General features: G+C 50.5%; 71 protein-coding genes and 3 tRNA genes. 10 read left to right on the top strand and 64 right to left on the bottom strand.

The genetic code is table 11. The annotated features are described in order from the left end of the window. From LLG96_03620 to LLG96_03550, 15 genes are all read right to left on the bottom strand, one after another. Positions 1-1,354 (bottom strand): hypothetical protein (locus tag LLG96_03620; GenBank protein ID MCE5249287.1); only part of this gene is annotated, 1,354 nt, incomplete at its 3' end. 30 nt (positions 1,355-1,384) lie between these two features. Continuing rightward, positions 1,385-3,184 carry a penicillin-binding protein activator gene (locus tag LLG96_03615; GenBank protein ID MCE5249286.1) on the bottom strand — a complete coding sequence of 600 codons (1,800 nt, stop codon included), beginning with the start codon at positions 3,182-3,184 and terminating at the stop codon, positions 1,385-1,387. Continuing rightward, positions 3,181-3,687 (bottom strand): bifunctional nuclease family protein, encoded by a 507-nt coding sequence (locus LLG96_03610; GenBank protein MCE5249285.1) that lies wholly within the window; start codon positions 3,685-3,687, stop codon positions 3,181-3,183. Before LLG96_03610 ends, LLG96_03615 begins: the two co-directional genes overlap by 4 nt. 46 nt (positions 3,688-3,733) lie before the next feature. Next, on the bottom strand, positions 3,734-4,177 hold the full coding sequence (rplI, locus tag LLG96_03605) for a 50S ribosomal protein L9 (GenBank protein ID MCE5249284.1): 444 nt from the start codon (positions 4,175-4,177) through the stop codon (positions 3,734-3,736). After that, on the bottom strand, positions 4,161-5,165 hold the full coding sequence (locus tag LLG96_03600) for a YybS family protein (GenBank protein MCE5249283.1): 1,005 nt from the start codon (positions 5,163-5,165) through the stop codon (positions 4,161-4,163). The genes rplI and LLG96_03600 overlap by 17 nt, the downstream gene beginning before the upstream one ends. A gap of 48 nt (positions 5,166-5,213) precedes the next feature. Next, positions 5,214-5,441: a 30S ribosomal protein S18 gene (gene rpsR, locus LLG96_03595; GenBank protein MCE5249282.1), complete on the bottom strand. Its 228-nt coding sequence runs from the start codon at positions 5,439-5,441 to the stop codon at positions 5,214-5,216. Next, entirely contained in the window at positions 5,438-5,998 is a 561-nt protein-coding gene (gene rpsF, locus LLG96_03590; protein ID MCE5249281.1) for a 30S ribosomal protein S6, read from the bottom strand. Before rpsF ends, rpsR begins: the two co-directional genes overlap by 4 nt. A 198-nt stretch (positions 5,999-6,196) precedes the next feature. Continuing rightward, positions 6,197-8,212, bottom strand: a complete 2,016-nt coding sequence (locus LLG96_03585; GenBank protein MCE5249280.1) for a sodium-translocating pyrophosphatase — start codon at positions 8,210-8,212, stop codon at positions 6,197-6,199. A gap of 35 nt (positions 8,213-8,247) precedes the next feature. Further along, entirely contained in the window at positions 8,248-8,877 is a 630-nt protein-coding gene (pth, locus tag LLG96_03580; GenBank protein MCE5249279.1) for an aminoacyl-tRNA hydrolase, read from the bottom strand. A 4-nt stretch (positions 8,878-8,881) separates the two neighbouring features. Continuing rightward, positions 8,882-9,517: a 50S ribosomal protein L25 gene (locus LLG96_03575; GenBank protein MCE5249278.1), complete on the bottom strand. Its 636-nt coding sequence runs from the start codon at positions 9,515-9,517 to the stop codon at positions 8,882-8,884. Positions 9,518-9,569: 52 nt separating this feature from the next. Beyond that, positions 9,570-9,644: transfer RNA gene (locus LLG96_03570), tRNA-Gln, on the bottom strand. Positions 9,645-9,810: 166 nt separating this feature from the next. Then, positions 9,811-11,064, bottom strand: coding sequence for a glucuronate isomerase (locus LLG96_03565; protein ID MCE5249277.1), 1,254 nt, complete (start codon positions 11,062-11,064; stop codon positions 9,811-9,813). A gap of 53 nt (positions 11,065-11,117) precedes the next feature. Further along, complete coding sequence (queC, locus tag LLG96_03560) at positions 11,118-11,810, bottom strand: 7-cyano-7-deazaguanine synthase QueC (GenBank protein MCE5249276.1); 693 nt, start codon at positions 11,808-11,810, stop codon at positions 11,118-11,120. Next, positions 11,807-12,190 carry a 6-carboxytetrahydropterin synthase QueD gene (queD, locus tag LLG96_03555; protein ID MCE5249275.1) on the bottom strand — a complete coding sequence of 128 codons (384 nt, stop codon included), beginning with the start codon at positions 12,188-12,190 and terminating at the stop codon, positions 11,807-11,809. The genes queC and queD overlap by 4 nt, the downstream gene beginning before the upstream one ends. 42 nt (positions 12,191-12,232) lie before the next feature. Continuing rightward, positions 12,233-12,967, bottom strand: coding sequence for a hypothetical protein (locus LLG96_03550; GenBank protein MCE5249274.1), 735 nt, complete (start codon positions 12,965-12,967; stop codon positions 12,233-12,235). Between the two features lie 117 nt (positions 12,968-13,084). Here LLG96_03550 and rlmN point away from each other — a divergent pair, with 117 nt between their 5' ends. Next, on the top strand, positions 13,085-14,125 hold the full coding sequence (gene rlmN, locus LLG96_03545; protein MCE5249273.1) for a 23S rRNA (adenine(2503)-C(2))-methyltransferase RlmN: 1,041 nt from the start codon (positions 13,085-13,087) through the stop codon (positions 14,123-14,125). A gap of 274 nt (positions 14,126-14,399) precedes the next feature. Further along, positions 14,400-15,371, top strand: coding sequence for a hypothetical protein (locus LLG96_03540; protein ID MCE5249272.1), 972 nt, complete (start codon positions 14,400-14,402; stop codon positions 15,369-15,371). 88 nt (positions 15,372-15,459) lie between these two features. Here LLG96_03540 and LLG96_03535 read toward each other — a convergent pair whose 3' ends face one another. From LLG96_03535 to LLG96_03500, 8 genes are all read right to left on the bottom strand, one after another. After that, positions 15,460-16,335, bottom strand: coding sequence for a ParB/RepB/Spo0J family partition protein (locus LLG96_03535; protein ID MCE5249271.1), 876 nt, complete (start codon positions 16,333-16,335; stop codon positions 15,460-15,462). Then, a complete protein-coding gene (locus tag LLG96_03530; GenBank protein ID MCE5249270.1) occupies positions 16,328-17,089 on the bottom strand; it encodes an AAA family ATPase in 762 nt (253 codons plus the stop codon). The genes LLG96_03535 and LLG96_03530 overlap by 8 nt, the downstream gene beginning before the upstream one ends. A gap of 511 nt (positions 17,090-17,600) precedes the next feature. Further along, positions 17,601-18,980 carry a sigma-54 dependent transcriptional regulator gene (locus LLG96_03525; GenBank protein MCE5249269.1) on the bottom strand — a complete coding sequence of 460 codons (1,380 nt, stop codon included), beginning with the start codon at positions 18,978-18,980 and terminating at the stop codon, positions 17,601-17,603. Continuing rightward, positions 18,973-19,929 (bottom strand): tetratricopeptide repeat protein, encoded by a 957-nt coding sequence (locus tag LLG96_03520; GenBank protein ID MCE5249268.1) that lies wholly within the window; start codon positions 19,927-19,929, stop codon positions 18,973-18,975. Before LLG96_03520 ends, LLG96_03525 begins: the two co-directional genes overlap by 8 nt. Positions 19,930-20,233: 304 nt before the next feature. After that, positions 20,234-21,364 carry a cohesin domain-containing protein gene (locus tag LLG96_03515; GenBank protein MCE5249267.1) on the bottom strand — a complete coding sequence of 377 codons (1,131 nt, stop codon included), beginning with the start codon at positions 21,362-21,364 and terminating at the stop codon, positions 20,234-20,236. Between the two features lie 268 nt (positions 21,365-21,632). After that, the gene (locus LLG96_03510) at positions 21,633-22,406 is read right to left on the bottom strand and encodes an MBL fold metallo-hydrolase (protein ID MCE5249266.1); all 774 of its coding nucleotides are present in this window, start codon (positions 22,404-22,406) and stop codon (positions 21,633-21,635) included. Beyond that, positions 22,403-23,212 (bottom strand): orotidine-5'-phosphate decarboxylase, encoded by an 810-nt coding sequence (gene pyrF, locus LLG96_03505; GenBank protein ID MCE5249265.1) that lies wholly within the window; start codon positions 23,210-23,212, stop codon positions 22,403-22,405. Before pyrF ends, LLG96_03510 begins: the two co-directional genes overlap by 4 nt. Continuing rightward, a complete protein-coding gene (locus LLG96_03500; GenBank protein MCE5249264.1) occupies positions 23,209-23,667 on the bottom strand; it encodes a hypothetical protein in 459 nt (152 codons plus the stop codon). Before LLG96_03500 ends, pyrF begins: the two co-directional genes overlap by 4 nt. A gap of 179 nt (positions 23,668-23,846) precedes the next feature. Here LLG96_03500 and LLG96_03495 point away from each other — a divergent pair, with 179 nt between their 5' ends. The 4 genes from LLG96_03495 to LLG96_03480 all read left to right on the top strand — a co-directional run bounded on the left by LLG96_03495 (position 23,847) and on the right by LLG96_03480 (position 29,426). Next, the gene (locus LLG96_03495; protein MCE5249263.1) at positions 23,847-25,121 is read left to right on the top strand and encodes an adenylosuccinate synthase; all 1,275 of its coding nucleotides are present in this window, start codon (positions 23,847-23,849) and stop codon (positions 25,119-25,121) included. Between the two features lie 161 nt (positions 25,122-25,282). After that, positions 25,283-25,591: a UxaA family hydrolase gene (locus tag LLG96_03490; protein ID MCE5249262.1), complete on the top strand. Its 309-nt coding sequence runs from the start codon at positions 25,283-25,285 to the stop codon at positions 25,589-25,591. A gap of 5 nt (positions 25,592-25,596) precedes the next feature. Next, a complete protein-coding gene (locus tag LLG96_03485) occupies positions 25,597-26,772 on the top strand; it encodes a UxaA family hydrolase (GenBank protein ID MCE5249261.1) in 1,176 nt (391 codons plus the stop codon). 197 nt (positions 26,773-26,969) lie between these two features. Then, positions 26,970-29,426 (top strand): sigma 54-interacting transcriptional regulator, encoded by a 2,457-nt coding sequence (locus tag LLG96_03480; GenBank protein ID MCE5249260.1) that lies wholly within the window; start codon positions 26,970-26,972, stop codon positions 29,424-29,426. Between the two features lie 544 nt (positions 29,427-29,970). Here LLG96_03480 and LLG96_03475 read toward each other — a convergent pair. The 12 genes from LLG96_03475 to hisS form a co-directional block, all read right to left on the bottom strand. Next, positions 29,971-31,128, bottom strand: coding sequence for a bile acid:sodium symporter family protein (locus tag LLG96_03475; GenBank protein MCE5249259.1), 1,158 nt, complete (start codon positions 31,126-31,128; stop codon positions 29,971-29,973). Positions 31,129-31,179: 51 nt separating this feature from the next. Next, positions 31,180-33,396, bottom strand: coding sequence for an acetylxylan esterase (locus tag LLG96_03470; GenBank protein ID MCE5249258.1), 2,217 nt, complete (start codon positions 33,394-33,396; stop codon positions 31,180-31,182). A gap of 1 nt (position 33,397) precedes the next feature. Further along, positions 33,398-35,827, bottom strand: a complete 2,430-nt coding sequence (gene leuS / locus LLG96_03465) for a leucine--tRNA ligase (GenBank protein MCE5249257.1) — start codon at positions 35,825-35,827, stop codon at positions 33,398-33,400. Between the two features lie 365 nt (positions 35,828-36,192). Next, on the bottom strand, positions 36,193-36,633 hold the full coding sequence (locus LLG96_03460; GenBank protein ID MCE5249256.1) for a hypothetical protein: 441 nt from the start codon (positions 36,631-36,633) through the stop codon (positions 36,193-36,195). Between the two features lie 235 nt (positions 36,634-36,868). Continuing rightward, positions 36,869-37,864 (bottom strand): flippase-like domain-containing protein, encoded by a 996-nt coding sequence (locus LLG96_03455; GenBank protein MCE5249255.1) that lies wholly within the window; start codon positions 37,862-37,864, stop codon positions 36,869-36,871. 56 nt (positions 37,865-37,920) lie between these two features. Next, the gene (locus LLG96_03450) at positions 37,921-38,928 is read right to left on the bottom strand and encodes a Gfo/Idh/MocA family oxidoreductase (GenBank protein MCE5249254.1); all 1,008 of its coding nucleotides are present in this window, start codon (positions 38,926-38,928) and stop codon (positions 37,921-37,923) included. Positions 38,929-39,183: 255 nt separating this feature from the next. Then, positions 39,184-40,467: a hemolysin family protein gene (locus LLG96_03445; GenBank protein MCE5249253.1), complete on the bottom strand. Its 1,284-nt coding sequence runs from the start codon at positions 40,465-40,467 to the stop codon at positions 39,184-39,186. Then, positions 40,461-40,913, bottom strand: coding sequence for an rRNA maturation RNase YbeY (ybeY, locus tag LLG96_03440; GenBank protein ID MCE5249252.1), 453 nt, complete (start codon positions 40,911-40,913; stop codon positions 40,461-40,463). Before ybeY ends, LLG96_03445 begins: the two co-directional genes overlap by 7 nt. Further along, complete coding sequence (locus LLG96_03435) at positions 40,910-43,234, bottom strand: HDIG domain-containing protein (GenBank protein ID MCE5249251.1); 2,325 nt, start codon at positions 43,232-43,234, stop codon at positions 40,910-40,912. Before LLG96_03435 ends, ybeY begins: the two co-directional genes overlap by 4 nt. Further along, on the bottom strand, positions 43,231-44,235 hold the full coding sequence (locus tag LLG96_03430; GenBank protein MCE5249250.1) for a PhoH family protein: 1,005 nt from the start codon (positions 44,233-44,235) through the stop codon (positions 43,231-43,233). Before LLG96_03430 ends, LLG96_03435 begins: the two co-directional genes overlap by 4 nt. Positions 44,236-44,402: 167 nt before the next feature. Continuing rightward, positions 44,403-46,169, bottom strand: coding sequence for an aspartate--tRNA ligase (aspS, locus tag LLG96_03425; GenBank protein ID MCE5249249.1), 1,767 nt, complete (start codon positions 46,167-46,169; stop codon positions 44,403-44,405). A 28-nt stretch (positions 46,170-46,197) separates the two neighbouring features. Beyond that, positions 46,198-47,478, bottom strand: a complete 1,281-nt coding sequence (hisS, locus tag LLG96_03420; GenBank protein ID MCE5249248.1) for a histidine--tRNA ligase — start codon at positions 47,476-47,478, stop codon at positions 46,198-46,200. A 415-nt stretch (positions 47,479-47,893) separates the two neighbouring features. On the opposite strand from hisS, the gene LLG96_03415 reads away from it, so the two are divergent. Together LLG96_03415 and LLG96_03410 are read left to right on the top strand one after the other, a co-directional pair. Further along, on the top strand, positions 47,894-49,642 hold the full coding sequence (locus LLG96_03415; protein ID MCE5249247.1) for a Na+:solute symporter: 1,749 nt from the start codon (positions 47,894-47,896) through the stop codon (positions 49,640-49,642). Next, positions 49,639-51,387, top strand: a complete 1,749-nt coding sequence (locus tag LLG96_03410) for a glycoside hydrolase family 3 C-terminal domain-containing protein (protein MCE5249246.1) — start codon at positions 49,639-49,641, stop codon at positions 51,385-51,387. Before LLG96_03415 ends, LLG96_03410 begins: the two co-directional genes overlap by 4 nt. A 260-nt stretch (positions 51,388-51,647) precedes the next feature. Here the strand turns inward: LLG96_03410 and lptE are convergent, their stop codons facing one another. From lptE to LLG96_03265, 29 genes are all read right to left on the bottom strand, one after another. Then, positions 51,648-52,151 (bottom strand): LPS assembly lipoprotein LptE, encoded by a 504-nt coding sequence (gene lptE / locus LLG96_03405; GenBank protein MCE5249245.1) that lies wholly within the window; start codon positions 52,149-52,151, stop codon positions 51,648-51,650. A 2-nt stretch (positions 52,152-52,153) separates the two neighbouring features. After that, the gene (locus tag LLG96_03400; protein ID MCE5249244.1) at positions 52,154-55,450 is read right to left on the bottom strand and encodes a hypothetical protein; all 3,297 of its coding nucleotides are present in this window, start codon (positions 55,448-55,450) and stop codon (positions 52,154-52,156) included. Positions 55,451-55,574: 124 nt separating this feature from the next. Next, on the bottom strand, positions 55,575-56,531 hold the full coding sequence (locus tag LLG96_03395; protein ID MCE5249243.1) for an ABC transporter ATP-binding protein: 957 nt from the start codon (positions 56,529-56,531) through the stop codon (positions 55,575-55,577). Further along, entirely contained in the window at positions 56,528-57,526 is a 999-nt protein-coding gene (locus LLG96_03390; protein ID MCE5249242.1) for an ABC transporter ATP-binding protein, read from the bottom strand. Before LLG96_03390 ends, LLG96_03395 begins: the two co-directional genes overlap by 4 nt. Positions 57,527-57,606: 80 nt before the next feature. Further along, positions 57,607-58,707 carry an ABC transporter permease gene (locus LLG96_03385; GenBank protein ID MCE5249241.1) on the bottom strand — a complete coding sequence of 367 codons (1,101 nt, stop codon included), beginning with the start codon at positions 58,705-58,707 and terminating at the stop codon, positions 57,607-57,609. Beyond that, complete coding sequence (locus tag LLG96_03380) at positions 58,700-59,665, bottom strand: ABC transporter permease (protein MCE5249240.1); 966 nt, start codon at positions 59,663-59,665, stop codon at positions 58,700-58,702. Before LLG96_03380 ends, LLG96_03385 begins: the two co-directional genes overlap by 8 nt. A gap of 9 nt (positions 59,666-59,674) precedes the next feature. Next, the gene (locus tag LLG96_03375) at positions 59,675-61,456 is read right to left on the bottom strand and encodes an ABC transporter substrate-binding protein (protein ID MCE5249239.1); all 1,782 of its coding nucleotides are present in this window, start codon (positions 61,454-61,456) and stop codon (positions 59,675-59,677) included. A gap of 74 nt (positions 61,457-61,530) precedes the next feature. Continuing rightward, on the bottom strand, positions 61,531-62,925 hold the full coding sequence (locus LLG96_03370) for a glucose-6-phosphate isomerase (GenBank protein MCE5249238.1): 1,395 nt from the start codon (positions 62,923-62,925) through the stop codon (positions 61,531-61,533). Continuing rightward, entirely contained in the window at positions 62,903-63,751 is an 849-nt protein-coding gene (locus LLG96_03365) for a lipoate--protein ligase family protein (GenBank protein ID MCE5249237.1), read from the bottom strand. The genes LLG96_03370 and LLG96_03365 overlap by 23 nt, the downstream gene beginning before the upstream one ends. Before the next feature lie 83 nt (positions 63,752-63,834). Next, on the bottom strand, positions 63,835-64,980 hold the full coding sequence (locus LLG96_03360; protein ID MCE5249236.1) for an acyl-CoA dehydrogenase family protein: 1,146 nt from the start codon (positions 64,978-64,980) through the stop codon (positions 63,835-63,837). A gap of 103 nt (positions 64,981-65,083) precedes the next feature. Continuing rightward, a complete protein-coding gene (gene rnc, locus LLG96_03355) occupies positions 65,084-65,836 on the bottom strand; it encodes a ribonuclease III (GenBank protein ID MCE5249235.1) in 753 nt (250 codons plus the stop codon). Positions 65,837-65,839: 3 nt separating this feature from the next. After that, on the bottom strand, positions 65,840-67,087 hold the full coding sequence (fabF, locus tag LLG96_03350; GenBank protein MCE5249234.1) for a beta-ketoacyl-ACP synthase II: 1,248 nt from the start codon (positions 67,085-67,087) through the stop codon (positions 65,840-65,842). Between the two features lie 119 nt (positions 67,088-67,206). Then, on the bottom strand, positions 67,207-67,443 hold the full coding sequence (locus tag LLG96_03345) for an acyl carrier protein (protein MCE5249233.1): 237 nt from the start codon (positions 67,441-67,443) through the stop codon (positions 67,207-67,209). Between the two features lie 65 nt (positions 67,444-67,508). Beyond that, entirely contained in the window at positions 67,509-68,252 is a 744-nt protein-coding gene (gene fabG / locus LLG96_03340) for a 3-oxoacyl-[acyl-carrier-protein] reductase (GenBank protein MCE5249232.1), read from the bottom strand. Continuing rightward, entirely contained in the window at positions 68,249-69,163 is a 915-nt protein-coding gene (gene fabD / locus LLG96_03335; GenBank protein ID MCE5249231.1) for an ACP S-malonyltransferase, read from the bottom strand. The genes fabG and fabD overlap by 4 nt, the downstream gene beginning before the upstream one ends. 51 nt (positions 69,164-69,214) lie before the next feature. Further along, entirely contained in the window at positions 69,215-70,198 is a 984-nt protein-coding gene (locus LLG96_03330; protein MCE5249230.1) for a ketoacyl-ACP synthase III, read from the bottom strand. Continuing rightward, positions 70,191-71,243, bottom strand: coding sequence for a phosphate acyltransferase PlsX (gene plsX, locus LLG96_03325; protein MCE5249229.1), 1,053 nt, complete (start codon positions 71,241-71,243; stop codon positions 70,191-70,193). Before plsX ends, LLG96_03330 begins: the two co-directional genes overlap by 8 nt. Positions 71,244-71,270: 27 nt before the next feature. After that, the gene (rpmF, locus tag LLG96_03320; GenBank protein MCE5249228.1) at positions 71,271-71,453 is read right to left on the bottom strand and encodes a 50S ribosomal protein L32; all 183 of its coding nucleotides are present in this window, start codon (positions 71,451-71,453) and stop codon (positions 71,271-71,273) included. 33 nt (positions 71,454-71,486) lie between these two features. Further along, positions 71,487-72,038 (bottom strand): DUF177 domain-containing protein, encoded by a 552-nt coding sequence (locus LLG96_03315; protein MCE5249227.1) that lies wholly within the window; start codon positions 72,036-72,038, stop codon positions 71,487-71,489. 116 nt (positions 72,039-72,154) lie between these two features. Further along, on the bottom strand, positions 72,155-72,574 hold the full coding sequence (gene ndk, locus LLG96_03310) for a nucleoside-diphosphate kinase (protein MCE5249226.1): 420 nt from the start codon (positions 72,572-72,574) through the stop codon (positions 72,155-72,157). A 119-nt stretch (positions 72,575-72,693) separates the two neighbouring features. Beyond that, positions 72,694-74,280, bottom strand: coding sequence for a gamma-glutamyltransferase family protein (locus LLG96_03305; protein MCE5249225.1), 1,587 nt, complete (start codon positions 74,278-74,280; stop codon positions 72,694-72,696). Positions 74,281-74,306: 26 nt separating this feature from the next. Then, positions 74,307-74,588, bottom strand: a complete 282-nt coding sequence (locus LLG96_03300; protein ID MCE5249224.1) for an Lrp/AsnC ligand binding domain-containing protein — start codon at positions 74,586-74,588, stop codon at positions 74,307-74,309. A 134-nt stretch (positions 74,589-74,722) separates the two neighbouring features. Further along, positions 74,723-74,812, bottom strand: a tRNA-Ser gene (locus tag LLG96_03295). Between the two features lie 208 nt (positions 74,813-75,020). Further along, on the bottom strand, positions 75,021-75,311 hold the full coding sequence (locus tag LLG96_03290) for a helix-hairpin-helix domain-containing protein (protein ID MCE5249223.1): 291 nt from the start codon (positions 75,309-75,311) through the stop codon (positions 75,021-75,023). A 118-nt stretch (positions 75,312-75,429) separates the two neighbouring features. Next, positions 75,430-75,518, bottom strand: a tRNA-Ser gene (locus LLG96_03285). 141 nt (positions 75,519-75,659) lie between these two features. Continuing rightward, the gene (gene tadA / locus LLG96_03280; protein MCE5249222.1) at positions 75,660-76,139 is read right to left on the bottom strand and encodes a tRNA adenosine(34) deaminase TadA; all 480 of its coding nucleotides are present in this window, start codon (positions 76,137-76,139) and stop codon (positions 75,660-75,662) included. A 147-nt stretch (positions 76,140-76,286) separates the two neighbouring features. Beyond that, the gene (locus LLG96_03275; protein MCE5249221.1) at positions 76,287-76,490 is read right to left on the bottom strand and encodes a hypothetical protein; all 204 of its coding nucleotides are present in this window, start codon (positions 76,488-76,490) and stop codon (positions 76,287-76,289) included. Positions 76,491-76,770: 280 nt separating this feature from the next. Continuing rightward, positions 76,771-78,345 (bottom strand): sodium/solute symporter, encoded by a 1,575-nt coding sequence (locus LLG96_03270; GenBank protein MCE5249220.1) that lies wholly within the window; start codon positions 78,343-78,345, stop codon positions 76,771-76,773. Between the two features lie 120 nt (positions 78,346-78,465). Further along, a complete protein-coding gene (locus LLG96_03265; protein MCE5249219.1) occupies positions 78,466-79,662 on the bottom strand; it encodes a hypothetical protein in 1,197 nt (398 codons plus the stop codon). 662 nt (positions 79,663-80,324) lie between these two features. Here LLG96_03265 and LLG96_03260 point away from each other — a divergent pair. Together LLG96_03260 and LLG96_03255 are read left to right on the top strand one after the other, a co-directional pair. Then, the gene (locus tag LLG96_03260) at positions 80,325-82,430 is read left to right on the top strand and encodes a T9SS type A sorting domain-containing protein (protein MCE5249218.1); all 2,106 of its coding nucleotides are present in this window, start codon (positions 80,325-80,327) and stop codon (positions 82,428-82,430) included. A gap of 9 nt (positions 82,431-82,439) precedes the next feature. Next, positions 82,440-84,101 (top strand): carboxypeptidase-like regulatory domain-containing protein, encoded by a 1,662-nt coding sequence (locus LLG96_03255; protein ID MCE5249217.1) that lies wholly within the window; start codon positions 82,440-82,442, stop codon positions 84,099-84,101. Positions 84,102-84,622 lie beyond the last annotated feature (521 nt).

Below are 84,622 nucleotides of genomic sequence, written 5' to 3'. Positions count from 1 at the left end.
GAAGAACGATATTCAATTTTTCGCGCGATTCGGGCAGCGGTGACGTTTTTCTTCTGTAGAGCATACCAGCAAGGTCCATGGACGCAAGGAAACGTGCGCCAAAAGGAAGCCCTGCCTGGAGCGCAGAATAAACTCCCTCTTCATTCGATGTATTCCCAAAAGAGGAAAACCCGCTTGAGTGCAGCGACCAGTACCCTGTGCTGTAATGTCTGAACAACACGGAACTCTTTATATTTTTTTGTGTTACTGTAACTCCACCGATATATGCATGTTCTCCGCCATCCATATAAACGAGCTCTCCGAATACGGTTCCCGGGCCATGCGAAAATGAGCCGTCAAACGAAACATGACGGAATACCGAGCCTTCGGGATCGTAGTAATATTCCTCGCCTTCCTTACGGGCAAGCGAGGGATTGTAATCCGAAACCACGCCCGCGACAGCGCAGATAAGCCTCTCATATGGAGTGAATACAACCCGTGCGGCATGTATTTTTTCCGTCAGATTATTGTGCACGCTTCCCGCAAGATGGTAGCCGGTGTCACGGATCGTTATGGCTTTCCCTTCTCCGTCAAGCGTCGCATCGAGGCGCCGGACCGATGTCCATGCATGAACGGTAAACAGCTTTCTTTTCACCGATACATACCCGCCACGCAGAAAACGTGTTTCCTCAAACGAGGTGTTGACCACATTCTCCGGGTCGCGGAGCAAGATGCTTGCGCCGTTTCCATAGACACGGCCATACCGTGAAAACAGGAGTCCCTGGGCAAATCCGGGGCGAAAATCCCCGATGACCACACGTGTTCGGCCCTGGTCGAGATTAAGTTCGACACTGCCGGAAAACAGGTCGAAGGCTTCCGGCTCCCCGGGATCGCGTTCACCGAGCACTGTAAACCGTATTCTGTGCCCGTTTTGAGCCTCCAATCGGGTATAATATCTGCTTTCTGGAAATGTTGCATCTTCAGGATTGTATATGATACCCTGTCGCAGAGAGCCGGAAAAATCACGGATGGACAACGGCATCTGCGGCAGTGTGTAATATGCAAGCACTGCATATTCCATGGGGGACAATCCGGGAATGTCCTCGATGTGTGATTGAACATATGAAAATGAGAGGGAATCACGGGCGGCGATGACCGTGCGGGCGGATTCGGCAGTAAAAAAGGGGAGTTCAAGAAACGAATCCATAGAAGCTTTAGCGAGATTGAAGGAAGGCGGCAGGTCGGAACAGACGGATTCTATGTCGACATCGTCATCGAGGAATCCGTTCATATCGAGCGCATTGAGATACCGGGATCGAGCAGAAGCAATGACTGCAACCAGAAAAGCCCAACATAAAAGGCGTTTCATATTCATTATGCATATACCCGGAGATTGCCGGTACTGTCATTCACCCGAAACCGGTGATTTATGAGGTATTCTGATATAGGTACCGTTCTGTATTTTTATAAAATCGACTGCGATGTTGGTCCGGCGTTCGGGATCGATGGTGATCATTGATGATAAGCCTTTGTATTCCCGCAGCGATTGAAGAGCGGTGCGGATATCTTCCGGGTTTCGGGCGCCGTTTGCAAGACACTCGAGAACGATCGCCAGCGCGTCATATCCTTTCAATGATATAATATCACTGACAGTACTGCTGTAATCGCTTCCAAAGGCACCGAAATAATCGCCGCCCGCCGATACGATATACGAACCGTCCACAGCGTTTCCGCCTTCCTCGGCGATGTTTTCACTGCTCCATCCCGAATCACCCAGAAGAATGGTGCTGATATTATACTCGATGATATGCTGGGCAATCAGGATAGCGTCGAACGCAAGAGCGGAAACAAGAATACCGTCGATGGTATGTATCGGGACAAGACGCTGGGGACCGTACAGAGCGGGATCGAGCTTAACGATTATCGTATCGGGAAAAGCGCTTCCGTTGTCGATAACGATCGTGCTTTCGGGAAGCGCGTGGGATTCCGGGGCGTTATCGCGGAAACTCATGATAACCGGATTCATGTCCTGAAGCGCTATGTTCTGGTCGACAAGGGCGGTTTTGATGACACGGGCGCCTCGCTGCATAACCTCGCTCCCGAATTTTTCGGAAACTTCTTCGCCCCAGTCATCCTTGGTTGCGATTATGCCGACGGTGGAAAAACCGAGCGTGTTCACGGCAAAATCGGCCAGTGCTTCCGCCTGAACGGATGGATTCAGATTCAACTGGAAAACATAATCGCCGATTTCGGTCAAGCCGCTGTTCTGGGCGGTCGGGGCAACAAAAGGGATATGCGATGCATTTGCCTCGACAGCTGCGGTAACCGTGGACTCCCCGTAGACAGGACCGATAATGGCTACAACACCCTCCTCAATGAGTGCACGTGTTTTGAGAACGGCGGTGATCTGGTCTGATTCGGTGTCCTCGACGACAAGGCTGACCGAGTCGCCCAGGGCATTCTTTTCATCGAATGCCGCTTTCACACCCTTCAGGAGGAGTTCGCCCTGCTGCGAGTAAACACCGGTGAGCGGGGCAAGAAGCCCTATTCTGAGAACGGTTTCCATTCCCTGTGGCGGGGGTACGGATTGCGTTTCCGGCCCGGTATCGAGGGTAAAAGAAGACCGGTTGTCGCCGGTATCGAATGGTTCTGCCTGATCGAGGTCGGATTCCTTGATGCCACGTTCGCTGAGCGCGGCCGTAAACGTATCCGAATCGACAGCAGGCTGAATCACAAAGCGCAAGGCCCGGAGCGAGTGCTTTTTCACATTTTCATCATGCGAATCGGCGGCGAGACGGGTGAGTATATCGAGCGCTTCCTGCAGCTTGTTCTGACGGAAATAACAAGCGCTGATAATATAATCGGTCCACTCGGCATACCCGCTTTTCGGGTACAGACGTTTCAGGTCAGAAGCGACCGAGACCGCCTGGTCGAAATCGCCAATATTGTAATATGTCTTGGAAAGAAGCATGTAGGAATGAGTGATACGGGGGGATGTTTTGTATTTTTCCACAATTTCGGAAAAATCGAGACGAGCGGAAACATACTTCCCCTGATTGAATCTCACGAGCCCGCGTCTGAAAAGTGCTTCGGCAGTACCGTTATCGGCTCCGGCATTGCCCCCGGCCACCAGGATCAGGGTCAAGGCAATCACCGTGCACATCGCTTTTCTGGCGTAAAATTTGAGCATATGAACAACAATCACAGGTTGAAGTCACCGAAATCCTCAGGATTGATATTCCTGAGACGTTTTTTCAAATCGAGCGGTAAAAATGTATCAGCCTCATCATCGGGGTCTTCGGCATTCGGCGAAAGCTCGATCATCGACTCATCGAGTTCTTCCGAAATATAGATTGGAGCTTTCATTTTCAGCGCCATAGCGATTGAATCGGATGGTCTCGCATCGATCTCGATTATAGCGTTTTCGGAAGCCTTGATATAAAATTTTGCATAAAATGTGTTGTCTTTCAACGAGCTCACGACAACTTTCTGAACTATTGCATCAAGCCCGTTCAAGACCGACTTAAGAAGATCATGCGTCAAAGGCCTCTTGTACGAGACACCGGAAAGCTCAAGGGCAATGGCGCCTGCCTCGCTCGGTCCGATCCAGATAGTCAGAAAACGGTTTCCCGTCCGTTCTTTCAAAAGAACGACCGGAGCATTGGAAAGCGTATCGTACGCCAGCCCCGATACAAATACCTCAATCATGAAGCCGAATCCTGCTGTAATGTTTTATGCTGAGGATTGCGAAATATTATTCCTTGACAACCCAGACTTTTATACGTGCTTCGATAGCCGCGCCGAGATCAACCCCGACTTCATACACGCCGAGTTCCTTGATCGGTTCCGCAATGTTGATCTTCCGGTGATTGCATTCATATCCCTTTTCTTTCAGGAGATCGGCAATCGTATGGGTAGTGACGGAACCGAACAGTTTGCCGTCATCACCGACTTTAACCGCGGCGGTAAGAGAGATTTTCTCGATCTCTTTTTTAAACTGTTCGGCTTCGATGCGGATTTTCTCCTGCTCTTTGGCCTTAAAGACTTTTTCGTGCTCGTACACTTTAAGGTTGCTGTCCGTAGACAGGTATGCGAATCCCCGGGGAACAAGATAATTACGGGCATACCCGGGTTTTACCTCGATAATCTGGCCTGCACGGCCTTTCCCTTTTACATCTTCTCTAAGAATCACTTTCATCTTTGTTTTCCTCTTCTTCACCGTTTGTCTGCGTTGAGAACGGTAATGATCTCAGATTGAACCAATTATCAATAATACCGGTAAAAATCAAAATAACAAACGAAAATGTTATCGTTACAAAAAAGATCAGCCAGAAAAACACACGCGGGAAACGCCCCATGGATACCCTGTTCATGAAATGCATGACAACCGCAAGCCCTTGAATCCCATATAAAAACGCCATGATAAACAACAGATTGAGAGCGACCGGCAACAAGGGTTTGAACTCCCCCAGATACAATCCGAGGCCCAGAATAAAAAGCCAGACCGCGTGAAACGGCAGAGCAAATGCATACAGCGGTGGTACCGGCTCAGGTTCCTCCCTGAGCCTCACCATCAACCATCGCGCGCCAAGAAACGACAGCCAGGATACGACAAGGGACCCCAGAAAGAGTATCCCAAGACTGACCCGGAAAAAGAATTTGAACAGGTACAGGGCATTTTCAACAGCATTGACCGCATCATCATTCGACATGAACGCCTTATACATCTCGAGCGATTCATTCCTGATATCATCGAGCACATCCGCGGGAACGCCGCCGGCAATCAGGGGAAATCCGAACGCAACGGCCAGTACGAAACCAGGAAGCGCAACCGCGGCAAGTCTCCCGGTAAATCTGCCGCCGAACCATGCCGATTCACCGAGAACCACACCCATCAAGGCAGTTTTAAGGAAAATCACCGAAGTTACCGAGAATCCGGGATATGCCATGAACAGGGAAACCGCCGTTCCGATGAGCGTATACACAGCCCCCATGCCCCATGAGTACTTGCGGCTCAGTACTGCGGCAAGCACGATAAACGGGATTTCAATGGGCCCGATGCTCAGGAATTCAACGACGTAATGTGCGGCATCGATATCGCCCACAATCCAGGTGAAAAGAGCCCCGGCTGACACTCCTGCGCCCAATGATACTATGAGCTGGTTTAAACGATTCGAGTATACCATTCAGATCCCTGTCTCACCGCTCGATGTACGAATCAATTTATCCGTATATTATCGAATGCTCTCGGACGTAAACGGTAAAATCGCCATGTACCGCGCCCGCTTGATCGCCGTATTTATTTTACGCTGGTGTTTGGCACATGTTCCGGTCATACGTCGCGGTATTATTTTCCCCCGCTCGGTAATATATGCACGCCATTTTCTTTCATTCTTGTAATTAAAATCACGGTCCTTGTTCTCACAGAACCTGCATACCTTCACTTTTGTCTTCAGCACTATTCCACCTCCTTGGTATCGTCGGCATCATCATTTTCATCCGGTTCGTTATCATCGGAATCAGAATCGCCATCCAAAGCTTCTTCCCCACTCTCGTCATTCTCATCATCCCCGTCAATAGCCTCATCATCGGACAACTCGTCGATGGTATCGGTTTCCTCTTCGGGTAATTCTTCCGGCAGTTCGATTTCATCTTCCGCAATCGCAACGGATTCCGCAGCCACCGTTCCACTGGCCGGCGCTATGGTCTCGTCCCTGATGTAATCGGGGTGTTTCCCATCGGTCACAAGGGTCATGAACCGGAGAATACTTTCGTTGAGCTTCAATTCGTTTTCAAACGGCTTGATCATGGAAGGATCGGCGCTGTAATAAAATATGACATAATAACCATGGGTGCGTTTCTTGACCACATAGGCCAATTCACGCTGTCCCCACCGTACAATTCGGATGATTTCGGCACCCAATTTTTTCAGTGAAGCCTCGAATTTTCCGATCAGCGCTTCACGCTGCGTCTGATCGAACGTACCATCGATAATAAATGTGGTATCGTATTTTCTCATTATTTCCTCCCTCCGGACACCGGCTCATCCCGATCCAGGGCTGGATGGCGATGAGCAGGGATACATGATTGAAAAAATTATTATTGCGGGCCCGGCCGCTGGTGCATGAACCAGGCCCGTTATATTATGATGTAACTTAAAAAAGCTCTATATAATAATACCGGGTACTCCTCAGGATTACTGTGAAAGAACCGTCCGTTATTTCCCCAGATGAAGAAGCAGCGGAGCCAGAACCAGCGAAACCACGCTCATGAGCTTGATGAGAATGTTCATGGCAGGACCGCTTGTATCCTTGAACGGATCGCCGATGGTATCGCCGACAACCGCGGCTTTATGAGCCGGGGAACCCTTGCCGCCATGAAGACCCGCTTCGATCGTTTTCTTGGCGTTGTCCCATGCGCCTCCGGCATTCGCCATAAAGAGCGCCATGAGAACACCGGTCACCGTCGCGCCGCCGAGGAATCCGCCAAGCGCGGCACTGCCGATGATCAAACCAACGAGAATGGGAGCGATAACCGCCGTAAGCCCCGGAAGGAGCATCTCGACGAGCGCGGCTTTTGTCGAAATCTGCACGCACTTCGCGGTATCGGGTTTTGCTTTGCCTTCCATAAGCCCGGGTATTTCACGGAACTGACGGCGGACTTCCTCGACCATCTTAAAGGCTGCCTTGCCGACTGAACGCATGGTGGAGGAAGCGACAAAGAACGGAAGACATCCGCCCAGAAACAGGCCGATAACGACTTGTGTATTGAGAAGGTCGATACTGGTGATCTGCGCCGCCGAAGCAAACGCCGCAAACAGAGTGAGCGCGGTCAGAGCGGCGGAACCGATGGCGAAGCCTTTCCCCATTGCCGCCGTGGTGTTTCCGAGGGAATCGAGCTTGTCGGTAATGGCGCGGGTTTCAGGCCCGAGACCGCTCATTTCGGAAATTCCTCCGGCATTATCGGCGATAGGACCATAAGCATCAACGGTCATGGTGACACCGACAGTCGCAAGCATGCCGACCGCCGCAATACCGATGCCGTAAAGACCCGCAGACTGATAAGAAACGTATATGGCTATACAGAGAACGATAACGGGAGCTATGGTGGATTCCATACCGATGGAAAGACCGGTAATCACATTAGTTGCAGGTCCGGTCAACGATGCATCGGCGATTTTCCGTATCGGATTCCCGCCGGTATAGTACTCGGTTATAAGTCCGATGATGATACCGGCAATTGTCCCGGAGACAATCGCCCAGAACGGGCCGCTCACACCGGTCAAGCCGGTAATCAGGAAATACGCGGCTACGAGAAACAGCCCCGCGCTGATGAAGGTCGAGTATCTCAATGCGCTGGCGGGATCGATATTCTTGAGAATCTTGATTGAAAAAACGCCGAAAAACGATGCCACCAGTCCGAGCATGATTATGTAAATGGGAAGCTGCATGAATACAAGCTGGTTGTTCACAATTACATCGCCGAATCTCAGGGATGCGGTCGCAGTGGCGGCGATTGCCAGCGTACCGACAACCGAACCGACATACGATTCGAATATGTCCGCGCCAAGCCCGGCGATATCGCCGACATTATCGCCGACATTGTCAGCGATGGTGGCCGGATTTCTCGGATCGTCCTCGGGAATCCCCGCTTCCACTTTACCAACGAGGTCGGCGCCCACATCGGCGGCTTTCGTATAAATTCCGCCGCCAACCCTCGCAAACAGAGCTATGGACGATGCTCCCATCGCAAAACCGCTGATAATCGACGATTCATGCGGCGAAGGATATATCTTGAAAAATATCGAAAGACCGAGAAGGCCAAGGCTCGCAACAGCAAGACCCATCACCGCGCCGCCGAAATAAGCAACCGTCAACGCCCGTCCCTGACCGAACTGGTTTGCCGCCCAGGAGGTTCTGACATTGGCGCGTGTTGCCGCATTCATCCCGATAAAACCGGCAATCACCGAGCATGCTGCACCGGAAACAAATGCAATCGCAGTCTGAAAACCGAACTGCGGCAAGAAGAATGCAAGCAGGAGAAATACTATAATTGCATATACAAGGAGTACCGTATATTCCTGCCTGAGAAACGCCATTGCACCGGTATGAATTTCGTCGGAAATATGTTTCATGATATCGGTGCCTGCAGGCTGCCTCTTAATCCAGGCATAAATTAACAGAACAATAGCAAGCCCGAGTAATCCAAGAAATGGGGCGACGGTAAGTAACATGCAACCATCCTCCGTGAGTTTTGTGATTGTGGGGATTACACTTGTGAAATTACAGTGTTCGCTTTTTCATACCCCCCGGTAATCCATGCCTCAACAACAGAAACAGACTGTGCAAGTGATGTGTGTAACGCCGGTAAATCGTCCGGTTTGAACGAACCGAGGACAAATTCGATCATTTCCGATCCGGGCGGCCGAGGGCCGACGCCGATCCTCAAGCGATTGAATTCTTCGGTCCCGAGATGCTGAACAATGCTTTTAAGGCCGTTATGGCTGCCCGCGGAACCTTTTGAGCGCAGCCTGATACGTCCTACATCAAGATCAACGTCATCCACAACGATAAGCAGTTCACTGATGTCCCTGAAAATTCCGCGGCTCCGCAGACTCGTCAGAGCCCGTCCCGAATCGTTCATAAATGTTATCGGTTTTACAAAACAGCACCGGATGGCATCGATCTCTGTTTCTATACTTAAAAAGGGACCGTTCGACTTTTTAAAACGGGGTTTTGCCCCCATAAAACGCCGCGAGAAATCAAGGCCGGTAATAGGAAACTTCATACTGTTGTCGAAACGCCCGTCAACGATGCTGTCCAGAAGCATAAAACCGGCATTATGCCGTGTTTTCGCATAGGCGTTACCCGGATTACCGAGTCCCACGACAGTGAGCACAAACTTATTCCTCCTCGCCGATAACCTCAGGCTCGGCGGGCAATTCACCTTCTTCAGCCGGTGCTTCTTCCACAACCTTCGCGATTTTCGGTGCAATTACATGAACAACAGTGCTGGTTTTTTCGGATATAAATTCAAAATCTGTTGTCGCAATATCACCGATATGAACTGCATCACCGAGATGCAGACCGGAAACATCGATGGTGATACGCTCCGGAATATTCACAGGCAGGCACAGAATCTCAAGAGTGTGCAGGCTGTGCTCGAGGATACCGCCTTCGTTCTTCACTCCCTCGGGAACACCGGTCAGTTGAACGGGAACGGAGATACGTATCTTTTCTTTGAGGTTAATATGCTTCAGATCGACATGAATAATGTCGCCTGAGATAGGATCGTGCTGAATGTCGTAGATAAATGCTTTGATTTTTTTCTTTGATGTATCAACGCCGAGATTAACAATCACATTTCTTCCAAAAGCATGAAGCAGGTTCAACAGCTCTTTCATATTGATCGTCAGCATCGAAGGTTCTTCGCCGGGACCATAGAGTATCCCCGGAATCAGCCCTTCACGTCTGAGCTGTTTAGCCGCCTGTTTACCTTTTTGTTCTCGTTTATGCGCAACCAAACTCGCTTCCGGCATTATACCTCCCACGTTAGTATATGTTATCGTTATAATAAGCGCTGATATATAATGGCTGGGGCGGGAGGATTCGAACCTCCGATTGCGAGATCCAAAATCTCGTGACTTACCACTTGTCGACGCCCCAACAGGTCATCAAACTTAGTCTTTTAAGATAATTGATTTAATATGTAAAGTCAAATAAAAATCAACAATATCTGCCCAAAAACAGAGAACCCTCATTATCGGCAATAAATCTGCCGAACAGGAATAAACACGGAATCAGTTGAAATTCTCACTATTATTCCTGAATATCACTTATCTCCAAGGAATTTCTCGAAAATACCTCCGAACAGCAATGAAACATCACGCCGCACTTCTTCCCCGGTTATTTTCCATCCCGCTTCAGCAAGATCGCTGTATTTTTCAACAAGCAGGTCGGCGATGACCGTCCTCGAGTGCTTCCACTTGTACAAGAGCTGATCGAGAACCCTGGCATCGGAATGCTGGGGAATCATGGAAAGTCCGAGAAGCTCCAGACGCTCGGCGGTCATTTCACGGATGATGCTGGGATTGTTGAGAAACCACCAGCAGCCGAAAATCATGAGATTCGGGAACTTACGGGCGGTCACACAGAGCTCGTGCTGGTTCTCGCGGCTGAGCATGGTAACGAAGAATTTATTGTCCGGATATGTGGAACACAGGCGCTCGACCGTGGCAATATCGGCTTTACCGAGGCTGTCGCCCGCCAATCCGAGGCCGGGATTAACATGTTTTTTGACTCCGATCATCATGGCAAAAGGAAGGCCGAGCTCCCTGCCAACCGGCAGGATACACTCCTCAATAATCCGTCCGCAGGGCGAATCGTCCGGATATTCGAACGAGGGGGGCAGCGAGGCCGCCATATATGCCGGTTTCATGATAGCCGACCAGTCGGTCAGAAACCGCCGTATCTCACTGAGAGTCCAGCTTCCGAGACGCTGTTCCACATCATAACCCCACCCGGAAAGGGCCGTGCACGCGTTTTCCCAGTCGACGAGAAGCCTGTCGATACGGAGAGCCGCCCGAAAACGTTTATCGCGTTTCATCGTCCTTTTCCACCGGGGACGTTCGAGATCGTCAAACGGGTCGTTGGTCATGACAACCTCGCGGATACCGGCGATATCGAAAACACGGTCGATATAATCCGCAACTTTCAAATTTTTAAAATACGCGCGGTATAAACCCAGATTCCGTTCGGCGGGATCGAGTCCCAGTGCTTTAAGACAGGTGACTATCCCCCGGCAGGCCTCCGAGACGGGCGACCGCTCTATAAAGAGATGTTTCCAGATATAGTCCGCCTGCTCCACTTTCGTTTTCGACCAGAACTCTTCATATGGCAGGGGCGCAGCACGGAATACTTCCGCAATAAGGTAATGATAGGTCAGAAGCTCATCGATACCCCACAGGAGCATTTCGCCGAAATTCGTGTCATACAGATGAGTATGAACATCGAGAACGGGGGTCTGATCTACTGCGGCGACAACGGTTTCCCTCAAAGAATCAGCACTATTTTTATCCTTGTTCATCTCATTCTCCTGCAATGCTCAATAAATGTTACATAAAGTCATGTATCACCAACTCATATGGCATACCGTGTCGGATCGGGAACTCCGGCTTCGGCAAATCCCTTTTTTCTGAGGAGACAGCTGTCGCAGCTGCCGCATGCGCACCCGTCCGGCGCAGGATCGTAACAACTGTGCGTGAGAGAATAATCGACGCCGAGTTCGATACCCTTCCTGATAATCTGGGCTTTGGTCATGTTAATGAGCGGCGTATGGATTGTGAAACGGGAGCCTTCCACCCCATCGCGGGTGGCAAGGTTCGCCATGGTTTCAAACGCTTTGATGAATTCAGGGCGGCAGTCAGGATATCCGGAATAGTCGACGGCGGTGACACCGATGAAAATATCGTGGGCGCCGAGCGATTCCGCCCAGCCGAGGGCAATCGAGAGGAATATGGTATTCCGCGCGGGAACGTATGTGACAGGAATCGACCGTGAGATGTCCGCATCGGACCGGTTTTTGGGGACATCGATATCACCGGTCAGCGCGGAGCCGCCGATCTGCCTCAGATCGAGATCGACGACGATCATGCGGGCAGCATTCATGGACTCCGCAACCCGGCGCGCCGAGTCGAGCTCGCAGGCATGACGCTGGCCGTATCCGAAACTGATGACGTATGGCTCATAACCCTCATGGCATGCAATCGCAAGCGTCGTCGATGAATCTATACCACCCGAAAGGAGGACGACAGCTTTTTTCGTAACGCTCATGAGGTTTCCCGATCCCTGCTGTAGGTTACACGGTAACGGTCGCTTTCGGCTACCGTAACCGAAAGAACGGAGACATCCCCGGTTTCGATTTGCCCGGCAATTCGGTCATAAATAATCCGCGCGAGGTTTTCCGCTGTCGGATTGACAGTCGAAAACTCATCAAGGTCGTTGAGATTCTGATGATCGAAACGGTCGACGATTCCATCGAGCACAGAAGCGATTTTTTTAAAATCCATGCCTATCCCCAGCGCATCCAGGGCATGCACACCGACTGTTACCGAAACTTTCCATGAATGGCCGTGGAGACGGGAACATGCGCCGTCATATTCCCTGAGCTGGTGTGCGGCGGAGAACGATGAATCAACCGTCAATTCATACATTGCAGGGCACCTCGTACGGAAAACATGCGGGAAGAAACCTGGTTATTTTCCGGGAAAAGCGGATGTTTTCCAACCGACACGAACGAGCGTTCTTTTTTCAAAAGTCATGACAAACACGATAAACGGATTTTTACTGCTGAGAAGGTCTTCCCCGAAAAAAGTTTTCCTGTTGAAATACAGTGTGATATCGCGTTTTAAGAGACGGCGCGGCAGATAGACCCGGTGGAAGTCGGAAAATATGGAATCCCTCTGCGCCGTAACAGGCGATACGACGATATCCGCCGGCTCGATCATTATTCCCCGAGAGTTTTCGATATACATCGACCAGAGCTTGGGTTCCATCGATTTGGACGAGAAACCCGATTCCATGGTTATGCGGATGCGGAACATTCCGGGTCTTTCCTGCTCGGTCAGGTATTTTTCTCTGTAGGATTCGCAGGCAGCGGCGTCGAGAGAATCCGAAAAACAGTGGCGGGCTATATCTGCTTCGGTCGACAGGCTGTCCAGAAGGGTTGCCATGCAGTAAATATCGTTCTCGTGGTTCGGATCGACCGTGCGCACGGATGTACCGGAACTTACAAGGGGATTCTGGACTTTAAAAGATGTCGTGTATACTTTAAGGGTAGAATCGGCAGATTGAGAGGTGGTAAACTGCAACGGCTTATACGAGCTGATATCGGCGAATAAATCCACATTGCGGATGCTCTTTGTTCCTCCTCCGCATGAGGCCATGATTACCGTGCACAGTGACAGTATCAGGATGCACCGATGTTGCATTGTATTATTCATGGATGAAAATATACACAAACGCGACGAGCAATGCAAGAACCCAAAATGCTCTTGCACGTTTAAATGTCATATGGTAAATTCACCTCCATAATAAAGGAAACCACCATGGATAAAACCATACTGACGGGATTACTGCCCCACGAAATCTCGTCGCTTTTAACGGGAACGAAAGAAAAATACCGCGGGGATCAGATATTCAGGTGGATTCATGAACGCTGCGCCGTCTCGTTCGATGAAATGACCAATCTCGCCAGGAGCTTCCGCGAAGAAATCGCCGACCGCTTCATCATCGGCGCCGTACGGGAGTCCGATCATATTCGATCCGCCGACGAATCGACCGAAAAATTTGTCTGGGAGCTCAGTGACGGAAACCGTATCGAGAGCGTGATAATCCGCGACGAAGACAGGACTACCGCGTGCATATCCTCCCAGGTCGGGTGTAAAATGAACTGTGCGTTCTGCCGCACGGGCGCCATGGGTTTCATCCGTAACCTGACCGCTGGAGAGATTGTCGATCAACTCCTCAGGATGAGAAGCCGGCTCAAGGCATCCGGAGGCGATTTGACCAACATCGTGTTCATGGGCATGGGAGACCCGCTCGATAATCTCGATGCAGTCCTCAAGGCGATTAAAATCATCACCATGGAAACGGGGCTTTCCATCGGCCAGCGCAAAGTGACCGTCTCGACATGCGGGCTCATTCCCGGTTTCGCGCGCCTTGCCGGTGAATTTAGGCGCATCGGCCTCGCACTGTCGCTCAACGCCTCCGATGACGAGCTCCGCAATGAACTCATGCCGATAAACCGCCGCTACCCGATAGCCGCGCTGCTTGCCGCGGCGCGCGAGTTTGCACGCACGACAAAGCGGAGAGTGACGTTCGAGTATATCCTCATCGACGGCGTCAACGACTCTCCGGAACACGCGATGAAGCTCCGCGCTCTTGCCCGCACCGTCCCATCGAAGGTCAATCTCATCGTCTACAATGAATTCGAGGGTTCGCCATTCAGACGGCCATCGAACGAAAGGGTCGAGGAATTCCAGAAAATCCTGTTCGCGGGCAATGTCACGGCACTTGTGAGAAAAAGCAAAGGCGGCGATATTCTCGCAGCATGCGGACAGCTTGCCATGAAGAGCATATCGCATTGACAGGCATTATGTTATATTATTTCATATAATGTATTACATGATATAACATGCCATAAAACTCTACCGTTCAAAACACGAGATTATCATATTTCACACTTGACATGTTAAACACAAGCTGCATTAAGCAAATTAATAAAGGGTGCAATAGCCCCTGAAATAAATTCAGGGTGACGTTGATGCCGTCATGCTGAACTGGTTTCAGCATCTTCAATAATCACTTCTATTAACTATTCTGCCTGCTTTAATACAGCCTGGCATAACCTTCGGAGCTGCCATGAAACGGAGAAATTTCATACAAACGACATCGCTTGCCGGTACAGCCGGTTTCATCACAACGCTCGGTACGCCGGTTTCCCGTGCACAGAATACAGCCCGCAAACCCTCCGACCCGAACAGGATACTCCGTCTCAAAGGGGAATATTACCGTCACTACCCCATCGATTTCACACAAGGCACCGAAGGCGCGCTCGGATTCAAAGGCTGGGGCGAATCGGTCGATATCGCTGTTCCGGCGGAGGAGACGGCGCTCATTCCCATGCACATCTGGAATATCGGCCTTTCACCGGAGCTGCCGTTCACATCGGAGGGACCGGCGGGCGGAGTCATGGACATGCTCGAATGGGCGAGCAGGTCTGCCCCCATAATCGAGACCGTCATCCCCCCTGTCCTTTCTGCAGCCCGTAAAGCGGGAATAGCGGTCGTTCATGTCGCATCCGACGAGCGGTACGCAAAAAAGTACCCCGGCTTCAACCGGGCTGTCGGTCTTGCCGGTGCTGAGCCGCGCGGCCTTTCAAAAGCGCCGGGTGCGGACACTCCGAAACCTCCCGATGACCGTAAAATCGAGCTTCTGTTCGGCAAACGTTTTACCGAGTCCGAACCGTACTATTCCGCGCATATGGATTTTCCCGATCAGGCAAAGCCGCTCGACAGCGAATACGTTGTCACCACGGCGCACCAGCTCACGGAAGTGCTCCGCGGCATGGGTGTATGGAACCTCGTCTACATCGGATTTGCGATCAACTGGTGTCTCTGGTTCTCGCCGGGCGGAATGCTCGACATGTCACGGCTCGGATACCGGTGCAGCTGTATCCGTGAAGCTGTCACCGCGGTCGAGAACAAGGAGTCGACACGGGGGGAATTCAACAAACAGCAGGCGATGTGGCGAACGAGCCTCATGTTCGGGTACATACACGGGAAGGACGATTTTATCGGGGCCTGCGGTAAGCTCGGAGAGAAAAAGTCATAATAGAACGCGGATTTACGCGGATGATTATTTTTTATAATTTCTTGGCTGCGGTGTTTTTTTCCGGGCGTCTACTATTCTTGGAATTCTTTCAGTCGAGCGGACCGCCCCTGAGGACTTCGAGGATGGTTTCGAGCTCGTCTTTCGAGCGGTAAGCGATCTCGATGCTTCCGCTGCGCTCGTCGCCCCTGATTTTCACCGATGTACCGAACCGGTGCTGGAGTTTATCGCGGAACGATTCGAGGGCGGGAGTCAGTTTTTTCGGCGACGTGATACGCGGCTCATGGGAAAGGGCCTGTTTCACCAGTTGTTCCGCTTTACGGGCGGAAAGCCCCTCCGAGGCGATTCTTTCGGCGAGCTGTTTCTGAAGATCATCGTCCTGAACGACAACGAGGGCGCGGGCGCTTCCCGGGGCAAGCTTCCTTTCGGCGATCATGGTCTGGACACTCTCGCTCAGGGTCAGGAGACGGAGTGTATTCGCCACCGTGCTCCTGTTCTTGCTCACAACGTCCGAAAGCTCCTCCTGGGTCAGATTCATGCTGGTCATGATCTGATGGTATGCCTTCGCTTCTTCGATGGCGTTGAGGTCCTCGCGCTGGATATTTTCGATAAGCGAAAGGATGAGCATCTTCTCATCGGAATCGACATCCATGAGAATGACCTCGATATCCTCGAATTTAAGCTCCTTTGCGGCCCTGTAACGGCGCTCACCGGCGATAAGCTCGAAAAACTCCCCCTTGCGCCGTACCACGGGGGGTTCGAGAATGCCGTTTTCGGCAATCGAGCGCTTCAGGTCTTCGAGCGCATCCTCAGATATCCGTTCACGGGGCTGATGAGGATTGGGGATAATGTCGTTGACGGAAACCCTGATGATTCTCCGGGCAGCCTGCTTCTGATCGGCCGGCTGTTCGAGGTAATCGGTTTTGAAGAGGGCATCGAGGCCCTTGCCAAGCGCTTTCCTATGCATTACTGTCAACCTCTCTGGCCAGTTCGAGATAGGCTTTTGCGCCCACCGAAAGAATATCGTACAGGATTATCGGCTTACCGAAGGATGGAGCCTCGCCTAGTTTCACATTTCGCGTTATGACCGTCTTGTAGACCTTATCCTCAAAATATGAGCGAACCTCTTCGGCAACCTGGTTGGACAGATTGAGACGGCCGTCGAACATGGTGAGCAGAATACCCTCGATAACGAGACGGGGGTTGAGGCTTTTCTGCACAAGCCGTATGGTATTGAGCAACTGCCCTACACCTTCGAGCGCGTAGTATTCGCACTGTATCGGGATAAGAACCGATTTCGCCGCGGTCAGGGCATTCAGTGTCAGAATACCGAGCGATGGCGGACAATCGATAAAAATATACTGATAGTGCCTGTCGAGCGTATCAAGCGCCGCCTGCAGCTTGCGCTCACGGGCCATGAGACTCACCAGCTCGATCTGCGCCCCGGAGAGCCGTATATTGGCAGGCAGCAGCTTGAGGTACTCGATTTCCGTCGATACTATCGCCTCTTCCGCGGGAATTTTTTCTATGAGCAGCTCGTAGATGGTTTTATCGATCGAATCGGCATCGAGACCGAGACCGGATGTCGAATTCGCCTGAGGGTCCATGTCCACGAGCAGCGTTTTCCGTTCAAGGGCGGCAAGACTCGCGGCAAGATTGACAGCCGTTGTGGTTTTGCCGACCCCTCCCTTCTGGTTAGTGATGGCAATGATTCGGGCCATAGTACCTCAGAAAATCCCTGCATAAAAAGTGAATATTCTCTATCGGAAAGATTAATAAATATAGATTTTTGCAGACTGAAAATCAAGCGTGTTCGGGTATATGAGAAAAATACATGAAAAACAGGCTCGTCTTAACCCTGATATTGTAACCAAAACAATGCAATTGCGATTACTCCGATCAATTTAAGAGGGCTGTGAAAAAGTATATTTTTCACAAGCCCCATGATAAAATGTATTGTTTTATTGCTGCCAAGGGCATGTAAATCGGCACTTCGTGCCGACTCTTGACAGCTTATTTCCACGTAAATGGTGCGTATCACAAAACTTTTAATAGAACACGGGGGTTCGCGTATGTAAGTTTCATAATTTTTGATACGAACGATAAATAATTACTAAATACAGTGTAAATAGTATGTTATATCTATTCACGTCTTCGTGTCTTCGTGGTCAAATTTTTATAAATATTATAGGGTAATTGTCTTATTATGTTTCCTCTTAAATGTCTTTCATATCAGGAAAGCATCGAATACTTTGTCAGGAGTTTTCTGAGCGTATTTCTTGAGATTCCGAGTATTTTGGCCGCTTCGCTCTGGTTTTCACCGACGACGGACATGAGTTTTTCCAGCAGCGGTTTTTCTATCCGCTCATGGGCTGACTCAAGAAGGTTTGTTTCGCAGTTTTTTACGAGGCTCGAAACGACATAATCTATGCTCTCACGTTCGGGCCGCTCGGGAACAGCCAGCGGACGGTCATCCCCGACTCCGAAACTTCCGGGCTGCAATACAACCATCCTGTGGATATAGTTTTCAAGCTCCCGGACATTCCCGGGCCATTCACGGTCGAGGAGCGCTTTGAGGAATTCATCTGACAGGGTAAAACCGAGACCGTACTTCGTATTGTACCGGTTGACAAAATATGCGGCAAGCGCAGGAATATCGACAGACCGTTCCCGCAGGGACGGTATGTGAAGAGGAACGACCATGAGACGGTAATAGAGGTCTTCCCTGAACTTCCCGCGCGCGGTCATCTCCTTCAGGTCGGCATTCGTGGCGGCGATGACACGGACATTGACATGGATGGTGTGCGACGATCCGACACGTTCGAACTCGCTGCGCTGAAGGAAGGTCAGAAGCTTTGCCTGAAGGTCGAGCCGCATGGCGCCGATCTCATCGAGGAACAGCGTCCCGCCGTCCGCAAGCTCGCATTTCCCTTTCCGCTCGTCGGTCGCGCCGGTGAATGCGCCCCTGACATGACCGAACAGCTCGCTTTCGAGCAGCTCTCCCGGAATGGATGCGCAGTTCACCGTTATAAACGGTTTTTCGCGGCGCGTCGAATGGAAATGTATCGCGCGGGCGAACAAATCCTTCCCCGTCCCCGTTTCACCCGTTATCAGAACCGAGGAATCGGTTGAAGCGACCCGTCCGAGCAGCTTGTAGAGTTCCCTCATGATGGGTGAATCGCCGACAATCCGCTCAGTTTCCTTCGCCGTTTTCTGCAGGGAGGCTTCCATACGGGTATCATATTGTGCGACCGCCCGGCTGGCAAGCGCTATAAGCTCGTCTATATCGAAGGGTTTGACGATAAAATCGAACGCTCCGAGCTTCATCGCCTCCACGGTATTCTCCATGCTCGAATGGGCGGTAATGATTATGGTCTCAGGGCGATCCGGGAGCTGACGAATCTTTTTCAGCGCCGAAATACCATCCATAACGGGCATCATGACATCCATGATTACGAGAGAATACCGTATGGAATCGATCATTTCAAGAGCGCTTTTCCCGTCCATCGCAACATCGACGGTATATCCCTCCTCCTCGAATGCTTTCTCAAGCACCCAGCAGATCGCTTTATCGTTATCAACAACGAGAATACGTTGTTTCTGCTTATTCATCGGCAAGTTCTCCAAGCATCTTCCGGGCGCCTTCTATCCGTTTTCGCTGGCGGTCATACACGGTCTTTTTCTGCCCGAGCGTGACGATCCTGTTACAGTAATCCCCGCAATCACTGTTCTTTTTCATCGATTGTGCCAGTACGGCAAGCTTCCACCAGCACCTGAGCGGCCCGGAACCGTCATCGGCCGGATCGCGTTCCATCGTCGCCGCAAGACCGGTCAGTACCCGCACGGCATCCTCGTATCGTCCGGCCCGTTTGTATGCCTCGCCGAGCTGCCAGGCAAAAAGCCTGCACGCCGGGTAACGGTCAACCATGGTTTCACAGAGGGCGACCGCATCATCCGGATCATGCGCCAGAAGCATTTCAATGAGCACAGTGTTGGATAATGCCCCGTTCAATGTACCGCGGGCTATGGCAAAATTGACCTCGGCAAGTCCCCTGTCCCGTTTATCGCGGATAAACGGCAGCCAGTCAATCTTTTCGGTTGACACGCTTTTCCAGAAACGGTATGCGCCCACCATCAGATAAGCGTCATAAAATTCCTTGTCGTCCGATATAATCTCCGACATGCCCCGCGCTCCGGACATGCCGCGTGTGACGCCGGCGATGAAGCTCCCGTTTGTGACCGACCACACCGCATCGAGACTCCGGGCGGAATTATAAAAATACCGGGCCCATAAATCATGTCCGTTCCGCTTGATTTTTGCTTCTGCCAGTTTTACGGCGGTATCGAGAAGTTTCCTGTATTCTTCATCGCGCGAAAAATCGTCATAATCGATGCAGCGATAGTGGAGAACCGCAGCTTTCAGAAGCGGTCCCGCCGGTTCGTCGGGATTTTCTCCGATAAAACGATCGACGGCATGTTCTGCCTCATCGTAACGGCCCTCAAGAATAAATCCGGAAGACTCGTTGTAGCAATCGACCGGAACAACCGTTTCTTCAGCCATGAGTACGCCGGATGATACAAACAAGGAACACGCGAGCACTACTGACAGGAAAAACCGATAGGTATCACGTTTGTCGTTGAAATTGTTCATGCCCGGCTGACAGGTTAGATATTTTTATTACATCAAGCGGATGAAACAATATCATTCTTTTTGTGGTAAAGAGCAACTGACAAATGACAGAAAAGGGGATGGCTCTTTTACCATCCCCTTTTCCAATATTCATGCTTCACATGTGGTTAAAATAGTAACTTACCCACCGCCCTCCTGAAAAACAATGCCGTATAATACTTCCGGCCGATGGATACTATTTGACCGTAATTACTCCATCAAACCTCGTGGCAGCACACTTCTCGAAACCGTTGTCGTTTGCGGCGTAACCATAGAGAAGAAAATCATTATCCGTTGATGAAACGAACTGTATATGTGATTCACCCGCCTCTTTGCCTTTGAATGTAATACGGGCGATGGTGCCGTCTCCCGTCGCTCCGGTGAAACCCGATTTCTGGCCAAGAACGCCAAAAATAATCTTTCCCGTGTTGTTGTTATATACATTTTCAGCGGTTATCACATTGGCTCCGGCTTCAGTCAGCAGGAATCCGCTCCCGCTTGTAGTGATCTTTGTTACCTCAACTCGCGCGGGATCGAAAGACAACGTCATATATGTCGATATAATCTGTACAGCCCCTCTCACGAAAATATCGATATCGATTGTTCCGCCAATATTCACAAACGCGTTTGCGGGAGAGATATTGAGTATCGCATTCTCATAGTATTCAATCGCAGCGGAAACGGGATCCGACATGTTGCCGTCGCCATCGATGAATTGAACATATACCGTTTTCATCCCGGCGCCGTCGGGAAGCGTCCATGTTTTCGATGTGTCATACGATTCCCATGATGCTCCCGAAAAATCGGGATGATCCGATATTCTCATCGCCGTGATACCTTTATCGTCAACGCACGAGAGATCGAGACGGACCGAGAGTGTTTTCGTATACGCGTTACCGCTGTTGATCAGTACGACCGGGTCAGCCGGCAGCGTCGAGGGTTCCGGTTTAAACGCAATTGTCATGCTCGCGATGTCGGAAACGTTCATGGCGGTGTCACGGAATCTGACATAGACTGTCTTGCTGCCGAATCCGTCTGTCAGTGCCCAGGTCATGGTCTTTTCGTAAGGCACCCATTCGGCGCCCTCAAAATCAGGGCTGTTCGATATCATCATCTCCTCGACGAGGTCATTGTCATCGCAGAAGAGATTGAGGCTGACGGTCTGTTCGTAGGTCTGAGATTCGTTATTGTTTAAAGTTATGCGTGGATTCGAGGGTTTTTCGGTATCATCCTGGACAGACAAACACCCGGATATAAAGAGACACAGGAGGGTTAAAACCGGCAAAAACACTATAAACGTTCCCGGTGTTCTTCTGTCATCTGACATTATCATGGATTCGGTTTTTCTTTGAATAGGTAATAGTGTTATATAGACTTCCCCACAATACTAATATAATATTTTATTATCGGATTAAATGTTGTGATATTCGTCACTTTTTTAAATTAAAATACTATCCTGTACCTCTTTTTGTACGGATGATTTTGTGTAATACCACGTTATTGGTAACAAAAGGTCGCATAAAGAGTCACAGTTGTGGGAAAACGTATCAAAAAGGAAGTTCATGAATTGATGAAAATACAGGTAATTGAACCGTTCATATTTCCAGAATTCTGGTTGCTTCGTGCTGGGGAGCTATTTCGAGAAATTGAATCTGTTTACCAAACTGTTCAAACAGATCGCGAACCTCCTTTTCGGCCAGTTCGGGCCGGTTGTTTTCTTCGGAGAGATGCGCGAGCACAGCTTTCGGGCTGCCGTTGAGTAAGAGATTGAAGAGAAGTTCCGCGGCGTTACGGTTGGAGAGGTGGCCCATTTTACTCATGATGCGCTGTTTCAACTGCCAGGTATAGGAGCCGTTCTGAAGCATCTGAATGTCATGATTGGCCTCGATAACAACGAGATCGGAATTCCGGAGCCGCTCCTCGACAAGAGTCGAAACAAATCCCAGATCGGTTGCGATAGACGCTTTTTTCCCGCCCGCAAAAACACAGAACTGCACGGGATCGGCGGCATCATGTGAAACGCTGAACGGGAGAATTTCAAGGGAACCGATTGTAAAGGATACCCCACCTTCGATCGGTATCAGCTCTTCATCGGAATTGAATATCTTTCTTTTCGCATCGAGCGTTCCCTGTGTTCCGTATACGGGGATACCGAGCTTACGGGCGGTGATTCCAACACCCCTGATATGATCTTCATGCTCGTGTGTCAGGAGGATAGCTTTGATTTTAGATGTATCGAGGCCTCGCGATTCGAGGCGCATGACAATCTGGCTGTGCGAAAAACCCTGATCGATGAGAACGGCGCTGCCACGGCTTTCCACATATATGCAGTTACCCTTCGAGCCGCTCCCCAGAAGGCAGATTTTCACCCGGTTTTTCTCCTGTATCGGTTGATTTCATCCCTGAGGGATAAAAGGCTTTTCCGTGCGGCTTCGGCAAAATCGAGCCCCTGAGACGCATACAGAATTGACCGTGCGCTGTTGATAATGGTGCGCCCCGGAATTCCGCCGCAGTATTCGACCACTGCTTCCGTATCGCCCCCCTGCGCCCCTATTCCCGGTACAAGAAGCGGCATATCGCCCGCGATATCACGGACTCTCTGGATAACCTCGGGCCGTGTGGCTCCCATGACGAGCCCTGTTTCGCCAAAGTGCGACCATGAGGCGGCGGCACGCGCCACCCGTTCATAGAGCGGTCCTTCCTCGGTTTCAAGCAGCTGGAAATCCACTGCGGAAGGATTCGATGTCAAACAGAGCACGAACACACACTTCCCCTCGCGCATGAACGGCTTTACCGCATCGAATCCTATGTACGGATTGACCGTTACGGCATCGACGCCGTAAAAGTCATAGGCCGCCGAAGCATACCGCTCGGCGGTACTTCCTATGTCGCCGCGCTTGAAATCGAGGATAACCGGGACCCCATCAGGAACAGCCTTGCATGTTTTTTCGAGAATTTCCATTCCCAGGCTGCCGAGAGCTTCATAAAATGCCGAGTTTGGTTTGTAGGCGCAGACAAGGTCGGCTGTGGCTTCGATTATCGCCCGGTTGAAACGAAGAATGCCCTCTTCGCCGGCCAGATGTCCCGGTATCTTTGCCGGATCGGTATCGAGACCCACACATACGAGGCTGTCGGCCTTTTCGGAACATGCTGTCAGTTTTTCGATACACGTCATCGTCTGTCTCCCTCGGCGGTCTGTACAAGCTGCCGTAAAATCCGGAAAATCCGCCAGCGGACATGATAATGAACCATGAATCCGAGCGGAATGCCCAGATAAGCGGTGGGGGGAATTTCCGGTACACCCTTTTGCGCCATACTGATAAGCGCGGGAATAATACCGCAAATAATAAGTATAAAAGCTATTGTAAAATAACGTATTTTGGTAAATGTCACTCCGATTTTTATTGCTGAAGCACCGTTCTTATCACCGTATGCAAGAGAAAGCCTCGATACACAGGTCAGAGGTTTTTTTGAGGAGAACCGCAGGGACGGATACCGGAAAAACTGTACAGCGTTGTCATCTCCCGTCCGGATATACCCGGATTCGGAGAGCAAACCGGCGATTCTCGCCGAAACGGCAGCGCCGTTACCGCTTATCTCGAATGATTTATATATGTAGGAATCCGGCATCGTTTCGTCAATCCTCGAAATAAATAATCAACTGAATGGAACAATATAACCGAATTGCATCTCCATAACAACGGGCTAAATTTTTTTTCTTGACACTCTGTGATGGTAACATTATCATATAACGTAATTCGAGCATACTGCTCGAAGATTTTTTTTGCCTTTTTTTTCAGGGGAGAATCATGTCGGTTAAAATTGTCGTCGGTTCCCAGTGGGGAGATGAAGCCAAGGCCAAAATTGTTGATTATATAGCTGCAGATGCGGATTATGTAGTTCGTTTTCAGGGAGGAGCAAACGCAGGACATACGGTGATTGTCAACGGGAACGAGTTTATTTTTCACCTTATCCCCGCCGGGATAATGTATCCTGATAAAATCTGCGTTATCGGGAATGGTGTCGTGCTCGATCCGACCGCTCTCCTCGATGAGATCGAGGAATTGAAACAGCGCGGCATCGATGTTGCGGGCAGGCTTTTCATCAGTCAGAAAGCCCACCTTGTCATGCCCTATCACAAGCTCCTCGATCAGGCGGTTGAAAAATACAAGGGGAAAAACTCCATCGGCACTACCGGAAGGGGTATCGGCCCTGCCTACCGTGACAAAGCCGCCCGTGTCGGTATCCGTATCGTCGACCTTCTCAACAGGGAAGTGTTTGTATCGAAACTCGAGAGCAATATTCTTGAAGCAAATGAAATTCTCACAAAAATCTACGGATATCAACCGCTCGATGTAAATAAAGTCGTCGATGCATTTCTGGAATTCGACCGTAAAATCGATCCCTATGTTACCGACATTTCGATACTGCTCAACGAAGCGGTCAAAAAAGAGAAAAATATCGTATTCGAGGGCGCCCAGGGAGCACTGCTCGATATCGACCACGGGACATATCCCTTCGTAACGTCTTCAAACACCATCGCCGCCGCTGCCTGTATCGGGACGGGGATCGGTCCGACCCATATCAACGAGGTTATCGGCGTCATGAAGGCATATACGACCCGCGTTGGAAACGGTCCTTTCCCGACCGAATTCGATGACGAGTTCGCGCGAACGATCCGAGACATCGGCGGCGAATACGGCGCAACAACCGGTAGGCCCCGCCGCTGCGGGTGGTTCGATGGTGTTATCGGGAGATATTCCGCGCTCATCAACGGGCTGAGTTCGCTTGCTATCACCAAGCTCGATGTGCTCGATACGCTTTCCGAAATCAAAATCTGCACCGGATACCGTTATGATGGCAGGACAATCATAAATTTCCCCGCCGATGTCACCATCCTCGATGCGGTCAAACCCGTCTACGAAACCCATAAAGGATGGATGGAACCGACAACTCATATCAGAAAATACGGCGATCTGCCGTCACGGGCACAATCATATCTCGAACGTATCAGCGAAATAGTCCAGACTCCGATCAAGTATGTATCTGTCGGTTCGGATCGTGAACAGACCATAACGGTATAGAACTCTGGTGATTACCAATCATCTGGAACGGAATGTCGAACATTTCGGATTCTGTTTCGTATCAATTTATAAATCTGTTTTCTATCGATGAACTGTACTGTTTTATTCTGTGAATGCCCTCATAACCGAGGGCATTTATTTTACATGTCGGAGGGCTGTTTATGCATGATGAAAACGCACATATCGCTCTTGTTCTCGATTCGGCGGATAATGTTGCAACCATGCTCGAGGATTGCATCCCGGGCGACGTAATAAGGCTGAAAGGTAACGGAAAAACCCTCGTAACCGTCGATTCCATTCCGGCAGGCCACAAAATTGCGGTCTCCCCTGTCCCGGCCGGTCACGGTATTATCAAATACGGTCAGAAAATCGGTATCAGCACCGGCATTATTCAACCCGGCGAATGGGTTCACCTGCACAACATGAAAAGCGCTTATGATGAGGATTTCAAACAAAGGATCGAACAGTGAGCGATATGCTTTTAACAAAGGGATGGTTGAGGCCAGACGGTCAGAAAGGCATACGGAACCATGTTGCCGTCGTCTATACTGTCGAGTGTGCGGAACACGTCGCACGTCAGATAGCAGCACCATGGAAGGATGTCCAGCTTTTCGGGTATGACGGTTGTCATTCGAACGAATTCGTCAAACGGGTATTCGGTTCGCTTGTCGCCCACCCCAATCTGTATGGTCTTGTCGTTGTCAGCCTCGGGTGCGAAATGCTCAGAGGCGAATATTTTGCCGATATTGCCCGAGCGGCAGGTCGCAAAGCCCGATTCGTCTCGATTCAGCGTGACGGCGGCACATCAAAATCGATTCAAAAGGGACGGTCATTCGTCGAAGAACTCCTCTCCGGACGCGACGAAACACCGCGCTGTGATTTTTTCCTTTCCGACATTCGGATCGGCACAAACTGCGGCGGCTCGGACGCCATGAGCGGGCTCGCATCGAATCCGGCGGTTGGTACACTTTACGATATGATTGTCGATGCGGGGGGAACGTGTTTTTTCGATGAAATCACCGAGATGATCGGCTGCGGAAATATGGCGGCATCACGGGCTTCCGATGTTGTCGCCCGAAAGATCGGGGAGGCAATCGACCGGGCTGTCCGTGTCGCCAACGAAGCGGGCATGTACGGAATCGTCACCGGAAATGCCGAGGGCGGTCTGACAACCATCGAAGAAAAATCTCTCGGCGCGTACATGAAAAGCGGCCACCGAACGATCAGCGATGTGGTGAGAGTCGGCGAACGCCCGAAAAAACCGGGACTCTATCTCATCGACTCCATACCCGATGATCTCACACGGGGAGTGTCGCCCATCAGCGACGCCGAAGACATGTCAAACGCCGCCGCCGCGGGTTGCCATCTCCTCCTGTTCACCACGGGAAGAGGCACTCCCATGGGAAGCGCCCTCATGCCGGTTATCAAGCTGTGCGGTTCCCCGAAAACATGCCGTATGATGAGTGAAAATATCGATATAGACACCTCGGGCGTACTTTCCGGGGACATCAGTATCGAAGACATGGGAAAACGGCTTCTTGACGAGGTCACAGCGGTTGTCCGGGGAAAACTGACATGCGCTGAAAAACTCGGCCATACTGAGCTTCATCTGCATTACATGAACCAGAAACATGTCCCGTGCGCCTGCTGACGGCAAACGCCGAACATGAATAAATTGCTTGACTTACAGGGTGATGTACGTAATACTATTATCATGGTTCCGCACGGTGCTGTTACCGCTCGACAACATGAAAAATATGGTTCCTATCGGATTATATTTGACAGGCTCCGGTGGAAAAAGAATTATCCATTTTTTACGTATAATGATCAGGTACAGGTGATACCGCCATGGCGATAAAAAACGCAGGGGATGTGGACAGCCCCCGGTTCGTGAAATCGAAAATTTTCCTGAACCATACATTGAAGCTTATCAATGCCCCTCTTGTCGTCAAGGAACGGCTGGAACTGCTCGCCAGAATCATTGCCGAGTACATGAATGTCGACGAGGTTTCGATATTCCTGAAGGACCCGGTCTCGGATACTCTGGTGCTTCGTGTCACCCTCAGTCTCGATCCCATCGCCGTCGACAATGACCGCATACCCATCGGTATGGGTGTCACGGGGACTGTTGCAAAAACGCGAAAATATATCGCTTCCCGCAATATTCTGAAAGACCCGCGGAATTTTACCTCCATATATGCCCAGGATGACAAATACCCTTCTATACTCTCGTTTCCCATCCTCTGGGAAGATGAGCTGGTCGGCGTTGTAAACCTGCGCTGCCAGAAAGAAAGAGATTTTACCGAAGCCGAAGCGGAAGAGCTCAATTATTTTACCGCGAGCATTGCCGGTTCGATTCAAAACGCCCAGGCATACGAACAGCTCGAATATAAGGCGAAACTCCTCCAGCTCTCGAATAAAATCGCGAGCGCCGTGTCCTCTACCCTCGACCTCGATGTGATACTCGAGGAATTTGCATGGGAAGTCGCCCAGGGATTCGCCATCAACGGTGTGCTCATAATGCTCATGAATGACAAAGGGGAAGTGACGAAAACATCGCACTACGGCCTGAAAACGAGCTTCATCAATGAATTTCCCCTCGATACGGCGCGGAGCTGCATGCTTTCGGGCGAGCCCAAGATTCACCATATCGATGTGGACAAGCTCTATGGCACCAAGAAGAATTATGATCCGTGGAATATCTGCCTTCCCCTCATCAGCCGTGATAAAAATCTCGGTGTCATAAGCCTTTTCGATATCGATAAAAAACACGAGAATCCCGACGGGCTTTTCCTTTCGATCGGGGTGGACGTTCTCCTCCATATCGCCGGACTTGCATCTCTCGCAATCGAAAATGCCATGATTCATTCCGAGCTGAAGCGGCTGGCCGATGAAGACAAGAAAAAACTCGATGTCATCGGGACTATCTACTCACGTATTTCAGCGATATTCGACGCTATTTCAAACGGAATCGTCGCAGTGGACCAGACCGGTATCATCAAGGATTTCAACAATGTCGCGCGGAAATCACTGAATCTGTCCGACACGGACAAGGGCGCCAAGAATATCGATGCGATAACATCCTATAAGCCTTCGCTCTCGTCCATAATTTCGAGCGGGAAGGAAATCGACAACCGTGTCGTGACATTCCTCACGCCGAACGACAAATTCGCCGCAGTCGTCAATATACGGTCCTTCAACGACTCATCGGGGGAACAGCGCGGGAGCGTCATCTCCTTCAGGCCCATGGAGGAAACGGTCAAGCTGCTGTCGCGGTTCACATCGCAGCGTCCGCGCTTCACGTTCGACGATATCATCGGACAATCTACAACCCTCGCCGAAACCGTACGGCTCGCCAAGCTCGCAGCCCAGAGCGCATCGAACATCCTTATTGTCGGAGAAAGCGGCACGGGGAAGGAGCTTTTCAGCCAGTCTATTCACAATTCCTCGCCGGTGGCGGATGGCCCCTTTATCGCGGTGAATTGTGCGGCAATACCAAAAGAGCTCATCGAAAGCGAGCTGTTCGGATATGCCGAAGGCGCTTTTACCGGCGCCCGGAAAGGCGGGTATATCGGTAAGTTCGAGCAGGCGACAGGCGGTACCATCCTGCTCGACGAAATCGGCGACATGCCTCTCGACCTTCAGGTTAAGCTCCTGCGGGTGCTCCAGGAAAAAGTGATCCAGCGCGTCGGCTCGGAGCATGTTATCCCCATATCGACACGGGTCATTTCGGCAACCAACAAGGATCTCCAGAAGGCAATCAGGGACGGCGATTTCCGTGAAGAGCTTTACTGGCGGCTCAATGTTATAACCATCGAAATCCCGCCTCTCCGCGACCGTAAAATCGATATTCCTGAATTCGTAAAGGTTTTTATCGAAAAATTTTCAAAATCCTCGGGAAAAACCATTACCGACATCGACCATGGAGCGCTCCAGAAACTCATGGACTATTCGTGGAGCGGCAACATCCGTGAGCTTGAGAATACCATCGAGCATGCGGTGCTCATGACACAGTCGACTATCATAACATGGGCCGACCTCCCCACCTCGCTCAGAGATCGCTACAACGATGAAAAAAGCGGCCCGGCAGCAGCCGAAAATATCGAGCAGGCACGGAAAGAACGTGACGAATCTTCGCGAAAGCTCTATCTCGAAGCGATTCTGCAGGCCAGTGGAGATGTTGAAAAAGCGGCGGAAAAAATCGGAATGAGCCGGGCAACGCTCTACAGGCGCATGAAAAAGTATGGCCTGACCGATGAGCTCTCAAAATTGAGACACAGTATCAATTATGATACACAATCATAACTATTTGATATTCCACTTGTTACATATAGCATCATGAACCATTCCGCTTTTTTCGTCTCACTATCTGCGACAGCCACACCTGTTATTCCTGAACATGACAATTACTTGCTCACTTCGAAATAATATTATATCTTATTAATTATCAATAAGATATATTGGCACAGCATTATGCGGAATATTTTCTGGCACAGCATTTGCTCTTTATATCGCCCAAGAATGAGGCACCACCGTTAGATTCAGAGGCAATATAAAAAATACTGATCCTCATGCAATTAACGGTGGTGCTGATCATATAGAGATTGTCATACTTTCCCCTTTTCAGCCGTGTCAGACTATATAAAAAAAACCTCCTTTTCGGGAGGTTTTTTTTATATAGGAATAAAGGAACAGAGAGTCAAAGGAACAAAGTGGCAAAACAAAATGAAAAAAGAACAAGTCGGAAGGCACGGAGAGTTTGAAAGGATTATTGCCTGAAACACTTTCAGGTACTAGCCCGGTGATCCTAATTTACTTTCTTTGTCTCTCTGCCACTATACTCTTCCATTCAATCTCTGGCTTTTTTCCTTGACCACCATGATGCGAGAATCGCGCCGGAAATATTATGCCACGAGGAGTACACAACTCCCGGAACTGCGGCAAGCGGGCTTTTAAGCACACTCAGTGCAAGACCCGCGGCCATGCCGCTGTTCTGAAGCCCGACTTCGACGCTGATGGTGCGGCAGCTTGTTTCTCCGAGCCTGAAAAGCCGTGCGCCCCAGTAACCGAGTGTAAGACCCACGGCATTGTGGACTATCACCGCGGTAACGATGCTGATGGCTATCCTTCCGATAAGAAGCTGGCTCCGTGCACCGGCTGTAAGAATCGAGCAGGCGAAACATATGGCGAACATCGCGAATCCGGGAAGGCTTTTCATGATGAAATTAGAAACGGAGAGCAGACTTCGGTGCATTTCGCCCATTTTTACCAGTATTTTATTGACGATGAGTCCCGAACCGACCGGTATGATCACCATCTTAAAGATCGAAATCATCATATCCCAGAAATTTATCTCGACATATGCTCCCGCGAGCCATTTTGACAGCGCAGGCGTAGTGAACGGCGCGACGACCGTGGAAAACGCGGTCATGGTGACCGAGAGCGCCACGTTGTTCCCCGCAAGGTAATTGATGACATTGGATGCGACGCCGCCGGGACTTGTACCGACCAGCACGATTCCCGCAGCCACTTCCGAGTTCGAGGTAAATGTCATGGCAACCGCTTTCCCTACAAACGGCATGACGGTATACTGAAGCGCAATTCCTATCAGCACTGCCTGGGGCATGAGAAATACACGCTTGAAGTCGCTGAAGCTCAGGGTTGTTCCCATACCGAACATGATAAACTGAATGAGTGGAATGACCAGTACCTTGAGCTGAAAACCGTTCCACGAGGTAAAAAATCCCGGATAGAACATGGGGGCGGTGACAAACGCAGCCATCCAGAGGGAAAACGATGTCGCGGAAAGAACCGGGCGACTCCTCACATACACTGCAAGTGTAACGGGAACCGCAATGGCAAAAGGACCGATATAACAGGTGTGACCGGTCAACAATAAAACAATAATTATGGCAGCTGACAAAATACTGATCGCGAGTAAAGCATTAGCGGTTTTTTGCGTTGAACGCCGGGAACCTGACCCGTCGGAAGCTGCCTGATTATTCATAAAAGAATTCTCTCCGTAATAAAGTACATGATAGGGTGACTGACATGGATATCATTTTTCAGTCGTTCCGTTCTGGAGCCAGCCGGTGAGCGCTTCACGGCTGTCCGTTCCCGACATAACGCTGAATCTGTTTTTTCCTCCACCGCAGAAAGTATCGAGCATATGCGTATACCGGTCACACGTTTTTTGCGGGAGGGATTTCGCGGCGCAGTCGACAGGATTGTAAACGAGAACTTTCCCCGGCGCGAAAACGCAGAAGAGATCGATCAAATCGTATGCGGTCAGCGCCGAAGGAACTACGGTAGAGCCGATGGTCTGGTCATAACGTTCCTCCGTAACCGCCGATTCCCACGATACCGGCGAATCGATGAGCGCCAGAGCGGAAATATGGCTGTCGAGGACTGCCGCATGCAGAAGAGCGGGGCCCGCGATCCCGACTCCTATTCCGGTGATACGCTCCGGAACGACGCAGTCGAGCGATTTCAGGAACACGCATGCACGGGCGATGTGCGAGGCCTGAATCCCCGTTATGCTCCTGCCGATAAGCTGAGCGCCGAATATGATGTTGTAGCTCACCCCGCCGATGACGGAGTCTCCCTGGTTCGTGTCGACCGCTAGCTCGCCAAACCCGGGAAGATCCGGCGAACAGACGCAGTATCCCTTCCGGACGAAATCCTCGATTTGTCCTCCCGGTTCCGCGCCGGTTTGTTTTCCCGCGGGATTCACATAAAGAATCGCCGGATACCGTCCCCCGCCGGTCGGCACAAACAGCAGGACAGGAAGAGGAAGGCCGTCCTCACCATCGAGAATGTACTTTTCGATGGTGTAATCCTCACGGTTGAAGCGGCCGCAGAAAACCGGCTCCTTCATCGTTCCGGGAGAACGGTACCCCGAAAGTCCGGAAGCCGAACCGCGTATCCTCGAAGCATACTCCGTTGTATTCATCCGGTTTTTTTGGAGCTTTCCGAGTATCGCCACGGCATCCTCTGCGATCAGATCGTGGATGGTTTTCGAGCCCGAGGTGACAGCCTGTCCGGTCTTTGTGACACGGAGAAGATCGGGGCTTATCGGCGTTATCGTTTCGTCCGTGTAATTCGACTGCATGCCGAATGTGTGCAAAAAGAACCGGTAGACCGCCTCACGGTTTTTCAGCGTCGACTGGTGCGGGGAATCGTCTTCGACCATGGACAGGGACTTCGATGCGCTCACCGGTGGAATCGCCTGTAAGCTCGTCACCGTTTCCCGTGCGCCCTGGATACTGAAAAAATCACGGGTGGTGGTCACGACGAGCGTCGGCTTCAGATCACGGGCAACCAGAAAATCGCCGTGGTCGAGACCGCTCGAAATCTGTCCGAGGAGATTCTGCTCCGCATCCTGCGGCCCGATAGACTGGAGCAGCCGCCTGAAGCTCGTAATGTAGCACTCGGGCGCCGCCGCAGCAATACGGGTATCCATGGCACCTAAAAACGCCGACATGGTCCCTCCGCCCGAGCGGCCGTGCACAACGATACGCTGAGGATCGACATCGGGCCGCGCTGTCAGGTAGTCGACCGCGCGGATGCAATCCCAGAGCCTGACCATCGCCATGGTTCGCCCGAGGAAGAGATACTGCAGGCCGGCATATGAATGCTCCTGTGTCGGGCCTCCGACGTACGATGTTCCTTTTTCCTTATCGACGTACTGAAGCCGTTCGCCCTGCCCTGCCGGGTCGATGGCGAAAACGAGGAATCCTTTCCGCGCAAGATTGAGAATGACCTGCTGGTAAGCCTCGCTCCGGAATCCGTCAACCGTGTGGCCGCAGACATAGAGTACCGCGGGAAGACGTCCGGGCGCATTCGGAGATTTAAAAACAGCGCCTGTGACCCAGAATCCGGGACGAGACTCGTACACAATCTTTTCGACCGCAATCCCCTCGCGCTCGATCGTACCGGTAACACGCACGTTGAGGGGAGTTTTCGCGGGCAGCGGGCCGAATGCGGCGTCAAGCTTACGGTGAACAGCCGTGGTATAGGACGTATATTGATCGACGGAACGGATTCCGGCAAGGGTCTGGTCACGGGCATCGAGAAACCGGTATGATTCGCTTGCGATAAGGTTATAGAGAGCATTCTGAGCGTTTTCGTGGGCTTTCCATGTCTTCAGGACGGAAAGATCATCCTGCGCATTGGCCGCGCCCCCGATAAACACGAGCATACAGAGAACAAAGATGCTCAGAGCCATTGATCGTCCCTGAACACGGGCGGATTCGAAAAAAGTGAACGGTTTCATGCTATTTCACCACGATATTTACGAGTTTACCGGGTACATAAATAGTTTTCACAATCGTTTTACCCTCGGTAAAACGCATGACATTCTCATGGCCGACAGCGAGCGCTTTTGCCTTGTCCTCCGGAATATCGACCGGCGCCCGCATAGTTGCCCGGACTTTGCCGTTCACCTGTGCGACAAGCTCGAAGGTATCGACGATAATCCTCGATTCATCCCAGACGGGCCACCCGGCGGTAAAAACGCTTTCACGGTGACCGAGCATCTCCCACAATTCCTCGGCAAGGTGCGGACCGAACGGGGCGGTAAGCCGCACGAGAACCTCGACCGCATCCCTGCCGACTGTGTCGCGCTTTGTAATGCCATTGAGAAATTCCATCATGAACGCGATGGCTGTGTTATATTCGAGATTTTTGATGTGCTCCGTCACATCGCGGACGGTTTTGTGTATCATGGTAATCATTTCCTGATCATCCGGCTGCGCCGCGGTTAAAACGCCAGCGAGAACGAGCCTGTAGAGACGGTCATAGAAGCGGCGGACGCCGGTGATACCCTTGTCCTGGAAATCGCCGCCCTGGGTGTACGGCCCGAGAAACATGAGGTAGGTCCTGAAACAGTCTGCGCCGTATTCATCGATGAACTCGTCGGGATTCACCACATTACCGCGGCTCTTCGACATCTTTGCGCCATCCTTTATGATGAGGCCGTGCGCTCGGAATTTTTTGAACGGTTCATCGAAGTCGATGTATCCCATATCATGAAGCGCCATGGTTATGAAGCGGGTATAGAGAAGGTGAAGCACGGCATGTTCGTTTCCCCCGATATACATGTCGACGGGGAGCCATTTCCGTGTCCGCTCCCTGTCGAAAGGCCTGTCGCTGTATTCGGTCGACGGGTACCGGAAAAAATACCATGCCGAATCGAGGAAGTTATCCATGACATCCGTCTCGCGCTGTGCCGGACCACCGCACTTGGGGCATGTCGTATTCACGAACCCGGGATTGCGCGCGAGCGGAGAATGACCCGAGCCATCCGGCCTGAAATCCTCCATCTCCGGCAGGAGCACCGGGAGATCGCTTTCCGGAACAGCCTGTGTACCGCATGTATCACAATAAACTACCGGAATCGGCGGTCCCCAGTACCGCTGACGGGAAATACACCAGTCGTGGAGGCGGAAATTGATCTTTTTCTGACCCTTTCCCCTGTCGGCGAACCACTGGGTGATTTTTCCGATGGCATCCACCGAGGGAATACCATTGAACTGGCCCGAATTGATCATGATTCCCTCGTCGGTATATGCGGCGGTAAGATCGTGACCGGAACCATCGGGCGATATCACCTCGATAACGGGTAGATCGAATGTCCGTGCAAATGCAAAATCACGCTCGTCATGGGCGGGAACAGCCATGATCGCTCCGGTGCCGTAACCGATAAGGACATAATCGGCGACCCAGATAGGTATGGGGAGGCCGGTTGCCGGGTTTATCGCATAACCGCCGGTGAAAACGCCCGTTTTCTTCCCTGCCTCATCAACCCGTTCCTGTTCGGTTTTGGCAGCGGCAGCACGGACATAGTTCCCGACCGCCTGTTTCAGTTCCGGTGCTGTGACTTTTTCGACAAGCCCATGTTCCGGCGCGAGCACCATGTACGTGGCGCCGAAAATGGTGTCGGGGCGGGTTGTAAAAATACGAAGTTTATCATCGCATCCCGCAATGTCGAAATCGATTTCTGCGCCCTCGCTGCGGCCTATCCAGTTACGTTGGGCGGTTTTGGTAATCTCTGACCAGTCGATGACATCGAGGTTCGTGTGGAGACGGCCTGCGTAATCGGTTATCCTGAAAAACCACTGGCGCATGTTTTTCATCGTCACCAGAGAACTGCACCGTTCGCATGCGCCGGAAATGACCTGTTCATCGGCAAGCACTGTCTGGCACGAAGGACACCAGTTGACCGTGGCGTCCGCCTGGTATGCGAGCCCGTGGTTGTATAACTGGGTAAAAATCCACTGTGTCCACCGGTAATACAGTTTGTCGGTGGTATCCACCTGGTGCGACCAGTCGAACATGGCGCCGATCATCTTAAGCTGGGTGTCGCGGAAGCGAGCGATATTCTTCGGAACGAGCTGCGCGGGGTGCAGCCCCTTCTTCAACGCGAAATTTTCCGAATGCATGCCGAAAGCGTCAAATCCGATCGGTTCGAAAACATCATAGCCGGTCATTTTCATGAATCTGCCGTAAATATCAGACCCCGTAAAGGCATAAACATTTCCCACATGGAGACCCTCGGCGGAGGGATACGGAAACATCATCAGGTTGAAAAAAGGCCTCTCTGCCCTGTCCAGATCTACTCGATAATCACCGCGTGTCTCCCATCGTTCTCTCCACTTCTTCTCTATGGTCCGGTGATCGTATTTCGCTTCTGTGCTTCTGTTCATTCGTCCCTCACTAGTATTTTCATATAACGAGTTTCATTTATTCAATGTACCTGTAACTTTCCAATATAACAAACGGAAAACATTGATTCAATTACAAATCGAAACCTTTGAAGTAATTATAAGTAACGTGTTCCCGGATGTATGATATAATGTTTTCTTCTCTCTCCTGTTTACGGAAGAGGGGCCGAGTGTGAGGGTAATATTGCCAGCATCCCTGACCCTTCTCCCATGTGTGGAAAAAAAGAACTCATAACCAATATGAAAATGTATTGCTGAGCGTAAAGGTCATGACGGAGAATTCCGGAATTCATGAAGCGGAGTGAAATATATCGTGCGGAAAATTACGAACTGCCTGTATTGCATTACTACTTTTTCTTGAGGTCATCGATTGTTTTCTGGAACTGATCGATTTGTTTTCCTGTTTCGAAAGGCCGGGATTCATCCTGTATTTTGAAAAGTTTCATGAGAGCAGGCCCAAAAAGGAGCAGAGAAACAAAAATAATCATCACCGACGTCATGATAACGACCCAGTCAACCCTGAACCCGCCTTTTTTGCCTGCTTTAGGGGGAATTTTCCTTTTACGCTGCGTCGAGCGCTTAACCCTGAAACACTCGATATCGATATTATTCCTCTGCGCCAGTTGCATGATGGCTTCGGATTCATCTTCATCACGGACAATAATCCGGAGCGTGGTGTTCGGGTTATCAAGGATCGATTTCCATTTGAGAACGGTGGCTTTCTCGTTAAAGGTTGCCCCCTCCTCAATACAGACAGCGATCCGTTTATGGTGTTCGGAAATGAGCATATCCGGCGAAGTACCTCTCCAGTTTCCCGGAACAGAAGGACTTTCCGAGATAAAATCGGAATAGACTGTCGTTCCTTTTTTCCGGTATTTGAAAAAAAGGAATTGAAGAAGTCTCTGATTATCATGTGTGGAATTTACGGGCATGGGATTATACTTGTTACCATATTATGAGTTTTGATTCATACCAACTGTTATTTTATAATCCTTTGGAATCAATTGCAACAGAAAACTATTCTCACTCTTCTTCATTCATAACAGACAACAGCGAGTTTTTGTCGTCCATTTCAGGCGGTTTGTGAAATTCCGATCTTCCCGAAAGACTCAAAAAACCGATACTTCCCACAATCATGATCAGAATGAAGTATACGAGACGGTCCAATCCCGCCGAAAGACCCGACAGGCCGACTTCTTTCCCCAGCATTCCGGCTGTCCAGGCGCTCGCAATCTCAGCAATTCCCAAACCTCCGGGCATAAAGGTCACGATTCTGAAGAAATTACCGACAGTCAGGATGACAACGCTTTCCAGGAGGTTCACCGAGCCCGAAAACATCGACAGCGCTATCATGAACCTCAGCGAACAGAGCAGGTAGTACACAATTTCAACAGTTACCAGAGTCGCGACAAGCCGGTGATCCGAAAATATTTCCCTGAGCGAATGGAGAAACAGGGCGATTATACGGGGAAAGCGCTTGAGGTTGAGGGTGATATTCGCCGCGCCTATGAACACCGCACAGAAGATGATAAGCAGCGCGAAAAACACCGGAATCATCTTGTCATGGGTATATCCCAGCAGGTAAAAAATCAGATAAGTAATGATTCCCAGTATCCCTGAGGCAAGAATGAAAAATACGATATAGGTAAGAATAAATGTGATGTAAGAATGAAGACGGACGCCGTATTTTCGTGACAGATAGTAGCCGGTGCTGAAAGTCCCCGCCTTCGGAACAATATGATTGATGGCCTGCGACAATCCGAACATGAAGAATGACCTGACCGCGCCGAGATCGTAACCGACCTTGCGTATCATGAGACGGAAACGGACGGATTCAACCACCAGCGTCAGAACATTCAATCCGAGCAGGAGGGATATATTCAGCGCGGTAAATCGGGCATGCGAGGCAAACCGGTCATAGTTCTTCACCGTATAATGTATTGCAAAAAAAAGTATCCCCGCAAGCAGCAGATAGCGGAGAGCCATTACAGAAAATTTTTTCCAGTGTGCAGTGTTCATTCTTCCTGCCGGTTATAAGGTAACGGAAACAAGAAAACGGTTAATCACCGGTGTCATCATGAAACCGTGACTGGAATACCTCCCGACTTCAGCGAGCGCTGGCCCGCATCGAGCACCTTGGTGACGATGAGCCCGTTTTCTCCGTCGGTGAGGGGTTTCGTATCATTTTCGATGCAGGTTATAAAATGTTCGCATTCAATTTTCAGCGGCTCGGCCATCTTAACGGCCGGTAAAAAGATATTCCCGTCCCTGAGCGACAGGAATTCCCCGTATGACCCATACTCACCGGACTTCTGAACACCCTTGTCATAAATCTTGATTTTTTCGCGGGGCTCCATATCATCGAAAACAATCATCTGCCGGGAACCGACGATAGTCGTGCGCCGCACCTTGTGAGGATCGAGCCAGCTCACATGTACATTGGCTATCTTGTTGTTCGGAAAATTCATGGTCAGGAAAACGACATCCTCAATACCATCCTGAAGGTAACACTTTCCGCATGCACTTACCGAAACCGGCTCCATTTCCATCAAATAGAGCGCCACCGAAATATCGTGGGGAGCAAACGACAGCAGCGCATTCTCGTCGTTCCTCACTTTCCCGAGGTTGAGGCGCTGGCTGTAGAGATAGTACAGATCACCGATCTCACCGTTATTGATATACTGCTTGATCATGGCGATACAGGGATGATAGAGAAGAAGGTGGCCGACCATGAGCTTCAGGTTTTTCCTGCCGGCAAGCTCCATAAGCTCGCGGGCATGATCGACCTGCAACGCTATCGGTTTTTCGACGAAAACATGCTTGTCCGCAAGAAGAGCTTTCCGGGCAATCTCATAGTGTAAACCCGCTGGAGCGCCAATAACGACAGCCTGTACCTCTTTATCCTCAAGAACTGCCTCATAACGTTCTGTCACCCGGATATCAGGAAAGGTCTGAGATACCGAATTCAGAACGGCAGGAGAAACATCCGCAACATATTTCAAACGGGCAGACTTTAATTCATTGAATGTTCTGACAAGGTTTTTTCCCCAGTACCCCGAGCCGATAATACCTACGACCTGCATACACACTCCTTCACAATCAGTTTATTGCTGAATCAAACAGTATCAATTTCGTATGATTCCATGAATTTGATAAAAAAATTCCCTTACATTCGTATTCGGCATTATAACAATATCAGTAAACAATACCCCGGATTTTTGCAGCACATCAGAGGACTGAGGGCAATAACGTCCAAAGGTATGAGGTGGAAATTCATTCCCTTGTTCAGGCTCAAAGGGTAACCACAGGGAGTTACCCCGACGGCATGGAGTTGATCGTCATTTTCCGTGCTCCGTATCAGTATCCGAGGGTTCGTTGAGTTTCACAAGAACCTTGGATATACGGTTACCGTGGATTTCCCTGATCGTAAAGGTGACATTCTCCCATTCAACGATTTCACCGCCCTGCGGGATGAATCCGAGCTGATTGTAAAGAAAACCGCCGAGAGTATCAAAATCCTCGTTGGGAATCGAGGTATTGATCATCTCATTGACATCATCCACGTCCAGTCCGGCATCCATCAGAACAGTCTGTTCGCTCAGCCAGAGGGCGCTCTGTTCCTCCTCGTCATACTCGTCGTTAATCTCGCCCACGATTTCTTCGAGGAGGTCTTCCATGGCGACTATACCCGCCGTGCCGCCATATTCATCGACAACGATGGCGATGTGCACCTTGGCAATCTTGAATTCCTTGAGGAGAACGGAAATCTTCTTCGTTTCAGGAACAAAATAGGCATTCCGCATGATTTCGGTGACGACACAGTTTTCCTTCCCCTTTTTGGCAATGGCCGTCAGGAGGTCTTTTGCATAGATTACGCCGACAATGTTGTCCACCCTGCCGTCGTAGAGCGGTATCCGGGAATGGCCTTCTTCTTCAAAAATCGCAATGAGTTCATCCATCGAAATATCTTTTTTGGCAGCGACCATATCGATACGGGGAACCATGACCTCGCGGACAGTCGTGTCGGAAAATTCCAGAATGCTTTCGATCATTTCCTTTTCTTCCTGCTCGATTACGCCATCCTCGCTCTCGGATTTGACAAACTCGATAAGCGCTTCCTCTTTCACCGCAAGCTCGATATTTCTCTTAATCAATATAGAAAGAAGCCGTTCGAGCGAATACGACAGAGGAAAGAGAATGACATGAAAAACCAGAAGGAAATAGGCAAGCCGCGAAACGGTTTTTTCATAGTCACCCATGGCAACGAGACGCGCAACCAGGACATCCATGAGAATGTATGCTGTAATTGCCACACAGCACGCTGCAAAACCGATCTCGAGTATACCCAGCCCCAACTGTCCGTAATACCGGAGAAAATATGCGTATAAAAGAATGGTACCGACCACAATCGAGATTATTTTCCCCGTTTTGAGCATGAGATGAAAACGTCGTTTGTTGCTGAGAATTCCAAGCACGACCGATGCGCCGCGGATATTGTTTTCCGCAAGCTTTTCGAGCGAATCGCGTGAAATGAATCCTATCGCGATTTCCGCTCCTGAAAACATGATCGATGCCAGAAGCGCGGCAAAAAATCCCGCCAACATCACTACAAAAATTAACACGGCAATCCCCCGGAGCTGAAAAAATCATAAACAAGCTTCTCCGTATCACCGGTCATGGACCGGTATGACTCATCGGTATCGTGAACTCGTCCTGTCAGGTGAAGAACACCATGAGCGACCAGGCGGATGATTTCCTCCTCGAACCGGACACCATATTCTTCCGACTGGACTTTTGCCCGGTCAAGGGAAATATAGACCTCGCCTTCAATTTTTTCCGATGGCTTTTCCGACAGATTGAAACTCAATACATCGGTCGTCCCTTTCCGCTTTCTGTACGATTCGTTCAATTCGGTCATCTTTTCGTCGCCGATGAAAACCACATTGATTTCGGCATCCGAAATCCCGCACGATGTAAGGATATATATGGCAAAATCCCGGATACGTTCGCTGCCCAGGGGCAGAACGCCCCCGATTTCTTCACTTTCAAGCACATCGACGGTGATCAATTCCGGCCCGCCTCTTTTAAATCCATACCGGCGGAGGTCGTTTTCTCTCCGTTCCCGGTATTTTTCTTTTCATTGATCTGCCACGGATATTCGATACGTCCATGGTGGGAGCCAACGAGTATCGGGAGGAAACTACCCTCGATATCGTGGAGGTCCTTGAGGGTAAGCTCGCATTCATCGAGCTCTCCCTCGATGAATCGTTTCTGGATAATGGTATTGATAAGCGTTTTCAGGCGGCCCGGAGACCGTTCCCGGACAGACCTGCTGGCTGCCTCAACAAGGTCCGCGAGCATGACAATTGCGGCTTCACGGGTTTGCGGCTTCGGCCCCGGATACCTGAATGCGGACTCGTCAACCTTGTCGTTGCCTGCATCCTCGACCGCTTTCTGATAAATCGATGCCATGAGACTTGTCCCGTGGTGCTGGCGGATTATATCGAGAATGTCCTCGGGAAGCCCGTGCTTTTCTCCGAGCTCAGCGCCCTCTTTGACATGTGAAACGATGACGAGAGCGCTCATATTGGGCGAAAGACGGTCATGGGGATTTTCGCCGCCCATCTGGTTTTCGATGAAATATTCGGGTATGATCATTTTACCGATATCATGGTAATACGAGCCGACCCGTGCAAGCAGCGGATTCGCGCCGATCTTTTCCGCCGCGGCCTCCGCAAGCGTACCCACCACGAGAACCGAAGAGAATGTCCCGGGCGCTTTAACCGCAAGCTCCTTGAGCAGCGGATTGTTGAGATCGGAAAGCTCGAGGAGCGTTATATCGGTAGTCACCTTGAAAACACTTTCGAGGAGCGGCAGGATGCCGATGGCGATAATGGGGCAGAAAAAGCCGTTGATCGCCCCGATGAACATGTCATAACCCACATCATTCCATGATGTGTGGGTCAGCCAGTCGTTTGTGGATGCAATGGAAATCGCCATGGTGAGCGGAAGAAAAAACATGGAGCGGTAAAACTCCTTCCTGTGCCGCACTCTTCCGACAGTCACCGCACCGACGCCGCCGGCAAGAAAATAAATCACCCCTATGCGGAAACCCGAGCCCGGCAGCATCGATGCCGCAATGAACGCGACCACAATCGAGACCATGATACCGAGTTCGGAATCATACAATATTGTTGTCAGTATGGAAGCGATAGCGACGGGTATCAAAAAACCCGACAGGATGCCGCTCCAAGCGGAATAGAATGCAGCGGAAAGCGGGATGACCGTAATCAATGTCAGCAGCAGCAGCCGTGGAAACGAAAAAAAGATTTTCCGGCGATACAGAAACAGATATCCGACAAAAATACCGATGATGCCGAGAGCGATGATAATCTTCCCCAGAGCGATCAGATAGTGCTCGCGGGGATTTTCCATGAACGAGCGCCGGGACAGCTCTTTTTTCAGCGTTTCGAGCGCTGCGAGGTGCTGGGCGGTAACCTGTACATTAGCATCGATAATCCGCTCATTTTTCTTATAGGAAACGATGAATTCCGTGACCGCCATGCGGGCCTCGCGCCGTTTCTCCATGGATCGATCCCTGTTATACCATACATTCGGTCTTACCAGACGGTTTGCGACTGTCTGTATAATACGGAGATTCGTCTGGCTGAGACGATTCCCGAACGAATCATCGAGTTTCTTTCCAACCAGTTCGCCGGCTTCATCCGCTCCCAGAATATCATTCACCTCCATGATGGTTGTTTTTTCCCCATCTTCGAGTGTAAATTGATCATCGGTCAGTGCGAGAACATCTTCTCTGCGGGGGACAATAAAGAGCTCAAAAACGTCATCGAGCGCTTTTCTGATCGTCACCTTTATTCCCCGGGAAACGGTGCTCCGTGAAGTACGCATAATCGTTGCGAGCGAATCAATGTAGGAATACTCAATCCTCCCGAACATTTTCTGCGACTCATTCCCGACAAAGGAATCGGTGTGGCGTTGTACCCGTTCTTCCACTGCCTTGAAAAGCGAATCGATTTCCTCATTCACCGTCTGAGGAACAGTCCTGTCAAATGTAAAAACGGGGAGTGTCGAGTATTCGGCGTTGAGCTGTTCCTGTTCGAGCTCTTTCTGCGGTTTTGGAACCACAAAATCAAATGGAGCAATTTCGCGGCGCGGAGAGATATCGCCCTCTTTCAGGTTCGGAAGAGAATAGACTATCCAGCCGGCGCTTTTCGATACGAGCGAAAGATACAATGCGGAAAAAGCGGCGATCACAAAAAGCCCGAGCAGAATGCGGGCAATGAGGCTCCGGTAATCCTGCGTGATCTCGGTGCCGAGACCAATCGTTATTTTCTGGGATTTAAACCGGGAGAAAAACTTTTTCACGGCAGATTATCCCGTTTACCATCATTGTTTTTCTGAATCTGCTTCGACTCATGATCCGAATAGGCATTGATAATATTCTGAACGAGCCTGTGCCGCACCACATCACGGCTGGTCAACCTGATAAACGCGACCCCCTCGATACCGGAAAGGATAGATTCGACAGCAAGCAGGCCGGAATGATCGTTCTGCGGGAGATCGATCTGTGTTACATCACCGGTTATAACCATCCTGGAATTGACACCGAGCCGTGTGAGAAGCATCTTCATCTGACGTTTCGTGGTGTTCTGCGCTTCGTCCAGGATAATATATGCATTGGCGAGCGTCCTGCCTCTCATGTAAGCCAGCGGAGCGACCTCGACCACATCCTGATCCTGAAGCTTCTGAAGTTTTTCAGGGCCAAGCGTATCGATGAGAGCATCATAGAGCGGGCGGAAATAGGGCTCCACTTTATCCCTGAGGTCACCGGGAAGAAATCCGAGGCTCTCTCCCGCCTCGACCGCAGGTCTGCAGAGGATTATCTTGCCGACCGAACGGCTCTTGAGCGCCGAAACCGCCATCGCGACTGCCAGGTATGTTTTCCCCGTTCCGGCAGGGCCGATGCTGAACACGATATCATTTTCCATCATCGCGTTGAGGTACAGACACTGGCCGAGCGAGCGGGGCCTTATCTGCCGCCCCTTTGCATTCAGAATAACGGTTTCGAGGCCGACCGGACCTGCCGGGCCGCCGCTTTCAAGGTAATCGAGAGCCGAAGATAACGTATGCTCGTCAAAACGTGTCCCCGTCGCGATAAGGGCATCCATTTCACTGATTATCTTCGCCGCCTTTTTGGCAGCTACTTTATCGCCGGAAATTTTTACGGCTCCATCACGGCAGACTACCTGAACACCATACCTGTCTTCAAGAGCCTTTATATTGAAATCTCCACAACCGAACAGATCAAGATAATTCGAACTTGACGGGTAAACAAGTTCGACGGATTCCGTACTCAAATCGTTCAATCACCCCTTCAAAAAAAAATTCCCGGAAACCTGGGTCTTCCCCGGGAATTCAAAAAGATTTTTGAATTGCTCGAACCATGTTTTACGATATGATATCATACAGTATTCATAATATATTTTTTTGCCCGAAAGTCAAGTGAAAGTTATGGCCGGGCGTCAAGCACACATCAGGTTTTCCGTACACTCAATCCGAGTGTAATGAGCTGATCGCGCGTCACTTCGGACGGTGTGTTGTCCATAAGCGAAATGCCCTGGTTGGTTTTCGGGAATGCGATGACTTCCCTGATCGATCCCAGTCCTCTCAGGAGCATGACAAACCGGTCAAAGCCGAAAGCCGCACCGCCATGAGGCGGAGCTCCGAACTCGAGCGCCTGAAGGAGATGACCGAATTTTTCCTGGGCATCCTCCGGCGATATTCCGATTTTTCCGAGCATGCGCATCTGCAGATCGCTGTCATGAATTCTGATGGAACCCGATACGATCTCTGTCCCGTTTATGACAAGATCATATGCCCGCGAGCGGACACTTAACGGATCGGTATCGAGGAATTTGATATCTTCCTCCATCGGAGAGGTGAACGGGTGATGCATCGATACAACTTCTCCCGTTTCGGCGTCCTTTTCAAAAAGTGGAAATTCCGTAACAAACAGAATATCGAACCGTGAGCGGTCAATGAGATCGAGGTCCTCGCCAAGCTTGAGCCTTACCGCCCCGAGGGTTTTATTGACTACGGCGGGTTTATCGGCGACAAAAATGAGAAGATCGCCCGGAACCGCATCCATTTTACCTATAAGCTCTTTTTGAACCTCAGCGCTGAAAAATTTCACGATGTTCGATTCGAGTCCCTGAGCGGTCACTTTCATCCATGCCATACCGCCGGCGCCCTGTTCCTGCGAAAAAGCGATAAGCCCGTCCAGCCTGCTTCTCGACATGGAAGCGCCATCCCTGACATTGATCGATTTGACAAGCCCGCCGCTCTCGATGATACTCCTGAACACCTTGAAATCGCTTTTCTGAACGATATCGCCGACATTGACCATTTCGAGGCCGAACCGCGTATCGGGTTTGTCGACACCGTACCGGTCCATTGCTTGAACATAGGTTATCCGTGGAAATTTCTCGGCGAAGGTCATGTTCATGTTCTTCCTGAAGATTTCCCTGACGAGGTCCTCGACAACCTGCAGAACATCGTCCTCCTCGACAAAGCTCATCTCGAGGTCGATCTGGGTGAATTCGGGCTGACGGTCTTTTCTGAGGTCTTCATCCCTGAAACACTTGGTTATCTGGAAATAGCGATCGAACCCGGAAATCATCAGAAGCTGCTTGTAAATCTGCGGCGACTGCGGAAGCGCATAAAATGAGCCGAACGTCCGTCTCGATGGCACGAGGAAGTCGCGGGCGCCTTCCGGGGTGCTTTTCATGAGAAACGGTGTTTCTATCTCCACAAAATTGCGTTCCAGCAGAAAGGTGCGTACGACTGCCGCCACCTGAGAACGGAAAATGAGGTTCTGCTGCATTTCCTGACGCCGCATATCGAGATACCGGTACTTGAGACGGATTTCCTCGCCGACTTCCTTGTACTCATCAAGCGGGAACGGTATCGGCTTGGACCTGCCCAGCACTTCTATATCATAGCATGTCACTTCAACTTCACCGGTTTCGAGCCGGGGATTGGTCATTCCTTCCTTGCGCGGTTCCACGATACCTTTGACGCTTATCACCCATTCCGGGCGAATGTGTTCGGCGGCGGCATGGGTTTCCGCATGCTTTTCAGGGTTAAAAACAACCTGGGTCAGCCCCCAGCGGTCGCGAAGATCGACAAAAATCACACCGCCGTGGTCACGCCGGCGGTGCACCCAGCCTGAAAGAACGACGTGTTTCCCATTATCGGATAATCTCAACTCGCCGTTGTTGTGTGTTTTACGTAGTCGCAATTCAATACCTCATGATAAGTTTATCTGTTCAATGAACCGTTTTTTTCAGTATTGTGATAAAATCATCGAATACCATCGTATTCTGCTCGGATTTCTCCATGTCGCGGACAGTAACCGCGTCACCGTCCGGCTCGACAATAACGGAATATCTCGCCCCGCATCTCGCCGCGGTTTTCATCTGAGCCTTCATGCTCTTGCCCATGTAATCCATATCCGCCGGAATTCCGAGTTCCCGTATCGCCTGAACATGCCGCATCACGCGCTCCTGCGAACCGGCCCCGGTGCCGACAACATATATAAAAGCCGTTCCCACTGGAGCCGTGATCGTTCCCGCACTCTCCATGGCGAGAATCAGCCGCTCGATACCGCATGCAAAACCCACAGCCGGAACATCGGGCCCTCCGAGCTCCGACACGAGACGATCGTATCTGCCGCCGCCCATGATGGACGACTGCGCCCCGATCGAGGATTGGCCGTTGCCCGTTCCTCCATACGGCACCTCGAAAACGGTGCCGGTATAATAGTCGAATCCCCGGACAAGCGAACAGTCGCGGGTGAATGCTACATCGTTACGGCCAAGAAATTCACAGACCTGTTCAAAGTGCGCTTTATCCTCAGCGGTCAGATAATCGAGTGTCCGGGGAAGTCCGCCGGATTCCCGGAGCATATCCCTGCATTGGGGAACCTTGCAGTCGAGCACCCTGAGCGGATTGGTCGTTTTCCTCCTCCGGCAGTCATCGCAGAGGCGATCATGGACGGTATCGAGGAAAGAAACAAGCGCCTCGCGATATGCTCCCCTGCTTTCCGGCCCGCCGAGAGAGTTAACGGAAACAGTCAGTTTACCGAGACCGAGCCTGTCACAGATTCTATCGAACAGGATCATGACTTCGGCATCGACAAGAGGCGACGGCGATCCGATCGCTTCGACACCGAACTGGTGAAACTGGCGCTGACGGCCTTTCTGCGGTCTTTCCTGACGGAACATCGGTCCCATGTACCATGCCTTGAGCGGCAGCCCGCGCTGGTCGAGCGAATGTTCGATAAATGCCCTGACCACCGAGGCAGTACCCTCCGGACGAAGCGTCAGACTCCTCCCCCCCATATCGGTGAAGGTGAACATCTCCTTGCCGACTATATCGGTATCCTCGCCGATAGACCGGGCAAAAAGCGGCGTTTCCTCGAATACAGGCGTCCGTATCTCGGAATAGCCATAGACTGCCATGGTATCACGGACAACCTGCTCGATCCGGCCCCATGTCTCAGTCTCACCGGGCAGTATATCCCTCGTCCCTTTTATCGCTTTCAGCATGTTTGATTCTTAGTCTATGGTTTGTGTTTATGGTCTATGGTTCATCCGGATGTACAGGGTAACCGAAAGCCACTTTACCGTACATCGGGACATCTTCAGGCTCTTTGAGGGACTGAAGTATAAAAAATCACGGTAATTCATCGTGTAAAGATACTGCAAATAGATTTTAAATATACGGTTTTTAAAACTTTGAGTCAAATAGTTTGTATCGAACGACGTCCCCCCTATAAGAACACCTTTTTTCACTATACCGCTCCTTTGCGGGCAGGTATGAAAGGAGCATCGTAATGAGATAATTTTAAAAACAGGCGACAGCCAGCATTCAATCGGCGTATTCTCCTGAATAAAACCATTGACAGATATGCTGTCTGCGCTATATTTTGATTTATTCACCTTTAAAAAAAGGAAAAATCCCATGGTACTCAACACGGTCGACTGGGCATTTATTATTCTGTATTTCCTTTTCTCACTCGGAATCGGTCTGGCTTTTTCGAAAAAAGCGGGTACATCTATTCAGAGTTTTTTTGTTTCCAGCCGCAGTCTCCCCTGGTGGCTTGTCGGTACCAGCATGGTTGCCACGACCTTTGCGGCGGATACTCCGCTTGCTGTTACCGGAATGGTTGTAAAAGACGGTATCGCCGGTAACTGGCTCTGGTGGAATATGGCGCTGTCCGGAATAATGACCGTGTTCCTTTACGCTCGTCTCTGGCGGCGGGCCGAAGTCATTACCGATGTCGAATTCATCGAGCTCCGGTACTCGGGCAAACCGGCCGCCATCCTCCGTGGTTTCAGGGCGCTCTACCTCGCGCTTCCCATAATCTGCATCACCATGGGATGGGTTAATCTAGCCATGGCAAAAATCATCTCGATGACCATGGGAATCGATAAATGGCTCGCTCTTGCAATCTGTCTTTTTGTCACGGTCATATATTCCACATTCAGCGGATTATGGGGTGTGGTGGTCACCGATTTCTTCCAGTTCATCATTGCCATGGCCGGATCCATCATGCTCGCCTTTTTTGCGATAAGGGATATCGGAGGCATCGATGCATTGAAAAATCAGGTCATGGCGATTTCCCCCCACGGAACGAACGCTCTCAACTTCCTTCCCAGGCTCGACGGGACATGGATGCCCCTGACGACCATTTTCGTCTACATCGCCGTGATATGGTGGGCCGCATGGTATCCCGGAGCCGAACCGGGCGGAGGAGGATTCATCGCCCAGCGCATGTTCGCCGCCAAAGACGAAAAAAATTCGCTCCTTGCCGCGCTCTGGTTCAACATCGCCCATTATGCTCTCCGTCCATGGCCGTGGATTCTCGTGGCGCTCGCATCTATCGCGCTGTATCCCAGCTCCGGCGATCCCGAAGGCGGATATATTCTGGTAATGATACACCACATGCCCCCCTATCTGAGAGGACTGATGCTCGCTTCTTTCGCGGCTGCATACATGTCCACCATTTCAACGAATCTCAACGTCGGCAGCTCATACATCGTCAATGATTTTTACATGCGGTTCATCAACAAAAACGCCGACCAGAAACATTATGTGCTGGCCTCACGAATTTCCACCATCCTGCTCCTCATCGTTTCGGCGATTGTTACGCTCATGATGAGCACGGTCGTCGGGGCATTCAAATTCATGATGACCATAGGAGCCGGGACAGGGCTGGTCTACATACTGAGGTGGTTCTGGTGGAGAATCAACGCATGGAGCGAGATAACCGCCATGGTCGCTTCACTCATCACCGCCTCCATTCTCATGGCCATGGGATACTCCAACGATACCAATGAAGGTTTCACCGTTCTCATGCTGGTTACGACGCTCGTATCCACCACTGCATGGGTAACGGTCACTTTTCTGACAAAACCGGTTCCCGATGCACATCTCAGGGACTTCTATCGACGGGTTCAGCCCGGCGGCTCGCTCTGGAAAAAAATCTCCGACCACATACCTGCGGGCGAACTCATACATCCGAAGCCCCATATCGGAATTGACTTTCTGAACTGGATACTCGGCTCGCTGAGCGTGTGGCTGTTCCTGTTCGGAATCGGCCGTCTCATTCTCGGTCCGCGTCTGTATGGTTTTATTTATATTTTCACAGGCATCGTACTGTTCGTCGTAATTCAAAGAATCTTATCTAACAGGGAAAAGGTTGCATGAGATTTAAAAAGAATGCCTCGCTCGTCCTCTCGCTGTCTTTTGCTGTAGTGTGTTTATTCCATACCGGATGTGAAAAACAGGTAAATACAACTACTCCGGACACATGGTTCGCCGATACGCTTTCGACCATGACAGATCCGCAGAAGATCGGACAGATTTTTTGTCTTAGTGTCAATCCGATCCGTTATTTTCTCGAACCCGCCTATATGCAGAATATCAATACCCTTATCCGTAAATACAAACCCGGCGGTATTTATCTCATACCTCCCTCGGAAAAAACAAAATCGGAAAACCTTTACGAATTTAATGCCAACAAGCTTCTCGGAGAAATCGATCAGATGCAGGAACAATATACCGTACCGCTCCTCATAGGCGCCGATTTTGAAACCGGAGCGTGGTACTGGGATAAAAAAGCCACCCGTTTTACGTTTCCCATGGGTATTGGCGCAACCGGTTCCATCGATTATGCTTATCGTGAAGGTAAAATCACCGGGATCGAAGCAAAAGCGCAGGGAATCAACTGGATTTTTGCGCCGGTCGTCAACACGCCCGATGCATTTGAGGATCAGTTCAAAAACAGGAGTTTTTCAAGCGATACAGAGACCGTCACCAATCTCAGCATGAATTTTATCAAGGGATGCCAGGAAGCCAGAGTCGCCGCCTGCCTGAAATATTTTCCGATTGAGAAGATCGCCGGCACGCAATCCGCCGACAGCAGCACCTCCTGCCTTGTACCATTCAAGAAATGTATCGATGCAGGCGTATATTCTGTCATGGGCACACCTATAATCCTGAGCGTGGATCCGGCACAGTCTCCGCTCATGGAAGCGCATAATCTCATCGGTGAGATACTGCGGAACCGTCTGGGATTCAACGGTCTTGTGGTAAACAGTTTCATCGAAAACGAACAGGCCCCTTCATCCCCTCTCATGCAGATGAATTATGTGCTTGCCAGCCTTAAAGCCGGATATGACATGCTCATTATCCCGGAGACCAGACAATCGGAAATACCGGTTATCGACCTTTTGTTATTCGAGGCCGGAGAAGGCCATATGGATATGACCATGTTCGAATCATCGATTAAAGCCATCATGGCCATGAAAGAAAAAATGGAGCTTCATCTGATCGATACCGATGTTCCACCGCGGGGTGTGGCAGGTATCGGCCTTCCTGAGTATGACCAGACCGCAAAAGATATTTCCGAAGCTTCGGTCACCCTCGTTAAAAACGAAGGGAACATTCTTCCCCTCGATTTTAAAAAACAAACGATTGTTTCGATAGCATTTGTCGATGAGTATTCAAGCTATGACGCAACAATTTATGACAACAAGTTTGTCCAGACCTATGAATACATCGAACATATGAATGTAATCGGGGTTCCTGACAAAAGCATTGAACGTGAAGTTTTACGGCGGGTAAAAGAGGCAAATGTGGTTCTCTGTTCATTTTTCATCAAACCGCATCCGACCGAAGACCGGCTCACGAAGGAAGCAAAGAATCTTATCCGTAATATCACAAAAACAAATAAACAAACCATCGCCATATCATTTTACAGTCCGTATATCATCAATGAATTCCCCGAATTCCGGGCTTTTGTAGCAACCAACTCCCCTTCTGTCCATTCCATGGACGCCGCTATCGATGTCATTTCCGGAAAGCTCAAGCCCCACGGGAAGCTGCCCGCCGATATCTCGGCTCTGTATCCGGCAGGAACCGGCTTGCAGTATAATCAGGAGGAAAAATAACGCGGAAGGAGTGATACCCCGATCAATTTATAAAATTTAATAGAACGCGGATTTACGCGGATTGGGCGGATTTATACAGATAATATTTTTATAATATTATATATGCATTATTGATGATTTATAACGACAGCATATTCAATGTACGATTTTGACTTGGCTGACTTGTACATATCGTAAATCGCACATTAGAACTGTTCTCTTTTCTCCCTTTTTCCCTTTGACTCTTTGTCCCTTGCACCTTATGCCTTATGCCTATCTTTTTACCATCCCGAAACCGTGTTATCGATGATTTTTTCGGCAAGCATCTTGAGCGCTTCCGATATCGCCTCTTCACGTGTCAAACCATCAGAGCCCGATGATCCGGAAGCATCGTACCGGGCCCACCCCTCCATTTTGTTTTCTTCCCAGATCGCCTTGTTTTTAACACGGTCAAAGAACTGAACATCGGCGAAAATACGAATCTTGAACTGTTTGGCGCTCTCGCTTTTCGAAAAGGTATCGGCTTCGTCTATCAGCTCAACAATCGTGCCCTTGACAACCGCATCAGCCTGAAACTCACCGGTTATCTTCATATTACCGTTTTTAATGATAGCCGCCTCGATGGCGTCGGTCAGGTCCTCGACAATACCCGCTTCGACCGTCTTGTTTTCGAACAGCGGGACCGCGGCGGTTTTTATGTGGCCCGGCAGCGAGCCGGAAACACTGTAATAACTGCATCCGGCGCATAAAAACAGCAGAAGAACAGCCGTGAGAATCCTGTACATGTCTACATCCTCAGCTCGAAATAATACCGCCGGGCATCGCGCTGGTCTTTGTAGGGGGAATCGTTCATATCATCGAGCGGCCATGCGATCCTTGCCGTTAAAAGCGTTGTCAGCCGGTAAAAACTGACCATTTTGAGTCTCAATTCGACACCGACATCCCGTTTGAATGAACCCGCGCGAATCCTGTCCATGCTCATTTTCTGGAAATTCCAGGTCTTGGCGGCCTCGAAAAAGGCGGAACCATAGAGGCGCTGGAACTGCAATCCCAATACATTCCTGAATATATAAGGCTGAACCGGGAAAACATATTCGAACCTGCTGTAAAAAATCTTTGAGCCCCAGAACGCAAAATACGGGTATCCCGAAAGAATCCGTCCTCCGAGGTAGTATTTCAGCGGCCACTCATAACCGCTGCCTTCGCCTTTCCACGGGTCTTTTAACGAAAGGTCCCTGTATCCGATCAGCGCCGTTCCGCTCAGAACATGATTCCACTGCGGCATTTTCTGGTTTCTCTGGAGATACAGCAGATACTCGTTCACATCGAGTTTTTTCGTGTACGGCCGGTAATCATCGAGAAGCGGGTCCATCTGATAGGAGCCCATTGCAAACGACCCGTCGCTGTAAATCCCCATCGGGACATACAGCGTTATCTGTCCCACGAGGGAATCCGCAACGGCGGCTCTCATGTGCTTATACCTGAACAATGCCGCGGTTCCCTGAGGTGAAATGTCCGAATCGGCTGTAGGTTTTATTCTGGAATAGGAATATGCGAGCGATAACTCGTTGCTGCTGAAGTATTCGAGATCGGTGAAAAACCGGTTCTGATACAGCCATGAACTCCGGGCGCCCGGCACCTGATCGGTAATATCATTTCCGTTCACCGTAAAAGTCGATAAATCCTTTACATTCTGATCGCGTCCCAGCGTTTCATAATATTCCCGGTGTCCCCCCTCGATAATGAAACTGTGACGCGGGGCAAGGGGTATGTGAATACCCATGGTATAATCACGGAATTCGTGACGGTAAATGTCCGAAATCGTTATCTCCTGATGAAGGTCATGGAGCACATTCTTGTAGCCCAGCTCGTCGATATCGGCGAAATACACCGAATCTGCCTCGCCGTTCAAACGCCCGATGAGGTTATGTATCTCCGCACGGGATACTTCCGCGTAGAGAGTCGGTGAATGAGTATACGTGCTCGATGTAACGGGCACCAGTTTACGCTGATAGTAAATGTCGAAACTGTTGTTGAGCCTGACATCCTCCTTGAGGTTTTTTCCCACGCTGCCGGAGAACATGAATGCATCCTGACCGAGCAGATCGGATACATAGACATCCGCGCCCATATTCACGACATTCAGACCGAACCTGCTCCCGATGAACGAAGGACCGATATTGAATGTGGGAACAATGGCATTCACGATTCTCTTGCGGGTCAGCGGCTGCGCGGCAAAATTTTTGGAGAGGTCGAATTTCTCGGGCTGTACGAGGTAGGTGCGATCTTCATTGACCGTTCTGATTTCTTCAACGGTTTTATCGAGAGATGTCCTGTAGATGGAAAAATCACGTGCCTTGTAGCCCGCATAATACACTTCGCCGTTTCCGGCGGCTGAAGGACAGAAAGCGCCGCCATAGACATCGGTCAGGCGTGATGCCCTGCTTGTGGCAAAATCGAGCTTGTATATATTGAAAACACCTGTCCTGTCTGATGAATACACGAACCCGCTGCCATCCGGCAGAAAACACGGGTCGCGTTCATCAGCCGATGAACCGATCATGAGCTTGAAATTGGCCTCTTCCGCAAACGAGGTCGAATCCGAGTATCCCGATGTGGAATCCGCAATATCCCACTTGTAGCGGTACGAGCGCTCACCGGCATCGATAATTGCAATATCGCGGTCCTGGTTCTGACGGTAGAGTCCGAAGATAATCCGCGATCCGTCGGGCGAGAAGGAAGGGCGATAAAACTGGGTGCCGTCGTGCGTGGAAGTCAGGTAGCGAAGCCCGGAGCCATCCGCGTTCATGACCGCGAGCGCATTATTGCCGCCCTCGTTCCTTACAAACACGATAAGACTGTCGCCGGGCGAAAAGGAGGGGTCGACACCGCGCATCCGGACGGAAATACGTCTTTCTTTTTCCGTTTTGATATCGAATGTATAGATATCGTAAAAATTCGGGTACTTCGGAGGCCGTTTGACATATATGAGCCTGGCCGAGTCATGAGACCATGACACCCGGTAATCGACATCCTTGACAATGCGGCGCGTTTTCCCCGTTGAAAGGTCGGTAAGCATGAGGTCCGTGATGGCATAATCCCTGCCTCTGTCCGAGAGCCATGCAAGATAGCGCCCATCGGGGGAAACGGCCGGAAAATAGTCCATTGCGCCATTGTCCTGAGCGAGTTCACCCTCGACAGGCGGCCTGTTCCTGAAGGAAGCATACCGTTCATCGAGCGATTTACTCCAGTTCTCGTACAGCTTTTTAGAGCTGATACCGAGAACACCCGAGATGGTAGGATTGAAATCGAAAAGACCCGAGGAGTTATTGAGCGCGATGACCTTGTCATAACCGTATGTATTTTTTATATACCGTAAAAGGGCATAACCCTGGTTATAAACCATCTCGGCATCCATCCCCTTCTGACCGGAGAGAACGGACATTTCATCGAAGTTAAGCAGAGAATTTTCATACCATGCCGCTCTGAGAACCATATCACGGTGCGTATCCCACCTCTCGGAACCATACGTTTCGGCGGCGACCTGCGCCGTGCCTTCCGAAAACCACGCCGGCTGCGAGAGATGGTAGAGAGCGACGGATATGTCGAAGTCGGGATTCTTGTTGTATTTTCCCCCCCCTATTTCGGTATAATTCACCGGGCCACGGGCAGCCTTTTTAAGCGCCACCATATGAGTCATCTCGTGCACGAACACATTTCTCAGCCAGCTCGACTGACCGCGAAGTTCATAATCCATATTGGTGGCATATATGGTGATCGTATTCTGGTAGTAGATGGCATAACCGTTGGCAAGATCGACCGCGTCATTCACGAGACAGGTAACGCGGGGATTATCATCGAAGGAATCATAGGTTGCCATGAGTTTTTCATAGACATCATCGCAGAACTTAGCAATTTCACCGGCGGTGAATTCTCCGTTCTCATCGTATATTATCGTAAAATACTTTGTGTCGATACTGTCAATCGCATAGGCACTGTGCGGCGATACAAATGCCCCGCACAAAAGAATCAGGATAAAGCTCAGCCTTTTCAGACAAACAGCAAAAATATGAAGCGAATTCATCAGAATTATCCCCGTTCATTGATGGTTCTGCTCAAAAGTCATGCGAGCGTGATGGTATATGCTGCCCTTTATTTCCGTGAATCGTTATTGTGTCGGTATGAAATTTTATCTGGCACATGTTCCATCAGCGGAGGATACATGCCGCCATGTGACCGTTTCCCTTGTCTTCGAGCTCCGGGACGGTGACTTTACAGTCATCGATACATTCGGGACACCGTGTGTGAAACGGACATCCCGTGGGAATCATCGAGGCAGAGGGAACATCGCCGCCCAGAATGATTCTCTTCTTATGAACGCTCGGATCGGGTATTGGTACCGCCGACATGAGAGCGGTCGTGTACGGATGAAGGGGATTCTCATAAAGCACGGCTGAATCGGCAAGCTCGACGATTTTACCGAGATACATCACCGCAACCCTGTTCGATATGTGCCGGACGACGCTCAGATCGTGCGCGATGAAAAGGTAGGTCAGGCCGAGCCGCGCCTGCAGGTCCTGGAGCAGATTGATTATCTGCGCCTGGATAGAAACATCGAGGGCGCTCACCGGTTCATCGCCGACAATGAATTCCGGGGAAACGGCGAGGGCGCGTGCGATACCGATGCGCTGCCGCTGTCCGCCCGAAAATTCGTGGGGATACAGATACGCATGCCGCGGGGCAAGGCCGACCATGTCAAGCAGTTCCCCTACCCGCTCATGCACCGCCTTTCCCGATGCAAGATTATGCACCCTGAGCACCTCGGAGATCATGCTTCCCACAGTCATCCGGGGATTAAGGGAACTGTACGGGTCCTGAAAGATGATCTGCATCCTCCGGCGGAAAACACGGAGCTCCGACCGTTTCGCCGCAAAAACATCCTCCCCGTCAAACGTCACCGCTCCAGCAGTTGCCTCGATAAGCCGCAGAATGAGCCTTCCGGTCGTCGTTTTTCCGCAGCCGCTCTCGCCGACCAGCCCGAGGGTTTCGCCCCGCCTGATATCGAAAGAAACGCCGTCTACAGCCTTGACATATCCCACAACCTTCGACAAAAGTCCCTTTTTGATGGGAAAATGCTTTTTAAGGCCGTTAACGGTAAGAATCATGTTGTTATTGTTTTCCACGCTGTCACCTTATCACTCTTGAAACACCTCGATGAATGATTTGTCCCGACACTTTTCAATTCCGGCAGTTCCGTCCTGCACCGGTCATCCGCAAGCGGGCACCGCGGATTGAACGGACACCCGGGAGGCAGGTCCGCAGGATCAGGCACCGTGCCCTTTATGACAGTCAGGCGATCCTGAAGAGCATCGAGCCTCGGCACCGATTCGATGAGACCCCTCGTGTACGGATGCGCCGTGGCGGCGAAAATGTCCCCGGTCGAGCCTTCCTCGACAATACGTCCCGCATACATGACCGCCATGCGCCGCGTTGATTCGGCAACTACGCCAAGATCGTGTGTGATGAGAATGATCGCCATTTTAAGCTCATCCTGAAGCCGCGCGAGAAGTTCCATGATCTGCGCCTGAATGGTGACATCGAGCGCAGTGGTCGGCTCGTCGGCGATAAGCAGATCGGGATTGCACGAGAGCGCCATGGCTATCATCGCCCGCTGACGCATCCCTCCCGAAAGCTGATGCGGATATTCATCGACACGCTGCTCGGGATCGGATATGCCGACAAGCCTGAGCATTTCGACGGTGCGTTTACGGGCTTCGTTCTTCCCGACACGCTGATGAAGCCTGACCGCCTCTATTATCTGCGAACCGATGGTAAAAACCGGATTGAGCGAGGTCATGGGCTCCTGAAAAATCATGGCGATATCGTTTCCCCGGACAGAGCGCATCTCCGATTCGGAAAGCGCGAGAAGGTTACGGCCGTTGAACAGAATTTCCCCGGCATCGATCCTCCCGGGAGGCGACTGAATGAGCCGCATGACTGACAGCGCGGTAACGCTTTTGCCGCAGCCGCTCTCGCCGACCAGCCCGATGGTTTCTCCTTTGTCAATGTGGAACGAGACATCATCGACAGCCTTCGCCACGCCGGTTTCCATATGAAAATAAGTTTTCAGTCCCCTGATCTCAAGCAGATGATCGCTCATCGAGTACTCCGAACTCTTTCCATTGTGTAATACCACAATGCATTCTATGTGCTACATTTTTATGTAAATCACAAACACACTTATTTCGATTCCATGATTTTCCGCGGGTCGAGGGCATCACGGAGGCCGTCGCCGAGAAAATTAAACGCCAGAACGGTCAGAAATATCACATATCCCGGAGCCAGTATCCACGGAAACGATGTCAGCACCCGCACACTCTGCGCCTGATTGAGCATATTTCCCCAGCTCGCCACCGGCTCGGAAATTCCGACGCCCAGAAACGACAGCGCAACTTCGCCTAAAATGTATCCCGGCACCGATATTGTCGCCGCCACGATTACAAACGACAGCGTATTGGGCAGAATGTGCTTAATTATTATGCGCATATGACCCAGCCCGAGCGAACGCGCCGCCGTGACATAGTCGTTTTCCTTTATCGAAAGCACCATGCCCCTGATAATTCTCGACATGCTCGCCCAGCTTATGAAAGAGAGGATCGCGACGATTATCAGGTACATCCTGCCGGACTCGATATTCGTGGGAAATGCGGCGCGGAGCGCCAGGATAAGGTACAGCGCGGGAACCGACATGACCAGCTCGGTAAACCGCATGATGACCGTATCGGTCAGCCCGCCGAAATATCCCGATATGCCCCCGATCAGCATTCCGAACGTAAACGAAAGCAATATGCCGACAAGCCCGACCGACAGGGAAATCCGTGCGCCATACAGGAGCCGTGAGAATACATCCCTGCCGAACTGATCCGTACCGAGCAGGAAAATACGGCCATCACCCCCGACGCCGAACAGATGCCAGCTTGAAGTAAGGAGACCGAACAATTTATAACGGTCGCCTCTGACACCGATTCTGATGGTGTACATCTGCGATGTATCGTCCGCGTATTGTGTCCAGCGGCGGTCGACAAGTTTTTTGCCGTAAACGAAAGGCCGTGGATGAAACTTCCCCGAAGCGTCACAAAAATGAATTCCGGTCGGCGGGCAGTAGAAGAGCGTGCGGTTCTGCGTTTCCATGCCGTACGGCGCGGCGAAACCGGCAAAGAGGGCAACCGCGTACAGCACAATCAGGATAACACCGCCGGTCATGGCAACGGTGTTCCTGCGGAGATGCCGCCAGAAAAGCGCCCAGGGCGACTGGGACAGTTGTTTCCGCTCACTATTCATACCTGATCCTCGGGTCGGAAAGGGCGAGCAGAATATCGGCCGCAAGATTCCCTAAAATGAGCATGACCGACGCCATGAGGAGCGAGCCCATGACGAGATAGAGATCGCGAGAAAAGAGCGCATCGAGGGTAAGCCTTCCCAGGCCCGGCCAGCTCATGATGACCTCGACGAGAAATGCGCCCGAAAGCATGTTTGCAAGGGTGAATCCGAACAGGGTAATGAGCGGATTGATGGCGTTACGGAGCGCATGCTTATAAATAACGATACGCTCGCTCAGTCCTTTGGCGCGGGCGGTCTGGATATAGTCCTGAAGAAGGGTATCGAGCAGGTTCGCCCGCATCTGGCGCATCCGTCCCGCCATGGAAATGCTCCCCAGCACGATGGTGGGAAGCACGAGATGGTAGAGAAGGTCGATAATCTGCCGCGGGTAGGACAGATATTCGAAATCTATCGACTTCATGCCGCCTACCGGAAACCACCCCGATTTTGCGGCGAACAGCACCATGAGAAGCGCAAAAAACACTTCTGGTATGGACAGCCCGATGAACGATACGAACGAGGACGACCGGTCGACCCACGTGTTTTGCCGGACTGCGCTGATGATACCAAGCGGTATGGAAAGCCCCCATGCGAACAGCGCTGCCGAGAGGGCCAGTATCAGCGTATTGAGCATGCGTTCCCGGATGAGGAAAAACACCGGCACCTGGTTGGCAAACGAGTAGCCGAAATCGAGGTGGATCGCATTCCAGAGCCACTTTGCATACTGAATATACCAGGGCCTGTCAAGCCCGAACTTCGCACGGAGTCCCTCGATTGTTGCGGTGCTGATCTGCGGATTCTGGGACATTGCGGTGAGATAATCGCCGGGAGCAAGACTGATAATCAGGAAGCTGAAAAAGGTTATCCCCAGAAGCAGCGGAATCATGTGCACGAAACGTTTCAGAATATATGTTCGCAACTGTTTATCCTATTCTATCCAGACTTCTTCGATATTCCAGAGGAGACGGTGCGAGAGAATGGTCGGCACCAGGTTTCTGAACTTGTTTTTCACCGCCACGAACACCTGCGGAGTGACAAGGTATATGAAAGGCGCTTCGTCGGAAATAATGTATTGAACCTCGTCATAATACGCTTTTCGCTGAGCCCTGTCAAGGGTGGTCATCTGGAGATTCATGAGCTTGTCGACCCGCGCTTCCCACTCCGTCGCCGGCTTCTGCTGGTTCGGATACCAGAAATGTATGCGGCCGCTCGAAAGCCACATATGCTGCCCGCTCGACGGATCGGGATCGCCCCCGCCGACTCCGAGCAGACATGCATCGTAATCATATTCGTTGTCGATTTTAACGGCGAGCGTATTGAATTCGATCGGATTGAAGTTCATCCTGACCCCTACCTTCGCGAGATCGTCCTTGATGAGGTTTCCGATAAGGTCACGCTGGCCGTTTCCCGTATTGGTTATCATGGTGAATTCGACCGGGTTGCCGTCCGCATCCTCGCGGATACCGTCGCCGTCATGGTCGATGAGTCCCATGCTGTCGAGGTACTGACGCGTTTTATCGAGGTTGTAATCGTATTTGATAATGTTCGGGTTATACCAGACCTTGTTTGCCGGAGATTCGGGGCCGTAGCTCGGCTGGGCAAGACCGTTGAACACGGTCGCCGAGATGCCCTGACGGTCGACCGCATGCGCCATCGCCTTTCTCCACCGGACATCGGTGAACCACTTGAGCTTGTAGGGTTCGACAAACGGCTTGCCGCTCTTGTCCCTGCCCGGATTCATGTTGAACCAGAACATGTTCTGGTTGAGCGTGGGACCGAGACTGAGAACCTTATAATCCCCCTTTTCGGCGTCACGCTCCAGGATGGGAACATCCGCCAGATTCAATATCTCGATCATGTCGAGATCGCCGGTCTGGAACTTGAGGAGCATGGTTTCCGGACTCCGGAAACTGACATGAATAATACGCTCGATGTACGGCAGACGGTTGCCGTTGCGGTCGATACGCCAGTAGTTCGGATTGCGGCGGAGGACTGTTTTCACCCCGGACTCGTATTTTTCAACGAGATAGGGTCCGCACGAAACGAGATTATCGAGCGGCCAGCTCACGTTATATGCCGAGTCGAAGGTTCCCTTGTCGAGATAGGGCTTCAGAATGTGTTTGGGGAGAATGGGCACATCGCCCGCCCACATGAGAAACGGCGCCATCGGCGATGGAATAGTGACTTTAAAGGTGAATGAATCAACGGCAGCAGCGACAAACGGCTGTCCGTTGACACGTAAAATATCGTTGTAACTGCTGTGAACAAGGGAGTCATACAGGGCGGTATATGAAAATTCAGCGTCATATGCGGTAATAGGAACACCGTCGCTCCAGAGCGCTCCCCTGCGCATATGAAAGGTCAGTTCAAGATTATCATCCGAAAACTCCCATGCATATGCGAGACTCGGAACGATCTCCTGCGTGATGTTATTCCGTACCGTGAGCGACGCATACAACCGCGCGATGATATCACGGCTCGACGATTCGTTTTCTACAAGAGGATTGAAAGTCTTCGGGTCGCCGAGCGCACCGATCAGGACACGGCCGCCATATTTTCCCGGATTGCACTTCGAGGTATCCGCATCAACGGGAACCGGGGTTTTCATGTGGAAGCGCGGGCTGTCCTCGGGGCGGTCGAGAGCACCCATAAGTACAAGCAGATACACGAGTATGATCGATGCAATTATAAGGAAAAGGCGTTTCATCATTCAGACTTTCAGTTTATAACTTCACCAAATAGTGGAATCTCTTTGTCCCTTTGTCACTCTGGTTCTTTGCCACTTTACTTAACATACCGTGTATCCCCACCGAGTCCCTTCCTGATTTCGGCGGCTTTCGCTTCATATCCGGGACGTCCCATGAGCGCGAACGCGGCGATTTTTCCGGCCTCAACCCCCGGCTGGTCGAGCGGGTTGATATGGTACAATCCGCCCGAAAACACGGTCGCCGTCTGAAACGCGTACAAAAATTGCCCGACGGTGGACGGCGTGACTTCGGGAAAAGTTATAGTCATATTAGGTCGCTGAGCCGATGTGAGGGCGTACACGGTGCCGAGGCGCTCCGCTTCGATAAGCTCGGCCATGGAACGTCCCCCGAGGTACTCGAGCGAGGACATTTTTTCGTACGACGGCTCCATGGGAAGCTTCTGTCTGAACGCGCCGACCGCAAGGATGGTAAACACCTTGTCGAAGGGTCCCTCGACATAGAGCTGCACCTGTGAATGCTGATCCGTTACACCGAGCGCCTTGACCGGTGTCGGACCGACATTAACCACGGCGCCGTCCAGATCGACCTTCTTCCCGAGGCTTTCCGCCCAGAGCTGACGGTACCAGTCCGCAAGACCGTAGAGCGCGTTCGAATACGGCATCATGACCGAAATACGCTTCCCCCGCGCGGTGTCGAGCAGGTACTGGTACAGGGAATACAGGTATACGGGATTGTCCATGACACCGGCGGAATCGAGACGTTTTTTCATCACCGCGGCGCCGTCGAGGAGTCCGGTAATGTCGATACCGGCGCAGGCAGCGGGAAGAAGTCCCACAGGGGTCAGAACCGAGAAGCGTCCACCGACGCCGTCCGGCACCTCGAATGAATCGATATGTTCGCTGTCGGCGATTTTTCTGAGATCGCCCTTCGCATGGTCGGTCGTGATGACGATATGATCCCTCCACGAGGCACCGACTGTCTTTTCGAGGGCGGTTTTCACGAGGAGGAACGTTCCCATGGTCTCGGCGGTCGAGCCGGACTTGGTAATGATGTTGTAGAGCGTTTTCCGGGGTTCGCAGACATCGAGCATGCCGTAAAGGTAATCGGGATCGATATTGTCGGCGAAGAACATTCGCATCCCGTTTGTTTTACGGTCTCCCAGCAGATTGTGGAATGGGTGACGGAGCGCCATGACAAGCGCCTGAGCGCCGAGAGCCGATCCTCCTATCCCGACGTTGATGAAATTCTCGAAATGTCCCAGAGCTTTCCCGGCGTACCGGATCAGTGGCTGAATATCAGCGGCGGGGAGATCGCGGTACGGAAGACCGCCGTTTTTATACTGCCGCTCAATGTCGGCATCCACATCGCGGGCTTTTTTGATACTCGAATCGATAAGACTGTCGGGAATACCCTGCTCGCCGACCTTACTTTCGGTGAGATTGGAAAAATCAAACACGAGTTCGTTTTTCATATCCCAGAATCCATCCTTTCGAACCATAATATTCCGTTGCGAGACGTTCGGCCAGTGAAAGCTCTTCCCGCGAGGGCACAGCGACAGCGACATCGCCGTCCACCGCGCGGGAAAACGCATCGAGAAGGGACTTCCTGAGCATGTCATCAGAAAATGATATATCGACATGCGCTTTCACAAACGTCGACTTTTCATTAACATGTTCGGCGAGCCATTCGGTAAGCGAATGATCCCGTACGTAACGGGCGATTTTTTCCTGCCCGGGTCCGGTAAGAATGGAGCCGTGCTGAAGGAAAACCGTACCGAACCTCCGCTGTGCGCTGCCGGCGATTTTTTTCCCGCCGCAGGTGATCTCATACCGTGAAGTGCTCAGGAAGCAGGGATTGTGCATTGCATGGGGAGCCGCCTCACGGCCGGTTCTGCCGCTTTCGATCGATGCATTTACTCCCACCGCATTGAGAGCGTCGCAGAGCACACGGCTGACGGAACTATAGCTTTCCATGATGGAGCCGCCGAAACGGGGATCATCGACGGGCGCGACAACTGCATACGCGATCTCTTCATCGTGATATACGGCCCTGCCGCCGGTCGGGCGCTTCGTGACATCGATGCCGTCCCCGATACACCGTTCAAAATCGACCGCCTCGTCAGCCGGCTGGGAATAGCCGAGAGTGATGGCGGGAGGCGCCCAGCCGTAAACCCTGAAAGTCGGTGGTGAAGCTCCGCATTTTACCTGATGCATGACAGCTTCATCAAAGGCCATATTAAAAAAGGCGCTTCCTTTTTCCATGTCAAGAAAGCGCCATGTTGTTCCCTGTGTAGTCATGTTTCCCTTGGAAGCCGCGGTTTATTGTTAAAGCACATACTCATTCAAAACAACGTGTACATAATCCATGCACAATCATTATCTCAATATTTTTTAAGGAGTTCGAGACCGATGACATGACGCATGATCTGATTCGTTCCCTCGTATATCTGGGTGATTTTGGCGTCGCGCATCATCTTTTCAACCGGGTACTCCTTCATGTATCCGCTTCCGCCCATGAGCTGAACCGCATCGGTTGTAACCTCCATGGCCATGTCCGCGGGAATGAGCTTGCTCATTGCCGCTGCGAGGGTGATGTCTTTTGCCCCCGAATCGATCATCCGGGCCGTCGCATATACGAGCGCGCGGGACATCTCGATCTTCGAAGCCATGTCAGCGAGCATGAACTGCACGCCCTGAAAGGAGCTGACCGGTTTGCCGAACTGTTCGCGCTGCTTGACAAAGGCTATCGCTTCCTCGAAAGCCGACTGGGCGATACCGACAGCCTGCGCCCCGATTCCGGGCCTCGAATTGTCGAACACACGCATCGCGATGATAAAGCCCATGCCTTCGCGCCCGATAAGATTGTCCTTGTGCACACGGCAGTCCTGGAATACGAGCTCGCTCGTCGCGGAAGCCCGGATTCCCATCTTGTTCTCTTTTTTCCCGAACGTGAAGCCGGGGGTGTCCTTTTCGACAATGAACGCGGAAGCGCCGCGGGGGCCTTTTGACCTGTCGGTTATCGCGAATACACTGTATATCTCGGCTACACCGCCGTTCGTTATCCACTGCTTCGTGCCGTTGAGAATGTAATGATCGCCGTCCTTCACAGCGGTCGTTTCGATCCCGCCGACATCGGACCCCGCATTTGCCTCGGTAAGTCCGAATGCCGCAAGCCGTTTACCGGCGGCGATATCGGGCAGAAAACGTTTTTTCTGTTCAGCGCTGCCGAACAGGACGATCGGGTAGGTTCCGAGACCCGTGCCGCCATACGCCAGCGCAATTCCGCCGCAGCCGCGGGAGAGCTCTTCGAGGACGATCACGTTCTCAAGTGCGCCGCCTCCAAATCCGCCGTATTCCTCGGGAATACAGACCCCGAAAATATCGGCCTGCCTCAGGACCTCCACGATGTCCCAGGGAAACGTTGCATCTTCGTCATATTTGGCTCTGACCGGCTTTATATGTTCTTCGGCGATTTCACGGCACGCATCGCGAATCATTTTCTGGTCTTCATTCAACAGATAATCGATCATCGAATCCTCACTTTCCCGCATCCGGGCATCACATCATCAGACTTTATGAAGGCATATACATTTTCATGGAACGGCAGGAATATCATCAAATCCGCCCGTATCACTCCGTTTTCCGGCTCCGTTTCATAAGATGAGCAAGACCCGCTTCTGCGGCTTTCTGCTGCGCCGATTTTTTATTTTTTCCCTTGCCGATACCGTAAGAACGGTCTTTGATGAATACCTCAACGGTGAACATTTTATCGTGATCCGGGCCTTCGGCGGAAACAGTCTTGTAAACCGGGTGTCCGAGCTTCTTCGCCTGCGTATATTCAAGAAGAAGGCTCTTGTAGTTCTTCTGCACCTCTCCGAGCACATAATCAATTTCGTCAAGCATGGTGGTTCTGATAAACGCCCGCGATGCCTCGATTCCCCCATCGAGGTAAATCGCGCCGATTATGGCTTCATAGGTGTCGGCGATCAACGAGATTCGTTTCCGGCCTCCCGAGCCCTCCTCGGAATCGCTGAGCAGGATAAACCGGTCAAGGCCTATCCTTTTCCCGATAACAGCCGCCGATGTTTTACTCACAAGGGCGCTTTTCAGCTTGGTCAGCTCGCCTTCCTGAAATGAAGGGTTCATCATAAACAGAAAGTGCGATACGATCATGTTCAGAACGGAATCCCCTAAAAACTCGAGCCGCTCATTCGAAAGATCGACATTCCCGTCAATGGCCTGGGAATATGACCGGTGTTTCAGGCTTATGTAAAGAAGGGACGTATCGACAAAATGATACCCGATAGCCGACTCGACAGCTTCAATGTTGAACGGCAGCCTGTCACGTCTGAACAGTCTTTTCAGCCACCACATCATACCCATACGTTATTCAGAATACTTTTTGACAGCAAGTGTGGCATTATGACCGCCAAATCCGAATGAATTTGACAGCGCAAAATTCACCGTTTTATTAACAGATTTGTTCGGTGTGCAATTCAGATCACACTCCGGGTCCTGATTCTCACAATTAATCGTCGGTGTCACTATTCCATGCTTAACCGTAAGAATCGTGGTGATCAATTCGACAGCGCCAGCCGCTCCGAGAAGATGCCCGATCATCGATTTAGTGGAGGAAAGCGTCAATCCATATGCTTTTTCTCCGAAGGCGCGTTTGATGGCATTGACCTCGGCTACATCACCGGCGGGTGTCGACGGGCAATGGCAGTTGATATAGTCAACATCATCTTTGGTCATACCCGATTTCTCAATAGCTATCTCCATCGCACGGGCAGCGCCGATACCATCCGGGTGCGGAGCGGTAACATGATATGCATCACCAGTAAAACCCGCGCCGGTCATTTCGGCGTAAATCGTCGCACCCCGTTTTTTAGCATGTTCGAGCTCCTCGAGAACAAGTATACCTGAGCCTTCGCCCATGACAAAGCCGTCCCTGTTCACATCGAATGGTCTCGATGCCCTCTGGGGATCGTCATTCCGCCGCGAGAGAGCCTGGATGTTGATAAAGCCCGCAAGAGAGGTCGGTGAAACAGCGCCTTCGGTGCCACCGGTTATCATGACATCCGCATCCCCGCGAACGATGGTATTATACGATTCGCCGATAGCATGAGCCCCCGAGGCGCATGCCGATGTAGTCGTGTAATTCGGGCCCCTCAAACCATACCGCATGGCAATGTATCCCGGCGCGATATCGGTTATCATGCCCGCAATGTAAAACGCGGATACCCGTGATGGTCCCTTGGTCAGGTATGTTTCAACCGTTTTTTCGAGAATATTGATTCCACCGATTCCGGAACCGACGATCACACCGATACGGAAGGGGTCCTCGTTATCGAAATCAAGTCTGCTGCTTTTTACTGCTTCAAATGAAGCATACAATGCATACTGGGTGAACGAATCCATGCGCCGGGTTTCACGGGCTTCGATAACGGATTCAGGATTGAAATCCTTGATCTCGCCCGCGATACGTGTTTTAAAATCGGTGGTATCAAACTTGGTAATAGTCGTGATGCCGCTTCTGCCCTCTATAAGTGCCTTCCAGAAATCACCAACATTGTTGCCAACCGGTGTAATAACGCCAAGACCTGTCACAACTACTCTTCGTTCATTTCCCATTTCGTTTCCTGACAGTTTATGTTTTTTTACCCGAGAATAAGGACGAAACCGACAGGCAAAAAACTATGATTTACGAAGTACGAAGTACGTTTTTTAATACCTGTCGGTCACTCATTCGCTTATTCAATACCTTTGCTTGTCAGATAGGTGATAACATCACCGACCGTTTTGAGTCTCTGGGCCTCGTCATCGGAAATTTCCATATCGAATTCTTCCTCGAAAGCCATGACCAACTCTACGGTATCAAGGGAATCTGCTCCCAGATCATCGATAAACGACGAATCTTTTGTCACCTTGCCAGCATCGACACCGAGCTGAGAAATCACGAGATTTTTAACTCTTTCTTCCAGATTCATTGTCAGTCCTCCGAATCAGTTTTTGTTAATGTTTCACAAAAATACCACCAGCACTCTTATCATTTTCACATTACCATGCCGCCATCGACACATATAACCTGGCCTGTTATATACGCAGCATCATCGGATGCAAGGAAAACAGCGGCTCCGGCCACATCCTCGGGCAACCCCGGCCTGTTGAGAGGTATAACCGTGAGGAATGCATCCTTTGCTTCCTGCGGCAGATGTTCGGTCATCTCCGTCTGTATGAAACCGGGGGCGATAGCGTTCACTGTGACAGACCGCGATGCGAATTCTTTTGCCATGGTTTTCGTCATGCCGATTATTCCGGCCTTGGAAGCCGAGTAATTCACCTGGCCGGGATTGCCTACCACACCGACGACCGAGGCAATATTTATTATACGGCCATAATGAGCTTTCAGCATCATTTTTATTACTGCTCTCGAAACCAGAAAAGTCCCGGTAAGATTAACCGAAATAACCGCATTCCAGTCCTCTGTTTTCATCCTGAGCATCAGATTGTCACGGGTGATGCCGGCATTATTAATCAGAATATCGATTTTTCCGAATTCATCCGCAATACTTTTTATGGCACTGTTTACACTCTCTTCATTGGCGACATTCATGACAAATGCCTTGACTATACCACCTTCCCCGGAAAGAACCTGTGCAGTGCGCTCCGCTGTTTCCGGATTGATATCGCACAGGGCGATCTGGGCGCCCTCCGAAACAAACCGCTGTGCGATAACCATTCCGATACCCTGTGCGCCTCCGGTTATAAGTGCTGTTTTCCCTTCAAGACGTTTCATAAAATCCCCCTGAGGCTGTCCGCATCGGATATTGATCGAACCGTCAACGACTCGTCGATCCGCTTAATCAGACCGGCAAGAACGTTTCCCGGGCCGATTTCATACACTTCTTCAATCCCATCCCGTATCATGGCCTGAACCGTCTCAGTCCATCTGACCGGAGAAGTCATCTGACGCACCATGAGCTGCCGTATCTGATCGGCAGATGTCACCGGAGCGGCGGTGACATTGGCATAGACCGGAATACGTGCATCGGTGACAGCGGCCGTATCGACCGATTCCGAAAAACTATCCCGGGCTTTTTCCATAAGCGGGGAATGAAACGCGCCGCTCACATTCAGGGGAAGCACGCGTTTCGCGCCATGTTCTTTAAGAACCATACCGGCATTTTCGACCGCTTTCTTTTCTCCCGAAATAACCTGCTGGAGCGGAGAATTATAATTTGCGACCACAACGGTGCCATCGATACCGGAGCATATGTCCGCCACGACTTCGGCGGACAGTCCGATAACAGCGCACATGGTGCCGTTTCCTTCGGGATCGGCGCTGTCCATGAGCCGTGCTCTTTCCGAGACAAGCCTGAAACCATCCCCGAAATCGTACACACCCGCCGCAAACCAGGCGCTGAACTCGCCGAGACTATGACCCGCGACCGCGGCAGGCTCGGTTCCGCCTGAAAGAAGAATACCGGTGATGGCTGCCTCGACCGTATAAAGCGCCGGCTGAGTATAGAGGGTTCGGGAGAGTTTTTCAACCGGCCCCCCGGAACAGAGCGCCGCCATGTCATATCCGGCAAGGCTGGAAGCCTGTTCAAAGACATCCGCCGCTTCAGGAAACGACGATATGAGAGAAACTCCCATACCGACTGTCTGTGAACCCTGTCCGGGATATAAAAATGCAGTTTTATTCATAAGCAGTCATTTATTTAAAAAGTGACAAAGTGATATGGGAACACAGGGATTTCAGTACTTTAACAGCGCCGACCCCCAGGTCATACCGCTGCCGAACGCCACAAGAACAACATTCTTACCTTCTCCGAGCAATCCCTCATTCCGGGCCTCGGTCATTGCAATCGGGATGGTTGCAGCGGATGTGTTACCATATTTATCAATATTAACGTACGCTTTTTCAGGAGGCATTTCAAGCTTTTTTGCAGTTGTCTGGATTATACGGCCATTCGCCTGATGAGGAATCAAGAGATCCATATCGTCAACCGTGAGATTGTTCCGTTTCAGAATATTATACACCGCTTCGGCCATCGACACGCTTGCCACCTTATAGAGCCCCTGACCGGTCATTTTGAGGTAATGCATCCTGTTACGGACCGTTTCCTCGCTTGCCGGAAAGCGTGAACCACCGCCCGGCATATAGAGAAGATCGGCGTTCGAGCCATCGGAATGAATCATGCAGTCGATAATTCTGCCGCCCCCGCCTTCGTTTGACACAACCGCTGCTCCGGCGCCATCGCCAAAAAGCACGCACGTATCGCGGTCAGTCCAGTCGATAACCCGTGAAAGAACCTCGGCGCCGATAACGAGAATATTTCGCGCGGCACCTGACGAAATCATCGCGGATGCAACGGCAAGACCATAAATAAAGCCTGTACAGGCAGCAGATATGTCGAACGCGGACGCATTTTTAGCGCCGATACTTTCCTGAACAAAACATGCAGTAGCGGGAAACGGCATTTCGGGACTCATGGTCGCAATGATGATGACATCGATGTCAACCGGTTCCCGGCCGGCTTTTTCGAGCGCTTTCAGTGCGGCTTCCGATGCGAGCGTGGCAGTTGTTTCGTGGTCTTCCGCGATGCAGCGTGTTACGATTCCGGTTCGTGATCTGATCCATTCATCCGAGGTATCAACCATTTTTTCGAGGCGATGGTTATCCCACACCTGGGACGGAACGGAAAATCCAAGGCCGGTGATTACAGGGTAATTAGTCATTATTTTTGAGGCTCTTTTTGGAAAGTTCACGTTTTATCTGCTCATTGGCATCTTTCAACACCAGCTGGCGGGCTACTCCGATAGCGTTTGAAATTGCAACAGGGGTCGAGTTACCGTGGCAAATGATCGAGATTCCGTCAACACCTAAAAGCGGAGCACCTCCATAGTCCTCCGGGCTCAACTGAGCCTTTATTTCCCTGAAAGCGGGCTTGAGTAAAAAAGCCCCGATCATACGGGGTATTTTCCTTGTAATATTTTTCCGGAGGGCATGAATGATGAACCCGAATATGCTCTCGCCGAATTTAAGGACGATGTTTCCTACAAAACCGTCGCATACAACGACATCCGTTGAACCTTTGAAAATATCTCGTCCCTCGACGTTTCCGATAAAATTCAGATCGGATTTTTCGAGGAGGTCATACGCCCCGATTGTCAGTTCATTCCCCTTGGTGCGTTCTTCACCGATACTGAGAAGCCCGACGCGGGGATTATCGTAACCCAGTACGCAGGAGACAAAAACCGAAGCCATCACCGCGAACTGAAAGAGATGCTCGGGTTTGCAATCAGTGTTCGCACCGGAATCGATAACCGCAACAACATTTTTCATTGAAGGGAAAAGAGTCATAATGGCAGGACGTGACACGCCGGTCAGTCTTCCCATGTATAACAGGGATGACGCCATCGCGGCTCCCGTATTACCGGCGGAAATAACCGCATCTGCTTCACCCGAGCGGCACAGTTTGTTGGCAACAACGATAGAGGCATTCTTCTTGGCACGAATCGCACGGGCCGGCGTATCGCACATCTCGATGATTTCGTTAGCGTGAACAACGCGAATTCTGTTCCTGAAAGCTTCTTTACCCGAATGACGTGTTTTTTTCGACGATTCCGGAAAAAACATGTTTTTCAGCGATTCACCAACCCGGGACTCATCACCGACAAGCGCAATTTCAACGTCAGGATATTTTTCGACAGCGCAGATACTTCCCTCGACAGGAACATCGGGAACAATGTCGCCGCCCATCGCATCGACAGCTATTCGTATGACCTTTCCAGCCATATCAGAAACCAATTATGCTTCAGCGGGTTCGATAACCTGCCTGTTTTTGTAATATCCACAGCCAGGACATACACGGTGAGGCATAACAGGCTGACCACAGTGATCACATGTTGCTATCGAGGGTAATTTTGCATTCCAGTGGGATCGGCGCATTCCTTTTCGCGATTTCGATGTCTTTCTCTTTGGAACTGCCATGTAACACTCCTTTCATATTAACAACAAGCACAGTTATTTTTCCATATTTTTATCGAACAAACCCGATAACGACTGCCAGCGCGGATCGGTACGTTTTTCACTGCATCCGCAATCCCCCGTGTTCAGGTTATGTCCGCAGACAGAACACAATCCCTTGCAGCTCTCGCTGCATACCGGTTTAAGGGGAACCGACAGGATGACGGCATCACGGACGAGCTCCGCAATGTCCATCGAATTTTCATCATGCGGGAGGTAAATCAGATTTTCCTCATCCAATTCCTCTCCCTCATTGGAACCTTCGGGCGCTGTTTCCCCGATCTTCAGCCTGCGAACGACAAATGAAAAATTTTCTTCGATGTCCTGCAGAAACGGCTCCACACACCGTGAACAATCCATTTCGAGAACCGCCTTCACCTTCCCCTCCACATAAACAAACTCTTCGCTCCTGTGGAGGCGACAGTTCACTTTAATGGGTCCGTCCACTCTGGTATACACATCATCGAATGCTATATCGATTTCCTGGGGATCGCATTCGACTGAAATATGATCGTTTTCGTCAATTGTGCCAAAAAGATCAATTTTCATTTTAAATATCCTTTAATTATACGAAATATTCATGTCAATGTCAAGTCGATTATTTCCGTCAAAACTGTTGTTTTTCCAGACATATAGTTTTACTAACTCCCGATATCGTGAAAAGTTCATTGTTTTTTTTCACTCTGTCTGCCGAACATGATCGATATTTCCTTTTCGGCGTTTTCATTCGAGTCCGAGGCATGCACCGCATTTTCGGTTATACTGAGACCATAGAGCTTACGAATCGTTCCCTTTGCGGCTTTTTCGGGGTCGGTATTTCCAATCACACTGCGAACATACTCGACACAGTTTTCATGTTCAAGTATAACAGCCACTATGGGGCCGGAAGTCATGAATGTAACGAGCCGGTCATAAAAAGATTTCCCGCGGTGTATCGCATAAAATGTCTCAGCACGTTCTCTGGTGAGTGTCAACATGCGCATGTCCCTGATGACAAGACCCTTCTCTTCCAAAGCATCGAGCACCGCTCCGATCTTATGAATTCTCACAACATTCGGTTTTACCAACAGCAGCGTTCTGTCCACCGATAATTCTCCTTTTTTACCAGAAACCTTATACCCGGATTTATCTGAAAATATTCATAGATAATTTCACAGTGGTTTTTCTCATGTACTAGTTGATTTCATCACACGAACAACTTTCGTTAAAATCCGACCGCACAGCCGTCCTTACGGTGGTCGGAGCCGGCGCAGTAACCGTTATCGAGTTTGTAAATAAGCTGTGCTCCCCCGAAATACCGCGGTTCGAGTATTTTTATACGGTGTCCCCGGGCGCTTAATTCATCGAGAACACCGGATTTTATTCCCGGCTCAAATCCCACATCGAGGCCACTGAACACCTGCCAGCGCGGCGCATCGGATGCAGCCTGTGGATTCTGCCCGTACTCGAAAATCCTGAGCATCATCTGAACATGCCCCTGTGGCTGCATATGACCACCCATGACTCCGAAACTCATGAGCGGCTGGCCGTTTCTCGTCACAAATGCGGGGATGATGGTATGATATGGACGTTTTTTCCCGGCAACCCGGTTCGGGTGTCCTTTCTCGAGAGTAAAGCACGAACCGCGGTTCTGAAGAGCGATCCCGGTGCCCGGAACAACAATTCCAGAGCCGAAGCCCATGTAGTTCGACTGGATAAAGGACACCATCATGCCCCTGGCATCGGCGGCAGCCAGATAAACGGTCCCGCCTTTGAAGGATTCACCGCACAGAGGATTTTTTGCCCGTTTCATGTCGATCGTTTCCGCACGCCCGGAAAGGTAATCCGGATCGAGCATGTCACAGGGAGCGAGCTCCATGAAGGCAGGATCGGATACATAACGATGCGTATCGGCGAACGCAAGTTTCATTGCTTCAATCTGGAGGTGCAGGCTGTCTGCGGAATCAACCGGGTACTTCCCGGGATTCCGGTGCCGAAGGATACCCAGCGCGATAAGCGCGGCAATCCCCTGCCCGTTCGGGGGTATTTCATGAAGCGTGATATCCCCGTAATCGAGAGACAGGGGATCCACCCAGTCGGCGCGGTGCTCCGCAAGGTCTTCCATGGTCATCAGCCCGCCGGTTGCCTTAGCATAGGCGACGATTTTTTCCGCCAGGTCGCCACGGTACAACGCCTCGCCGCGCGTATCGCGGATATGTTTCAGCGACATGGCATGGTCATGGAAACATACCGTTTCACCGGCTTTCGGGGCGCGACCACCGGGTAAAAAAACATCAGCGAATTCCGGGAACCCGCGGTAACGCTTTTTCGCTTCCTGCCACCTGAGTGCGGTAATCGGCGACACCATAAATCCGTTTTCGGCATAATCGAGTGCGGATTTGAACAGAATCTCAAACGGCACACTTCCGAAGCGGTCGGAAAGGGCGATCCATGCGGAAACGGCGCCCGGAACAGTCGTCGGACCCCATCCCAGCTCGGGCATCGCTTCCATTCCGTCAAAATGCTCCGGTTTCAGCGCGGCGGGCGATCTCCCGGAAGCATTGAGCCCATGAAGCTTTTCACCATCCCATACGAGGGCGAATGCATCGCTTCCCAGACCGTTGTTGTTGGGTTCGACCACGGTGAGTGTTATGGCAGCCGCCAAAGCAGCATCAACGGCATTTCCGCATTTCCGGAGCATTCTCAATCCTGCCTGGGCCGCAAGCGGCTGGGATGTCGCCACGATATTACGTGCGAGCAGAGGCATGCGCTGGGAAGGATACGGAAAATCAAAGGTAAAATGGTTCATGATAATCCCGCGTAAAAGTATGGTTACACTCAGCCCTCAAGACCGATTGAGAACATACTTTCGAGATCATGACGGGAAAATACTTTAAACGCCAGCAGTGTCTCCGAAGTCAGAATACCCTTCACCTTGAGCATGTGATCGGTTACGAGCTCGGCGAGTTTCTCGTTGTTTTTCACACGCAGCACAGCCACGAGATCGAACCGTCCGCCAACGGAATAGACTTCCGACACGCCTTTCATTGCGGTGAGGTTGTCCGCCACTTCGTTGATCCTGCCACGTTCGACGGTTAAAAGCACAACAGCAGTTACCATGGGAGAACTCCTTTTCTTCAGATACCCGGGGGATTCGTCCTCATTGAGTCGCTGGAACTGTAATATAGTGTACCATATTTCGGAGGAAAAGTATAGCGGTTTCATGCACAGCGTGATTCGAAACGAAGACATCATGGCGGAGAGGGAGGGATTCGAACCCTCGACTGGGGTTACCAGTACACGATTTCCAGTCGTGCTCCTTCGGCCAGCTCGGACACCTCTCCGTTAAACAGGGTCATGCACAACATTTCAAGGCATGACATCATGACAAAGATCTATGTAACTTGAGTACAGATAATAATATATTCGATTATATGTTCTCTGGCGGAGTGCATTCGAAAATATTCGAACAGATTTCGCCCCAAAATAGTAGGTTGGGTGAAATTCCCCCTTCCATCTTCCGAAGAAGCGAACCCTTCGGACCGGACGATTTCATGTTTTTCTTTTAAGGCGCTCCTTTTTATCTTTCCAGTTCCACCATTTTAATTTTTCAACATCACGGCCACCTTCTGCAAAATATACTGCACATCGAAATGCGTACAATACGCATCTATCCTGGATTGTGCCGGCATATTCATTAGAAAGTTCATACAGGTTTTCGGGATTCTTTCCCTTAAGATCATTGACAGTGTTAATACCGATATTTCGTAAATCATCAGCCATCGATTTTCCAATGCCCGGTATTACTGTCAGCGAATCTGTTTTAGACTTAAGTGAATTCATAATGGCAAATCAAAATTATCATGTTTATCGGATTTTACTGACGACTGTATATAATCTCAACCAAATGCCCACCGAAACTTCTAAACGGTATAATCTCTTCACAATTTATTCCCGAAATTGGCGGAGAGGCAGGGATTCGAACCCTGGGATGGCAAAGCCATCAACGGTTTTCGAGACCGCCCCATTCAACCGCTCTGGCACCTCTCCATCCCCGAAACAGCAAAACAATTAATCAGACAGGATTAACAGGATTTACAAGATTTTAATAAGACTTCTATAAATCGTATCGATCTATGTAAATCCGTGTTCTATGAAATCGTGTGAATGATCCGGGTTAGTTTATTTCCCTTACTTGTTGTTCTTGCGGAGCGAACGGAAAAACTCGCGCAGGATACCGGAACACTCCTGTTCCATGACACCGGAAATTGTCTCGACCCTGTGATTGAGCGCCCCGTCTCCGCATATGTCATAGATACTGCCGCATGCGCCCATTTTCGGGTCGGATGCGCCGTACACAAGCATCGGGATTCGCGCGAGCACAATCGCTCCGGCACACATTGGACAGGGTTCGAGGGTCACATACATGATCGTATCGATGAGCCGCTCATACCCGGTCGCTTCAGCGGCGGCGCCGATGGCAAGAATCTCGGCATGGGCTGTCGGGTCCCTGAGCGTCTCGACCCTGTTGCCGCCGCGGCCGATAATGACGCCCTCCCTGACGATTACCGCCCCGACCGGCGCCTCTCCAAGCCCCAAAGCGGTCTCAGCCTCGGCGAGCGCCCGTTTCATCCACCTGATATGCTCTTCGTCGTTATTCACAGTTTTCATGATAAATTTTGGCGCTTAAATATACAACATTGCAGTCGGTCACGTCAAGGCAATATGACAGAATCTGGCTGGCGATAATCGTCCATCGATTATACAACACTCACATATCAATACAATTTTTGAATTATATCTTCTTCGATCCCTGCATCACTTATTCATATTTCGTATGCCGAAATAGAGGCTCGATCCTCCCCCACCGATCAACAGCAGGCCTGCAAGCCAGTCAATGAGTGCATGTGGTCGTATCATATCATGAACGAGCGGGGTCAGGGCAACGAGAATTCCGAGGACGGTGAGGATGATGCCGTTTGGAATTGCGATATTGAGCTTGAAGGGATGATCGTCTTCCATGGTTATAATCCTGCGTTTATCGATATAAATTACTAGTATTTATAACAAGTTGCATTTGAACAGATAACATAATTAACCGTAATGATTCCAATAGATGCTGAAACAAGTTCAGCATGACAACTCACATGTCACCCTGAATTTATTTCAGGGTCTGTTACTTCACTTTATTACTTCACTGAACGCAATTTGGCATTAAGATATTTACATATAATACAAATCCACGTCAATCTGCCCGATCCACGTAAATCCGCGTTCTATCGAACCTCGTGAACCGATTGGTTCAAAACGCAAACGTCAGGAACGCATACATCGATACGGCTGCAATAAACAGCAGGACAGCCAGAAACTTCGGATTCTCGAAAAGCCGCCCGGGGGGCGCATCCTTTTGAGGTTCGGTAACCATATCCGGAGACTGTTCGTGTATAATCAGGCTTACCAGAACGGTAACCGCAACCGACCCGAGAAATGTCACCGAGGCGCGGAAATACATGGTATTCCCGGCTATGTTCGACAGTAACCCGAGAAAATCGAGCACAACAAGCACAAGCCCGATCGCGAATCCCGACAGCATCCCCCACAGTGCCCCGGTTTTACCGATGCGTTTCCAGAGAACACCGAGTAAAATGACCGCTGCAGAGGGCGGCATGATGGTGGCAAGGATTGACAGAGCCATGAGCATCATCCCGTGCCGCGCAAAGCTGAAGGCAACTGCGGTGAGAATTGCGGCGGTCGTAAATATCCCTCCGGCGACCGTGGAGGCGGTCAGATAATGCCTTGTCGAGCGGTTTTTCACGATCATACGTTTATAAATATCGGAGATAAACATCGTGCAGAACGCATTGATCTGGGAATCGGCGCTCGACAGGAATCCCGCCATGAGACCGACGATCGTAAGCCCGTACAGGCCGCGCGGCACCAGATCACGAATCAGCATGGGCATGGCGAAATCGTTGTTCGGCAGCCCCGGGTGAAGCTTGAGCGCCGCAATTCCCGGGATGACAATGATGAGCGGCGAAACGAGCGCATGCCAGAATCCGACACCGAGGTACGACACCGTCGAATCGTTCACACTCTTCGCCGACAGCGGCCGTTGAATGATCTGGGCTTCACTCGCCCAGTAGCTCATGGAAAGAAGAAACGCGCCTGAGAGAACGACCCCGATATGTCCGAACGGGCTGCCGGATGTCCAGACATCAGTGATTTCAGGAGGAGTTCCGGAGCGCATGCCCGTGATACCGCCCGCCGCCACCCATATCCGTGGAACGAGAAACAGGTAAGGGAAAAACATCAGCACCATCTGGAGCACATCGGTCGCCACCACCGCGCCGAATCCGCCGAGGAGTGTATAGGTTGCGGCAATCGCTGTCAGAACGACAATCGAGACATAGAGATTCCAGCCCACAAGGGTATGGAGAACAAGCGCGCCGGAATAAATGTACAGTCCGAGGTTGACGAGCATCCAGACGAATGCCCAGAGCATGCTGTAGATGTTTCCCACAGCAGGCGAATACCGCTTTCTCAGCCATTCGCCGAGGGTAAAAACGTTTGCTCCGCGAATCCGTCTGAGGAGAAAAAAGCTGAGAAATATGAGGATGAAACAGCTCAGGAGATTGCTGTGAACCATGACGAAACCCATGGCATACGCCGCTCCGACGCCGCCGATGAAATCATTCGTGTTAAAATTGGTGGCAATCGTTGAAACTGAAGCGACTATACCCGGAACTTTCCGTCCGGCGAGAAAGGAGTCGCCGAGATCAACTATCTTCCCCTTCATGTAGATTCCCCAGGCCAGAACGCCAACAACTAAGCATATCATCATAGCCCATTCGATGGGAAGCAGGTATCCGGGTTCCATCAGGAGTATCCTTTCACAGCATCAGAAGCTTTTCACATGGTGGTTCATCTCGTAAATTTCTCAATCACCGCGAGCATTGGAAAATCCATAACACCGTATCGATTCCGCCCGCTGCCCCTGTCACCGGTCACAGGGATATTTCCGTACGCGTTCCTCACGCTGCGGAATACCGAATATCTCACGTTTCTTTTTCAGGTAGTACCGGTATTTCTCGAGTGTGACATCCGCCGGGCAGAGATGATCGCAGTGAGGAATAAATCCGCCTTCCTCGACAAGGGGAGCAAGATATTCGAGCTCCCGGACGATGTCGTCCCCGCCAAGGGCGATCTTCCGCTTGTCGATGCCGCCCATGAGGAGAAGCTGGCGGCCGTACTTTTTCCGCAGCATCACGGGGTCTGACCCGCCTGCCCGCTCAAGGGGGAACATGATGTTCACTCCCCCATCGAGCCAGCCGTTTATAAGCGGCCCGATCCAGCCGTCGCAGTCAACAATCACCGTATCGATACCGTACCGTCGCAGGATATCAGTAATCTGACGGTAACGGGGAACAACGTGACTGCCGAAATACTCAGGAGAGATCATCGGCCCCATGTTGAAACAGATATCCTCCCAGAAATGGGCTGTCAGAACCTTTCCCTGCATAAGCGGCAGTGTCCGTTCGAGAACCGCACAGGTCAGATCGGCCAGATGCTGGATGATTTCATCGACAAGACCGGGATCGTCGTAAATCATGTAGCAGACTTCCTGGAATCCGACAAAATTACGGAGACGCCCAAAGAGTGAGCCGATATACAGCCATGACATATAGTCTTTGGAGAGCACGAAATCCATGTGCTCGGCCAGATTGTCCGGATAACGGCCGGGAGTGTCCGGGTCGAACCTCGGCTTGAAGACGGTTTCCCAGTCTTTACGGCTCTTCAGGGGATATTCGAGATGCTCGGGCATGGTTGTGACACCATCCGCCGGGACACGGCACAGAACATGATCGGCATCGTAGTAATAGCGGTATCCGTTCCGGATTTCTATTTCTTCGATAGTGAAATCGGGTTGGAGAAGGGTATTGACCGGAGGGCGATAACGCCGCTCAAAACCGAAATAGAGCTCCATCTGCTCGTGGGTGAGCACGGCATTTGAAGGTAAATAGCGGGATTCAAGACCAAAATGCGATTCCATGTTTCCGTGGATTCCGAGACCCGGAGGAAGACCTTCACTCTGCCAGAGTATGTGCATCTCTTCCCAATACCCGAACTCCATATCGACCACATGGTCGACCGGCTGGTAGTGCATACAGCGGTTGAACCGCTCGATTGATTTCATACTGCGTACCTCGATGTTTATTTATATAGAATTTAACCCGCAAGAATAGATTTTCAAGAAAATAGCACGAACATTCCCTGCATGCAATAATAAATACTTGCTTCGATAAAACATCACAAAAAGCAAGAACGGAAAAAAGTAGTATTGCAGGACATACATTTACAACGCAGAACATTCCTCACCGTCCTTTTCGGGTATATGCAGTGCATGGGCTTCCACCATGCCTGTACAGGAGACACATTCCTTTTAGAATACATAAAAACAAATTTATGACGCAGAAAATTATTATGCTCTAACATTAATACAATCATATAATTAAAAATGTTCATCCGCGGTACACCGAATGTCCGTTTTTGAACACTTCTTACGGTATGCGAAATTATTTATTATGGTATCATTATGTTATTGATGAACTTATATAAACCGGAACAGTTATTGCTCTTTTTTCGGATAGAATCCAAAAAAGGAATGTGCGGGGAAAATGAAACAATGATTTTAATAAGTCTATTGATGAGCACTAAAAATAACATATGAAACGGAAATATAGTAATGTATATTATACATATGGAACTAATTCCGCTCAAGCGAGTTAAATATTTGCAATAAAAAATACCCGGTTTTAACAGTATTATGAATATTTAATAACTCGACAGGATACTATGATGATAGAACGAATTATACAACCCAGATCGATCCCCGGGATTATCGCCGGTTTACTGATGATACTCGGGTCGGCCATCTGCAGCCAGGGCTCGGATCTGGCAGAAAAACCAACGTACGAAGAATTTATGCAGAAAGCCGCTGCGGACGCCATTAACTGGCCGCGGAAACTCAATCCCGTCCACGTTGTCGTCGTTTTTACCAAATTCAAAGGTGAAGCTCCCGGCGACACACTCGCACCCTCATGGGCAAAAGATTTATTCAGCGGAAATATCGGAAGCATACCGCATTTTTTCGATTCGGTCTCGTTCGGGCAGTACAAGGTAACCGGTGAATATCTTCCCAGACGATACGAGCTTCCCTCGGATTCATCGTATTATGACAATGTATTTACCTATTCTCATGATCTTGTCATGCAGCTCGATGCCGATCCGACAATAAACTTCGGGCTTTTTGACAATGAAGGCCCCGACGGTATCCCCAATTCGGGGGATGATGACGGGTATGTCGATTACATGATTTTCATGCCCAGGTCGCGGCCATATGATTTCATTCAGCAGCTCGCCACGGGAGTCATGTACCTTGGACTGATCGATCCTTATCGGACAAGCGACAGAAACAGGACGGGCGACCATATCATAATAGATAAAACATCGGGTTGTATTTCAACCGCCGCTACCAAAAACGAAGCAGTCGGCACGATCATTGCCGAGCTTGCCCATGCATACGGCGCCGTTGATCTCATGGATAAAACCTATGTCACACCCGAAAGCGATTCCTCGGGCCTCGGGTACTGGGACATACTCTCCCGCGGCGCCCTCGGATGGGATGAGCATGACGGCCCCGTCGGACCATCGGCATACAACCGTATCATGATGAATTGCGTCGGTCCATACAATGCCAACCTTGTTGATATTTACGGTATCCACCAGGGCGTGAGGATGAAAGATGTGGGTCATCCGGACGGGAAAATATTCCGTCTCTGGATTACCTCATCGGAATATTACCTTATTGAATACCGCAGTAAAATAGGCGGTAACTATTACGACCGTCAGATACCCAGGAGTGGAATTCTGATCTACCACGTTGACGAAAAAGGGAGTAACGTTACCGAAAAGGAAAAACTGGTCGACCTCGAGTGCGCCGATGGAAGATTTATCGATAAAGGCTATCCGTACGGCGAGATTCCCGATCCTTTGAAGGGCAGCGACAACCTCGATTTCTGGGCGCACGATTACACATATACCAGAAACCACTTCGGGAACCAGGGAGATGCAACTGATGTTTTTGACGGTGTAACGTTTAAAAACTTCGGTACCGAAACCAACCCGAATACATATTCGCATAAAACAAACAGGCCGACCGGCATTGAAATATACAACATCCACCCGGAAGGCGATGAAATGGTATTTGACTGTTACATCCCTCCCATACCGGACAGAACTCCGGACGATGCACCGACAATCGGCCTTGGATTCCAGAGATCCAACGCGTCATACAATAACCAGTATCTCACGAGTTGGATAAAAGAAATATATCTTGTCAATTTCGGATTAAGTGAAAAACCGGATATCCTTGTTACGATCAAAAACGATAATATGTACATCGATCCGCTCCATTTTATCAAATCCTATGAAGCACAGAAAGCGGTTGAACGGTATCTTCTCGCAGACAACACGGATAATTCAAATGTGCGGATTGCAAGGAAGTTCATATCACCGACCGAGTTTAACTCCATTATCAGTGATTTTGGAGCCAGACCGGGCGATCTCGGTTCAAGCGGCACCATTCGCTGGGTTCAGAAAGTATATGCGGAGACCGACAGCGAAACGCCGCCGGCTGTTATCGGTATCGATTTGATGCAGAATTATCCCAATCCCTTCAACAGTCAGACAACTGTATCATATATACTTTCAACCGGCGGTCCCGCGAGACTGGAAGTATATAACATTCTCGGTCAGCGGGTCATGCTTGTCGATCAGGGATTCAAGGAAGCGGGAATGCATTCATTGAGGCTCGATGCTTCAAACCTGCCTTCCGGAATGTATATGTATCGCCTGAGCGGGATGGCCCTGTCGGATATCAGAAAATTTACACTTATAAAGTGAGAGTGATATATGAAAACATACACACACATACTCCTGACACTTCTGGCCGGGACTTTTCTGTTGATATCGGGGTGCAGTGACAAAAAATCCGTTGACCCGGATAACACTTCAACCATTTATGTCCGGGTTACCAACGAATTCGGCGAGCCGATTGAGGGCGCGGTGGTTACAACCAGTCCGCAAACTCAGACAATCACTACGGATACGTCCGGTAACGCAACATTTAAAAACATCGTATCGCGAAGCTACAATGTTATCGTGAACAAAGCCGGTTCCCCTGAATTCAACCAGTATACCAAACTTGAAAGCACGAAAACCAGTGATCTGCATTTCATTATCATTTCTCAGCTTAAAGTATTCGTTAGAGATGAAGTTAATCGTCCGGCAAAGAACACCTCGATCATAACAAAACCGGAAACCCAGAATGCGGTCACCGATGATTCAGGAATTGCATATCTGACCAATGTACCGGTCCGTTCATATCAGGTGGTGATCGAGCGTTCCGGGTTGGCGCCTGTCAACAGTAATATAGTCCTTGATGCAGACAGCTATAAAGGCATTGATTTCGTTCTCACCTCCGAACCGCCGGTGATAACGATTTCCGAACCATCGGATAACTCTGTTTTCGGACCGTACAGTATCACTTTTAAAGGTACCGGTATCGATTATGAGGATGGCGAGCTCCCGGACAGCCAGCTTGTCTGGTCATCGAACCTCGATGGCAATCTCGGCGGCGGAAAACTCATCACCGTTGAAACACTCTCCGTGGGAAATCATATTATCACGTTTGAAGGTGTCGATTCCGACAATAAAACCAGCCGGTCAAAAATACTTATTGTCGTGGCAGATTACAATCCTGACTCCTATTTCCCGCTCCTGGAAAATTCCTCATGGAAATACCGTCATCTGACACCCACATTCTATGTTGTTAACGGCAATAATGTCAATGAATTATGGGAAATGAAAGACTTTACCATTTCCATCGATGATAAAAAAAGACGGAAATCGGTGATTGAATATGACATCACTATCGGCCTGGTTATCAAACATTTTCGTTATACGCTCATCGATACCATTGTGGAAGACAACAACAGCATTTATATCACCGAAACAACCGAGGAAACCCGTGAATGGAATGAAAGCGACGCCGATAAACCATATCTTATTATGAACATAACAACCGTGTATTCTCCGCGATACCTGATTCTTAAAAATATGACGAATCTCTCGGAAGAACTGTCATTCACCTCATCGACCAGAGCCGAAACCGAGTGGAGTTACATCTATTTCAACACACCTTCTTCAGTTTTCGCTGAATCGTTTGTTATTGATACGCAGACCGATATCAGTTCGCCCAAATTCGTCCAGACGGACAAAGGACTTTACAGCGCTGTCAATCTCACGATCACCACATCGAACTCGGTGAAAAACTGGTGGCTTACAAAAGGGCTCGGCCTTATACGCCTCGACTATTCAATGGCGGATCTCGAACACACTGCGGTGCTTCTCGATTCGGATATGCTCCGGTTCTATCGTGACAAACCTGTTGTTGGCGAAAGTAAGGCCGCAGTCATTCCATATACTGTCCCCGTGATGAATTTCCGTATCTCCCGAGAGACCGGAAAAGGATTGATGGAACTGAGAAACTTACTCAAATCAATGTGCCCGTAAGATACAGGCAGACCTGTTTACTCCGGTGCAGTATAGGATGGTATAGCTCCCGTTTTCAAGGGAACTCTACCCTGATTTCAGGTTGCAGCCGTACAGGTAACATAATTAACCATAGTAATTCCAAAAGATGCTGAGACTGGCTCGGCATGACGGTGCTCATGTCATCCTGAATTTATTTCAGCGCCTGTTGCACAGGTTATTACTTCACTTGACGTAACTTCATATAAGGGCAATTCATGATTGCCCTGCCACTCCTCAATAAACCGCGAAAATCCCTTTTACGCTTTCACTTCAATAATTTTTTTCAGATTCATGTAAAATTAAGTTAAGAAGAGAACCGTGAGTGCCGATTATTGATATAGAGCACGTTAAAAAAGGACAATTTCAGTATTCGACATAAACCGTTCATCTGCAGTAAGATTTGAGGGGGTGTAGCATGAAAAAGAACCATATCCAGTTTCTCACGGAAGAGGAAGTTCAGTTTCTTCTGGATGGTTTAAAGGAGCAGGCTCAGGAAAAAA

This window comes from bacterium (assembly GCA_021372535.1).
Classification (GTDB): Bacteria; Latescibacterota; Latescibacteria; order Latescibacterales; family Latescibacteraceae; genus JAFGMP01.
Note: the sequence above shows the minus strand (reverse complement) of the source record. Positions and strands in the feature narration are given on the sequence as shown.

Coding starts and splice junctions, on each gene's coding strand:
- LLG96_03610 (MCE5249285.1), bottom strand. CDS start 3,687: ATGATTGAGGTATTTGTATCGGGGCTGGCGTACGATACGCTTTCCAAT.
- rplI (MCE5249284.1), bottom strand. CDS start 4,177: ATGAAAGTGATTCTTAGAGAAGATGTAAAAGGGAAAGGCCGTGCAGGC.
- LLG96_03600 (MCE5249283.1), bottom strand. CDS start 5,165: ATGGTATACTCGAATCGTTTAAACCAGCTCATAGTATCATTGGGCGCA.
- rpsF (MCE5249281.1), bottom strand. CDS start 5,998: ATGAGAAAATACGATACCACATTTATTATCGATGGTACGTTCGATCAG.
- LLG96_03585 (MCE5249280.1), bottom strand. CDS start 8,212: ATGTTACTTACCGTCGCCCCATTTCTTGGATTACTCGGGCTTGCTATT.
- LLG96_03575 (MCE5249278.1), bottom strand. CDS start 9,517: ATGCCGGAAGCGAGTTTGGTTGCGCATAAACGAGAACAAAAAGGTAAA.
- LLG96_03565 (MCE5249277.1), bottom strand. CDS start 11,064: ATGAACAAGGATAAAAATAGTGCTGATTCTTTGAGGGAAACCGTTGTC.
- queC (MCE5249276.1), bottom strand. CDS start 11,810: ATGAGCGTTACGAAAAAAGCTGTCGTCCTCCTTTCGGGTGGTATAGAT.
- queD (MCE5249275.1), bottom strand. CDS start 12,190: ATGTATGAATTGACGGTTGATTCATCGTTCTCCGCCGCACACCAGCTC.
- LLG96_03550 (MCE5249274.1), bottom strand. CDS start 12,967: ATGCAACATCGGTGCATCCTGATACTGTCACTGTGCACGGTAATCATG.
- rlmN (MCE5249273.1), top strand. CDS start 13,085: ATGGATAAAACCATACTGACGGGATTACTGCCCCACGAAATCTCGTCG.
- LLG96_03540 (MCE5249272.1), top strand. CDS start 14,400: ATGAAACGGAGAAATTTCATACAAACGACATCGCTTGCCGGTACAGCC.
- LLG96_03535 (MCE5249271.1), bottom strand. CDS start 16,335: ATGCATAGGAAAGCGCTTGGCAAGGGCCTCGATGCCCTCTTCAAAACC.
- LLG96_03530 (MCE5249270.1), bottom strand. CDS start 17,089: ATGGCCCGAATCATTGCCATCACTAACCAGAAGGGAGGGGTCGGCAAA.
- LLG96_03525 (MCE5249269.1), bottom strand. CDS start 18,980: ATGAATAAGCAGAAACAACGTATTCTCGTTGTTGATAACGATAAAGCG.
- LLG96_03520 (MCE5249268.1), bottom strand. CDS start 19,929: ATGGCTGAAGAAACGGTTGTTCCGGTCGATTGCTACAACGAGTCTTCC.
- LLG96_03515 (MCE5249267.1), bottom strand. CDS start 21,364: ATGTCAGATGACAGAAGAACACCGGGAACGTTTATAGTGTTTTTGCCG.
- pyrF (MCE5249265.1), bottom strand. CDS start 23,212: ATGACGTGTATCGAAAAACTGACAGCATGTTCCGAAAAGGCCGACAGC.
- LLG96_03500 (MCE5249264.1), bottom strand. CDS start 23,667: ATGCCGGATTCCTACATATATAAATCATTCGAGATAAGCGGTAACGGC.
- LLG96_03495 (MCE5249263.1), top strand. CDS start 23,847: ATGTCGGTTAAAATTGTCGTCGGTTCCCAGTGGGGAGATGAAGCCAAG.
- LLG96_03490 (MCE5249262.1), top strand. CDS start 25,283: ATGCATGATGAAAACGCACATATCGCTCTTGTTCTCGATTCGGCGGAT.
- LLG96_03485 (MCE5249261.1), top strand. CDS start 25,597: ATGCTTTTAACAAAGGGATGGTTGAGGCCAGACGGTCAGAAAGGCATA.
- LLG96_03480 (MCE5249260.1), top strand. CDS start 26,970: ATGGCGATAAAAAACGCAGGGGATGTGGACAGCCCCCGGTTCGTGAAA.
- LLG96_03475 (MCE5249259.1), bottom strand. CDS start 31,128: ATGAATAATCAGGCAGCTTCCGACGGGTCAGGTTCCCGGCGTTCAACG.
- LLG96_03470 (MCE5249258.1), bottom strand. CDS start 33,396: ATGAAACCGTTCACTTTTTTCGAATCCGCCCGTGTTCAGGGACGATCA.
- leuS (MCE5249257.1), bottom strand. CDS start 35,827: ATGAACAGAAGCACAGAAGCGAAATACGATCACCGGACCATAGAGAAG.
- LLG96_03460 (MCE5249256.1), bottom strand. CDS start 36,633: ATGCTCATTTCCGAACACCATAAACGGATCGCTGTCTGTATTGAGGAG.
- LLG96_03455 (MCE5249255.1), bottom strand. CDS start 37,864: ATGAACACTGCACACTGGAAAAAATTTTCTGTAATGGCTCTCCGCTAT.
- LLG96_03450 (MCE5249254.1), bottom strand. CDS start 38,928: ATGCAGGTCGTAGGTATTATCGGCTCGGGGTACTGGGGAAAAAACCTT.
- hisS (MCE5249248.1), bottom strand. CDS start 47,478: ATGCTGAAAGCGATAAAAGGGACGAGGGATATACTGCCCGGTGAGACT.
- LLG96_03415 (MCE5249247.1), top strand. CDS start 47,894: ATGGTACTCAACACGGTCGACTGGGCATTTATTATTCTGTATTTCCTT.
- LLG96_03410 (MCE5249246.1), top strand. CDS start 49,639: ATGAGATTTAAAAAGAATGCCTCGCTCGTCCTCTCGCTGTCTTTTGCT.
- lptE (MCE5249245.1), bottom strand. CDS start 52,151: ATGTACAGGATTCTCACGGCTGTTCTTCTGCTGTTTTTATGCGCCGGA.
- LLG96_03400 (MCE5249244.1), bottom strand. CDS start 55,450: ATGAATTCGCTTCATATTTTTGCTGTTTGTCTGAAAAGGCTGAGCTTT.
- LLG96_03395 (MCE5249243.1), bottom strand. CDS start 56,531: ATGATTCTTACCGTTAACGGCCTTAAAAAGCATTTTCCCATCAAAAAG.
- LLG96_03390 (MCE5249242.1), bottom strand. CDS start 57,526: ATGAGCGATCATCTGCTTGAGATCAGGGGACTGAAAACTTATTTTCAT.
- LLG96_03385 (MCE5249241.1), bottom strand. CDS start 58,707: ATGAATAGTGAGCGGAAACAACTGTCCCAGTCGCCCTGGGCGCTTTTC.
- LLG96_03375 (MCE5249239.1), bottom strand. CDS start 61,456: ATGATGAAACGCCTTTTCCTTATAATTGCATCGATCATACTCGTGTAT.
- LLG96_03370 (MCE5249238.1), bottom strand. CDS start 62,925: ATGAAAAACGAACTCGTGTTTGATTTTTCCAATCTCACCGAAAGTAAG.
- LLG96_03365 (MCE5249237.1), bottom strand. CDS start 63,751: ATGACTACACAGGGAACAACATGGCGCTTTCTTGACATGGAAAAAGGA.
- rnc (MCE5249235.1), bottom strand. CDS start 65,836: ATGGGTATGATGTGGTGGCTGAAAAGACTGTTCAGACGTGACAGGCTG.
- fabF (MCE5249234.1), bottom strand. CDS start 67,087: ATGGGAAATGAACGAAGAGTAGTTGTGACAGGTCTTGGCGTTATTACA.
- LLG96_03345 (MCE5249233.1), bottom strand. CDS start 67,443: ATGAATCTGGAAGAAAGAGTTAAAAATCTCGTGATTTCTCAGCTCGGT.
- fabG (MCE5249232.1), bottom strand. CDS start 68,252: ATGAAACGTCTTGAAGGGAAAACAGCACTTATAACCGGAGGCGCACAG.
- fabD (MCE5249231.1), bottom strand. CDS start 69,163: ATGAATAAAACTGCATTTTTATATCCCGGACAGGGTTCACAGACAGTC.
- LLG96_03330 (MCE5249230.1), bottom strand. CDS start 70,198: ATGACTAATTACCCTGTAATCACCGGCCTTGGATTTTCCGTTCCGTCC.
- rpmF (MCE5249228.1), bottom strand. CDS start 71,453: ATGGCAGTTCCAAAGAGAAAGACATCGAAATCGCGAAAAGGAATGCGC.
- LLG96_03315 (MCE5249227.1), bottom strand. CDS start 72,038: ATGAAAATTGATCTTTTTGGCACAATTGACGAAAACGATCATATTTCA.
- LLG96_03300 (MCE5249224.1), bottom strand. CDS start 74,588: ATGGTAACTGCTGTTGTGCTTTTAACCGTCGAACGTGGCAGGATCAAC.
- LLG96_03290 (MCE5249223.1), bottom strand. CDS start 75,311: ATGAATTCACTTAAGTCTAAAACAGATTCGCTGACAGTAATACCGGGC.
- tadA (MCE5249222.1), bottom strand. CDS start 76,139: ATGAAAACTGTGAATAACGACGAAGAGCATATCAGGTGGATGAAACGG.
- LLG96_03275 (MCE5249221.1), bottom strand. CDS start 76,490: ATGGAAGACGATCATCCCTTCAAGCTCAATATCGCAATTCCAAACGGC.
- LLG96_03270 (MCE5249220.1), bottom strand. CDS start 78,345: ATGGAACCCGGATACCTGCTTCCCATCGAATGGGCTATGATGATATGC.
- LLG96_03265 (MCE5249219.1), bottom strand. CDS start 79,662: ATGAAATCAATCGAGCGGTTCAACCGCTGTATGCACTACCAGCCGGTC.
- LLG96_03260 (MCE5249218.1), top strand. CDS start 80,325: ATGATAGAACGAATTATACAACCCAGATCGATCCCCGGGATTATCGCC.
- LLG96_03255 (MCE5249217.1), top strand. CDS start 82,440: ATGAAAACATACACACACATACTCCTGACACTTCTGGCCGGGACTTTT.